Raw genomic sequence first — 102438 nt, forward strand, 5'->3', positions numbered from 1 at the left:
TGGTCATCTATCAGTTCTTTTGGCATCGCTCTCCACCCTGACAAAACAAGATAGAAAGTTAACACTACTCATGAAAAGTTAACAGCACTTTTTTTCAGTCGTTTTAATTTCGCAACAGCCTCTAAGTTTCGATTCTGAAGACGGGAAATTGCGTGCCCGCATTAAAGTGACCCGCAAAATTGATGGTCTCACCACGTCATCGACGGAGGGTATCCTGACTGTGCGTTACCTTGGTCAGGTCGTGACGAGCAAGGTTCATAACGTCCAGGGCAGTTAGCAATGCCGGTTTCGAAATTTGTTGGCGTTACCGTCAATTGGGTTTAAGTGGTGCGCACAGCGCATACTACAGATCATATGCTGCCAAGACAGGGACACTGACTATCGCCAGGGTCCATGATATCCAGCATGCAATGCTGACGAATGCGACAAACTTGTGAATAGGACCAGGATAAGGCTTGACCAGGCCAAGTCGCTGCGCGACGAAAATAATGAGTTGGCTGCCATTGGTGCTCACTAATGGCAGTAAATTACCAGCAGCCAGTTTGGCAGCAGCGATACCCAGCAGGCTCAGAAAACTGCTGGTCTGTATCAGCCTGCCAGCTGCGTGTAGCAGGGTCTGCGCCGTGTCAAAAGGGGACAAAGCACCCGTCACAAATTGCGTGGGAAATGTGCAAAAATCTTGCCATGCATCTGCGCCGTTCAGTGTCGCAGCCAGTAACAGCAGGGCGGTGCAGCCCGGCAAGATGACCAGTATTTTCCGCATCAGACTTAACTGGTCAAATGCAAAGGGTAGATCGGCGTCGCTGACGAAGTGTTCCTGGCTGTCAAGAAATTTGACATAGCCATTGATGGGGATGAGCTTTAGGATAAATTTTTTATACTTGAACAACGCTGGCCCCACGCCTATGGATATTTCCAGCACCCGCACACCAGCCACCCGACCTGCCGCAGCGATGCTGAACAGGTGTACGAACAGGCAAATGTAAACAATGAGGAGAAGATTGAGCATGGCAGGTGAGATGGGAACAGGGCTGGCGCAATTGTAGCCTGTATGGCAGGGTTTGCGATTTGCTTTTTTTATCTCAGCTCATGCGGCGTATTGCAATATGCCCTGCTTCATCAGTTGCAGATGGACGGCTTGCGTGCTTATAACAGCGCTAGACGAATGCGACGAACGCCACTAGATTCCAGCCTGCGCTGGAATGACGACTTTGAGAGTAGGGTTGAAATGAAGCTGGAATGAGGACTTTAAATACCCGGCTGGATTAAGGCCGGGAAATTTGATAAATCTCTATGTTAGTAATGTCATCCCAGTGCAGGCTGGGATCCATGTGAGCAAGGTCCGTTGAGATGAAACGACGATCAACTCGTAGGGTGCGCCGTGCGCACCGTTTGTATTTCAAAATCGCTGAAAAAAATCAACGATGGTGCGCACGGCGCACCCTACCAGGAACTTATCCACCCAACTTACGATAAACAAACTCCGCCAGCGCCACGTCTTCCAGCCCTACGCCTATGGCCTTGTAGAGAATGATGTCGGATTCATTGTTGCGTATGCCTGCACCTTGCACCACGTCAGTCATCTCCAGCACATCGTCCCATGCAAAGCTGTTCTTGTCGCACAGGAGTAAATCACCTGCCTCATAGGCGGCCTGTTTTTTCCATTCAACGACGATCTTGCTGGCGCGGCGTATCAGGGTGTCATCGACTTCGCGGGTGTCGGGTTTGCTGGAACCGATGGCGGCGACAAAGGCACCGGGTTTGACATCATTGCCATCAAACAGCGGTGTGGCTGATCGTGTCGCGGTGAGGATGACGTCGGCCTGGCTGGCGGCTTCAGCAGCGTTGCTGGCACGCGCCGGGATGCCGTATTGCGTGCTGATGTGCTGGGCAAAAGCATCTTGCCCTTCTATGCCGACCACCAGCACTTCTTTGAAATTGCGCACGGCCAGCAGGGCGGGGACGTGGGCGCGCGCCTGTATGCCAGTGCCAAAGATGGCCAGGGTTGTGGCGTCTTGCCTTGCCAGTTTGTCGACAGCGACTGCGGTGACGGCAGCGGTGCGGAATTCTGTCGTGGTGTCGCCTTCCATCACGGCCAGCAGACGGCCATCGTCAACGGCAAACAAGACAATCACGAAGGTGAACTTGCCATTGATGGTGGAATAGATCTTGGCACCAGCAGCATTCAGGCCAGGGATGACGGCACCCATGGCGCTCAGTTTGGTTTTGCCGCTGTCTATGCGTACACGCTCCTGCATGGCACCTGCTGTGGCGTAATGCGCAAACGCTTCACGCATAACGGTGATGGCGTCCTTGACTGTTAGCAGCGATGCGACTTGTTCATTGGTGATGACTTGCATGAATAATCCTCAGTATTGATAATGGGTTGAAGCTATAGCACTCTGCTCACCATTGATTTGCTGGGCCAGCAGTTCAGCGCTGCCGCAAGCCAGTGTCCAGCCAAGTGCGCCGTGGCCTGCATTGAGGTAGAGATTGCTGACGGGAGATGCGCCTATGATGGGAATACCGGTAGGCGTTGCCGGGCGCATGCCTACCCAGGAGTGCATGGCATCAGTATCTGCACTGACGGTAGGGAAGAGCGCTTGTGTTTCTGTGAGCAGGCTTTGCGCGCGGGCTGCATTGATCTGCATGTCATGACCGACAATTTCTACCCGGCCTGCCACACGCAGGCGATCTCCTATGCGGGCATAGACGATCTTCCGGGCGCTGTCGGTGATGCTGACGCTGGGCAGGCTAGCATCAGCCGCTGGCGCATCCAGTGTGATGCTATAGCCCTTGAGCGGGTAGACAGGCAAGCTCAAGCCAGCCTTGGCCGCCAGGGTGGCAGCATGCGAACCATTCGCCAGCACAAAGGCATCGGCGCTGATATCGCCCTGGCTGGTTTGCAGCGCCTGCAGTTTGCCTGCCTGCACGAGCATGCCATTGACCTGGGTGTGGTACAGGAACTTCACATTCGGATAGTATTGCATCAGTGCCTGCGACAATTGCCTGCAAAAGCGGGCACAGTCTCCGACATCTTCAGACGGGGTATAGACGCCGCCCACCCAGCGGGCAGCAGCATGTGCCAGCGCAGGCTCTATATCGAGACAAGCCTGGGTCGATAAAACTTGCTGCTCACAACCCAGTTGCGCCTGGTAGGCGACTTGTGCAGCCGCAGCCTTGAGCGCAGCATCAGATGAATACATGACCAGCTTGCCTGCCTGGCGCAAATCAAAATCCAGTGATAACTGTTCCTGCAAATTCGCCAGGCAGTTACGGCTATAGAATGCAAGGCGCAACAGTTCTGCTGTAGTCTGCCGCGATTTTCGCTGGTTGCAGGCGATTAAAAAACTGCACAACCATTTCCATTGCGCCAGTTCAAGGGCGGGGCGCCAGCTTAAAGGCGAATCGGGGTTCAACAGGTAAGAAGGCATGCTGGCCCAGACCGAGGCATCCGCCAGCGGCGCGACATAAGAGTAACTGAGCTGCGCCCCATTGCCAAAACTGGCACCTTCACCGGCACCATCATGCGCCTCGACAATGCTGACATCATGACCGCGCCTTGCCAGTGCATACGCGGTGGTGAGGCCGATGACACCTGCGCCGATGATACAAACTTTCATATTGGACTTAGTTTAGGACTTACGAAAAACCGCCCCAACTGCGTTGCAGCTCCTAGCCGTACTAAAGTACTGTCTTCGTCGCTGCGCCTTGTTGGGGCAATTTTGCGTAAGTCCTATGATTCATAAAATAATTAAACGTTGATGGCGGTTTGTTGGCGTGCGGCGCTTTCCCTTGCCGCTGCAACCAGGGCAGTGAACAGGTTTTTTTCGCTGGCATTGACCCGGTATTCCGGGTGCCATTGCACTCCCATGCAAAATGACAGTAACGGCACTTCTATGGCTTCGACCACGCCATCATCGGCCACGGCTGCTACTTTGACCTTGTCGGTAGAGGACGCGACGGACTGGTGATGCAGGCTGTTGACCTCGCAGGTTTCGACATCCAGAATCGCCCGCAACTTGCTGCCCTGGCGGATGTGAATAGCATGGCTGGCCAGATCGCAGTCCTTAGCCTGTTTGTGTTCTATGCTGGTAGCAATATCAGAGGGGATGTGCTGCAGCAGCTTTGCACCCATCTCAACGGCTATCAGTTGCATGCCACCGCAGATGCCCAGCACCGGCATGTCACGCGCAATGGCGGCGCGCAGCATGGCCTGTTCAAAGGCGGTGCGGTCTTCCTTGAGGGCCATTTTTTCAGGATAGCGCGCAGGCATGCTGTACAAGGCAGGATTGACATCGAACATGCCGCCTGTGATGAGCAAGCCATCGATCTGCTCGAGGTAAGTCTCTACCGCATCCATGTCATAAGGCAGCACCAGCGGCACGCCACCATTGTCACTGATGGCCGCGCAATAATTGCGGCGCACAAAGAACAGGGCTTCAATATCGCTTGCGGCAGCGCTGCGGTCGGGGGTGATACCTATGCGGGGCAGTGGAGAGCTGGTCATGGGTTTTGTTTTGATTGTTTTTGATAGGTTTGATGTTGCCATCATCCCTGTTCAAAACACTCAACGCAAACCATGAATTCTATGTTCAGGCATTAGTTTTTCTAATGCATGATTTGGTATTTAATCTGAAGCTTAAGTGACAGACATCAGACTTCATCCACAGGCACATCCAGCCCCGTCTTCACCCTGCTCATCGCAACAAGGGTTTTAAACCGTTTGACATTATTGCTTTCAAAGAAAAGCTGCCGGGTCAGTTCGGTGTATTGCGCCATGTCGCGCACGATGAAGATCAAAACAAAATCACATTCGCCAGCAACGTAATAACACTGCTGCACCTGGGGGCAGGCGAGAAAGGCGGTTTTCATGGTGTCAAGCAAATCCATGCGTTCGTTTTCTACCTCCACTTCGACGACGATGGTCAGCGGGTAGCCCAGCGCATCCGGGCGCAGTTGTGCGCTGTAGCGTTCTATGACCTTGTCGTCACTGAGGCGCTTCAGGCGGCGGTTGACGGCGGCGGTGGAGAGATTAACCCTTTCTCCCAGCGTGCTTTGTGGCAGGCTGCTGTCTTGCTGGATTTCTGCCAGCAGGCGGCGGTCAAAATTGTCCAGGGTAGTCATCTATGGTTCTGTAATCTCATTTTATGCAAAGAATTTGCGTATATCCACGTCATTTTCGTAAATCTTACTACCGGTTGCGGAATATTATTTCAGTTAATCTTACCCCTAATGTCAGGAACAAGCATGCTGTTATCTAATCCACACGCGGTACGCCGGTCTTATCCTGCCGATCTTGCTGCCATCATGAATATAGAGAGCGCAAAGCAAAGCCAGCGCTGGCTGGCACCGTGGACAGAGCTGGCCCGCGCTGCAACGCCGCTGTATGCCTTGCCTGATCTGGCAGGCAAATTGCAGGTGGGGGCCATTCATGTCAAGGATGAATCAGTCCGCTCGCCACTGGGCAGTTTCAAGGCACTGGGTGCGCCTGTTGCGCTGGTGTGGCAAGTTATGCGGCTTTACCCTGCTCACGATATTGTGCCGGAGCAGGTGCTGGCAGGCCGTTATGCAACACTGCTGCAAGACTTCACCGTCATCAGCGCCACCGATGGCAATCATGGTCGCAGCCTGGCAGCCGCTGCCCGTTCTGCAGGCTGCCAGTGCGTGATAGTCTTGCATGCGCATGTCAGTGCCGAGCGCGAAGCGGCGATTGCGGCCTACGGTGCCCGCATAGTGCGCATCACCGGTAATTATGATGAATCGGTAACAGTAGCCGCCGAGCTGGCACGCACTAATGACTGGCAGGTGATTTCAGATACCTCGTATGAAGGTTATGAAGATATCCCGCGTGATGTCATGCAAGGCTACGGCACCATCGCTGCCGAGCTGGTGGAGCAAGTTGCCGGGCCTGATGGAAAAAGCGCATACACCCACATCTTTTTACAGGGCGGCGTCGGCGGCCTGGCTGCGGGGATCGTCAGTTATTTCTGGGAATTGTATGGTGTCAATCGCCCGCGCTTTATCGTGGTAGAACCTGCGCAGGCAGATTGTCTTTACCAAAGCGCGCTGCATGGCCGGGCGAGCAGGGCGCTGGGTTCTATCGACTCTGTCATGGCGGGCCTGGCATGTGGCGAGACTTCACCTCTGGCCTGGCGTTTCTTGCAGCCTGCAGTCGATTATTTTTTGACGATAGAAGATGAACTCGCCATCCAGGCCATGCGTGTGCTGGCGGCGGGTAGTGAGGCGGATATACCTATTGTTGCCGGTGAATCTGGTGTGGCTGGCGTGGCTGGCCTGCTGAGCATTTGCAGCAACAAGGTCTGCATGAAGCAAGTGGGCCTGGATGCCAGCTCCAGGGTATTGGTCATCAATACTGAAGGCGCAACCGCAGCCACGGTATATCACGACCTGCTTGGCATATCGGCAGACACGGTACTTTCTCAACAAAACTCCTGGAAGGACAGGCATCATGAATGAATCATTGACATCAGAATTGAACTCGGCATTGCAGACAGAATTGCTGGCCTGGCGCAAGCATTTGCACCAGCATCCAGAGACAGGTTTTGAAGAGGTGGCAACCGCTGATTATGTCGCCAAAGCCTTGCAGGACATGGGGCTGGAAGTGCATCGCGGCATAGGCGGCACCGGCCTGGTGGCCAGCCTGAGCGCGGGCAATGGCGCAGGTAATGGCACAGGCAGTGGCACGCGGGCGATAGGTTTGCGCGCCGACATGGATGCCCTGCACATTACCGAGAACGCCCCCGGCAGGCCACATGCCTCATGCACGCATGGCAAAATGCACGCCTGCGGGCACGACGGTCACATGGCCATGGTGCTGGGCGCAGCCAGGTTATTGACTGCCAGGCCAGACTTCAATGGCACGGTACGTTTTATCTTTCAACCGGCAGAAGAACACGGGCGCGGTGCCAAGGCCATGATGCAGGATGGCCTGTTTGAGCGCTTTCCCGTCGCTGCGATTTTTGGTGTGCACAATATGCCGGGCATGCCTGCAGGCTCTTTTGCCACCCGCGCAGGCGGCATCATGGCTTCGGAAGATAATTTTGTCATCCACATCAAGGCACGTGGCACCCATGCAGCCAGGCCGCACATGGGCATAGACCCCATCGTTATCGCCTCGCAAATCGTGCTGGCCTTGCAAACCATCGTCTCGCGTAATCTTGATCCGGGTTTGCAGGCAGTGATCTCCTGTACTGAATTCATCACGGACGGTATCAGGAACGTGATTCCATCGAACGTCACCATCAAGGGCGATACCCGCAGTTATTCACGCGAGGTGCAAGCCATGCTGGAACAACGCATGCGCGACATCAGTGAGGGAATTTGCCACATGCACGGTGCAGAATGCATGTTTGAATATACCCATGAATTTGCCCCGACTGTTAATTCAACTGAGTTTGTCGATGTTGCCACCATGGCTGCTGCCAATATCGTCGGCAAAGACAAGGTTGATGCCAACGTGCAGCCCATGATGATCTCTGAAGACTTTGGCGCTTTCCTGCAAGTCGTGCCGGGCAACTTCAGTTTCATCGGCAATGGTGTCGCGCTCGACCAGGGGGGCATTCCCTTGCACAATGCTGGCTATGATTTCAATGATGAAATCCTGGCGACGGGCGCGCAGTATTTTGCTGAGATTGTGCGGCTGGAGTTGGGTGAGGGGTGAGTTTTGGTAGCTCGAAATGATTCTTTTAAGATACCACCCCTTCAAAGGGAGATTTTCGGGAATTCGCAAGGTATAGCTTTGTGCCGCAAATGCTTAAGCCATCTGTAAGTGGCGCAGCGGGTTTGTTTTTGACTCCTTCCCCTTCAAGGGGAAGGTCGGGATGGGGATGGGTTTCTTTGGCAAATGAAGTGTGAAGTTTATCAACCGAACCCCATCCCCACCCTAACCCTCCCCTTGAAGGGGAGGGGATATCTGCGGGCGGTTTGAATCTGCCAGTAAAAACATGTTTTGTGAAACCTTGACTACACCTCTTTAAAGAGAAGGAATTAAATTGTGTTTTTATATCTGACCACTACACAAATACTTACCTCAATCCGCCACCTTATCAGACGGAAACTGAAACGAATTACGCAACAAGGCATTCATCGGCATATCCAGATTCACACCAGATGGCGGGATGGGATTGTTGAACCATTTTTTGTACAACTTTTCGACATCGCCGTTATAAATGATCCTGGCCATTTCTGCATCCATGAGTTTTTTCAGTTCGATATCGTTTTTGGAAAACATGATGGCATATGGCTCCACAGTCAGCGGGCTGGCGACGACCTGATAATCTGCCGGGTGAGCGGACATGGCCTTCAAGCCATATAACAAGACATCATCCATGGCAAAGGCATCAGCCTTGCCGGTTTCTACCTGGTGGAAAGATTCCAGGTCATCTTTCGCCTCCAGCAGGGTGATGCGCAAGGCACCCACGTCATTCCGGTCAGCGATCGACTTGGCATTGGTGGTGGCCGCCGTGGTGACGATGGTCTTGTTGCGCAAGTCTGCCCAGTTGCGTATGCCAGAATCTTTTTTCACCAGCATCTTCGCGCTGGCAATAAAATTCGCAATCGTAAAACCCACCAGCGCACGCCGCTCTGCAGTGTTGGTGGTAGGCCCGCATTCCAGATCCGCCTGCCCCTCGATGATGGCCTTGAAACGGCTGGACGGCGTCACCTGTATATAGTCTATGCGCAAATCAGGCCGCTTCAGTTGCAGCCTGATGGCATCGACCAGTTTGAGACAGATATCTACGGTGTACCCCAGGGGTTTGCCATGATTGTCCTTGTATGAAAAAGGAATCGACGCATCCCTGGTCGCCAGCACGATCCTGCCACTGCGGCTGATGCGCTCCAGCGTCTCGCCACCATGAGCCTTGATATTGATGCTGGCACACAGCATTAATATCAAGGCTGTCAGCTTGATTCTGTTTGGTACGTGCATGAAACCCCCATCGTGTTTATGCGCCATGGCACATGATGGTGGCGATTGTGGAGCTTTGCAGGCAGGCGCAACAAACGAAAATTTCTAATCGGCGCTATTAGCGTAACTATTGGCTTACTGTGTTTTTGGGGTTCAGTTCACTGTGGGGGCTTTTGTTGTCATCAGCCCTTTGCTTGTCTGGCTCTGCATAGTCCATGATTTCCAGCTTGACGATAGCGCCGTCGCAACTGGCTATGCGTAATTGCTGGCCTTCTCTCACGGGGCCACCACTCGAAGTCGTTTGCTGGAAAGCGGGCGTGTCGCGTCCGCCGCGAAAGGCAAATTGCTTATGCCCTATATCAAAAGAAACGGGTGATTCTCCCTTTTTAAAATTTCGCTGCAAATTTTCTACCTTGCCCTCTGTGATTTCACATTTCCCTGCTTCATAGGCTGAGCGCAAATCTGTATAGGCGACATAGCTGTGCTGGTATGTCAGGTAAGCGCTGCCCATACCTATGGCCAGGAGCATGTAAGGGAAAACACGAAACGGTTTATCCGGGCGGGCGCTCCAGCTATACACAGGCAGGCCACGCCACATGCGCGAGATATTCATGCCCGTCATGATGCTGCCTGCAAGAAGGGGAATGAGCGGCAGTAGCGAGAGCGAATCTGTCCAGCTTGTTTTGGTAATATCAAAAATCAGGGTGTAACTCATGGTGTATTCATCTTGTCCTTAAAGCGACAGACGTATCTTGTATTAATTGTCATATTTTAACAGGGCCGCAGTTTTCAGCGGAGCATGCCATCAGAGTGAATAGATAAAATCAGCAGTTTTTCATAGGGAAGATCAAGTAAAATGACTAGATTCGTGAATAGATTCGTGAATAGATTTTATGGTAGGCTGATTCGTTTATTGCAATAAAGCCTAAGCCTATATCCTCCACCCCGCTTTCAAACTTATAATCAGGCAAGACATCACTTTCAGACTATGCCATGCGCACCCAAAAGCTTGTTACTCCCCTGGTTTTACACGCACTCAAATACTTTGATGCAGCGGCGCGCAACCTCAGTTTCACTCGTGCGGCGGCGGAGTTGCATGTCACTCAGGGGGCGGTCAGCCAGCAGATCAAGGGGCTGGAAGAGCAGATAGGGGCGCGCCTGTTTGTGCGCATGACGCGCAGCCTGCGGCTGACGCGTGAGGGTAGCGAGCTGCACAGGGTGGTCAACCGCCTGCTGCAAGAACTGGAACTGCAATTGCAGGCGATACAACCGAGCCTGAACAACAAGAGCGTGGCGATACGCTCATCACCCTCATTCTCGATGATGTGGCTCATGCCCAGGCTGAGTGGCTTTGGACGGCTGTACCCGGAGATAGAAATCCACTTGCGTGGCGAGCTGTTTGGTATGAGTGCGCTGAAGATGAGTGCAGAATCCATCGACATCCTGGTGCTGTACGGCCAAGGGCCAGACCAGAGTAACCACCATGCCAGCAGGCTGATGTCTGAATACCTGCTGCCGGTGGCGAACAATGATTACCTCGCGCGTTACCCGGCGCTGGCGCAGGCGTCGGATTTTACCGGGCACATCCTGCTGCATGATGATTCCCCCTGGGAGAACGCGCCGCCCTATGCCGAGTGGGGCGAGTGGATGCGTATCGCTACCCAGTGTAGTGACAATGAGGTGCAGGATTTTGTGCGCCACGGCCATCAATATAATCTCTCGCACCTGGCCATCAATGCCGCCACTTATGGGCAGGGCATGGCAATGGCGCGTACTTCATTGATACTGGATGAACTCAGCCAGGGGCAGTTGCAGCCTACCGTGCCTATCTGCGTCAAGGCCAGTGCGGCTTATTTTTTAGTCATCAATGAACATGTGGGTAATAAAAAGTCTGTCAACATCTTCAAAGACTGGCTGACTGAAGAGTGTCGTGAATTTGAAACACAGCGTAATGCCATTTTGTCAGGTATTGCGCGCCTGGTCTGATTTTCTGGCTTGCTGCAATAGCAGATCAAGCGCAATCGTATTACCTCTGCTAATCCATCTTTTCCCTCTTGGCCACCGTTCCTGCACAGCGTGTGGCCTATCTTTACGCATTAGCTTTACTAATTCATACCCTTAGAATTATTGCCTTGTGCATTGAGATGCGCCAGACAATCATTCATCACCGAAAGGCGAAACCGAAAACAAATACTTAAAACCCATACAGAGAGGAATACCTATGTCCACGACCATCAAACTCATCGTCGCCGCATCTTCTGCAGGCATCCTGCTGGCAGGTAATGCCAGTGCCCAGGACCTGCTGGTAAGGATAGGCCATGTCAGCCCCCTGTCCGGGCCATCTGCACACATGGGTAAAGATACCGAAGAGGGCGCACGCATGGCCGTGGATGAACTCAATGCCAAAGGCGTCACCATAGGCGGCAAGAAGGCCAAGTTTGAATTGCTGTCAGAAGACGATGCGGGAGAACCAAAGCAGGCTACTACCGTGGCGCAAAAACTCGTGGATGCCAAGGTCAATGGTGTCATCGGCCACATGAACTCTGGTACGACTATTCCTTCTTCAAGAATTTACAGCGATGCCGGTATCCCGGAAATCTCACCCTCGGCGACCAACCCCCAATACACGATGCAGGGCTACAAGACGGCTTTCCGTGTGGTTGCCAATGACGGCCAGCTCGGTGGCACGCTGGGCCGCTATGCAGTGCAAATGCTGAAGGCAAAAAATATCGCCGTGATTGATGACCGCACAGCGTATGGGCAAGGCGTGGCAGATGAATTCGTCAAAGGGGCAACAGGCAAACTCGCCTCTGCCAAGATCGTCTCGCGCCAATACACGACCGACAAGGCAACCAATTTCAGCGCTATCCTGACCACTATCAAATCGACCAATCCTGATTTGATTTTCTTTGGTGGCATGGATGCAGTCGGTGGCCCCATGCTCAAGCAAATCAAGCAACTGGGCCTGAAAGTCAAGTTCATGGGTGGTGACGGCATCTGCTCAACAGATCTGGCGCAACTGGCAGGCGATGCCATCGGCGAAGACAATGTGATCTGCGCTGAGGCGGGCGGCGTAGAAGAGGGCAAGAAGGCAGACCTGGTCAAGTTCAAAGCCAACTTCAGCAAAAAATATGGCCATGAAGTCGTATTGAATGCGCCTTATGCCTACGATGGCGTGATGACCATGGTGGCCGCCATGCAAAAAGCCAATTCAGCCGAACCCGCCAAATACCTGCCAGAACTGGCCAAAATCAACCACAAGGGCGTGACAGGTGAAATCGCATTTGATGCGCGTGGTGATATCCGTGATGGCACTCTGACTTTATATACCTATAAGGGTGGTAAGCGCGAACTGATCGCGGTAACACATTGATCGTTTTGTGAATATGCATGGCACCTGCGCTGTCTGTATGTGCCATGCTTGAAAAGTATCAAAGAGAGCATCAAGAAAGATCTAGCCATGAGTTTGAGCACAGCACAATTTTTACCCGCATCCCAATACGGCATGTTCCGCAAATTGGCCAGAGTGCTCGAACATTTTGTCGCCGCGGCTCCGGCAGAGGTAAGGCTGGATCAACTGGCAAAGCACTGTGGCATGAGCAAATATGCCATCCGTAAAATCTGCCTGCGCCTTCAGGATGAAGGCTTGATCTCTGCAGCAGAAAACAGCCTGCACTGGAACCTCGCCAAACCTGCAGGCGGCATCACGCTGGAAGACGCCTGGCGCATCAGCATGGCAGATACATCGCGTGCGAGCACTACGGCACCCGTAGCAGGCAAATTCACCACAGAAATGGATTTGCTTATCACCCAGGCCTTGTGGAACATAGACCAGAGCATCAGTTCACACCTGCGCTGCGTGCAGCTTGACCGCGTCAGCCAGTCGCAAAGAGCAGCCCGCCGATGGGGCAGGCGCGGAGTGCGCAAGGTCAAGAATTTTTTGTGAGCGTGCGATAAAATTTCAGGCCAGTAGGGTGCGCCGTGCGCACCGTTTCCTGTCCAATATTTTGCACCCATCCAGTTCAAAAACCCGGTGCGCACGGCGCACCCTACAGGACGTCAAACACACATATCAGGTTAAGGCGTTCCTGCAGTTGATAGCAAACCAGTAGGGTGCGTCTTGACGCACCGTCTTCCTACGTTTTCCTGATCATTGAAGAGATGGTGCGTCAAGACGCACCCTACAAAAAACGACGCCATGCAGTTTGCAGGCGTCGTTTTTTATTGTTCCTACGCGCGTAACGCATGAGCCTGGCATTCGGTTGACAGGTGACATGCCGTTTAGAACAACAACACTAAGCCCCACGTCCTGTGGTTTTTTGCGTCAACGCAATGTATCCGGGCGGCGTTTTTGGCTTACGTAGCGTGACTACGAAACGCAAAAACGAAACACAAACTTAGCAAGCAACCCAAACATAAAGAGGGAAATATCATGAACAAACTGATCACCGCCATCATCGCTTCCACAGTTGTTATGGGTAGCGCCTTTGCACAAACGCCAGCTTCTGCATCTGCTACTGCTGCTTCTAAGCCAGCAACAGCCGCTGCAGCAGCGAGCGTAGCCAAGTCTGCACCAGCAGTTAAAGTAGTAGCCGCTTCTGCCTCAGCCAGTGCTTCTGCGGCACCGGCAGCATCTGCTCCTGAAGCCAAACCAGTAATGCACACAGGTGAAAAAGCTGCGAAACATACCAAGCACACCAAGAAAGAAGCAAAAGCAGCAGGCGCATCTGCCGCAGCCAGCGCAGCATCGAAATAAGTTTTAACCAGCAGTTGTAGAACGCATACCGGCAGCCAGACGCTGCCGGTGAATCAAGTAAAAAACAAACCGCTCACAGACATATTAAGGACTATTACCATGAATAAACTCATTACCGCCCTGATCGCTTCTACCGTTTTGATGGGTAGCGCATTTGCACAGACACCGGCAACTACTGCAGCAAAAACAAGCGCAGCACCTGTAGCAGTGACTACGACTGCCGCAACACCAGCCGTAACGACACCTGCTCCAACTGGCAAGGCAGTAACAAGCGCAGTGACAACTACCACTGCGGCGGTAACACCAGCGGTTGAGACTAAAACTGCAGCAGTAGAAAAAACTGCAGAGAAACATGAAAAGCACGCCAAGCATGAAAAACATGTGAAGGCAAAGACTGAAGTGAAAACAGAAGTCAAACCAGACGTAAAAGCTGAAGCAAAAACAGAAATCAAGGCAGAAGTGAAAACCGATGCAGGCAAAGTGGCAACGGCAGGTACAGGCAAGACAGCAACTCCAGCAGTGAAATAAGTTTGCGGCGTGAGCTGTAAATTTGGTAGTAGATCAGGTAGTAGCTTGAGCAGTAAATTAGGTAGTAAATTAAGAGTAGTTCAGTAGTAAAGAAAAACGCGCCATGGTGAGATATGGCGCGTTTTTTTCGTCGTGATATCGGTGCGCATGGCGCACCCCGCAGGTCAGCTTTTGCGCATATCCTGGCGGCAAACATCGCCGGGATGCAGCCGTAACGTGAGGCGCATTGCAATGTGCGGCATGTGGGAGCAGGTGCCTGGCTTGCATGGACCAACGGATCAACTGGCCTGCGCAGCTTTGATCCCCATTCTTTGCCGGATGAAACATGGCCGGCAAAAACTTCGGCTATAAAATCACTATTGCCCGAATCGCCTGATCGCCTCATCGACGCTTGATTTGAAATCCGCAGGTGAGGGGTCATCGCCACGGGCGCTGGCGTATCGTTTGCTATCGAGTTGCGCAGGGAAACTGGACTGTAGTTCTTTTAATGCAGGCCGGGCGCGCCTGTCGCCTATGTCGGCTAATGTCCTAATGATATAGACCTGCATTCCTGGCTTGCTGCGGCGTAGTTTATCAATCAGTGTATCGATGGCACGATAGGATTTGGCATGTTTCAATGCCTCGATAGCGCTGAGCTGTACCATTTTGTCACTGTCTTCCAGCAAACTCAGCAGGGTGTCAGTTTCAGCCTGGCTTTGCGGGCCCCTCAGTTCTGATAAGGCGCTGGCTGCAAAATTGCGTGCTCTTGATGATTTGTGTTTAAGTAAGTCATACAACGCTGGCCTCGCTATTTCTGACTTCAATCCACCAAGAGCGAGACAGATGTGCACGATTTTTTCTGCATCTGCATCGCGAAGTTGATCTACCAGGATAGGAATCCCGCGTTCGTCAGGTACTTCAAATAGATAGCCTGTCACCGAATTGAAATTGTCTCCTTGGGTAGTTGTCAGGGATTTTTCCAGCACCACCCAATTGCGTTCCATGGTTTTCAGTTCACTTGCAAAGGCATACTGGCGAAATACCTTGTCTTCTGCAATCGGGTCTCTATCCATAAGATCAAATTCGCGCTTATATGCTCCAGTTTCGTAAGAACCTAGTATTACTTGTAGCAGATGACCTGGGCCACGGTACATGGCTTGCGGCGTGCCGTCTTCAATGAAATAAGAGAACAGAGGCGTGTGGTCCTGATCCTTGCAATCCAGGGCTACGTACATTTTCCCGTTAAACTGCAAAATCGGCAAAAAGTGTGCAGGCCAGCCTTCGCCCTCTTTCAAGCCGTTCTCTTTGTTAAAACGTTTGAAGAATTTGTATTCCTCTATGACCTTGTCTAAAGCTTGAAATTCATATGTGGGTGTGAAATCCACGATGCCATTGTGCCAGCGATACATTGCTCTCAAAATCGGGGGGAGCTTGCAAGGCAGTTGCTGTTCCAAAGTATCAATTTCCTGATCATCAAGTGGCGGCATGACCTGGATTTTGTTTTTGGAAAATTGAATATCAAGCCTGGAAAAAATATTGGGTAAGTCTGCATCCGCATCTGGCAACGTCACATCGACTCTCGGTTTGATATCAGGCGGATCAAAATTCATATCGATATTTTTTTCGCAGCCAAGCAGCAGGAATAGTGTTGCGATGTTTGCGACAACGATACGTAAGAATTGCATGGCTTAAAAATTGTAAATGTTGGCTTGGCATGACATTATCAGGCGGATTGCCTTATGGGTAGATCGTACACGGGAAAAATATTTTTATGGACTGTGAGGATCACATACGGCGCATTACAATGCGCCCTACATCATTTTGAAAAGGCGTTTTCATACTTGTTGGATGCTCTGTGTGTTTGCCGCACCCTACAAACCCAGCCTAAGCCCCCACCCGGTTACGCCCCGCCTGTTTGGCTTCATACAATTTCTGGTCGGCCTTGGCGATGAGCTCATCAATGCTGAGCTGGTTGCCGGGGACGGTGGCGGCCACGCCTATGCTGAGGGTGACGATGTCGCTGTCACTGACTTTGGTCGAGCTGTGCGGGATGGCCTGGTCGGTGATGGTGCGCAGCACGGAGGCGGCCTTGCTGATGGCGCTCTGCAGTTCGCATTCAGGCATGAGGCAGATGAATTCTTCGCCGCCGTAACGGGCGACAATATCATGCGGGCGGCGAAAGCCCGCCTGCAGGCAGGCAGCCACGGCTTGCAGGCAAGTGTCACCCTGCTGGTGACCATAGGTGTCGTTGTATTGCTTGAAGCAGTCTATGTCTATCATCAGCACGGCCAGGGATTTGCCGTTGCGCTGGCAATGCCGCCATTCCCTGGCGATGGCCTGGTCAAAATTGCGGCGGTTGGCGAGGCCTGTCAGCGGGTCGGTGAACACCAGTTTTTTGAGCAGGTCACGCTGCAGCTTGAGGGTGACATGGGTATGCACACGGGCGCGTACGACGTCAGGGTTAACGGGTTTGCTGATGAAATCCATGCCACCGGCCATGAGGGCGCGTGATTCTTCGTTGGCATCATTCTGGGCAGTGACAAACAGCACGGGGATGTCGGCAGTGAGTTCTTCCTGCTTGAGCTGGGCGCAGACTTCGAGGCCGTCCATGCCGGGCATGATGACGTCGAGCAGGATCAGGTCGGGCGGGGTTTTTCTGCAAAAATCGAGGGCGCTCTGGCCGCTGGTGGCCATGAAGACTTCATGGTCGCTGGCAAAAATCTGGTGCAATGCCTGGATATTGATGACCTGGTCATCGACGATGAGTATGCGCGGCCGGTATGCTGCGAACTCAAGTTTTTCTGTCAGGTTGTCCAGAGTTTTTGTCAGGGGCATGTCTATACGTATTGCAGGAGTTTATGGCTACTTGAATATCTCGTCAGCATAGCATTTGTGCTGGCGAACGCAAAAAAAATTTGCCATATTGCAAAATTCACACCCTTATCTCATCGAGCAGCCTGAGGGCGGTGGCAAAGTCCAGGTCCAGCATGGCGGCCTGCATGGCCTGGCGGCGCTCGCCGGACAGGTGTTGTTGCAGGCTGGCTTGCAGTTCCTGGTAACGGGTGCTGGCACGCATGTTCTGGGTCTGGAGCAGGTTTTTTAAATCCTGCAATTCGCCAGGCTTGATCGGGCTGGCACCATCGTCAGCTTCAGTTTTGTCTGCCATTTGTTCATTGAGCCATGCCTGCACGCTGGAAATCGTCAGGCTGAGTTGCTGGTCGGCATGGCTGATCAGGCCGGGGACGCGTTGCTGGTCTTGCAGGTTTTGCTGGTTAATGGCGTTTTCCAGTGTCAGTGCGGCGGCGGCAAAATCCCTGGCACCAAGCGTACCTATACTGCCGCGCATGGTATGCAGGGTACGGGCGGCCTGCTGCGCGTCGCCTTGCTGCCAGTGGCTGACGGCTTGGTCAAAATCCTGCCTGGCGTGGTTGATCATGTTCTGTATCACGCCTGCCAGGGTTTTGACGAGGGCAGGGTTGCCCTTGGCCAGTGCCATGATCTTGGCGGGATCAAAGACGCCGCTGGCAGCTGGTGTTGCCGCCTGGCCGGGCAGGCGGGCTGGCCCAGGCTCTGGCCGTGGTTCTGTTGTCGCGGGCACTGAGCTGGCCGCTGCCGTATTGGCAAGTGTGACTGAGGGTGGGGCAGCCGTTGCGCCGCCAGCCAGTGCTGGCTGTTCTGCCGACAGGTAACGCGCCAGCACGCTCAGCATCTGGTCTATGTCTATGGGCTTGGAGATGACGTCATTCATGCCAGCGGCCAGGCAATGTTCGCGCTCTGCCGTCATGACACCGGCGGTCATGGCCAGGATGGGGATGGGCAGGGCCAGTTCCTTGCGCAGGATTTCGGTGGCAGTCCAGCCATCCATGATGGGCATTTGCACGTCCATGAGGACGAGGTCAAACTGCTCTTCTGCGATCTTGAAGATTTCTACCGCTTCACTGCCATTGTTGGCAACTTTGATGCGGGCCCCGGTTTGTTCGAGTATCTTGGTGGCGACGATCTGGTTAAAATAATTGTCTTCCACCAGCAGTATGTGTTTGCCGCTGAAGCTGCCTGTGCCTGTCCTGGCGGGTGTGCTGCTATTGTTCATGGTTTGTTCATTATGCGGGTTTGCTGCAGCCAGTGTAGCAGACAGCGCCGGGGCACCATGGTGCAGGTGCAGGCTGGTCTCTTGCAGCACATCATACAGGCTGGAGCCGGTCACTGGCTTGAGCAGCACGGCATCGGGCGCGCCTGGTTTGCCTTCCATCTGCAGGGCGCTACGGTCATAGGCGCTGCTCATCAAAATCAGGGGGATACGCTGGCTGGCCTGCATATCCTTGATGGCAGCCAGGGTGCTCAAGCCATCCTGGCCCGGCATGTGCCAGTCTATCAGGATGGCGCAGTATTCATCTTCTGCCGCAGGTTGGTCGGCCAAGTGTTCGCGCACTTTTTGCAGGGCTTGCTCACCGGTGCTGGCAGTGTCGGCATGCCAGCCCCAGGCTTCTATGGTCTTGGCGATATAGCTGCGGCTGGTGGCATTGTCATCAACGACCAGGATTTTCCTGGCCTGGTTGCTGCCCGAGGCAGTGCTGGCGCTCTCTTCACTGTTGTCTTCGAGCGCCGGGGCCGTTTGCATGGGCACGCTGACGATGAATTCTGTGCCTGAACCTTCCTGGCTATTGACGCGGATATCGCCACCCATCAGATCGACAAAGCGCTTAGAGATTGCCAGGCCCAGTCCAGTGCCGCCAAAGCGGCGCGAGGTCGAGGCATCGGCCTGCTCAAAGGCATTGAACAGGCGGCTGATCTGCTCTGCCGACATGCCTATGCCAGTGTCACGGATGATGAACTGTATCAGCAAATTGTCTGTATCCTGCTCACTGCCCGGCACCGGCTCAGCCTGTTGCACCAGCAGAGAGACTTCACCATTGGCGGTAAACTTGATGGCATTGCCGATGATGTTGATGAGCACCTGTTGCAGGCGTAGCGCATCACCAATCAGTTCCTTGGGCACGTCAGTGTCTATGCCCATCGATAATTCCAGCTGCTTTTCACCGACATTGACTGACATCATATTGGCCAGTGCACTCAGCACATCCTTCAGATAAAAGCGGGTAGGCGACAATTCTATGCGGCCTGCTTCTATTTTGGAGATATCGAGAATGTCATTCAGTATGCCCAGCAGCGACTGGCCGGACGAACGTATCATCTCCAGGTAATGGCGTTGGGTAGAACTCAGGTCTGTCTTGCCCAGCAGATAACTCATGCCCAGCACCGCATTCATCGGTGTGCGGATTTCATGGCTCATATTGGCGAGGAATTCTGACTTTGTGCGGCTGGCCATCTCGGCCTGGTCGCGCGCGCTGATCATCGAGGTTTCCAGTTGTTTCTGGCGGCTGATGTCAGTGGCAATACCCAAAAAGCCTATGTTTTGACGGTGTTCATCATAAATGCTGTTGATCACCAGGTTGACCGGGATATGCTGGCCCTGCTTGCTGACATAGATCCATTGCTGGCTTTGCGCCAGACCACGCCTGGCCTTGGCGACAAACACTTCAAAGCCCTCTACCGGGTAGCCCAGCTCGGCACTCAGCTCTGCACTGCGGATGACGACTTCTTCCGGCAAGTGATAGATGGCAGGCGTTTTCTGATCGACCAGCTCTTGCGCCTGATAACCCAGCATGCGTTCTGCCCCCTTGCTGAACAGGGTGATGGTGCCATGCATGTCGGTAGCGATGATGGCAAACTCGCTGGCAGCCTCAATCACGCTGGCAAGCTTGGCCTGCGCCCGATTTTCTTGTAACTGCGCCTGCTTGAGTAGTGTGATATCGGTGGCAAAGGCATAGAAACCCTGTACCTGGCTGGCCACGACATGCGGCGTGTAATAAGCCAGGGCATAACGCAAATGGCCCTCGGCATCAACGATGGAGCGCTCGAATATCCTGGGTTCACCCTGTAGCGCGGCCTGCATATGGGTTGAGTTTTGTTCATATATTTCTGGCCCGACCACATCGCGCATATGCATGCCGCGTATCTGCTCAGGCGTCAGGCCAAACCATTTGTGGTAGGCGGCATTGGCAAAATGATTGCGCAGTTCCTGATCCCAGTAACCTATCATCGCCGGCATGTGGTCTATGGTGGATTGCAGCGACTGCTTGCTCTTTTGCAGTTCTTCAGAAAACCGTTGCCGCTCGGCTTCCTTGAGCTGGTTTTCATTGCGCGCAGCCGCCATCAGCATCGGTGGTACCGAGGTAATCAGGATGGGCAGATAGACAAACAGTAACTGCCAGCGCGCCACGCCACCGAGGGGCAGCACATGGCCCAGGCTCAGCATCAGGCCCAGACAGGTGATGGCCAGTACCGTCAGCAAATGTGATTCATCAAAATTGAGCCTGTGGGTAGCAAAGGTCAGCGCCACCAGGATGTACAGGAAGGGTAGCGGCAGATACAGCAGCGTGACCACCACCAGCACCAGTATCGGCAGGGCATAACGGGCAAAGCGTTCCCAGTTGATGCGGCTAGCCCAGGCGGGTGCGGCTTCCAGCCGCATCCTGCGCACCAGCGGGTAAATCAGGATCAGGCCCAGCGAGGCCGATACATACCAGCCTGTGAAGATCAGTTCAAATTCACCCAGACCGACCCAGGCTGCCAGCGCTGCTGCCAGCGTGGCACTGCAGGCGCAGGGTAATAAAAAGCCCAGCAAGATCAGCTTCAGCATGTCGCTGCTTGAATGCTCAAAACCCTGGGCCAGCCCCGCATGCCGTATGGTATAGCTGACCAGCACGACCTCTACCGCATTGGCAAGGGTGAACAGGGTAGCTACCGCCGGGTTATTGCCCGTCAGCAGATTGGCTGCCAGGCTGGCCACCATGGTCAGCACCACTATCTGCAATTGCCGGGTACGCCCCTGTCCGTGCATATAAGCCACTGCCAGTGCATTGGCAAACCACAGGATCGACACCTGGTTCTCGCCCCGCGTGAGCCACATGCCCGCCACCGCCAGCACAAAGAACCACAGGCAGGCCGGGAGCAATACCCTGGCGGCAGACATGGGATGCTGCTGGGCTGTCATCAAGCATGTTCTCCGGTTGTGGGCAGCGTAAAGCGGGCTGGGATTGGTCTGACTAAGTTTACCCGATTTTCTTGTGATAATTACAGCATAACAATACAAGAATGTGGTTTATTGGTGCAGCAGCGGTTTTTGTACTGTGCCCACGCTCACACGTATTTTCCTGATGACAGCCGGAACCGGCATGGCAGATTCCGCCGTCAGCTCTTCTACCAATGTCCGCCGACCCTGTAATTCTTCTGCTGGAGACAGTGGTTTGTAGCACTTGTCCATAAACAGTTTCTACTTTGCTGACAGGTTGAACCGGGTAAGAAAGCATGACATATACACACAATAGTATCATTATTGCAACGTATTGGCGGCTAACTATGGCAACGTAATATGGCAGCTTAGCGTGTCAATGTTGGCACCCTTGAACGGACTCAAAAGCCAGGAGCAGGTAGATGAGTTAGTCATCAATCATCAATCGCCTCTATCCCCTGCAGCCGCAGTTGCTCTATATGATTTTTCATGGTCTGGAGCACTTCTGGCGGGTGCCCTTGCCAGTCCATGACTTCGCCAACGACTTTCAATGCTTCGCGGCTGCGGTATGATTTTGTCGGATTGCCAGGGAACTTCTTGTCAGTCAGATTCGGGTCATCGAAGATCTCGCCCATCGCTTCCACAATATAAATCCGGCCCGGGCCGTCACCGGCTGCCAGCTCGGCACCCCAGGTGGCTGCGTCCAGGGTCGCGCTCAGATACACATAAGTCGCCATTTTGCGCTTGCCATAGTTCGAACGGTAACCCGGCTTGATGAGATCGCCCACCTGCAGGTCAGCCCTGGTGCCGTGGTAAAGGGTCTGCGCACGCAGATCGACTGTTTCGCTGTCGGTGAGGCCAGAATTTTCCATTGATGCATTGCTCATCAATATCTCCAATTTGTGCTGGTGGCGTGTTTCGGGGGATGGGTGGTAGGGGAGTGCACCTGATTATGGCTAGTCTAAGTACATCTGATCGCTGCAAGCTGACTTGTTTTGACAAGTGATGATTTCATGCGACGCATTTAAGTGCAATCTGTGTTCCCGCTCATTATATTTTCAGGGGATTTTTAAAAGTGCTTTTGCTTTTGGAATTGTCTCATCCAATATGTGCAACATCGCACTCGCTTCTTCCTGTGAAATTGGGGGAAATGGATCACCGTAAGTGGCCTGATTACGTCTGTCGTGGGCAATGGAAATTAACTTGAATCCTCCCGGGCGAATTCCCAGATCTGCGCAGACTCTTTGTATGGCAATAATTCTGTGTCCCTGTTTATCAGTGCTCCTGACATTGTAGAACTCAAGTACAGCTTGCACTATCTGGAAAAAGCCATCGTAGGCGAGAGTGTATTTTGAAGTCGCAAAGCTCAGATGTTTTGCATCTTGAGATAGTTGCGTGGCTACTTCAAGATATTGAATGATATTGGTGAGCTTGCCTTCATGATCTTTAAAATGCCCGGTTTTGATCAGGTTTTCATATTCCTCAGGCCGCGTCATTTGGAAATATCTCCAGTATGGGTTTTTGTAGAATGTCCAATATAACACTATCCATTTTTTGTTTCTTTTCCCACTCTTCCTCTGAGTGGAAATTGATATGGATTGTGCGACCAAGTTCGATTTCTGCGGCCACAATCAGGTCCAAGAGATCCAGATAACCAACTTCACCAATTACCATAAGGTCAATATCACTTGTCGCAGTGTCTTTTCCGCTCGCAATAGAACCAAATATAAAAGCGCGTTTTATTTGTCCTTTTCTATCAGATAAAATTTGCCTGAATTTCTCAATCAGCCCAAATGATTTGAGGCAAATACTGCGAAGCTCAGAATAAAATGGGAAGTGGGTATTAATCTGTATATGCTTTTGATTGCCTGACCACTTTTCAAGTAATACGCCAGCTTTTAGCAGTTTGCTCAATTGAACCTGGGCCCCGCCCCTGCCTGGCCCAGCCATTCTAAGTAATTCGAGCACGCGATATGACCTGTCGGGGCTCATCAGGAGCGGCCCAAGAATTTTTTGCTGTGTTGGCGAAAATAGAAAATCTGCAAGCCCCATGTCGTTCTCTTGGTCGTGACGTCAAATAATAGTAGGAAATCCAGATAATACCTGTTTTAGGTGTATTTGTACCTGTTATAGGTATGAATATACCTAAAATAGGTACTTTAATACCTGTTTTAGGTACTTCTATCAGAAGCAAGAAGAAAAATAGATTTTTTGATTGTATTTGTTATGCAACTGAGGCCTGCAGCTCTCTGAAGCTGGCCGTGGTGCAGGGCGCGATATATTGCGCCGCATGTGCACGCCGCACACGGCAAAGGTGATTTGCTTTGGAGGTGAAGATTGCATGCGTCGCATTGCAATGCGCCCTACGTCACGGCAATTGCAAGCGTAGGAGCGGCTTTAGCCGCGAACAGGTGCGCCATAACGGCCAATCGCGGGCGGAGCCGCTTCTGTGAAGGATGAGTGTAGGCTTGAAAAAGCAAGATGTACTTGCCTTGTATAAGCCGCACAAGTCTGGCTCAGGCCACCACCAGGCTGCGCCTGATCCCTTCGCGCATACTCGTGGTCAGACCATCGCGCGCGCGGTATTCGCTGCGCTTGTTGGATGGGCGTTCTGACAGCGGTACATCCTCGCTCGCCAGTGGCAGCAGGTAATTGCCATTGGCTTGTGCGCAGGCACCGGCTGCTTGCCACAGGCTGTCGTATTCTGCCTTGATGGTTTTGCTGAAGCGGTAACGCCAGGACTGGTAAATATGGTTTTTCTTGGCGATGCATTCTATGCCCGCGCAGTGCAGTTCACGTGCCAGGCTGCGCAAGGCTTCAATCAGCAACAGGCGCGGCTGTATGCCAAACAGGCTCTTGGTGCAGGCGCGCATGGTCTCACGTGCATTCTGCTTGCATGACTGCAGGCCGCCCACTCTTATGATCAACTGGTGGTCCTTGCGGTCAAAAGAAAAACTCAGGCATTGCAGCAACTGGCTGCCCTGGAACAGGCCCAGGCTCAAGCCGCCTTCACGTTTAAAGGCGCAACTGCGGAACAGGCTGATGCGATAGATTTCCTGGTTCTTGCCTTGCAGTGTGGCCAAGGTAAAGTCATTGCCCGTCAACATGTCCTGGGCGCGGTGCCGGCCAAACAATTGGGCAGATAAATGAAAATGATTGCGCAACAAACGCAGGCGCGACACGCAGCAAATCTGGCGGTCAAAGAAAGGGCGGTGTATCGCGTCCAGCAAGGCGATATCGCCAGGCGTGGCCTTTTGCAAATAGGTCTGGTGCAAGAAATGGAACCAGCGCAAGCTCACCTGCGGGCGCAAACTGCTGCGCAACAGGAACAGGAATTTGCTCTTGAAGCTGCTGTTGTCATCTGCCAGGCGCACATGCAGTGCCCAGCGCAGGCTGTCCATCAAACTGCCGGACTCATGTAACTTCTTTGTATCAATGGGCTCCAGTACCCTGCCTGCAGTCCATAGTTCACGCCAGTTCAATATATTCACAATCGCACCATTTGTTTCATACTGCAGGTTAATGTAACCCAATGTATCAGATATGGGAATATATTAGCAAACTTAATTTTGTCGTCTATTTGTCATCATTTTGTCTGGAGTTGACAGAAAATGACAATTTCGTATAATTTCCATGGAGAAATTGTGTTGTCTTTGGAAAAGAAAAAAGCCGAAGTTAGCCGATTTTCAGGCAAGATATTTTGTTATGTAACGTTATGTTGCAATTCGCATTGATTTTTGTGTGATCCATACACACAGTTTGTGCATGCCAGAGCGGCGAGAGCCTGTTGTGAGCGACTGAAAACGATTGTAAAAGCCAGATGCAATGCGCTGCCTGGCTATAGGCTGTGCATTACGCAATCTTATTGCTGATAGGAAATATAAATTGTGAAGTACAAAATACTTTTTGCTAATGCGAAGTAAAATAGAGAATGCAGGCATGTAGCACAATCCAGGTCTTAGCAAGGCGTGATTGACATGAACAAACCTCCCGCAGGCAATATGGCGATCATCAGGACGATGATCGTGGGGATATGCATTCCCATCATTCTCGCCTGCATCTTTTACAGCATCTTCCTGCTGCCTTATTCAGGCAAGATAGCGGATATCATTGTGGGCATCGTGCTTGGTCTTGCCGTGCTGGCTTTGAAGTTGGTCGGGATAGAGCGGGAGGATGCTGGGCGTAGTCAGGAGCTTTAGCTATCCATGCCATCAATTTAAATTAAAGAATCCTGCAATGCAGATACCCAAAAGCAAAGATACGCTACTCGCTATATGGCTTATTGCCAAATGATGTTTTCGCAAGCATCATCCTTACTTTAATGACCTGATAAAAAAATATGCAAGCCGGACAGGACGAATACATTGCCTCATTACTGACAGCACAGGAATATGCAAAACGACATGGCCAGGTAGCATGGCTTTCAAGCAAGCAAATATCCATCGTGAAGCTAGCCCCTATCAAGGGTACTTATGAATTGGTACCTTACCAGCTCAGCGACTGCACACGTGTGACCTATAAGCGAGACTGGCACTTGCTCAAGTTGGTCTCAGGTATCTTGCTGGTGTCCTTGATACTATTTATTTTCTATATGCTCGGCAATTACGGTGTGGCGTCAAATACTACCGTTCACGTAGGTTTACTGGCCTTAGCCCTTGGCTATGGTGTGCGCTGGACATGGGGTTCGCGCAGACACAGTCTGCTTTTTGAAATGAAAGATGGCAGCAAACTCCGCTGGAAATCAGGTGTTGGGGAGTTCGCTGTCAAGCGTATCAGTGTCGATAAAGTACGTGACTTTGCCTATGCACGAGGTTTGTTGAAAGGTGCTGCTTGAAAGCATGCCTTTAGCAATATTGTCAAATTAGAATTGAATATAATTTACAAACCACCTGGCAGGCTTGTAATCCAGCAGCGCAATGACAATCAAGCTCACTTGGACGCGATTGATATGAGCAAACATTCCGTGGGCAACACAGCGATTTTCAGGAAGATGATCGTCGGATCTTGTATCGTCATCTTCCTGCTGCCTTATTCAGGCAAGATCACAGGCATCATTGTCGGCATCGTGCTTGGCCTTGCCGTGCTGGCTTTGAAGTTGGTCGGGATAGAGCGGGAGGATGCTGGGCGTAGTCAGGAGCTTTAGCTATCCATATCATCAATTGAAATTAAAGAATCCTGTAATGCAGATACCCAAAAGCAAAGATACGCTAACCGCCATCTGGTCTCTGACTATCGTGACGTGGCTGCCACCAGTCTGGCATTATGTTTTTCAGACAGATTTCTTTTTCAAGAATATGCGCGGCCTGCAAAATTTTGCAGTTTCTGCGCCCATTTTATTGATCATACTGGTCTATGCTGTTTTGCTTACTCTGCCAAAGACCAGAACCTGGGGCATGGTCCTCAGTGCAGGCGGCTCACTTTTTACCATGGGCTTGCTCATGCAATACTATGAAATGTTCCAGCATACTGGCGGTGTAATCGTGATGGTGATTGGAGGTGCCTTGTTGAATACCTACAGGCAGACAATAGACCAGAAAGCCTATGAGCTCGCAGCCGACAAGGCTATGGATATAGATGATGCCACTGGGTCTGCCCTTGGCAAGGCGCAAAAACGCCGGGCTTGAGTCATGCGATGATGAGAGGGGTTTGTCATCCATGCGTATGGCACATTACGCATGGCAAGTTGTGCATCTCATATCCTGCTGCGTGACTTTGGGTTGCGTCATGATGCATCTCTTTGATCTCTTTAAAGAAGCTGCTTCAACACGACATTTCCCCCATCCATATTCACACCGCTTATACTGACCGTACATTACTGACTGCGCATTGGATCAATAAGAGATAAATCATTTATCTATATGAGATCGCCAAAAGAAACGCACGCACCCAAACACATTCAAAGCACATGAACAAAACCTGGGCCTGGTCTGACATCATCGCCGGTTTATCGCTGGCTGGCCTGCTGCTGCCAGAAGCAGTTGCCTATTCCAGCATCGCGAACCTGCCGCCACAGGCAGGCATCGTTGCCGTGTTTGCCGGGCTGGTCTGTTATGGTCTGATGGGCAGCAGCCGTTTTGCCATCGTTGCGGCCACTTCTTCATCGGCGGCGGTGCTGGCCTCGGCGTCGGCGGCCATGGCCAATGGTGATACGGGTTTGCGCATGCTGGTGGCTATGGGCATCGTCATCATGACAGGTGTATTTTTCATGCTCGCGGGCGTGGCCAGGCTGGGCAGTATTTCTGATTTTATTGCACGACCTGTGCTGCGTGGTTTTGCCTTTGGCCTGTCTGCCGTCATCATCATCAAGCAGTTTGCCCATGTCGTGGGTGCGCATGTGCATTACACTGACATGCCGCGCTTTATCTATAGCTTGCTGAGTCAACTGCAAAGCTGGAACTGGCTGTCGCTGGCCGTGGGTGTCGTGGCGCTACTGCTTTTGTTTGCGCTGGCCCGCGTTCCCTCTCTGCCAGGTGGCCTGATCGTGATTGTGCTGGGCATACTGGCCGGGCAATGGCTGGGTCTTTCGCAACATGGAGTAGAGCTGGTGGGGCAGATAAATTTGCAATTGCAAGTGCCCAGTCTGCCTGATATCACTTATGTACAGTGGTTGCGCATTGGTGAGTTGAGTATCGCCATGTTGATGATACTGTATGCTGAATCGTATAGCTCCATCCGCAATTTTGCGATACGCCATAGCGATATCATCGCCCCCAACCGTGACTTGCTGGCGCTGGGTGCGGCCAATCTGCTGTCCGGCCTGTTCCAGGGCATGCCGGTGGGAGCAGGCTTTTCTGCCACTGCTGCCAATGAGAGCAATGGTGCGCGCAGCAAAGTGGCGGGCTGGTCAGCGGCGGCGGCCTTGTTCGTCATCGTGCTGACGCTGTTGCCCGTAATCGCATTGACACCATCGCCCGTGCTGGCAGCCATTGTCATTCATGCCGTCAGCCATTCGCTGCGGCCATCCATGTTTTACCCGTATTTCAGCCTGCACCGCGACAGGTTTGTGGCACTGGCTGCCGTGGTTGCCGTACTCATGCTGGGTGTGCTGGATGGTTTGCTGGTCGCCATTGGCATCAGTTTGCTGATGTTATTGCGCAGGCTGGCAGAATCCAGTGTGTCTGTGCTGGGCCGCTTGAATGGCGGCCATGATTTTGTCAACCTCGTCAACTATCCTGAGGCCAAGGTCATACCCGGTGTATTGATCTTGCGGCCAGAAACCGGCCTTTTCTTTGCCAATGCTGAACGCGCGCTGACGCAAGCCAGGCAATACATCGCCGCCAGTGATGCCAAAGTCGTCGTCATCAGTCTCGAAGAATCACCTGACCTCGACAGCACCAGCATAGAAGCCATCACCGACTTTTGCGCCGCCTTGCATCTGCAGAAAAAACACCTGTTGTTCGCCCGCCTCAAATCCAGCGCCCGCGTCGTGCTGGAGAGAGCCGCGATACCGCATCTGCATGCAGGCAGCTTCAGTGAACTCAGCGTCGATGACGTCGTCACGATGGCGCGGGAAGTGTATGTGGAAAAAGATTGAAGAGATGCCAGGCCAGTATGGTGCGCCATGCGCACCGGACATCAGACACCTGAAAAAATAGAGAACACACCAGAACAACAATACCGACTGCCAAAACGCAGCCGTAAAGTAGGGCGCATTGCAATGCGCGGCATGCAAGCATCACTCCCGGAAAAATGATTTTCCCTCAGAGGGTAGCAAGCCCAAGCTTACCTATAAAACGTCAACTCAGAGCACGGTAAATATCAAGGCTTGCAGAAATTGGTATTCTCATGCGGCGGATTACAATCCGCCCTACGTCACGGCAATTGCTACTTGCACTTGATCGCTGTGGATATACTCTGCTTCGTGACGCAGACGTTGCCTATTTCGCGCGACACTCTCTCGATGGCTGCAAACTTGATTCCCACGCCAGGCCAGTAGGTCCTTTGTTCGTCACTTGATAAATGAGGGACGAGCAGTGCTCAGACTCAACCTGAAAATCCAGAAAATATTCACGGTTTTCTTGCGGAACAAAACTGGAGCTTGCCGTGCACGACGTTGATACGCCCCCATACACATAATTATAAAAACCACCCCGCACAGTAATACGCTTGCCCGCTTCGACCAGGGCTATATTATTGGCATCTGTTCTCAGATTAAACAGCTTGCCTTCAGCGCATACTGTCTTGAATTGCGATGTGGATAAATTCAGGCGGGCCGTTGGCGCACCTGTTTTCATGGAATAGTCTGTCGCGCAGCCAGAAATTGCTGTCATCAGGCCTAGCAGGATGATTGCTGTCGTTTTCATTTCCCGCCCTCCGGTTTGACATGTATTGCAAGACTGCTCATCACTGCACTGGCTGACAAATAGCCTGGCTTGTCCTCCTGCGACAGCAGAATATAGGCATAGTCCGTTGGCTTTCTGCCTACCGTCGAGGCTGCTTTGCTGTTGCTCTTTTTATCCATCACGGCGTCAGGCAGATTCTGGTAAAACGCAAAATAAGGTTTGCCTTCACGCTGGGCAATTTCAGCACAGCGGTACAAGAGATAGACGCTGACTGTGTCTGTTTTAATAATGCTGTTGCCAGCAAAAATCACCTTGATCAACTCCCCCGGGCCCTTGCTTTCGTAATAGCCACCGGTCCATCCGGTAATGGGATTTCTTGCGTCCCCATAAGGTGTGGCACAGCCACTTAATGTGGCCGATAACAAGACTGACATCGAGATCAGTCCAAAGAATTTATTTTGCAAATGTACACCTGTTGAAAAATGAGAGATGAGCAGGGCTTGCCCAGCAATTCAGCGCCATCAGAAACTTCATCCGGCCAGATTTGTTGGCGACAGTTTCCATCATCTGGAGGCGGCCTGACTACTGTCAACGAAGCAAGGCAGCATGAAGCGTTTTCTATCCCCGAATCACCATCAATAAAAAAAGCCTGCCATTTTAACAAAGGATGCCGCGCAGGTGCTGCAAAATATCTGTCCTGCCTCGGTAACTGTCCAGCATCTACGTACTCGCTGCCTGAACGCAGCCGTGACGTAGGGCGTATTGTAATGCGCCGTATGCAAGCCTCACTCGCGGAAAAATGACTTTCCCTGAGAGGGCAGAAACCCCGGTGCATACCTATAGCGCCTCAACTCAAAGTGCGGCAAATATCAAGGTCGGAAGAAATTAACGTCCTCATGCGGCACATTGCAACGCGCCCTACGTCACGGAAATTGCGAATAAAGAGAGCATGCATCCACAGCAGATGGTGCATGTCGCATTGGTCTTTGCCAGTACATGCGCTGCATTAAATTCTGTGGCGTCACAGCGCATTGCAAGCTGTTTGATTCATTTTTAAAATGGTAAAATGATAAGCAGGCGCGATTGCCAGCATTAATTAATAAAGGCTCCCATGCTGCGAAACAAAACCAGATTAATTCTGCTCACTGTCTGGTGCCTGACCATATTCGTCTGGCTGCCACCGATCTGGTTCTATTTTTTTCAGACTGATTATTTCCTGGGGAATTTTTGCGGGCTGCAAAATTTCAAGTTGTCAGCTCCTTTCCTGTTGATCATTTTTTGTTGGGCTATGCTTCTTTCAATACCCAAAACCAGGACGCGAAAAAATATCATCGGCGCAGGCAGTTCTCTGATGAGCCTGGGCTTTTTGCTCATTTATTATGAAATTTTTCACCATACAGGCGGTTTCGTCATCCTGTTTTCGGGGATGATCCTGTTAATCATAGTAAGGGAGGAGTATGAACCTGATGATAGAAAATAAGAATCCCGCGATGATGACCCCCCAAAAAAAACAAGCCCTTTTTATAGTCTGGGCATTGACACTGCTGGTCTGGTTGCCACCTACCAGGCATTATTTTTTCCAGACAACTTACTTTTTTTCCGGCGTTTATGGAATGCGGGACTTTGGTGACTCAGTACATTACCTGCTGCTCATCCTTGCCTGGTCTGTCGTTTTATCGATACCCAAGTTCAGGACTGAGAAAAACATTATTGGTGCCGCGAGTTCGTTTCTGACACTGGGCTTGCTGTTGCAAACTTATGCCAGTTTGTCCATGACTGGCAGCCTTATTTTATTGCTAGCCGGGTTTGCGCTATTGTTTAGCGTGACAGGCGCTGAAGTTAAACCGCCGGATAACATAGCGGCCAAACCTGATCAGGTCGCCAGCAAAGCTCCTTTGCAGAAAGGATACAGCACCTTGCCTGCCTGGATAAGTGTCATCTTGCTCGCCATGCCCTGGCTTTGGAAACTCTTGAGCGGGCAGGATTTTTTTCTTCGCAGCATGCGTAGTCTGCAAGATATCGTTGTGGCAGGCCCCTTGCTAGGCATCATGGGCTACTGGGCAGTGGTGTTGTCCATCCCTGCAAAACGCACATTCAACACCAGTTCTGGCGCGGCAGCTTCCTTGCTTGCGATGGCGTTGTTTTTTCAGGCTGCCCCAGAGTTTTTTGGTGTGAGTTTGCTATTTCTGCCATTCTGGCAGGTATTGATGAATGCTGAGTCGATTCAGAAGAACAATAAATTAAGAGCCGCCTTTTTCTCCCGCAAAGTCAAAAAAATCTATGTCACCCCCACGACCATTGATAGCGAGCTGGCCAGTTACTACCAGGCTGTGAGCCAGAAAATCGACAGCTATATCATCAGTAACTTCCCATCCGGACAAGACAAAAAACTCCAGGGTCAGGCCTATGTCTCGATTCCCATCAAGGAAGATGGCACCATCTATGTAAAAGGAGAGGGCATCAAACTTGAAACATCATCAGGCAACCATGAGCTCGACCTTGCTGCCCTCAGCATCGCCCGCCGTAGTGGCCCTTTTCCTGGTTTTTCCAAATGCAAATCCACAGGCCGTGCGACTGAGGTGCGCGTGATATTTTATAGACTGGGGTTTGAAGATAAACTGCTGCCACAAGCAGCTCAGCTAGCAAACTGCGCTTAGCGCTTATGCCAAAAATCAAGCATGAATTTTCAAGCTCATTCGCTCCACAATGTGGCGCTGGAAAATAAGATACCCTGATGCAGATATCAAAGCACAAACAAGTCCTGCTCATCTCATGGCTGCTGACATTGTCTGTCTGGCTACCACCTGCCTGGTTCTATTTTTTTCAGACTGATTATTTTATGTATGACTTTCGTGGATTGCAGAATTTCTTGCATTCTTCTATCTATCTGCTGACCATACTTGGCTGGAGCGTTTTTCTCAGCATACCAAAATACAGGACAGAAAAAGTCATCATCGGTGCCGGGGCTTCATTCTTGACCATAGGTTTTCTGCTCAATACTTTTGCCATGTTTAAACAGACACCTGGCTTTCTCATCATGTTTGCCGGCTTAATGCTTTTGCAGACCTTAAGAGGCAGTACGTTTAAACAGTCTGGCAGTGCCGGGGATGAGCCTGGGTTAAAGGTGATCTTCGATAAAAACTATGGCCTGATTTATTCTCTGGTGTCGATCGCCTTCCTTGGTATGCCGTGGCTATGGGGGAGCTTGGATGCACCTGATTTTCTCATCCGCAATGTGCGTGGGCTCATTGACTTTGCGGTCGCTGGCCCATTGCTCATTATCATGACAGGATGGGCGCTGTGGTTGTCCTTCCCGTCAAACCGCACAGTCAACGCCAATTGTGCAGCGGCCTCTACCATGCTAGTCATTGCCCTGTTTTTGTTTTGGTTTTTCTCGCATGTCGGTTCAGCAGGATTTACGTCTATGGCCATGTTCTGGATGGGAAATGCCTACAGAGCAAAGACGTTTGATCTTTCCAGCTCTGAAAAAACGCATAGTGAGCAGGCTGGAGGGGCGCACCGGCGACCTGACTTATAATGTTAGACCGACTTTGAAAGAGACCATGCAACTCCACAAAATTCTTTTGTTACCCCTGTTCCTGCTCCCCCTGGCCAGCCAAGCACAAACAGAAGCCCCCAAAGAACTCGTGCTCAATCAAGAGCAGCTTGCCAAATACGGCCAGACCTATAAAACCACAGAGGTCAGACATTTGCGCCAGTTTCTCAATACCTATGCAGACCACCGCCAGGATGTCTCCCCCGCAGAAGAAAGAGCGGCCAGCGTTCTCGATGAATTAAAGATAGACAAGAAAATCCTCAAGGGTAAATTTCTGGTCTATCTGTTTTCCAATTTCCTCGGCGGTGGCAAGGGTGTCTCCATCGTTTCGCAAGATCATCCAGAAATCAAACTCGATTTCTGGGTCTATAAAATCGAAGACAACGAATGCGAAGTACGCGATTTGCTCCTGCAGGCAGACAAGCGAGATATCGAGGCATTCAAGATCGTCTATCGCAATTATTTGCATCACAAGACTTTGTATATGTGATGGCGATGGAAGATGTCTCACTGTACGGTCCGTTGCAAACGCACCGTACAAGCTGGTAACACAAACACATATCGCATGGAGCAAGGCTATGGGAGTTGATCTGCAAGTAGTCGTTGATATGGGCCTGAAAGAGCCGTCACATACTTCGGTATTGGCCGCCTTGCAATCGAGCTACGAAGACATGTGCGAACTGTGGCATGATCACTATGAAGTGCCCGTTAACGCTGGTTTCAAGGCCTTGAATCTGGAAAAATTCAAAGAGGTTTATACCGCCAACTGGACAATGCCAGAATTCATCCCAAAGAAAAACTTTGCCGGTGACGACATACCGCAAGCGTATTTTTGCTTGAATGGCCCCTACGGCTGGCGCGCAGAACTTTGTCAGGATGCCGTCGTCTTTAACGACAGCACCCGATGGGCTAGATTTTGCAATGATGATCAATGGAGGCAACTGATGATCGCAAGCATCAGCCTGTTTGCCAGCTCGCTGTCTTCCAGCCGTGCCTGTTTTATTCCAGACAGCAGCTATTGTGGCTCGGAATGCGCTGATACTCTCTGGGAGAACGGCAATTTCAACGCTGTATATAACTGCCTGAAAAACCGGGAGGGCGAACTGCTAGTACTTCAGCATTCTGGGCCAGTAGGGGCAGAGTTTATTGCAATGTCGACCAGTTAGTCATGCTGGTAAAAGTCCCCATGCTTAGTGAGCATCGTGGCTGCATTGTGAGATTGAGTCAATTGTTCGTCACACTCACTATGAGGTCCTCTACTGCTGGCTCATGTTTTTGAGTCGTGCTAATGTGAGAACCATCTCATTTTTTTTGCCTGTTATGCATCCCCTATACATCGTATACAAAAGAGTAGTAGACCGAAATTTGGAACGAGGCTTGGCTGAAGAAGAAAGAGCAAGCATCGATTCATTTTTATCCTTCTCCCAGCGCAATCATGAAGAAATGAGAGTGCTCTTTAATCAGTCAGCTCTTCATGCAATAGCATACGTTGGGTATATCCTTGCTCCGGATCTTCAATCGAGCGCTAGTGCCTATGTTTATAATGTATTGAAGAATGGTATGGACGTTCATAAATTCAATAGGCTGTACGGCAATGACTTGCGTAATGGCGATTGACGGGGCTTAAGTCTTCAATTTCGGTCTTGCATAGTTGCTGGGAAATAATCTGCACAACCATTTATCTGGGAAAATATCGTTCCTGTCATACTGGAGCCAGTAAATGCACGTTCATCAATCACACATCTGGGTAGGGCAATTTAGTGATGCCGCGCCCGCAAATTATTTTGTAGAAAACCGTGAGCGCGAGGTGGGTGTAGACCCCATGAACAGCTTCGCCATGGAGCAGGGAGAGCTCAGTTTTGACTATGACTTTACTGAAATAAGCTATCTGGATTGGAAAGAGGCAAAATCGCCACGGCAATTCATCGACGGTCATTCTTACAGTGCATCGTATCTGGATGACGTCGTCAAATTATGCAGCGATGAGGGTATCGATAAAATCAATGTATTCGTTATCGCCAACGCAGACCAGTTCCACGCGCCCAGAACTGTCAGCGCAAGCGGCTATTTCTTGAAATACCTTGGCTGCTTTGAGTGCGTAGAGGACTAGCGGTCTGCAAATAACATGGACTGCTATTTGCGCGGGCATGGACTTGAAGTGTTTCGCAGCTCTCGGATTTGACGGACGGAAACTGCTGGACTACTATTATTCGCTCTGGGCTTTTGACCAATTAATACAAAGAGAAAATTGATGCTTCGTGGACTTACGTTCGTGGTCGGGCTTTATATGATGTCGGCATGCATGCTGATTATAGGAACTATCAATCTTTGCACTCAGGCGAAATGGTATTTTTGGGGACATCCAGCAATGATGGTCATACAGGACCCCTCAAAAAAACTGAGTGACCATCCTATCAGTGGCGTCTATGCCTCAGTGAAATACCTTGAAAAAAGTGGCGAAACCCTGGTGCCAAAAAAGCCTCTGAGCAAAGCGATGGCAGAAAGATTGATAAATGGAGAGCAAATTCCTGTCATTTTTCAGAAGGACAATCTTGAATATGTCTTGTATTCAAGTGATGAGCTGGAATCCCCCTGGATTTGGCTGACCGTTGGTGTGATTGTGGGTTTTGTTGCTGTCTACAGCAAGAAGCTGTATAGGAGAGAAACTAAAAGAGTGCTGACTTGAACTGCGATTTTTAGGCTGAATCGATTTCCTGTTATTAGCTTCAGCAAAGCGATCGGGGCAAGTCAGCAAATGGCAGGATGTTCATGGCTGCTTCTTGAGCTGACAATTCGCGAATTGTATCCAAGCGCACTGCCCTGCAAGAGAGATTTTAGTGCAACGATGTTCTATCTTGATAAATCCCTCATTACTATCGCATTGAGATGGGCAAACGGCGCCCACGAGTTTGCCTGAGATCATTCATTATTTGCGCACGGCATGCCTATGATGTGCGGGCATCCATCCATCATGCCTGCACGTGCAGGGCTGCGCGCCTTGCTTGATGCGCAGTCCACCTGGCCTTCACTCACTATGCCAGTGTGATAGTCCACTAATTGCCTGCTGCTTGTCGATGACGTAAACGAATAGCCCGCGCTTGCAGTGCAAAGCCCAGGAGGAGGCTGACTACCCAGGCCAGCAGGGCAGAGTGCACTACCGGTGATTCTGGACCGCTGGCTAATGGATGTGCCACCGGCAGGCGGGTCAGGGTTTCAACCGTGCCTGGTATCATCGTCAGGAAGAAGCTAAACGAAAGCCCGAACGTGGCCATGTAAGGCCTTAGCCGTCCAAGAAAAGACAAACGCGTCACAAGCAGGCTGCCAAAGGCTGCCAGCAGCGCCAGTATGCCCAGCGCATGGCCGGGGTTGAAGCCGCCGCTGCTGGACAAGCCAAACGCCGTGAATACCGACACTGCCAGGCCGGCCAGATAAACCTGGCCAGAACGCCTGCCCGTATCAATTGCCCGGTGACGGATAAAACTATACAGGCCAGCTACGACTGGCAACAGGCTGATGGCTGTATGGGCAATGCCCAGAGGAGAAAGTGGATGTGGCATGATGATCTTATCTATTAGTAGGTAGAGTGCTTGCTTCAAAAAAAACCGGAAATAAACAGAGGTATTTTCCGGTTGGCCAGACAGGCGAAATTGCCTGTTTAAATTATTCAGGACTCACGCAAAATTGCCCTTGACGGTTTTTGCGTCGGCCATGCATGGAGAGCAATGAGCACAATGAGTGCAAACCATCCTATGCACCCCAAACCGTCATTCCCGCGTGCTTTTAGCGGGAATCCATCGTTGATCAACCCCACAGGCAGTAAGGCAGGTCAGGTCAATCAGACATGGATACTCGCCTGCGCGGGTATGACGAATTGGGAAGTACAATAAGCTGCAAGCTTTTGGGTTGGTTTCGCGCAAGTCCTAGTATGTAAACTATTCAGTAGTCAATTGATGCATCATCGGTTCAATGATGCTGGCAAAAATCTCCGGGTTGCCATACGCACGGGCAGACAGCATTGCCCCATGCACAGTCGCCATGAACCGCATTGCCTCTGCTTCTGGGCTTGTTTTCAAGACAAAGGCCCCTTGCGCAGCGCCCCTGGTCAACACAGATGTGAGCCATGCCGACAAATCCAGGAAGTGGCCACGAACTTCATCCGCTACCTCGGCAGGAATAGCCGGCAATTCTGCCGCCAGCATGGCGCACACGCAGAAGGGCGCGCTGCCATCGCGGATACACGCGGCCCAGTACCCGGTATAGGCACCAAGCTGTGCCACCGGCTCAGTAATCTGCTGCTCCATCGCTGCCAGACCAGCCCGGGTTTCTTCGCGATACAGCACCAGCAGCTTGCGCACCAGTTCAGCCTTGCTGGCGAAGTGATGATGAATACTGGCCTTGCTGATATGCACAGAGGCAGAAATGTCAGCATAGCTAAAGCTGTTATAACCACCAACCGCCAGCAGCGAACGCGCACAAGCGACGATCTCGGCAGCTTTGGGGGAGAGTTCTATGCTCATGCTTGTTTTTCTTTCAATTCAAATGATGGTGCAAATGCTGGCTGCATGCGCACTTCGCCGCGCCTTCCTGGCAAGGGCTTGTTCAACATGAGTAAAAATGAGTTCATGCGTGCATTGTACCTACTAGTAGATTGATGTCAATGATTTTATCTACTAGTAGGTTGGTTTGATGTGGTGGCGTCTTGAAAACACAAATCCTGCTAAGCTGCAAACAACGCCCATGCCATTGTTGCATGAGCAGATGATGGATCGCGTTCTGGGACCTGACGGTAAAAGATGATAGAAAAAAATGCTGTAATGAGCGAACAAAACGTCTTAATAGATAATATGCCCGAAAGCATATCTAAATTAGTCATTGAGCCATGGGCGGAGGAAATTGGGGTTGAGCCAGGAGACAAAGTGCATGTAGCGGATTTGGCCCGATTGCAAATGCCAGGTTACAGCTTGAGTTCAAAAATAAATCATTAATCATCTATGCCTGGCAAGGCGCCACGATCACTGTCCGATTGAATGAGAAGACTCTACAAACCGCATCGAAAGTCATAGCGGCGATTTGATGGAGAAAATATAGTAAAGCCCGGATAATCACAACAAAGCAAAGAGAAGGGCAAGTCATTAAAGAGGCATGAACGGAAACTGAAATTATTTTTAAGGTCTGCATGCATAATATGCTCAGAGTTTTAAGCGAATTAAAAGCTGACCCTGCTCTGGAAAATACGAAGCGTATTGACCTGGCAATTGGTTTTGCTAAAGAGATCGAATTACTCTGGCCTTCACTTCCTGATCAGCTCTCAGAACGCAAGAAGGATATTGGAAGCGATGCCGACTCTACAAACTATGAGACGTACAAATTGCTGAAGAGTTTTGGCTTGACTCTTGAGGAACTCGTGCAGGTCGCAAAAAGCGAAGACTTGCCAGAATTAAGAATAGTAAGAATTGTCAGGCTCGTCTATGACATTGGACTGGATGAGGCGGGCAATTTATTGCGAAACCTGCTTGAATTGAAAATGCTAAAGGGCAGCGCTGTAGGTACGATTAGTGTAACGTAATCGTACGCATGGTGACCCGTAACACTTCATGCAGTCTGGCCGTTCCATGACATGGAATCAGGCCCTATAATGCTCATTTTGGGATGCATAGAAGGTGAGCAAGTGAAGCTGGCGACTACTGCTTGCTATCGACATCGCATGCGTACGATTACGTTACACTAATCGTACCTACGTGCTAGTCGTGAGGTGGATACAGTCGTAATTGGACATGAAGGTGCATTAGAAGATGTAGGCTTCCATCTCGGTGGAAATCAGTTTGACGGACCGATTAATTGGTTAAATGTTGTTCCAGGAAGTGGACGTTCTGTGACTCTTTCAAATGGAGAGGTTCTAAAGAACCTTGACCAAAGTCGCTATAAAGTGGATTTTGAGCATCCGTTAGCAGATTTGATTAGAGAAACGGGAGCACCTATGAACATTTCGATTCAGGCTGTGTATAGCTCCTCTAACTCCACAAGAAGGCCAGATTTGTTTGTTGCCGGTTATCAGAAGTCAGATGGCGATTGGATATTTACAAGGTTTATAAATAGAGCAGGAGGATAATTGTGATTTTATTGCCAAAATTTGAAACATTAAATTTCATTGTTCAAGAAATTGCTAGTACAGCACCAATGGATTGGAGAAAAATAATTTACTATGAGGAGCTACTAAAAGAGGATGGAGACGATTCATTAAGAAATAAATCTACAGTGAGATGTCGGTGTGGACCAGAGATGCTCAAATATGACAAATTTAATGTTTGGGGGTCTTTTGAGTCAATGAAGGCCATTGAAGCGTTATACGAAGACGATTTAAAAAGTGGTAAAGAATGGAGAGGTTTTCTATTAGTTATCCATGAAGATGGTAGATTTAACTCTCAATTTTTTTATGACAAGACTCCGTTATTGGACAATAATGAAGAGGAGTTAGAGAAAATTCTAGAAGCTGCTGAGAGTCTGTAAAAATATCTGCCGTTCAGTACGATTGCGTTACACTAATCGTACCTAGGTGCAACAACTTATATAACGCAAAATGCCAGACCTGTCATAAGCCACTGTCAATCTGATGATCGGGTTTTTTAAAGAATACTGGCTATCGAACTCATCGAATGACTCTGGATCTCCCAAAACCCTGTGTACGTCTTGTTGGGTCATATTATTCTTTAGTCCAAATGGTAGTTCCCCCTCAAAAGCAGAATGGTCATTGGATTTTTTAACAAATATTTGTATGTCAAAGACCTTATTGTTCTCGAACAATACGTCCACACCTTTTTCGTTTGATCCGATGTAACGGCGGGATGGTGGGTCATCAAATATGTCCTTGAGATTATATTTATTTAATATGATCTCGGTTTCTTTTTCCTCTTCATGTTTGCCAAGAAGAGAAAGCAAGTCTGCTGCAAAAGATGTCATGTTTAATCCTGCAATTCAGTGTCGTAGGTACGATTGGTGCAACGTAATCTTACGCATGGTCAGCAGTAATTCTCTATGCTGCTTGATTGTCATTCATGATTTATGATACCGGATAAAGCTTTCATCATCCTCATGTCGAAATGGATAAGCGATGACCGTCGGGCTTGCTAGAGAGTTTTCGTTATTGCGGCACTGCATGCGTACGATTACGCTGGCGCTAATCGTACCCACGTGATGGGTTACTTGCATTAGTGTAAGTTACAGCTCATCAAGTAACTGACGATTTTCCTTACTGGTTCGAAACTCATCAGGGTTGATTAAATCCGAGATATTAAATGTTGGCGGCTTAGTTGGTACTGGCTCGCCAAGTTCGTCGAGCGCCCTTTTTGCATTCTCGCGCAAAAGATCCCAATTTTGACTCTTGGTAACCGCAGTTGCCGACCAGCTAGCTGCGCCTTGAAACATGTACCCATTCAAACGCTGATGGAACTCCGATAAATTCTTGCATTCATTCGTAGATGTGAACACGTTAAAAAGAGCACCCGCGTATGTAATAAAAACATACCCGATACCAATAAAGTAGTCGCAACCGGTATCTTCTTCTCTTTGCTCTTGAAAAAATATTGGAGTTGCATTGAGCTGATCTGCATTCCAGCTTGCCGTCTGTGCTGCTCCATGAAAACTGAAGAATTGGAGAGCTGCGAGTCCATGCGCATAAGCTAATTCACTCATTATTGTGAACCTTTTTAATTTTCTATCTGTGAAAACTAGATGGAAATAGATCAGGAAATCGTGTCAAAAATTATGATAGCTAATTGTCTTGCGTCACATCGTATCGACATTTACAAAACATGTGGGATGCTTTATGGGAAAAGCTTTGATCATGTTTTATGCAGGAGTTGCACGTACTTTGGTCGTTTCTGGAACCACATCCGGCGCATTGCAATGCGTCCTACGGTATACGGCAAACATATCGCATCACCCCGGCATCCCCAAATACAACTCTTCCACCCTGGCCCTTGCCCAAGGGGTCTTGCGTAAAAACTTCAAACTGGATTTGATGCTGGGGTCGCTCTTGAAGCAGTTGATGTCTATCATCTGTCCCATTTGCTCCCAGCCATAATAAGCGACGAGTTGTTCGAGGATTTTTTCGAGGGTGATGCCGTTGAGGCTGCGCGGGGCTGGTGTGTTCATGCTGGTGCTCTCGTTGGTGCTCTCGTTGGTGCTCATGTCGGTGATCTTGTTCAGATACACGTTGGTTCTTCGGTGATACGGATGATATCACCGGGGCTGCGCGGGTGGTATCAGGCGGGGCGGTACCAGCGCAGGCTGTAGGGCAATTGCCATGCAGGCACGCGGCCTGGGGCCTGGCGGTCTATCAGGAGCCAGGCTGAGGTGATCAGCATGAAGGGGAAGTGGGCGGGGCCGGCGGCGGTTGCAGCCAGCATCCAGGCCCAGCAGGTGCCGCCGCACCAGAAGGCGGCTTGCAGGCCGTAGCGCAGGCTGTCGCGGTCGGCCTGCCAGCCAAAAGCGGCGAGGCGGGGGCGGCTGTGGCAGCGGTTCAGGCAGTATTGTTTGGCGGGGCTGATTTGCCATAGCAGGGCAAGTGCCAGCAATATGGCAAAGCACCAGCGCATGTCGCCTATAACCAGGCGCAGCACCAGTGAGGCCAGCATGATGAATGCGCCTGCCAGGCTCCATATCAGTAAATAGGCGATGACAAACAGCAGCAAGGCGCGCAGGCGGCGGCGCGCGAGGCTGCGTTGCCACAGATAAGTCATTTCTTGCGCGAGCAGGGGCGACATCATGGCCAGCAGCATGAGCAGCCAGTTGGCCATCATGGTGGGCCTTGAATTGGTGTGCCAGACAAAGACCAGGCGATCGCCGATATTAGCGAGATAAGCCAGGTCTATGTTGGCAAGGCTGCCGCAGTATTCTGGCACACGCACGCCAAATTGCAGCGCAGCCAAACCCAGCCAGCCCGCCAGGCTGATCAACAGCAAGGGGCGGGGGCAGCTCAGCAGGGCCGCGCGCAGGATGGCAAACAGCGTGGCAAACAGCATGTCTACAGGCTTTCGCGGAACACGCTGACGCGTTCTACCGTGATGTCGTGCTCAGGCTTGACGGTATTGCGTGCCACGAATTGCACTTGCAGGGCATCGCCAAGCTGGCTTTGATCAAGCTGCAGGTTATCGACCAGGCTGGTGATCTCAAACACCTGGGTGATGCCTGCACCACCGTGCGGGCTGTCGGTCTTGCTGGCGTCCGACACACCAAATAATGACAGCACACCGACCTTGTTCTCAGGATGATCAAGCGGGCTTTCTCCGTTGGGCACATTCACATACACATAGAAGATGGCAGCATCATTTTTGCCGCGTATGTTTTCAAGGTTCAAAAAGACGCGGTCTGGTTCTTTGGGTGTGGCGCTGAACAATTTGACGCTCTCAAAGCTGTTATTGACCTTGTCTGTGCTGGCTTTATCGAGCGTCACGCTGGTGTGCGAAACGCCGCCTGCCAGTTTGATGCGATTGGGATTGGCCCCCAATAATTCTGTCGCCACCTGGCCTCCTGCAGATTTGATATCCAGAAAATTCACCATAGGCGCATCGCTCAAGAGACGCAAGCCTGTCAGCCTGATTTTTTTGCGCGTGCTGCCACCCAGCGGGTCACTGATGTCCTGGTAAGTGTAGTTTAGCGGTGCTGCCCTGGTGTCGAGCATTTGTGATGCAGTGAAGGTGATACCTTCACCCACCGCGTCAGGCACAATGAATTTGCGGTCAGCCGGGCCTTTGAGCCAGCTATCCTGATCAGGATCAAGATTTTGCGGGTCGCGTTTGCGCCAGACTTCCCACAGGCGGTCTATATTCGCATGGTGCAGCCAGAAGATGGGGTCGAGTGCGGCGGTGGCTGGGATGGACATCAGGCCATAGGTCGTGCGGTCTTCTTCATGCGCAGGGTCGGCCAGGCCGCCGACCAGGCCATGCACGGTATTGTGCGGGTCAGATTCGAGATGGCCGTTAACGCCCTTGCCATGATTGAATTTTGTGTCTGGCCCACCAAAACCGGTATTGCCACCAGTGTTACCGCCGATGAAGGCATGGTCTTTCAGGGCATTTAGCGAGACATCGCCAGGCAACACGATAAAGTTACTCTCGCCATCGCCATAACGGGCTTCGACATACAAATGATTGGGTGAGCCGTCAGGCATGGTTTTTTGCAGGAAGGCCGGTGGCACAGAGCGTGAATCAGGATCAAAATAATTCCAGTAAGGCAGCGCCCAGTCCGCCGGGCCACCAAGCTCAACCACGGCACTGCGCACAATGGCTTCAAACGATGCGAGGTAACCACGGTGCCACGGCAAAAAATACCAGCTCTGATGCTGGCACTGGTCCCAGAACCTGGCCTTGTCGCTGTCTGAGGGCAGGGCCTCGCCATTGCTGTAATAGCCATGAGCCGACCAGAGTACTTCATTAAAACCATGCATGGCCGCCAGAAACCGCCAGCTGGTGCGCGATGCCAGCGGCCTTTCCTGCAGCTTGCCCACTGCTTTTGCATACCAGACCAGCGTATCGTTCCAGTCAGAACCCAGTTTTGATACGTCCTTGCGTTCAAATGTCATACATCCTCCTTGAGATGATCAGGCATGCAAAAATATTGCCATAAAATCTTGCAATATTATTCACTTTTTGTCAATTGTTATCGTCCAATTGTTAATTTGTGACATGAGATTGCCGCAGGGTATGGATGGGCTGGAGAGAAGTCGCAGTGTAGGGGGATCAGGTGGTAGTCAGGAAGAATGCAGGCCAGGCAACATCACGCCGCAGCAAGAGTTAGAGCAAGAGTCAGAGCAAGAGTCAGAGCAAGAGTTAGAGCAAGAGATGAGCAGCTACAAACTCAGATGGCGCAGATGGCGCCGTTCATCTCTTGCTGCGGCTGGCTTTCATAGATCGCCTTGCCAAGCACGACAGGCGTGCTGGCTGGCTGTGGTATGCCATTCTTGATCGCCACAATTTCTGCCATGATGGACAGGGCGATTTCTGCCGGGGTCTTGCTGCCTATGTACAGGCCAGCGGGGCCATGCAGGGTTTGCAGGGTGGTTTGCGGGATATCGAAATGGATGTGCAGGCGTTCGCGTCTTTGTTGGCTGTTGCGGCGTGAGCCGATAGCGCCAACGTAGAAAGCATTTGATTGCAGGGCATCGATGAGGGCCAGGTCATCGAGTTTGGGATCATGCGTAAGGGCGATGACGGCGGTGCGGTTGTCTGGTTGCAGGCGCAGTATCAGGTCGTCGGGCATTTCTGTGCTGACGACTACACCGGGCAATTGCCAGCTGGCACGGTATTCTTCACGCGGGTCGCAGACGATGACGGCAAAACCTAGGCTCAGTGCAAACTGGCACAGGTAACGTGAAAGGTCACTGGCACCGATGACGATGATGCGGGCCTGTGGGCCAAGGTAGGTGATGAGCTTGTGCTCATCCAGCCTGGGCAAGCCGTCGTACTGGCCAGCTTGTAGGTTAGCATGGCCGGTCTGCAAATCCAGTGTGCGCTCAACGCTGCGGCGTTGTTCGCAGGCGAGCAGCAATTCATCGAGGCGGCTATGGGCAGAGACTGGCTCCAGCACCAGCTCTACCGTACCGCCACAGGGCAGGCCAAAGCGATGTGCCTGGTCGGCAGAGATGCCATAGCGTAGTACCAGCGGCAGGTTGCCTGCGCAGACGGCCTGCACGCCTTCTTCCCGGATGCGGTGGATAAGATCATCTTCTATACAGCCACCCGATACCGAGCCCACGGTTTCACCGCGCCCGTTGATCGCCATCAGCGACCCCGGTGGACGTGGTGAAGAACCCCAGGTGCGTGCCACCGTGACGAGGATAACTGACAAGCCTTGCGCATGCCAGTTCAGCGCCGTGCGCAAGACCAGGGTATCGAGATCTTCCATCGTGTTTAAACTTTCACTGATTTGAGCTTAGCTTGCCTATATTTGTTTATAAGGCAGTTCACGCCAGCGCTTGCCACCCGCCCTGGCAACGGCATTCGCAAAGGCTGGTGCCAGCGCGGGCAGGCCAGGCTCACCCATGCCGGTTGGCGCATCGGCACTAGGCACGATATGCACGGCAACCTGCGGCATGTCGGTAATGCGTGGCACGACAAAGTCACCAAAATTGCTTTGCTCAACCACACCATCCTTGAGCGTAATCGCTGCACCTGGCAGACACATCGACAAGCCCATCAGTGCCGCACCCTGTACCTGTGCTTCCACCGTTTTGGGGTTGACCGCCAGATTGCAATGTACGCCAGCCGTCACCTTGTGCAATTTGGGCTGGCCATTTTTGATGGATGCTTCCACCACATAGGCAACGATGGACGAGAAGGATTCATGCACTGCCACGCCATAGGCACGCCCTGCAGGTAATTTCTTTTTGCCATAGCCAGATTTTTCAACCGCCAGTTCCAGGGCTGCCTTATGACGTGGATGCTTGTCACCCATGAGTTTCAATCTATAGGCCACCGGGTCTTGCTTGGTGGTCTGGGCAATTTCATCGAGCAGGGTTTCCATGACAAAGGCGGTATGGGTAGAGCCCACGCTGCGCCACCACAAGACCGGCACATTGATCTTGGGATGATGAACAGACAGACGCATCGGCATGTCATATGGTTCTTTCATGCCTTCAACCGCAGTCGCATCGACGCCATTTTTGACCATCATGCCTTCAAATGGTGAGCCGCTGAGAATGGACTGGCCGACGATGACATGGTCCCAGCCGAGGATATTGCCCTGCGCATCAAAACCGATATCTGCCCTGTGTACGTGCATGGGGCGGTAGTAGCCACCCTTGACATCATCTTCACGGCTCCACAGCGTGCGCACTGGCGCATCCAGGCCAGCGGCGACTGCTGCCTTGGCGACATGGCAGGCTTCCACCACATAATCGCTGGTAGGAATGGCACGACGGCCAAAGCCGCCACCGGCCATCTGGGTATGCACGGCGATGTTTTCCGGCTTCAGCCCCAGCGCAGCGGATGCGGCAAAGCCATCCAGACCAGGCATTTGCGTGCCCATCCACAATTCTGCCTTGTCGCCTTTGATGGCGACGGTGCAGTTCAAAGGCTCCATCGGGGTATGGGCCAGGTAAGGGAAGCTGAATTCTGCACTCAGTTTATGTGGCGCTGTGGCGATCTTTGATACATCGTCGTTGTACTTCAATGCGCCTTGCTGCTTGGCCAATTCTTTATAGCTGGCCAGTTGTTTCACGCTATCGACTTTTTCTACGCTGCCCAGATCCCATTCCAGCTTCAGCACATCGCGCCCCTGCTTGGCTGGCCAGTAGCCAGTCGCAATAATGGCCACGCCTTCGCCACCACGATCCACCGGCACACGTACCACCGCCTTGACACCCTTGATGGCTTTGGCCGCCGTATCATCGACAGACTTGAGTTTGGCACCAAATACCGGCGGACGCGCGACAACCGCCGTCAACATGCCGGGCAGGTGCATATCAATGCCAAAGTCCTGGGTGCCTGTGGATTTGGCCTTGGCATCAAGGCGACCTGTGGGTTTGCCGATCAGGTTAAAGCTCTTGGGGTCTTTCAACACGACTTTTTCTGGCACTGGCAAACTCATGGCGGCTTCAGCCAGCTCGCCATACGTCAGTTTTTTGCCGCCTGGCCCGACTACCACACCTTTTTCTGTACGCAGGGCAGAGGCATCAACGCCCCATTGCGTCGCCGCAGCCTGTACCAGCATGGCACGGGTGCGTGCACCCAGTTCACGGTACTGGGTATAAGAATGGGCGATGGTATTCGAGCCACCCGTCAAATGCATGCCAAATGCCGGATCGACATAGGCAGGATGGTTATTGCCGTTGGCATACTTGACCTTGCTCCAGTCGGCATCGAGCTCTTCTGCCAGTATCAGTGGCAAGGCGGTTTGCACACCCTGGCCAAATTCCAGGCGGTTGATCGTCACTGTGACCGTGCCATCTTTGGCAATCTGGACGAAGGCGCCGGGCTGCTCGGTTGGTTTCAAACCGGCGGGTGCCTTGGCGGCAGCGTCCTGGCCTATCGCCAGCATGGGGTAGCAACCCAGCGCAAAGCCGCTGGCAGTTGCCATCTTCAAAAAACTGCGGCGGCTCAGGCCAGTTGCGCCAGTTGCGGGGCTGGTGGATTGCAACAGGGATTGCAAATGGCGTGGCAGTTCATTCAAACGGGCTTCAAAATGCATGTTGGTTCTCCTGATCAGGCCAAGGTGGATGTGGCGTCATGAATCGCAGCGCGGATGCGTACATAGGTACCACAGCGGCAGATATTGCCCGCCATGGCGCTGTCGATGTCGGCATCGCTGGGCTTCTTCTTGGTTTTGAGCAGGGCAGTGGCACTCATGATCTGGCCGCTTTGACAGTAACCGCATTGGGCAACGTCGTGCTTGATCCAGGCGGCCTGCACGGCCTTGCCAACCTTGTCTTCACCAATGGCTTCGATGGTGGTGATTTTTTGCCCGGCGACAGAAGAGATGGGTGTGATGCAGGAACGTATCGCCTGACCATTCAGGTGCACGGTGCAGGCACCGCACAAGGCGGCACCGCAGCCAAACTTGGTGCCGGTCAGGCCCAAGGTATCGCGCAGGGCCCATAGCACAGGTGTGTCGGGTGCGACATCGACGCTGGTGTTCTTGCCATTAATAGTTGAGTTGATCATGAAAACCTCCGGTGTGTGTAAAAGCGTTGGTATTTATTCAGATGACATTCGCCAGATGAGCGCGCAGCCTTGCCATGTCATTGTCAATATCAGGCTGCTTTATCACATCATGGCAAGAGAAAGCGGGCAAGACATCAACCCCGCAGAATTTGTAATTGGCTGTATTGGCAATAAAGACATCATCTACCGTCTTGCCTTCAAACAAAGATTGTGCCGTGTCACCAAAGGCTGCTTCAGGGGCATTCCAAGTCAGTGACAACATATATTTTTTGCCATGTAACTTGCCACCGCTGCCATACTGCTTGCTGAGGTCTTCGTGCGTGCGACCATCGCCATCCAGAAAACTTTGCTGCATCATCCCTGCCGTGAAAACTTCATCGACATACTTTTTGTATATCCATGGCATGCCAAACCAATATACCGGTGACTGCAAAATGATGAGGTCTGCCCACAAGTGATTCTGCACTTCGGCATTGATGTCATAGCCTTGCTCGATCTGGGTTTGCCTGACCTGGTAGTCCCGGTTTTGCAGCTCTGTCTTGATGATGTCGGCCATGCTGAGGTTAAGCTTGCCGCTGGAAATGCCCTCATAAAACTGGTGTGCGTTGATGATCAGTGCATGCTTCATTGACAAGTCCTGGCAGAATTCTTTATTGACGGCCATTGTCTGCCTGATACCTCAAAAAGCGTTTGCCTGATCTGATGCATTTCTTGCCTATTTCGATGAATGCTCAGCAGAAATTGAAAACACTACCCTGGAAATGGTAGGCTACGATAATCAAAAAACGCACAGCCAAATCATGCAGACCCAGCAACAGACAGCAGCAAATCATTCGCCAAGCCCTTCTAATCACTCACTGGCTGAGCTGGTCGGCAATATCCTGCAGACTGATGGTGATTGCACCACGCTGGTACCAGGGCTGATCATGGTCAGGCGCAGCAAGGTCACCGACCCCATGCCCTGCTTTTATGGCCTGGGGCTGGGCGTCACAGTGCAAGGCAGCAAGCGCGTGAACCTGGGAGAAGAAGTATTTGATTATGTGCCAGGACAATCCCTGGTCACTTCGGTCGATTTGCCGGTAGTGTCTTATGTGACCAGTGCCAGCAGCACACAGCCATTTCTGGGCATGTACCTGATGCTGGATGCCCTGGCGATTACCCAGTGCGCCGCTGGCATGACATTCGCCGCGCCCCTCAAAGCCACGACATCGCTCGCCATGTCCGTTGTGACCATGGAGGAGGGCTTGCTCGATGCCATCACCCGCCTGGTGCGCCTGCTGGATGAACCGCAGCTCGTGCCCATGCTGGCGCCGCTGATACAGCAAGAGATCATCGTCCGCCTGCTCAATGGTGAGCATGGCCCGGTATTGCGCCACCTCGTCACGGCTGGTTCACCCGGCCAGCAGATTGCCCGCGTCATCGCCTGGCTCAAACAACATTACACCGAGGATGTTGCCATTGACGAACTGGCCAGCAAGGCCCACATGAGCGCCTCCACCTTCAGACTACACTTCCGCACCGTGGCAGGCATGAGCCCCCTGCAATACCTGAAACACCTGCGCCTGCAAAACGCCCGCCAGATCATGCTCATCGAAGACATAGACGCCAGCAGCGCCGCATTAAGAGTGGGCTATGAAAGCGCTTCCCAGTTCAGCCGTGAATACACACGGCTGTTTGGTGAGCCGCCATTGCGTGATATCAGGCGTATGCGGATGGCGATGTGAGAGGGCGGTTGCTAAAGTTTGTGAGCTGATTGATGCTTGAGAGGCTGGGGCGAAATTAAGATGGCTCGGCGTCCCCGGCCAAGCACTGCCGACGCGGGTAGTAAGGTAGTGAGGCGCAACGGTGTAAGTCCTGTTGACGTCACTTGCCAGATTTGTCGGCATTTTTTTCCAGCGCGATGGCCTCATTTTCGCGACCAGTCTTGCGGTAAAAATCGGCGAGCTTGTTACGGCTCCTTATGATGTATTCGTGATTCGGGACCATTGCGTATTCTACGAGTGCCAATGATTGCTTCAATAATGGTTCTGCCTCAGTATATCTGGATTGTTTTATATACAGTGCGGCAAGACCTGCAATTCTTAATGCTATCACCTGCTGATTTCCGCCAGGCGTTTTTTGCCAGATGCTAATCGAGTGCGTATAAAAAAATTCAGCTTCTTCCAGTTTACCCTGTTTCTCCATCCATTCTCCAATATCGCCAGTCATGATCGCTATTGGAATACTGTTTCTACCCTTTGCTTTTTCAGTGATGATCAGAGAGCGTCTGATCACTGGCTCCGCTTCGGCATATTTATCCTGTGCGGTGTAAAGAAAGGCGAGGTTATTGAGGATAGATGCCACATCAGCGTGCTCATGGCCCCGCTGGTTTTCCACCAAAGTCAGCGCACGCTTGTATGAAGACTCCGCCTCTGCATAGCGATTTTGTGCTTTGTATGTCAAGGCAAGGTTATTCAGAACGATTGCCACTTCGCGGTGATTGGGCCCCAATATTTTTTCATCTATGGCCAGCGCACGCAAATACAAAGGCTCTGCTTCTGCATATTTTTTCTGAGCCCTGTATAAATCACCGAGGACATTCAGGCTGTCTGCCACACTCCGGTTTTCGGGCCCGTTTGTTTCTGACAGACGCAATAATTGTTGCGCAGCAGTGATCGCTTCGTCGTATTTACCCTGTTTGGAGAGTAACTGAGTTTTGTCATAGAGAACCTGGCCTTCATTGATTTGCGCCTGAGCCGATTGTAGCGTGCTGGCTGCCAGAGCAAGCAGTATAGTGCCTGGAATTTTTTTCATCGGGTTTTGTAAGATTGGTAATGCGATTGCAAGGCTATTAAGAGTTGATTCTGCCGCCTCGTGTCATATATCTTTGTAAAAAGGCGAGTGTTGAAGGCAAAAAATTATACCTGATCATTGCAAATAAGCATTTTTTCATCAACTTTTCATAGCAACTGAGCAGTTTGCACATCGCTTGCCTGATTCCCCCAGTGAAATGAGCTTGAAGCCTGACAGATAGTGTATTTTGCTACCTTGGTTTGCAATCTTCATCTTTGTTGTCAGGCCAGTTATGCTGTTACAGTCGCTCCGATTGCGATAAACTATTAGTCACTACAATACGTAAAATGTTGGAGAGTGCAAAATGAACCCAGATCAAGCTTTGCCAGGTTTTCGTCTCGTCGGCGCAGGCACGACCTTTCAGTCGCGTGATATCTGCGACATGGTCTCTGAATCGCAACTGTTTGCCGACCTGGACTGGAAAGACATCGAGGCCCTGGCGGCCTATCTGCAATGTTATGAAGTCTCGGCAGGCACGACCATTTTCAGGGAAGGTGAAGCCGGTTCCTACATGGGTCTGCTGGTCAAGGGCGAAGTCGGGATACTCAAGACCGATCTCGACGGCACGCCGCACCGCATCGTATCAGTAGGCCACGGCAAGACCATAGGCGAGATGTCCATCATCGATGGCGAAAAACGCTCCGCCACCTGCCTCGCCTCACAAACCAGTATCCTGCTCCTGCTGACCAAGGACAATTACCAGCGCATCATCCGCGAAAAGCCAACGCTGGCAGTACAAATCCTGGCCCGGCTGGCCAAACTCATGAGCCAGCGTCTGCGTAGCGTCAGTGGGCAACTGGTGGAGTTTTTGTGAGTGGCTTAGAAACGAATAGTCGCCCGTCCGATAGTAAGCAGTCTCATATGTAGGGTGCGCCGTGCGCACCGTGTTTGATGTCCCATTATTACGGCGCAATATGTTGTGTAGGCACGCTTATGCTTCGCTATCGCGTCTATGTGAATTAATTTTTCTTGAATTGTATTTGCCGATGATAAGTCAAATATTGCTTGTTTTTTTCTGACAACGGCAATGTGTTTGCTGCACCTATGTTACAAAGCTTTGTATCGGATGGTGAGAGCTTTGGCGAAACGAGTATCGTTCCTTCATTGCTGAATGTAATAAGTCCTTTGTCGAAAAGGCGATCAATAATTGGCGACAGTAAAATGCCATTATGGGGGTCCAAACGTTCAAGGTTTGTACAAACATTCCAAGGTTTTATATGAGAAGCTATCAGTAAATCTGAATTGGTAATGCCAGTTATAGGGCATTTTGACAAATGTTTTTTCAGCAGTTCTTTACGAAAATTGCCTTGTCCTAGACGCGCTGTCCGTAGGTATTCTCGTTCAGTTTCTTTGTGCGAAAATATTTCATCTTCAACGTTCTCAACAGTACTGATATCGCTTGATGCTGCGAGTATTTGTGCAGGTGTGATAGGTTTATCCAAGCAGATTCGTATGCGCTTCTGAGCGTTTCCGCTACGTGTGGCATTGGGAGTGCGATGCATTAATGCTATTGTTCTGCCCAACATCTTTCTGAAGTCATCGATATTCACTGAGCTTAGATCAATTGGATAATTTACTCTTAATCTTGCTATCCTTTCGTCCATCGGTATATTTGCAACTTTTTGTGAATCAAGAATTATCTTAGTAATTTTGATTTGTAACTTAACGAGGCGAGTGAGGATGACTTTGATTAATTTGTTGTAATCTGGATTGCGTCGACTTCTTCCTTGTACTGAACTTGCGCCGCCGCTGCTCTCCACGACGATGCATTGCATGGCTTCTATGATGTCTAAGCTAAATTCAGCGTTAACAAATGTGCTGTCGTCGTCTAATAAATACATATTTAAATAGTTAAATTAATGTGACCTCAGATTACATATCATTAATATGACGGGTGGTGCGCACGGCGCACCCTACAGTCGTGCTAGGCTGAAGCCATCACTCCCGATTAATTCTCTTCAACCTCTGCCCCAAAATCGCCCAGACACAATCCTCACCATCAACGTTGCCGACTATCGCCCAGCCTGTGCCTATCTTTTCTACGGTGGCTACACATTCCAGTTCTGCGCCGAGTTTTTTGGCCCAGTTCTCGGCGGCGCTTTTGCCTTTGAAGAGTTCTTTGCCTTCAAAAATGACGGTGGTGTCAAACACGGGGGCGGCGAATACGGTGTTCATGTGCTGGGTTCCTGAAGGGCTAATGCGGTATGCAAGCGGATATTGTAACTTAACATGGTATTCGCTCTTCCTCAACGACCATACAGCAGCACCAGTTCCAGGCTGTTTGAACCCGGCTTGCCCTGCTTGATGACTTCTGCGGCGTCGTCATTCATGGTGTGAGCTTGCAGGATCAGGAAATAGGCGGTGTTGTTAATGCCATTGAGCTTGCCCTGGTTACTGGCATAGTAGGGGAATCGTTCAGGGTAACGCGTCCATTCCGCAGCGCGCTGGTACGCCAGTGACAGTTTCTTGCCAGCTTCGGTTTGGTATAAATTTTTACCGAGTTGCAAAAAAATTTCTGCCGTGATGGTGGCGGGGTGCAGGGTGTAATGGGTGTAGCTGATACCGTTGATGCCTTTGTCGGGGCCGCCGCAAAAATTATTGGTGTTGCTGCGGCAAATTTCCAGCGGCATGCTGCCATCTTCTGCAACCTGGTTTAATAACAGGGTTTGCCAGCGCTGTTGCGCGCGTTCCAGTTGCTTGTTGTTGCCGGTATAGGCGGCAATACTGGCATCCATCAGCACGCCCCAATTGCCGTGATTATTGGCCTTGTCGGCATGTGACAGTGGCAGCACTACATTTTGCAGCATGCTGATGAAGTCACTGTCATCCCAGAGACTGGCATTGCGCACCCAACTGGCGGCGATGACCAGTTGCGGGATATTGAAATTGAGCTCAGCCGCACCCTGGTCTTTTGATACATGTGTCAGCGTCTTGCCCCAGGCATCGGCGATCTGCTGGGTATGGCGCGCATAGACGATGTCATGACTGAGCTGGTAGCAGAGGGCTGCGCGATAAGCTACCCCGGCATCTGTGTTCAGGTATTTGCCGCTGGGGTCATGGCTGACACCGTCAGCCGTGTAATGACGTGCCGGGCTGTAATCTGCCACTGCATGGGCGGGTTGCGTCAATTCCTTATCACAGCGCTTGCGCAAGGCTGCCCAGCGTGCGGGTTCCTGCCGCAAGGTGGCGAAGCGTTCTGCACTGACCATCATCGGCTGTGCGGGTGTGACACTGGTCTGTGCATGGCAGGGGAGGCCGAGCAAAACCAGAATGAGACTGGATATGATGCGGCCTGGATGATTTTTCATAGCGATGATATGCGAGCTGGACATGAGCGCATGATACCGTGTCCGGGTAAGACGAGGTGATAAAGGAGAGCTCTGCCCTTATGTCCTAGCGATTGTTGTATCAAATTGCGGGCGGGCTAATGCTCACATTGATACAAAAAAGCATGCGTTTTTTTCTCCAGCTAAATGTGCAGATTTGCACAGCCTGTTTGTCTTGTATTCGCAAAATAATGATGTAGCATGATTGCTACCTGTACAGGTCTGCATCTGGTTTGGCCCGCGCTTGCCCAGATGGAATTCCAAAAAAATCAGGAGACAAAAACTTCAACTGCTTTATTTTTTATAGCTCATTTTTGAGCTTGCGTGTACGTGCGTGCTGAGCTGGTGCGCGCGTGCATACGTATTGCGTTCATCACCAAAACAAAACCAGGAATGTGGACGTATGTCCACCCTGGTTGCCGGGTCTATGGGGAAACACTTTGCTGAGCTAATCTTAGTCGTATCTTCGTGGCATCTTCGTCGCATAAATGCAAAGCGATTGGTGTGCAAAAAACAGGGCCCACAAACTGCTTCAAATTATATAAATAAAATAACGGAGACAACAATGAACCATATCAAGACCATGTTGCGGGCAGTCATGCTGATCGCCTGCACATTGCTGGTCAGCCTGACTGCGCATGCAGCCACAGCCGGGCCAGGCAGCTGGAGTAGCCAGCAAACCTGGGCGGCTGACAGCGTCAATGGCGGCAACCTCACAGGTTATTTCTACTGGCCTGCCGCACAACCCGTGCTGGCAGGCAAACGCGCACTGGTGCTGGTGCTGCACGGCTGCACCCAGACCGCCTCTGGTGACGTAATCGATAAAACCAGCGACAAGGGTTTTAACTGGAAGGCGGTGGCCGAGCAATATGGTGCCGTCATCCTGGCTCCAAATGCGACCGGCAATGTCTATAGCAATCATTGCTGGGACTATGCCAATACCACGCACACCCGCAGCGCAGCAGGACATGATGCGATTTTGCTGGACCTGGTCAACCGCTTTGTCAGCAATCCGCAATATGCGATTGACCCTAATCAGGTGTATGTCACCGGCTTGTCATCCGGCGGTGGCGAAGCCATGGTGCTGGCTTGCCTGGCACCTGATGTATTTGCCGGTGTTGGCATCAATGCCGGCCCGCCACCAGGCACCACTACCTTGCAGATCGGTGCCGTACCCTCAGGCTATACTGCTGCCACCGCAGCCAGCAAATGCCAGGCCATGGCGGGCAGCAATGCTGCAAAATTTGCGACCCAGATTGCCGGTGCAGTCTGGGGTACCAGTGACTATACGGTGGCACAAGCCTATGGTCCCATGGATGTGGCCGCCATGCGCCAGGTGTATGACGGTACCTTCACCCAGGGCAGCAGTGTCAGCATCGCAACTGGCGGCACCAATATCCCCTACACCGATGCCAATGGCAAACTGCGCACGCATGAGATTACCGTCAGCGGCATGGGCCATGCATGGCCTGCAGGCAGTGGCGGCCAGAACAGCCATTATGTTGATAGCACCAAGATCAACTATCCGGTGTTTTTGATGGATTTCTGGTTCAAGAATAATCTGCGCGCATCCACCGTGCCTGCCCCGGTGATGAGCAGTTGTTCCAGCTCAGGCATCACAGCCACCAGCGCCACCATCAATGGTACAGCCACTGCCAGTGGCAGCATCAGCAGCTACGCCGTCAGTCTTAGTGGCCCCAGCAATGTGAACGATACCACAGCAGGCAGCGGCAGCAGCTTTAGCAAAAGCTATAACCTCTCCAGTGGCTATTACACAGGCACCGTCAATGCCACCGACAATCTGGGCCAGGTATCAGCCAATTGCGCTATCCCGCAATTTTTGGTGGGTACTGCGCCAGTGATATCTGCACCAGGTGGTTTGAGCGCAGGCACACCAACGGCAACCACCGTAACGCTGAGCTGGAATGCAGTCAGCGGTGCTACTGGCTATAACCTTTATAGCAATGGCAGCAAGATTACTGCATCCCCGCTCAGTGCTACCAGTTACACCGTTACCGGCCTCACAGCCAGCACCAGCTATAGCTTTGCCGTTTCTGCCGTGGGTAGCAGTGGTGAAAGTGCCTTGTCTGCTGCCATCAGTGTCACCACTGCATCGGGCTGGACGTGCAATGCGGTCACTGCCAGCAATTATGCCCATGTACAAGCCGGGCGCGCGCATGATAGTGGCGGCTATGCACTGGCTAATGGTTCCAACCAGAACATGGGGCTGGATAATCTGTTCTACACCAAGACGCTGGCACAGACGGCAGCTGGCTATTACATCATTGGTAATTGCCCCTGAGTTGATTTTATGTTGATAGACGTAGAAAGGTGAGAGCAAGCAGGAACAGACATGCCGGATGTGCGTGTCTGCTCCTGCGCCTTTAGTAGATCATTGACGTGTTGCGCCCTTGTTTGATGCAAGAAAATGCGGGCGATGAGCTACTGTCTTTGCTGCTCAGATATCAGATCTGGCATTTGCGTTCAGGATGACCAGAATTTCCACCACGGGCGTTTGACTTCAGTAAGTGGTGCAATGTTTCTGGATTCTATGATTTGCACTCCACCACAAAGAGGGCAAAAGCTGGTAAAACCTTCCATCTCTGCATCTGCTGGTATGTTGGGGAAAATGACTTTGATCAAGTCTGACGGCGCATCAAACAGATGTGTAAAACCGCACTTGTCACAAGGCTGGACATTCCAGGCAGATTTCTCTTGCAGGTATTTTGCAGTCAGCATGACCGGGTGTTCTACGCCAGCCAGCGCAAATTGTATGTGTTGATTTTGTCGCGCCGACTGTAATTGTGTTGGCGCATTCAAGACCGTGCCACTCAGCATTTCATTTTCGAGACCGCTTATCCTGACCCAGACCAGTTCCGGGCGGCGCTCTGTCAAGCGTGGCCCACCATCGTGCACGATGACTTGCAGGTCGTCAGGATAGTCAGGATGCAGTTTGCTTTTCAGTGCAGGGTGATTGCGCCAATGCATAATAAAGTCTTTGTTTGAAAAAATATCAGGGGGAACAAGATACAGTATTTGTTCAGAAATGCGTTATGAAGCGCCAATACAATTGCATGGGGCTCAAAAACAATTCGTTGTCACCGTATTACCCAAGCGCGTTGATGAACAATTCACCCGGCGCGATGGCGTTGGCGGGGGCGGCGGAGGCGGTGGTGCCTGCTGAACGTAAACGCTATTGTCAACCTGTTGTACCACCTGCTGCTGTTGCTGCTGCGGACGTGGATTAAACATTTGCTGCATTTGCAGACCTTGCAAGAAATCGACATTTCTTTGCAACTGCTTGGTTTGTTCGAGTTGCGCACGTGCCTGGGCTTCTTGCATGTCCAGAGCGCGGCGGGCGTCTGCCTGCCTTTGTTTTTCTGCTTCACGTTGTTGCTGGCTTTGTGCCTCTGCATAGCGTTTTTGTGCTTCAGCATCTTGCTTTTGCTTGGCCTCGGCAAATTCCTGCGCCTGGAATTTGGCAGTCAATGCATCCAGTTTTTGTTTGAAATCTATATCCAGTTTGGCGCGCAGTCTTGCCATGTCGCCATACGAAGATTTGCCCGCGTAGAGATCAGCAAAACCAGTGCGCAATTCCAACCGGTAGCTGCTGATCAGGCTATCGACTTCTGGTGGCAAGAACTTGCGGCGTCGTTCCATCTGGATATCTATGCATCTTTCCCATTCGCCCACAATGTACGATAGTGCTGGTTTGTCCTTGGCACCAGGCTTGCTGGTATTGGCCAGCATTTCCATGCTGGCGGCTTTTTTACTGTCCAGCGCAAATTTGCTTGCCAGTGATAATGTCCTGGGATCATCCGCCAGTTTGCTCATGCAGGTTAGTGACTCTTGCCTGGTTTTTTCTGACTGTGCATTGAATTCAGTCTGCCGTTGTGCCGCGATTTCTTGCTGCTTCTTTTCAATGACAGTTTCTTTTTGCCGTGCCACCGATGCTCTCAGGTCAGGGTAAAAGTTGTACAGATTATCAATGCGCTCCTGGGCTTCACTGTCACCCTGAGCGGCGGCCTTTTCGTACCATAGCACGGCTTGCAGTACGTCTTTCGCCAGGCCACCTTTGCCATTCACATATAACCAGGCCAGATTGGCTTGCGCCTTGGCATAACCCTGCATAGCCGATTTGCGGTACCAGGGTTCAGCATTGTCAAAGCTTTGCGACACATAGCGCCCGCTTTCGTACAAATGGCCAAGCTGATACTGCGCCGCCGCTTCGCCTTCATCTCCCAGTTTCTTGTACATGTCAAAGGCCGTTTTGTAATCCTGGCGAAAATAGGCGGCATCTGCTTCTGCCAGGGTTTGCGATATAGCAGGCAGGCAAGTCATTAACAGGGCAGCGGACAGGCACAGGTAGATGGTCTTTTTCATGGTGATGGTGATAGCGAGAGGTTTTGATGATGGTAGCAGATTCGAGCCTGCTCGCCCATCATTTGCCTGCTGTTGGCTATGCGCCCCCGCTTCCCCGCTTCCCCGCTCCCGCGTTTCTCTGTCTTCTTTAGCCGCACCGCTCTTTTAATACGTCCCCTGAATCTGGTAAGTCGCGGTCAGCCATTCATAGCCGGTGGTAGTGCTACCTATATGACCCAGACCAGGGAAGGAAATGTGCGCACTGCCAACCAGATAGCCCTTGCTGGCAGCCAGTTGCAACAAGTACAGGCGTGATCTGACCGCAGCCGCAGCATCAAAATCATAGGCGATGGTGATCGTCGGGTCTTTGAACTGGGTGGCACCGGCATGTATGAGGTCACCCCACAACAGCAAGTTTTTGCCCTGACTGCTGATCAGGTATGCCGTATGCCCAGGTGTATGGCCATACGAAGGAATGCTGCTGACACCCGCGAACAATTCTTGTGCACCGTTGAAGGTTTTCAGGCGGCCAGCATCGGCATACGGGTTCACGGTGGCGCGTGACTGGGTAAATGTCAGTTGTTTTGCTGCCGGCGCTGCATTAGCCTGGGCCGTGCTCAACCAATAGTTTGCATCGTTTTTATCGACATACACATCAGCATTCGGGAACAGGCGTTTCCCGCCAGCCGATAGGCCGCCAGAGTGGTCGCCATGGATATGCGTGAGCAAGACCGCATCGACCTGCTCAGGCTGGTACCCGGCAGCGCGCAGATTACGTATCAGTCTGTTGCTGCTGCCACTGCCATCGCCGGCAGCGCCAAACAACTCGCCCGCGCCGGTATCGACCAGCAAGAGTTTGCTGCCGGTGTTGATCAGATAGGTATTGATCGACAGTTCAGCAGGCAGCTCTTCATGATGATGGGCGTAGGCGGCGCGCACTTCTTCAGGTTTGCTCATGATTTCATCGACATGGCGGGTTGCCGTGCCGTCTGACAATACCGTGACTTCAAAGCTGCCCAGCATCATGCGGTAAAAACCGGGGGCCTGGAACTTGGCCATGGGTGTTGCTGCGCGGGTTTTTTCTGGCACCTGGGCCTGCGCATTGGCATTGCCTGAGATCGCTATTGCCAGGCTCAGCGTGCTGGCAAGTATGAGAGCGGTTTTGATGCTGGTTTTCATGATGAGGCCTTTTTCGTGTAGTGATGAACAGGGCTTCAGTATAGAGAGCTATTATGATGAAATAATGTAGTAATATCTTATTAAACTATGTAGTAGTACTAATGAAATGGATTAACCGATGCGTGCGAGTGAATTTGCAGAATTCAAGGCCTTCGTGGCCATAGCAGAGAGGCAGAGCTTTGCCAGGGCGGCAGCTTTTCTGGAAGTCACACCATCTGCCCTGAGCCAGGTGATGCGGCAACTGGAGACCCGCGTCGGTGTGCGGCTCTTGCACCGCACTACACGCAGCGTCTCGCTGACGCAGGCGGGCCAGCAATTGCTCGATCATTTGCGCCCCGTGCTGGATGGGTTGGAGAAGGCGACAGAAGCCATCAATGACTTTCGCGATACACCAGCGGGCACAGTGTGCCTGACCGCACCACGGGTCGCGACAGAATTGCTGCTCGCGCCAAGGCTGGCAGAATTCCACAAAACCTATCCGCATATCGTGCTGGATATTTCGGTAGAAGATAAAACCGTCGATCTGGCCAAGGGCCGCTATGACGCAGGCATACGACAAGGGGAATTGCTGGCGCAAGACATGATCGCCATCAGCATAGGCCCCGAGCGCCGCTTTGTCTGTGTTGCTGCAAAAAGTTATATCACCAAAAACGGCATGCCACATACCCCGCGCGATTTGCAAAAGCATGAATGCATACGCATCAAACGCCCGAGTACCGAGGTGCATATCCCCTGGAAATTCATGGACAAAGGGCAGTCACTGGAGATTGCGGTTACAGGCCATCTCATCGTCAATGACGCCAACCTCGCCCTGGCAGCCGCCCTGAACGGCGCAGGCATTGCCGCCCTGGCAGAAGACCATGTACACCCCTACCTGCAAAGTGGCCGCTTGCAAGAGGTGCTACCTGATTTCGCGACTATGCGCGCGGGCTTTTATCTGTATTATTCCAGCAGACGCCACATGACGGCGGCCTTGCAGGGCTTGATTGCATTCTTGCGGGTGGAAGGTTCCAAGTAGCGGGATGGCGCCATCAGAAAAATGTCTGATCAAAGTCGTGATATAGCCGTAACGGGAGGTGGATTGCAATGCGCCACATGCAAATTCCGCATACGGCAAAGTGGGATGAGCGCGGCATGCAGAAATCACATCCGGCGGATACATAAAATAAATTGATGCTGCGTCTTTTGTTTTAGAATATGCTGCAAATCAATTTACGTTGCCTCCCTGGCAGCAAGATAACATCATGCGCAACTTCATCAAGGCCATTCTGCTGATGGCATTATTAAGCATCCCTGCATTTGCATCAGCAGGTTTTCTTGAAGACAAGCTTATACCCAAAGAAGAATCTGCTTTTGCAAAAGATTATCTCCAGCATGTGCATGACAATGATTTTGCCTATGTGAAGAGTAAGCTGGATCCAGAATTACTGCCAACAGTGACTGACGATAATTTACTGCGCATCAGCGCTTATTTTCCTGGTGGTGAGATATTATCGACTGAACTGATCGGTTCACAAGTCAATATCATCAATGGCGTCTGGACCGGCAATTTCACTGTCGAATACCATACGAAGTATGGCTGGGCCATAGGGTTTGTGGCCTTGAAACGCATCGACACTCAGTTAATCGTGACCGCCTTTAGCGTTCACAAGGCCAATGGCTCTCAAGAAGAACTGAACCGCTTCACATTGTCTGGAAAATCGGTATTGCACTATCTGGTATTGATTGCTACCGTCTGTATCCCCCTGTTCATACTCGTCACACTGATCACCTGCATCAAGACACCCATTCCCAAACGCAAGTGGCTGTGGATCGTCTTCATCATCCTGAGCATAGGCGCAATTCAAATGAACTGGACATCTGGCGAATATCGTTTGAATCTGCTGCAATTCCAGTTATTTGGGGCAGCCTTGATGACGATGAGCAAATATGCGCCGTCCGTGCTGACGGCAGGTTTCCCGCTGGGGGCGATACTGTTCTGGTTCTGGCGGCCCAAATATGTGGCGGCGGCAAAGGTTTTGAAGCAGGCCGAAGTAAGTGAGAAGCTAAGTGAGAAGCTAGGTGAGAAGGTGATTACTTAATATTTGCGCCACTCATTTTAGAATTTAATAAAATACCGTAAGATAATGGGCCTTGCATGCTTTAGCCCATATCGAAAACCAATTCTATGTTCACGCGCTTCTTTTCAAATTTTTTCATACTCATCCTCCTGGCATATAGTAGCTATGAGACTGTGTCAGGTTTTTTCGAAAACCGTAGCTTCAGCAAGCATGGAAAAGTCGCCGAGACTGAACAAATCCGAAAATATGAGCAAAGCGTTCACACACGAAAATCGCGTGGACATAGTCCTGATGTGACCGTGACAAACGAAGCCTTGATCAATTTCACGACGGCAGACAATCAAAAAATCAACGTCAATAAAAAACTGCCAAAAGACATTCTGGAAAAATATCAAAAGCATGATCAGGTCGATATTGAATATCTGAGTACTGCACCTGAAACAACGCGTTGGATAGGAGAGAAGCGGGATGTACGCGGCTCCTTTTATTTCTGGCTGATTATGGTAGTGATTACCTATTTTTCCATGATAATGGGGAGCAGGAAAAGAGACTGATTTTTTTGATGCAATTTCAGTATCTTGGATGCGTTGTAAAACATCATTCGCAGGAAGATAAATAAATTTATCGATTTGGACAAAATACATCACGCATGTATCAGTTATTTTTCTGAAATTTTGCGTTTCAATGAAACGGTTAATGCGGTGCGCCGTAATATATGCGTGCTGACGGTAACCGCGTCGAAGCGTGAGAACCGTCAGCGCGTAATATGGCTTAACTTGTCCTCCAAGATCTGCCGGAGAACATGAACCTCATATTTGAAAAATAAAAATTCCGGCAGAGTGTTTATCCTCGGGCATCCCTGTTTTTGCTTTCAGCCAGTGGTTTGAGCGCTTCTGTGATGAGGTCTGCCGTTCCAGCCACTCTTTCCAATGCTGGAAATTTCTCGCCGTCGTGATAATCGAGATTGATTATTCGGCTGTTACCAGCATCTTGCACTGTTACAGTGATGGTCTCCGCCGTGCCTTGCGCCTGACGTATCGCTTCTTGCATGGCATTCTTGGAATAATTTTTACCGTTGACCAAAGTGATTTTCATGTTGGGTACCAGACCGGCGCGAGCAGCCGGGCCGTCAGCTAGCACATCGCTGACCATGCCGTTGCCATCAATCGCCGCCGCAATTGAATACAGGAAGCCATTGCTGCCACGTAAAGCCGCAAAGGTATTTGGCGTGCTGCGATAGACCAGTCGGTATCCGCCCTGAGTCAGGCCGCCATGCGGTGCGTTGGGACTGAGGGACAGCAGACGCTCGTCAAAGAATTGTTGCCAGTCTGCCGCTACGACTGAGTTCAAAGCGGCGACCAGTTCGGGTATGGTATAGGGTACGACCTTGGCGTCAGTGTCACCACCATTGCCAAAGAACAGACGGTTAAAGTCGTCCAGTGATTTTTTACCCCCGCTTTTGTTGCGGATGGTCATATCCACATCCAGCCAGATCAGGCCACCTTCTCCGTAAAAATCAAAGCCATCGCGGCGCAGACTGTTGTAGCTGCCACTGCTATTCCACAAAATCATTGCCATGGTGGCTGTGTCTTGCAGATTGCGCCAGGTCTTGCCCGGACGTTGGTCAAAACGTGCAACGGTTTCTGCCAGCGCATCCAGGTATAGTTCTGGTGTCCATATGCCAGCGCGGACAGTGAGCTGGTTACCCAGATAATCGGTCAGGCCTTCATGTACCCACAAACCACCGCCATCTTGCGGAACCTGGAAGTTGGGAGTAGCAGCCCCGGCGGGGCGGCGATATTTGCCGTTCCAGCTATGGACAAAATCGTGTGGTATGAAGCCACCGAAAGCCAGGCGCATGGTGGGGTCAGTCATGAAGCGGGCTGGCCTGCGGCTGTCCAGCGATTCATGATGGTCTCCGGCCAGGCCAGTTATCTGGTCAGACAAGCTGAGCAAAAGACGGTAAGACCGATAATGCCGGTTGCCAAACATCAGGCCGCCCTGCGTAATCATCTTTCCTAACTGTTCAATTTGCTGCGGGCTAATGTCCATATTGGCTGGAGTATCTGCCACCATATCCAGATAATGCGGCTGCCTCGTTCCCGGTGCTAGCGGAATTTCCTTGAAGTTTTTTCCGGCGATGACGGGGGCGTCTACCAGCATTTCCAGCGATACTGGTTTGAATACTAAAGCACTGTCAGCAGCAACGGCTGGCGTGCCACTGACAGTTTCCAGTGAACTTGCATAACGCCAGCCTGCAGGCAAAAACAGGCTGGGCATGACGGTAATGTCTGCAACCTGGGTATCTGGCGTGGGGTAGGCATAAAGCAGCAAGTTATTCCAGCTTAGCACTGCCAGGTCATTGCTGGCGCTGCCTTTTGCAGTTTCGCCATTGGGCGTAGTAATGAAATCGGTCTTGATCTCCAGCGTGTTGACACCTTCGGGTACCGTGATATGGTAACTATACAAATCAAGCGCATCGCGCCGCCAGGGAATCGTTTGCCTGGCCTTGCCCACATCGCTATTATTTCCGCTGATGCGCAGGTTCACTTGTTGGTCTATGGCGGCGAAGGCATGTTCGTTGGGTATCCATTTTGGGTAAGCCAGTGTCATCTTGCCGGGGCGCACGGTGATGGTTTCTGTCGCATGTACTATCTTCTTGTCTACATCGCGCATATCAACATTCAAGCTGATAGATGTTTGCGCCTTGGCATCAGCAGCCAGCGCCGTAGAACATGGCACGATACCTAAAGATAAAAAGATAACAAGTGGTCGGATTGCCAGTTTCATCATGCGCCCAAATATTGAAATAAACCAGCAGGATAACTTGGCGAGACGCCTGGGGATATCGAATAAATATAATGATGCCCATTACGATTGTTAATGGATTGCCTGTTTTTCGACTTTATAAGATATTGCTGAAATCGATTATTTAGGACAGGTGGAAGTTAGCCGTAGTAGACAGGTCACTGTAAATTAGCTCAGGCAACGGTATGCACGGCGCACTCTACGGCTTTTTGGGAGACTGCCAATCAAGGCCGCAACCACAGCTTGCGAAAATCCATCCAGCCGCAGCGGGCCAGGGTCACGCCGCCGAGTTGCGGGCCATATAGTCTATGCCGTGGTGGGTGTGGCGCATGGGTAGTATCCAGGCTTGTTCTACCATGCGGGCGAAGCAGGTTTCGATGAGGCTAGCGCGTTGGGTTGCGTCTGCCTCTGCGGCGATTTCTGCACTGACTTGCGCCAGCCAGTTGCGCTCTGTCGCATCCATCATCTGATTGACCCGTGATTCTCCGGCCAGCCAGCTCAAAGCTCTTCTTCTGCTTTATTGCTGCTGCCCAGCATGCTGCCATGATAGGGATGCATGATACGGGCAGCGGCCACGACCTGCTCGCCTTCGCAGACATCAATATGGATGACAGGCCTCGGTTCATAAGCAATGCTGCTAGCAACCAGTTTTACGGGAGCCGTATTAATACAGTGGAATATCTCGGCCATGTAGTTTTTTATCCGTGTTCAAATAACAGTAATGTGAAGGTATCTGCCTCTTTCATTCTGATGTGAGGTACGTTATTTTTTATCTCCATCAGTACGACGGCCAGGATGGGAAAACATCTTGTTCACACCAGGCCATCCGTAAGGCGCATGCAGATGAATAATGCAAACCGCACCGTAAACAAGCATGAAGCCAAATAGTATGCCGTTCGTTATTGCCAGCAAGGCCCCATAAATACAGCCAGCCAGTGCCAGAACGTATGCGAAGCGGTAGGTTCGCTCGTTTTTCAGCCATAGCAGGAACAGCAGTATCAATGACACTGAGATGGATGCTGTTGCAAGCGCTGGATGTAGATGAAGTTTATTGAGTCGATGTTCATCCAGGTTGAACCAGTGCACATCCATCATCTGCCCCAGGCTCAATACCAGGGTTGCGACCGTGTGGACTGACAAAAATATAAATGCCTTTCTGCGGGCGTTTTCCATGTAGATTTTTTCTGTATGGCGAATGTTCAAAGCGGAGATTTGCTCAAGTATTCTATGCGTTTTACAGTTGAAAATAGAAAAGACAGCCTGCCACCCCGGGATATGGAGATGTTCATTGTACTTCTGCGTGCATCCCATTCTGTTTTTATTTCCAGGTCGTAGATACGGTAATTGCTGGCATCATCAACATCATAATCCATATCTACGCTTGCCACATTTGAGAAAATGAAGAGGGCCGGCTCTTTTCCTGGATATTCAGGCAGACCTAACAAGTTTATATTGATGTCATCTACCTCTAACGTCAGTGTCTTGTCAGACGGATTTACGCTTGCATGAAACCTGGCATCATGCAGCCCGCCAAGCGCGAGAAAAAACGCTGCGGGATTTGATATGTCAGTGTGCATGACGAATATCTTTTGTAATTGCCTGTGAATCTGCTCATCACGGCTGAGTACAAACATGAAACCTGCACCAGCCCCCAATACATGCAAAGGCTGGAAACTCTCGACTTGCGACCAGAAAACCCGCGCTTGCTCACTTTGCTCATCAAGTACCGAAAACTCAAAGTGATTCACCGATACCGCATGCTGCTCACGAGGTGGCTCAGCCTCATACACATACCACTCATCAAAACCCGGCGTTGGCAAATCGGCTATGTCTTGCACGTGCGGACTGACAGCCAGCGTATTGTGCACTACCCAGCCTCTTGCCATTTCTTCCTGATCAGGCTGGTAAGGGCCGCCATCACAAGCAGCAATTGTTACTTGCCGACCGAGGACAAGTTCAGGGCAACTCTGGATCAGTGTTGCCAGTGAGGGATCGGCGATACCTGTCCATACGAAGATGTGACAGCCGTGACGGTAATGTGTTTGTGTCTGCATCTGGGTATTCGGGTTATTGCATGGTGTATGGCAGGTTCATTTTCCATCTTCATCAGCGCGATGGATGGGTTTGGCAAATATGCCCAGGCCGTTTGGAAAAGCTAAAGGTGCACTGTAAGCGATGACTCTGCCTGTGCCATACAGCAATAAAAATTCCGCGCCTGTGGCATAGACAAAAGTGATATATACACCATAGATGCAGGTTGCCAGGGCAACGGCAAACATGAGTTTCCAGGTTTTCTCATGCTGGAACCACAGCAAGAGTAGAAGGCTGCTGGAAAAGAACAGGTGTATTGCTGCTACGTTTGGGTGGGCCAGCAAACGTGCCAGGCCAGTGTTCTCGTCGAAGTGCCAGTCCAGGCTCAGCAACTGGGTTCCTTCAATGATGAGGATGAAGGTGATATGCAGCAGCAAGAAAAACACGGCATCTTTGTAAAATTTTTTCATGAAGAAGGTTTATCCTGATTTTTATAAGATACGGCATCGTTGTTCCTGATTGGTAAATCAAACGCCGCTTTTAAAATAAGGTTCAAGACGCACAAATGGCTCGAGATAAAGCCTGAACCCTGCCTCTTTTCTTGAGCTGCCGCGTGAATATTCACCTATCGCCAGTTGCCCCAAAAATTCCAGATACTTGCCGCGCTTGTCATCGACCGCGCTGATGTTCTTGCAGTCTTTGAGTTCAAAATGCAATAAGGGGGTATCCTGGCCTGTGACAAAAACGCTGACTGTAACGTCGCCATTGAGCGTCGTATCAATAAGCTGTATCGTCGCTACCGGTGTCGTGAAGGTGTAAGTGATGGTACGAAATTCATCTTCTTCAACTGCTGAAGCGAGTTCGAGAATATCAAGATAAGCAAGGCGCTGTTTGCCTGCGGCGATGATGTCGGCGTTGCTTGTCATGGAGAGTGTAGCCTGTACAAATCAGAAAAGATGTACATAGCTTAACATGGCATTAAAAATTTGCGCATTCAATACAAGATCACAATCATCAGGATTTCATTGTATGTCGATGCGTTTTACTTATGCGGGTGTGCTTGCTACGGGTTTGGTATATATTTGTGCAGCAGGCAATTACAGTGTTTAAGGAGACCCGTGAATTTGCAAGGCCTGGGTCGTTGATATAAGTGCCAGTGATCACGCTGGTAGGGTGCGCCGTGCGCACCGCGTTTGATATGACGATAAGATAAATTTCCCCGAAAAAACGGTGCGCACGGCGCACCCTACTGGTTGCAGAGTAGTTTCGACTTAATCACATTCTCGCAAGGCAGCCTCTACACATTTCAAGCGATGAATATCAAGCTCGTAATAAGACAATGTTTCTTTGCCGGGTTTCCTCTTTTTAAAGCTGGCTGCATTTTCCGCAATCGCCAGTTGTAACTTACTTTTTGCGTATTCGAGCTTGATCCTTGCTTCATCAGGCTTGCCTGCCAATAACAGCAAGTAACCAGTATTGCAAGCAGCTATCTCTCCTCTATTGCGTTTGCTGTAGTAAGAGGCAATGTCACTCAAGGATGTGAATTGAGCAAACCAGGCCTTTGCACTTTGCAGATGTTGAGCCACGAGTTCTACGCTGGCTTGTAATGTTGCCAGGTCTTCTGCTTCATACGTTTCTGAATGAAACCTGTCGGTATAATTTCCCAATCGATCACCTACGATGAAACCAAAGCTCTTTTCAGCTGGGTCAGTTTGCCAATAAGTATCCATGCCGGGGACACTCAGGCCAATTTCGACCCAGAAATTGCCACTTCCGTATCCAGATTGTTGCAAGTAAAAACCTTCTTCCCAAGACTCACGCTTACGCAAGAAGTATGCACCCGTCGTTTGCTGAAAACCCAGATTGGTGATCAAGGGTTTCAGATGTTTGGGTGCGGCTTTTGAAAATGTACCGTAGTCTCGCTTAACAGCCATATATCGTGCTTTCAAAATTTGGTGATCCTGATCAATAGAGATCATTTCGTTTTTTCATAGTACTTAATTTGATCAGAAACAAATTCACAAAAATTGCCATACCTTCTGCTTTTTTGTTTAGGCGTCATGGCGGGTGACCAGAGTACCACAGGATATGTACGAATTTTTTCACTGATGTCTAAGCACCAGAACGAATCAGTCATGAAATTATCAGTGATAAAGATTAAATGCTCGGGAGCGGGCGGACCTTGCTCCAGCCAATGTTCATTCATACGTATAAAGCGATTTTTTTCCAGGATGTGTGTATCCGATGCATAGTCTTCTCCCAGGCTGAGAAAGAAGCTGCCATAGCTTGCAGACAAACGTGCGAATGCAATCAATTCAGGTGGGATGCGAAAATCCAGACATGATTCTATATGAGTGATGCTGTTACTGGTGGGGGCTGGATGACGCTCCCATTGCGGCACAAGAGCTGTGTCAAATTGTTGGATAAGTTCGTGCATGTTATGGCGGATATTGTAGGCTATCGGTTATTTTTTTAGAACTCAGGGCCGCAACCACAGCTTGCGAAAATCCATCCAGCCGCAGCGGGCCAGGGTCACGCCGTGCGCAGCATGCAAATTAGTCGAATGAAATTAATTGGCTGCCAGTTCCACGCTATACAACTGCTTGTGCCCGCGCTCTTCATACAGTCTTCTATAGTAGTCAGCGACCCTGAAGCTTTCGTAAGTATTCATCAGGATGGTATTGCCATTGTCATCCAGGCGATAAAGGTGATGTGCTCGCAGCGCTGATTGTGTTTCAGGATGAAACTTCTTGATCCGGGTGATATTGTCAGTCCATAAGTAAAGCTCATAAGCACGTAGTTGCAGATAATCCAGCACCGCATCGATTTCCAACAAGTCCAGATAGATATTGCACTGGTCTATGCTGAGATGATACTCCAGCGTGATTTTATGGCCCCATGGCAGCTCAAAAAACCAAAGCTCTACCGGGCCCGGGCTATCCCAGTCACTGGGATGGTCTGAATGCTTTTCACCGAATTTGTCGATGAAGTTAATATAAGGGATGCAGACTGTGATGATGATAGTGCCGTTGCTGATATCGGCACGGGTGATGGGACGGATGTTTTGCATGTAAGTCGATTTAATCCGTCAATTTAAGCCACTCACTTTGCCGCATATTGATCAATTGCCCTGAGCAGGTTGCCGGGGGTGCTCATCTGGATTGACAATTTTTGTGCTGCATCGGCTGATTCCGCAGACATTGTCATCAGGATCTTGTCGCGACTTGTTTTAGCACCTTCGGTATTCGAGCTGGCCGCCAACGTATAAAGCGCGGAGGCTATGATCTTGTTTTGTGATACGGCGGCTCCTTTGTCGTACATTGCCGCCAATGCTGACTGGGCATCACCATTGCCCTGATCAGCCGCTTTACGAAACCAGCTTAAGGCCAATGGAAAATCTCTGGGCGCGCCCGTTCCATTTACGTGAAAAATGCCTACATAAAATTGTGAGGCAGCATGTCCCTGGTCCGCGGCTTTGTGAAACCAGCTATAAGCTTGCGCGTTATCCTGTGTCACGCCTTCGCCGTCGAGATACATGGCTGCCACGTTGAATTGTGCAGTGGCAACGCCTTGAGCGGCAGCTTTGCTGTACCATGCCAGCGCTTGTGCATAATCCTGCTTTACCCCACGCCCTTGGTTGTACAGGTATCCAAGACTGAGTTGTGCGGAGCGGTCTCCCTGTTCTGCTGCTTTGCCATACCAGGTAAAGGCTTTTGCATGGTCTTGCGGCACTATCAGGCCCTTGTCATACATGAACGCCACATTATATTGTGCAATGGCCTGGCCTTGCTCTGCTGCTTTGAGATACCATTCAAAAGCTTGTTGAGCATCTTTGTTGATACCTTCGCCATTGTTTAGCATAAACGCCAGATTGAGCTGGCCATCTGAATCCCCCTGGTCTGCCGCTTTGCGGAACCATGCCGCTGCTTGCGCTTTGTCTTTGGGGACACCTGTACCAGTAAAGTAGATATGGCCCATTTGCACTTGGGCCTCAGCATCGCCAAGCTCAGCTGCCTTGCGGAACCAGATGAGTGCCTCAGAAGAATTTTTAGAAACACCTTGCCCAAGTTCGTACATGACACCAAGCCTGAATTGCGCTGTGGGCACATTCTGCGCGGCTGCTTTGCTGAACAAAATGAAAGCCTGCTCATAATCTTTTGTTACCCCCCACCCCTTATAGTAAAAAGCACCGAGGTTGTGCTGTGCGCTGGAGTATCCCTGGTCGGCAGCTTTGCGATACCATTCTGCGGCCTTGGCATAGTTTTGTGGCACCCCCTGGCCTTTTGCATACAAGACACCCAGATGAAATTGCGCTACGTTATTGCCTTTTTCTGCCAGTGGCTGCCATTCCTTGAGTGCAGTTGCAAAGTCTTTTTTCTCTGCCGCTTTAAATCCGGCATCAATATCTGCATAAGCAAGAGATGCATGGAGTACACCTGACAACATGAGAAGAGGAATGATTTTGCGCATGGACGTTTGAGAAATTGCTGGACAAAGATTTATTGTAAATGAAATAAGTGAGGTGTATAGGTGTTGCACTGGATTTTTTGTAGGAGTGGCTTTCGCCGCGAATGCCTGATATAGCTAACAACGATAGACACGGTGACAAGTTCGCGGTTAAAGCTATTCTTACCAAGTCGGTTTTACTGACACACCTCAAGGCCTCAACCACAGCTTGCGAAAATCCATCCAGCCGCAGCGTGCCAGGGTCACGCCGCCGAGTTGCGGGCCATAGTCGATGCCATGGCGGGTGTGGCGCATGGGCAGTATCCAGGCTTGTTCTACCATGCGGGCGAAGCAGGTTTCGATAAGGGCTGCACGTTTGCTAGCATCCGCTTCTGCGGCAATTTTTGCACTGGCTTTTGCCAGCGAGGTGCGCGCTGTTTTATCCATCATCTGATTGACCAGTGATTCTCCGGCCAGCCAGCTATACAGGCCAAATTCCATGTCATTGTCGAGCACGTCACCGGCGATGACAACATCGGCCCAATCCCGCCAGCCGTAGGGGCCAAATTCGGGGAAGGGCAGGATGTGGATGCTGACATCGGCGCCTGCCTCGCGCAATCTGTCTGCTACGCAATGGGTGAGGGCGATATGGCTGTCGAGTTCATAAGTCACCAAGTCGAGGTGGGCAGGCAGGGTGGGAGCTGTTGTTGACGTTTGCTCGGGTAAATGCCGCCATTGCGGCAGCATGCCAAAAGCCATGGGCCGGGTTTCTTTGGCGGCGAGTTCCGCCGCCGCCGGGCGCAGCCAGGTGCCGACTGCAAGGCGGGCAGCAGGCGTGGAGAATTCTGCGCGTGCCGGGTTCAGCATGACGAGGTCACAGCCTTGTTCAAGGGCGCGTATTCGCGACCAGCTATCGTCAGGTGCAGGTACCTGATCAGGTGATGCATGTGCCAGGTGCAGGTCAACTTCCGGAAAGGGGCTGCCTAGTGGCACTACCCATAAATCGATTTCATCCAGCAGGGCACGTTCACGGAAATAGCCATCAAACGCTGCCAGCGTGGCCCGGTGTTCATTATTGCGTATCAGCCGGAATGGCCCGGCACCGATGGGCAGCGTGGCAAAATCTGCGCGCTGCGAATCATCCACAGGCACGATCACGGCAGCATGATGTGCCAGCAGATGCAACAGCAAATGGTCAGGCTTGCTGAGTTGCAGCTTCATACTGCGCTCGTTACCACTGATGTTGGCCAGGTGAGCAAACATGGCGCGGTAAGGGCCATCTGTATCGCGGGCACGTTGCAGTGAATACACCACGTCCTCGGCGCGCACCGGGCGGCCATCGTGGAATTGCAGGCCGGGCCGCAAGATAAATTCCCAGTTACGGCCATCGGCACTGGCATCCCATCTGTGCGCCAGTGCCGGGATGATCTGTTCGCTGGCACGATCATATTCGGTCAGGCCAGCACAAATCTGCATGATGATGTGCTGCTCGGTGCGACGGTTGATATGGATGGCATCCAGCGCATGCAGGGGGCGGTAAAACGGCATGCGCAAAGTGCCTGCACGGCCACTGCCAAGGTAACCGGGCAGCGATTGCTTCAGGCGTTCACGTCCGGCATTCGGCAAGCCATCAAAGGCGGCTTCGAGTTTGCCATCTGCCAGCAAGTGATGCAGCCTTTGCAGGCGCAGGTTGTCATGGTCTTGCAGCAGACTCAGGCGTGAGCGATGGCCGCGCCCGTTTCCTGGCTGCCAGTCTATCCAGCCTTGCTCCTGCATGCGTTTGAGCAGCAGGCGGGCATTGCGTTCGCTACAGCACAGGGCGGCAGCAATCTGGGCCAGGCCGGAGGCATGGGCGCTGGGGTGCCATTCGGCCAGACGCTGGAAGTGATCAAGCAGGCGCATCTTTGTCCGGTAATAAAGGGGGAAAGAAATATCAGATTCTATCCGTTTTTGTGTTTCCGCCTTTGATATACGCTAGTGGGCATTGTTCAACCTTGCTTGATATTCTTCATGTCCACTCCCTCGCTTTGGCAACTCGCCAGCTTTCGCCGCCTGTATGCATCGACCATCAGCTTTTCGCTGGGCACGCAAATCTATCAGCTCGCCATGCCGCTGATACTCTACCAGTTGACGCAATCAGCCGGGGTCATGACGGGCATGCGCGCGGTTGAATTGTTGCCCAATTTGCTGCTGGCGATGTTCATCGGCGTCTGGGTAGACCGCATAGACCGTGGCCGCTGGGCACGCTTTGCCATTGTCGGCATCGTTGTGCTGACTGGCATGCAGGCGGTGCTGCTGGAGAATGGTGCGCGGGCCTTATCTTTTTTCTTTATCACCGCCTTCCTGCTGATGACTCTGCATTATCTGTATGCCATTTGCCGCATGGGGATGTTGAAGGAAATGCTGCCAGAACAATTGCTGCTGCCTGCTACCGGACAACTGACGGTGTTAAACCAGGTGTTCAGCATCCTTGGCCCGGCGCTGGCCGGTGCCGTGATTTCCATACGTATGGACCTGGGCTTGTGGCTGCCCATGCTGGCGATGCTGCTGGCTGCCTGGCTGCTCAGGGATTTACAACTACCAGTGCGCAAACCGGATGCAGATGGTTACTGGAATGAATGGCGCGAAGGCTGGCGCGTGCTGATCGCCAACAAGCCGCTGTGGCACCTGGCCTGGCTAGTGGTCGTCATCAATGGCAGCGCGGGAGTGGTGGATGTGCTGTTCCTGTTCCGTGCGCGTGACCAGTTGCAACTGGGCGCAGCCGAGGTCGGCCTCATGTATGGCGTGGCAGGCATAGGCGGCGTCATCGGCGGCCTGGTCGCCAGTCGCCTGCGCCAGCGCTTTGGCCTGGGCCGCCTGCTGGCACTGGAACTGGGCGTCGAAGCCTGTTCCATGCTCTTGCTGGCCTGGGGCAGCAGCATACGCTTGTTGTTGCTAGCACTGGCCATCAACAGCTTTTGCACCGTCATCGGCAATGTCTGCATCTGGGGCTACCGCCAGGAGAGTACAGACAGCCGTTACATAGGCCGTATATCTGGCCTCACCGGTTCGCTGTTCAAACTGCTGATGCCGGTGAGCCTGGTATTGTCCGGGGCATTGGTGGGTGACTTGCCACTGGCGTGGATATTGAGTGCCTGTGCGGGCACGCATTTTTTGCTGGTGGTGGGGACGCGGGTGTCGGCGGTGTATGGGGTGGAGTAGTGGGCTTTGATATTCGTTTTGTAGAGTGCTGATAGATTCCGTTTTACATGTGCCAACAGCAGCGGCTTCAGCCGTGAATAATTGCGCCTGCTTCATGACGGCGGTACGCGGCTAATGTCTGGACGTAGGTACGATTAGTGCAACGTAATCGTACGAATGGTTGGCTGCAACTCTCTATACTGCTTGATAATCTCGGGCATTTTATGTGACTCCATCATGCATGCATTTCACTCACGTTGAAATGAATAAGTGGCGGACACGGAACTTGCTTGTGACCTATAGTTATTTGCGGCACAGCATGCGTACGATTACGTTGCACTAATCGTACCTACACGGTCTACACGCTGGACAGGATAATAGGGTCGTAGCAGTCCAGCACTCATTTTAAAAACGGCCCAAACTTTCCCCCAGCTTGAAATGTAAAACCAGAAATTCTGAGTTTTTTTACCAAATCACGAAATGGTTTCAAAGCAAGATCACAGTCCATATCATACTTCCATTGCGGAACACGGAATAAATAGGTGGGATCAATTTTATTTAGATGAAATACTGCACGAAATGGTCTTTTTCTTTCAGGTGAAAGTTCATCTTCACCAAGTCGCGAACGTTCCTCATCAACCACATCACAAATATGATGAACCCACATAATGTAATATTGTTGCGGTACACCTGCGATCTCAACAGGTACAAATGTACACTCGTTCTTTAGGTATGGAAGTAATTTATCTCTTGCGAACTCTGATACTACATATTCAAATCCCAACAGAACCCCACCATTTGGAGTAAATGAGTTTACTTCGATTACATCAAGAAAATTAGGCTTAATACAATGATCGTCAAGTGACCTACACTGGAATTTCAAGGTATTTATTGCAGATGGAACGATTTTGCGGGCATCCAATGCTTTAATGCGTCTATCTACAGAAATGGGATAACCAAGTTTGTGTTCGTTGTGAGCGAAAACTAAATTTATTTCCATGTAATTTGAATCGCCTATCACCCTGGCGGCAGCCGGGTCAAAACCAGCTTGTAACGCTTCTTGGGCGCTACAAATTTTCATGAAAATATCCTTTTCGAACTGCAAAAATAATCTATAAATGCATGACTAATCTCGGTAAACCTCTCCCCAAATTACTTCAAAAAATATGCAATCAATAGAAGATGAATATAAATAACGATGAATCTTCTGGATAGTTAGATGGGTTTAAAATTGCATTTTTCCGGCCAAGGGCCACTCAAGTTTATATCCGTATCGGTTGAACGCACGCCGGAGTTTGATTAAAGTCTTTCTTGGCATTCCGGAATTGAGTTTGATCAGTGTCTTGCAGAATGACAAATCTGGGATCACTCCAATTCCCAGAAGTAAATAAACCATGTCCACATGCCCCATGCCGCATGCTTCGGCTAATGCATAGTCGGATACCATGCCACCGCAAGAGCTGAGTAGCTCAACAATTTCGATATCGTTTTCCACGACAAACCAGTGCATGACTGTTTCGCCTGAATAGTTCTTGCAGTTTAATAAGTTCGGCTCACTGTTAATCATTGGCCGTACCAGATGTGGGGTGTAGTACACCGCTTCCATCAGGCGGTCATAACCATAGTCTTTTCCTGGGTGTCCGGCCATGTAGTTTGAGATCATTATTGGATTTATGCTGGTACTTGCCGGATGCATCATCTCTGGCGTTAAAACAGGTGAGATCGCTGAATCTTAGGTTCACAATCTGTAGCGTATCGTGGCGATTGATAGTTTATATCAGATCGATTAAATTTTATTATCGGCAAGGTGAATTAAGACAGAAATGCGAAGGTTTTACCTATGAGAGTGGCATTTCTATACTTGCTTTTTCTGTGGCATGACCAGTATAGACCCATTTGACAACTGATAAAAACAGGATTATTCTATAAAAATGAAAACACTGAGCATACTCTTTTTTACCTCCGCCCTCCCGGCATGTCACACGACATCCCGGGGCCGCTGATGTGTGCCCGTTGAAACTCTGATCAGATAGAATCAGAAATTAAAACAAAGGCCCACAAGGGCCTTTTTTGTTTTCCAGTACTTTGTTTTTGTGTTTTGTTTTTGCCCTTGATATCCAAAAACTCAGCACCACTTTAGTCAACACTTTGTAGTGTACTTTGAACCAATCACTCTCTCATTGAGGAGCCATATAACATGAAGTCAGCAGATGTAGAACGCGCGCGGGTCCACTGAAATAAGGGTGGTCGCATGGCCCCGCGGCGCTGTCACCAAGACAACCCCACGACCGCTCGCTATGTAGAAAGACCATCATGACGAACACTGTCCCCCGTGCCGCTTCCAACAAGGCATCTGCTCACTCTGCGCTCAATAATGTGCGTAACAACTGGCGCAACTTTGGCATCATCGCGCACATAGACGCTGGCAAGACCACGCTGTCTGAACGCATCCTGTTTAAAACCGGCGAAATCCACCGTACTGGCGAAGTCCATGAAGGCAATGCCACCATGGACACCATGGCACTTGAAAAAGAACGCGGCATCACCATTGGTGCAGCGGCGACCCGCTGCGTCTGGAACGGCCATGAATTCACGCTGATTGATACACCAGGCCACATCGACTTTGCGATAGAAGTTGAGCGCTCGCTGCGCGTGCTTGACGGTGCCATCACCGTTTTGTCAGGCGTGGCTGGCGTGCAGCCGCAGACCGAGACTGTCTGGCATCAGGCTGAGAAACATGGCGTGCCCATGATCATCTTCGTCAATAAAATGGATCAGACCGGCGCTGACTTTGCCCGCGTCACAGAACAGGTGCGCAAGCAACTGGGTGCGCGCCCTGTGCCTCTGGCGATACCTGTCGGCGCGGCGGATGAGTTTGGTGGCGTCATTGATGTCTTGCAACAGCGTCTGCTGCAATGGGATACCAAGGGCAATATGACGGTGCTAGCCTTGCCCGCAGAACTGCAGGCGCAAGCCCAGGCGGCGTATGCCTATGCGGCCTCGGTCGCGGCAGAAGCGAGTGATGCATTGACGGATGCCTATCTGGCGAACGACACGCTGACCAATGCAGAAATTCTGCAAGGTTTGCGTACCCTGACGCTGGCCAGAAAAGCCACGCCCATGCTGGCAGGTTCTGCGTATAAAAACGCAGGCATAGAACCGCTGCTCGATGCCGTTATTGATTGGCTACCTGCGCCTGACGACCGTGCTGCTCCCGTTGCTACATTGAACGGTGACAGTGTGACCGTGGCAACTTGTGATGCTGATCCTCTGGCCGCGCTGGTGTTTAAGGTCACGCATGATGAACATGGCTCGTTGGCGTTTGTGCGTATTTATGGCGGCAGTCTGCATGAAGGTGAAACCATCTGGAACGCCAGTCTTGATTCGTCTGTGCGGATAGGCCGTCTGTATGTCGTGCATGCGGATGAACGTACCAGCACCACGCAGTCTGGCGCGGGCAGTATCATCGCCATCGCCAACCTGAAAGACGCGCTGACGGGGCACACTTTGTCCAGCAAGGCGCAACCGTGGACGCTGGAAACCATCCATGCGGGTGAGCCTGTGGTGGCGCTGGCAGTTGAACCAGGCAGTGGCACTGACCGTGCAAAGATGTTGGCAGCACTCGACAAGTTCCGTCGTGAAGATCCGTCTTTGCGTCTGGAAAACAATGTCGAGACTGGCGAGACCATTTTGTGGGGCATGGGTGAATTGCATCTGGATGTGGTGCTCGAACGTGCCCGCCGTGAAGCTGCGGTGGACATACGTGTCGGTGCGCCGCATGTGGCTTACAAGGAAACCATGGGCCAGGCGATGGTCGAAGCAGAAGGCAAGCTTGACAAGCAAAACGGCGGCAAAGGCATGTATGCCCGCGTCGTTGTGCGGCTTGAGTTGCTGGATGAAGGTGAGTTTGCCTTTGCCAATGTCGTCAAAGGTGGCGTGATACCGACGGCGTTTTTCCCGGCTGTTGAAAAAGGCGTACAGCAGGCCATGCAGCAAGGCCCGCTGGGGCAAAAAGTGACAGGCGTCAAAGTTACTTTGCTTGATGGTGATTTCCATGCTGTTGATAGTAATGAAATGGCCTTCATCATCGCCGCCAAGGAAGCCGTGCTGGCAGGCTTGCGCAAGGCTAACCCGGTCTTGCTCGAACCCGTCATGAAAGTGACCGTCGATGCCCCCGCCATCAATACCGGCGATGTCATCGGTGACTTGCAAAGACGCAGCGGCCGCGTGTTGGGCATCACAGAAAACACAGGCCGTGTTGAAGTGGTGGCAGATGTGCCTTTGACCAAGCTGTTCGGCCACACGAACGACTTGCGTTCCTTGTCACAGGGCAGGGCGTTTGCGAGTTCAGTCTATGCGCGCCATGCGGCTTGTGACGTGGAAGAGGCGTCGTTTGTGTAGACAGTGTTGAATGTGGATGATGGGTGGGCTGTAGTCTGGTTTGTCTGTTGTCTGCAAGCTAGTATGAGAGAAGCACGAGAGAAGCCAGGGCGGGTGCTCTGGCTTTTTTCTTGGCATTAGCAGTTTCAATATGTATTTCCAGCTATTAATATATTCACGTATTACAGTCCTGCTAATTTACGCAATCGCTCTATCAAAATTGGCAGGCGTGCCTGATTCGCTGCATCGGGGTGCAGATGCCATTGCAGGTGTTCTGTAAATGAGATATCAGCCAGGAGGTCATCTATTTCTTCCCTGATAAAATCACGTGCAGCGCTATCAGTAGTTTGCATTTCATGACTTAACTCTGGCCGTCCATCAACAATGTTGACGATGTCTTCAATGTCTTCAATGTCATGATGTGCATAGTCACCATTGCCGCGACTGTAAAACGATTCCAGCTTGGTCGCGATGAACAGAGGTGCTGTCACCAATTGAATGTCTCGTCCACTCGGAAGCTTGACCTTCTGTGCGTGCTTTACTACTTGTGGATACCAGCGATTAGTGAAATTGTGACCGATATCCCAATCGGACATGACATCGATAATTAATGCGTCTTTAGACCAGCGACAGATTACGTCGCTTTGTTCCTTAAAGCCTCGCTGTCTCAATTTTTCTTCAAGATGATAATAACTCGGGAGTGAGGCCACTTCAGCGACCAGATCGACATCTTGTGTCGCCCTGACTGCGGGGCGTGCGGTATCAGTAATGAGTAATCCTGTGGCGCAACCACCAACTAGCACAAGTTCCTCGCATAGCTCACCAAGCGCCTGAGCGACTAGTTCAACTGAGGCAATGTTGGGATCTTTCCCATTCATTTCATATGCTCCACCAGTAATGTCTCTGCAATTTCCCTCTCTCTTGCAGCTCCGCTGCGCAAGGCATCTACCAGAGTCAATAGATCATATAGCTTTTTATCCAGACGGCAAGCCATGGGGACGGAGTGATAAAGCGGTTGTAGTGAAAAACCACGTACTTCTCCTTCCGGATCGGGCCACACGCTGGGAAGCTCATCGCTTTCCATGAAATATTTTTTCAATGCTGGAGCAAAGATAGTTGTTGGCATGCCACGTGTCAGACCGCCAATCATAGGTGGGAAGATGTATTTGACTCCATGGACAAGAAATTCATGTAAAGCTGATTTCACGACATTTATCATGCCGTCACTGCGATTCAATAGCCTGGACATTTCTGCCCGTCCTACGGCTGCATGCACTTCGGATGCAGACATGACTAATTCCCCTGCAAGCTCTGCATAGGTGTATTGCCAGTCAGAATTAACAGCAATCTTTAAAGTAACAAACAGATCTTGCGGCTTTAACATGATTTGCTTACTTGTTAGTTGCTTCATCTTATTCTTTATTTGTGAATTGCGAATAAGTCTTATATTACAGAATATTAGGCGTAAATTCAAGAATTCGCTATTCGCGAATATTTTTTTAGCTTAAAGTATAGTTTTCCTATACAATCCAAATGTGGCAGTCCCTGCTTGAGGGCGTGGAACACAGAATTCAAATTGGTTAATTTGCTCTCGACTTATCTAGCCACAATTTCATTGTTAAAATAGAAGTGAGGTTCATGATGGTTGATGTCCCACGCAAAAAGAGCCCGCGTGCACCTTCCATGTCTTTAAATGAAGCATTGGATCGGGCAATAAAAGTCTATGAAAAGGAGCGACTTCATCCTGCGCCTACTGAAGTAGTAGCGGCAGATATAGGTTATAGAAACGCGAACAGTGGTGCCGCTACGTCTGCTATTGCATCGTTACGTTCTTTCGGCCTTCTCGCACGTTCAAAGGACGGAGTATTGGTGGTCTCTAAGGACGTTGAGTCATTTCGGTTTGCGCCGGATGAAGGATTGCGCAGAGTGCTATTGAGGCAGTTCCTTAAAACCCCACCTCTATATGCCGAGTTGCTTGAAAAATTTGAGTCAGGATTGCCTTCCGATGCGAATTTGAAATATGAACTTATCCAACGGGGTTTCATACCAGCATCGGCAGATTCTGCATTGATAGCATTTAAGCAATCTGTCGCCTTTGCTGGCTATTATGACGACGAAAATACGCCAGACATTGAACCTGAAGTAGAAATTCCTATCGATTTAAAACAGGAAGAGACATCCAGGATGGTTGGAGTGCAACCTCTTGTTGCTCAGCCAACTTCAAATTTTGTTGCAGGTTTGGAGGAGCAAGATATTGATCGCATACCAGTCCGCTTGCCTGGGGGAAGGCGTGCGTGGTTGCTGATACCTATACCATTTTATGAAGCAGATAAGCAGCGTTTAAAAGCACAGATAGATCTGTTACTGACTGAGGATGGTGAGTAAGAGCCTGCATTCATAGCACATCAAAAATATGGTTTTGGGTGATGTATGGACCATGCGCAGCCGGGTGAAACGGCGGTGATTGCCTTGCTTGCGGCACATCACCGGCGTAAATACGCTTGGATGAAGGACTGGACTAGATGCATATGAGCTTGACATAATTTTCCTTTGCTTTCTCGCTGGATTAAGTTGCGCATTCGCATATTGGCTAAAGATGTTTTGCGTGCCAGCCCTAACATGACAGGCTTTAAACACCATATCTGGCAAACAAGTCCTTCGCTTGAGCAATCTTGTGCTTGCCCATGCCGCGCAGGGCGAACTCTCCCAGGGTCTCACCATCACCTTCGGGCCGGGCAGCACCCATTTCCAGCAAGGTTGCGAGGTTATTCAGGTGGCCGCCAAGGGCGGCTTTGAACAGCGGGTATTCGGGGTCGCCGTGGTCAATCGCCGCTGGCACAAAGCGGGCACCGAGGCTGCCGAGCTTGCGCAGTAGATGGCTGCTGCCGTTATAGCCTGCGAGATAAACGGCAATCACATCAAGAGCGGCCTTGTCATGGGCAACAGCATCTATGATCATTGTATAAAAATCGAAGTCTGCATTGTCGCCGCTATTGAACATGAAGGGTGTTTCATATAGGCGCACTTCGCGCTGCAGGAAGCTGTCGAAACGGTCGGTTTCGACCACGGCCAGCCAGTCTATCTTTTGCTGGTTGTCCAGCCATTGCAGCACTTCCAGCGCCTCACTATAAATCGCCTTGCGCACAGCAATGGCATGGTCGGCTGGGGTGAAATGGGTTTGCAGGGTAGCGAGGTCTGCATGGCTGGCGGCTTCGGCGATGATGTCTTCATGCGTGAGTTCATCATAAAACCCTGCCGGGGCGATGGATGTGGCGCCATGCTGGCGAAAGTGTCTGGCACCTGCCATGTTCAGTTGTTCCTGGAATGCATACCAAAGCGGGCTGCCCTGCGCTCCGATGGGGTCAAGGTCTGCCGCGCATTGCGTCGCCACATACTCTGCCGCAGCGATGCCGCCAGCGTGCTGGCAATACAGCACGGCGTGCAACACGTCATTGCCATCGTTGTCGGCAAGATAGGGGTTGAAGCCCAGTTCAAAAAATGCCTGTAATACGGCGCTGCTGCCCATATTGGCGGCCAGTGCAAACAGGCGCACTTCTCCGGCTACCAGAAGGTTCTCAGGGAAAAAGCCTTGCGCTATCATGGCCAGCACCAGTGCCTCAGATTCAGTATCGATGAACAGGGTGCGCAGATGTTCATCGTCGAGCTTGACCCTGCTCTTGTCTATCTGGGTTAGCAGCGCCACGGCTTTGCTGAAAGCCGATTTGCTTATAGCGCGGGTAAATTCGAGGTTCACGTCAGCGATGAGCAGCTTGTCATATTCCTTGTCGAATTCCTTGAGTTTTTTAACGCGCTTACCTGCGGCATATCTTTCGGTTTCATGGTATTCGTCGGCCCGCACGCGCAGCTTGAGCAGGTACGCGCCTGCGGCAAAGAAGGCGCTGATGATGTCTTCGTATTCATCGCGCGTGCCGCCATAAAATTCGAGATTGATGACATTGCGGTACTGCTTGCAAACATCGATGGAAAACTCAAATGCGCAAACCGGCGGCACTGCCAATACCCGCGCCAGCGATTGCTTGAGCAAATAGCCATCTTCTTGCAGATGTGGGTGTATGGCAGCAAAAAATTGGCTTGCTGCAGACTCTTCTTTAAACAGGATATCGGCGCTCAGATATTTCATGGTGAATCAGAATAGGGTGGCATGAGAATTTTTCCAGGCTCACTGTAAGCTGAGCTTGGCGTATGTGCAATACACCAAAGCGGCAAGACGCATGGGTTTGCGGGTGACAATATGTCAAGCGGGCTTGTCGGGTGTTGCAGGCAGATGTGCTTTTATGGTGCATGTCCATGCCTGGGCAGGGCCTGGTCTTTTCAGGGAAACAACAGACTATGCAGACTATGCACCAAAATACCCGCATTACAAGGTGCTTGTATGGTATAAAAATTGCTGGCCATAAATAATCACTTTGCATATCCGGAAGTATTTCACGCCATGCATGAATCCATTTCCCTAACCCCTGCCAGCTTCTTGCCAGAATATGTAGAACTCTGCACAAGCCCGGAGTTGTACGCCTTGCTGGCGCAAGCGGCTGTGCCGGATGCAGTCGAGCAGGCGGCGGCCTTTGGGCGCTGGTGGTTTCATCCTGATAGTGATGGGCTGGTGTTTTCGGTAATGGCAGCGGGCATGCTGGGTGTGACTGCCGGCTGGCATGCAGGGCTGGACCAGGGTTTTGCCAAAGTGCTGGCAGACGATATGCTGCAAATCAATGCCATGCTGCGCAATGCAACCGCCAGACGCAGCCAGATGGAGTATGAATTCCGGATTTTCAATGAAGGTACGGGCCTGCGCTGGTTGCGCCTGAGGTCGGTGCCGCAAGCGTCTGCATCTGCACTTTGCGAAGGCATACTGACCGATATCACCGCCGCCAGGCATGCCGCCATGCGCGAGCGCCTGGGCTTTGAATCAACCCGGCTGTTTGTAGGGGCAGATTCTATCGGTGAGGCTGTCACCAGGGTCATACAACTGGTTTGTGAAAACCTGGGCTGGGACTGGGGTGCCTATTGGACAGTCGCAACCGATGCCTCAGGTGAGCGCCAACTGAGGCTGCAAGATTACTGGCATGCCCAGCAAGAGACCCTGCAACTGTTCACACAAGAAAGCCAGGCCATGCAGGTGCGCCCCGGTACCGGCCTGGTTGGGCAGGTGTGGCAACAAGGCGAGCCGCGCTGGGTAGAGAGCATGAGCAGCGATGAAGAGTTTTTGCGCAATAAGAGTGCGATGCAGTGCCAGTTGCGCTCTGGCTATATCTTCCCGGTGGCTTATATCACCGATGAAGGTGAGCGCCACTGCCCCGGCGTGCTGGAATTCTACAGCCGCCTGACGCGCCAGAGTGAAGCGCAACTGCCGAGCCTGTCCGCCACCATAGGCGCGCTGATTGCGCAAACCGCCCAAAGGCTGGAACAGCAAGAAACCATACGCCTGCTGGCGCAAATCGATGGCCTGACTGAGCTCGCCAACCGCAGCCATTTTTACCAGATACTCGACAGCGCCTGCAAAAAAAGCGCTGCCAGTGGCACTGAGTTTGGCCTGATCTTTATTGACCTTGACCGCTTCAAACCCGTCAATGACGCCTTTGGTCATGAGGCCGGCAATGTCGTCTTGCGCGGTTTTTCGCAAAGAGTGCAGGCCCTGCCCATACCCGGCAAGTTGGTAGGGAGGCTAGGCGGTGATGAGTTTGCGATACTCTACCAACCCGATGGTTCGGCCACACCTTTCAATGAACAGCTTGATAGCCTGGTCAGGCAAGTGCTGCATGCAGCGCAATTACCTTTCATGTTCAACGGCCATGAGATTACCGTCTCGGCCAGCATAGGCATCAGTATTTATCCCGACAATGGCCTGACCGGCCCTGAGCTTTTGCGTGGTGCTGATACTGCCATGTACCGTATCAAGAAAAATGGCCGCAATGACGTTAGCTATTTTTCCAGCAGCACCTCCTACACCCTTGCCGTGCAACAGTCAGACCTGGCGCAGCGCCTGACCATGCAAACAGAGCTGCACCAGGCCATTGCCGAGCAAGCCCTGTTCCTCGAATACCAACCCATCTTTGCTGCTAACGGCCAGATACATGCTCTGGAAGCCCTGATACGCTGGCGCCGTGCCAATGGCGACATCGTGCGGCCCGACATCTTCATCCCCATTGCAGAAGAAAGCCGCCTCATCATCCAGATAGGCAGCTGGGTAGTGCACCGCGCCTGCCACGACCTGGCACGCCTGCACCGCTGTGGTTTTGAAAATGTGAAGGTGCATGTAAACATGGCCGCGTCTGAATTTACCTCCAGCGCGCTGCCCGATGAACTGCGCGCCGTCGTCGAAAGGTCAGGCATCAAGCCACACCACCTCTGCCTGGAACTGACAGAAAGCATGCTCATGCACCAGCCCGACCATGTCATCCCCATCATGAGCACGCTGCGGCGGCTGGGCTTTGGCATCAGTCTCGACGATTTTGGCATGGGTTATTCCTCACTCGCTCATTTGAAGAACCTGCCTATTTCTTCGATGAAAATAGACCGCTCCTTCATCAAAGGCCTGCCCCAGCAAAGCGAAGACCGCGCCATCGTCCGCACCATCATAGAGCTAGGTCGCAACCTGCGTTTGAATGTGATTGCAGAAGGGGTCGAGACGGATACCCAGCTTGCCTTTTTGCGGCAGTTTGGCGATACGCTGATACAGGGCTTTGTGCTGTCCAGACCGCAGCCTGTGGAGGAGTTGATACGGGTGTATGGCAAGGGGCTGGAATTGCCGTTGGTGGGTGATGTTTAGCCGGGTTTGTTAAGTCACTGCTTACGGACAACCATCTGATCCTGTTTGCGTTAATGGCGATCATGAGTCTGTGTAAACCGCGTCACCTGCTTATTTGGATATCCTCTTTGCCGTCGTTCCTGCACAGACAGGAATCCATCGTGTTCAAAGCCATGCGTTTGAACTTGGTGCAAGCCACATTAAAGTCAGATAAGGTTTTACTCATCGCATTCGCACGAACTACGACATCGCCGTAAAGTAGGGCGCATTGCAATGCGCCGCATGGGTATGTCGCATGCCGTGGCAATATATTATTGCAGCGCACGTTGCATGCATACGGCGCATTATAATGCGCCCTACGACCGGAGCTTTGCGAGCAGCAGAATTGGCTTCAGTCATGAACCTCGCCATAGCGGTGCGCATGACGCACCTCCATGCCGAAGGTTTATTTGATCTCGTGAAGCTTTACATCAAAGACTCTTTAGTTTGGCAAGTTCCAGACGAACTGACCAGAAAACCAGGAACGCATTGCTTTGCCGTCGTGCATTTCCGGCGAGAATTTACATCTGGAGAACGCCTGCAAGGTCGCTGTATCCAACAGCACCGAACCACTGCTGACGGAGATGTATTTTGCTGCGATGCCTCCGTTTTCATCAATCAGGAAACGGAATTTTGCCGTGCCACGCAACTGCTGTTGCAAGGCTTCTTCAGGATATTTGGGCTGCGTACAGGAATTTCTATCAAAAGCCACAGGCGAGTAATTTTTGGGGCGCTCCACTCTGACATTGGAGACCATCGTTATCGTATGTTCAATCTTACTGTTCTCTTTATCGGCAAGTTCTGCCAAGTCTGTTCGTCCCAAAGTCCGATATACTTTGCTCAAGTCTTCTAAAGAGGCAGATTTTTGTAGTGATGATGTTTTACCCTGTTGATTAGAAAAAGCGACGGCTTTTTTCAAGACAGACACTGCCTGCTCTAACTTTCCCAATTTGACATATGCACGACTTAATACCCTGTAAAGGTCCGGCATGATGAGTTCATCGTCAGTCCCTTTAGATTCAAGGTTTTCTACTGCTTCGAACGCAAATTTTTCTGCTGCAGCATATTTACCTTCCTCCATCAGCATTTCAGCAATTTCACGCAATAAGTTGGAATAATTCGCGCCATCTTTCGCAGGGTCTGTGCTAAGAATTTCTTTGGTCTTGAGTGCCGTGGCATACGCCTCGTCATATCGTTTCATGTTTTGGAGTGTATGAAAGCGATTTTCGTAGAGACGTGCAAAATAAGTGAAGTAGGTACTTCTGTTAGCTTCTGCAATGTTGAGTGCCAGATCATTCGCTCTCAATGCGCCTGCGTAGTTCTTGTAGTATGTCTGTAAATTAGCTTCATACATGAGCTCGTCCAGGATGTTGCTACTGGCTGCCAGGCATGCATTGGATGATGCCAGCCAGAACAAGCAGATAGCGAAGAAAGATTTGATTGATTTGATTGAGTTCATATTTGTGAAAGCTTGAGGCGCAATACAGTAAATGATCATTTGACAGGGCGACCGAACAGGTCAACTGGCATATGCAATTGCTGCTGTTATTGATTGCCATTCATCCAACGAGAAATGGCAAATCATACCTGAATAGTCCGCTTCCAGGTGTGCCGTGAAAAGTGTCATTGCATGCTGAAGACATCGATTTGTAATGTGCTTACTTGTGGGCGCATGCCTGCGAATACCTTATATTAGCGAACTGTAACAGTGAAAATCGGAGTGCCTGCCATGTGCGTCGTTCACATACGGCGCATTATAATGCGCCCTACGGCCATGGCTTTGCTAACAGCATGGGCGGCTTCAATCGTCTGCATGAGCCGAGCGGTGCGCATGGCGCACCCTACAGGTCACTGGTCATTTTCGAAAAACGGACTTTGCGCAGATGGATCCCAGCCTGCGCTGGGATGACCTTGATAAGGGCAGAGCTTATCTGATTGCTTGGGGTATCCATTTTGTAATGCAGGATGCATAGTCATGAGAGTTACGCTGATGTGCTGCAAGCATTTATCCTGACTTCCCCGCTCTTATACTTGAGCCTGGGTAAACTGAGACACCCGTCTATTTGGACACCCGTTCTATCGTCATTCCTGCGCAGGCAGGAATCCATCGTATTCAAAGCCACGCGTTTGAACTTGCTGTAAACCACATTAAGCTCAGATAAAGCTCTGCTAAGCGCATCTCAGTGAATGACGATATCGTCGTAAAGTAGGGCGCATTGCAATGCGCCGCATGGGCATGCTGCATGCCGTGGCCAAGATATCTTTGCCGTGTGCGTCGCTCACATACTGCGCATTATAATGCGCCCTACGATCGGGGCTTTGCTAACATCAGGAGCAGTTTCAGTTGCAAACATGCTGATAGCGTTGCGTATGGCATTTCTAGTCGTGCACATCTTACTATCACCATGTCGATACATGACGGTTTTACTTTTGACTTCCACCGCTCAAATACTGATGCGCCACCTCAGCCACATCAGCATGCACAGACTTTGCCAAATGCCTGATGCAGTTGTTGACGTCGACATTGTCAGCACCATTGATGGCGACGCAGGCATCGATGACGGCGCGGGCGTGGTCGGCATTATCGACATGAGAGTCTTCGCTAAGAATAAATGCCTTGATTGAATCCATGGCAGGTGTGGCTGCCTTGCCTAGTTTGCCCAAGGCGATGATGGCCGGTCCGGCGCTGATACGGCCTTGTCTGGCGACTATCTTGCGTAGTGCCTCGATCACCGCAGATGTACTCTCGCCTATGGCACCAAAACAATCTGCCAGCAATTGATTGGGGCAAGGATAACCATTGAAATCTTCATCCTCTTCGTTGTCACTTGCCAGTCTCAGCAATTTACTGATCTGGCTGCGCGCCTTGTCACCAAGTTCTGTCAAAGCCCCCAGCGTGGCTGACTGCACGTTCCAGTCGTTGCCTTCAGTATCAAAGATCATGTCACCGAGGCGATTGATCAGTGCCTCATCTTCTATGCCGAGCAAGCCCAGTGACATGGCTGCATTGCCCCGGATGAACCAGGCTTCACTGTCAAGGCAGGGAGCCAGTATCGCTACTGCTTCTGCTTGCCGGTCTTTGCATAGTGACAGTGCAATGACTGCGCTACTGTATGCCTCGTCATCGCGATTGCCGCCATACGATAGTGCCCGGCGCACAATCATGTCTTGTGCCTGCAAAGGCAGTGCCATCTCCAGGGATTCAAAACTTCGGAATATGCCGCATTGCAGATTGTCGTTGCCATGCTCAAATCTGCTCATCACTGTGTCAAAACCTTTGGGGTTTTTTGTCAATGCGGCAGCCAGTGCAATGCCGGGTTGGTAGGGCCATTCATGCACACCATATTCTTCCATCGTGTCGAGGAGCTGTGCTATGTGCCGGTCGTCTAGTGTGGGAAACGCATCCATCATGGTTCCGGCAAAGGAGGTCAAAAAGCTGTCGCCAGTATCGAGCAGGGCCAGTACTTCTTCCTGCGCCAGATGGCCATAGCCTGGCAGCACATACATGAGGCTGCCCAGGTCGGTCACCACTTGTGTGTATTCTTCTTGTGCTTTCTTTCTGGAAGCGCCCTTAAACAGGCCGAGGAAAGTTTCATCGCTGGACGCAGCTTTGAAAGCGGCCAGGCTGCGCGTGTAATTCAGACGATAGCCGGTCAGCATGCGGGCGACGCAATTTGCTGTGTCAAAGCCCGGCATGTTCATGACGGTCTTGAATAGTGTGGCATCCATGCGCAAGACCAGGGGAGATGCATGCAGTGCGTGCAGGCCTTGCAAGGCTTGTTGATTGATCTGGTAATCGTCACCTTGAAAGAGATTAAGCAGGCAGGCACCAATTTCTTTGAGGCGCGGGGCTTGCCACCTGATCAGGTATTCGCCAGGGTTGGTGCGCAAAGTAGCATTGAATATGCTGGTGACCCTGAGTGTGCCTATCTGTTTTTTACCTTCAAGAATATTGAGTTCACGGCCATCCCAAAGACAGGCCGGGTACACATCGGGCGTGGATAAACACACAGCCACCCGGCCACTTTCACCAGGCTGTACCTGGTCACTATCCAGATATTCATGGATGCCGGTGCTGCAGTGATTGTCATGCAACTGGTGGGCAGCTCTGTATCCGTTAAGCACGGCAGACTGCCTGCCGTCATTGTCGGTGCGTGAGAGGCTGAGTATGCCTTCAAAATCAGCGGGGCGGGGTAGTGTCATTGCTTGGTTTTTTTATCTGATGCTATGGATGAAATTCGGGCTAAGCTGTTTGATACTGCCGCAGGCATCATCGATTTGGATGAATAGCATATGGCGGGTACTACAAAGACGCAAGTGCAGAAGAAAATTCCCTGCTACGGCGGGAGCAAGGGAGTGAAATCATCATATCTCATCCCATACTGTATTCCGGACCGTAGATTTACCTGGTTCGTTCCAACGCCTGAACTCCACTCCCGCTTTCTGCGACTGTTCAAGCAGATACTGGATTTTTACATAGGAGTTGAAGCTGAATACATTACCGTCAATCAGGGTAAATTCATAGGCATCGCCATCAGGTATAAAGTTCGTCCATTTGATGAAGGCGATTTCTGCCCAGGTGATTTCTCTTGAGTTAAATCCCTGGCGATAGGTAAATCCGTTTTGCGTGACTTGCGGGCGTTTTCGTATCAGGTGATAAAAGCCTTTACTCCCGAGGGTAGCGACGAACAAAAATGGCAAACCAGTTAACGTCATCATATTTGTGAGGAAGATTTTAATATTCAGTGGCAGCTTTAGTATCAACAAAGGCAAAAAAACGATGCTCAGTATCCACACCATGAGTAGGCAACTTAGCCATATGGGGCAGCTCAGTAGCAAGACCAAAAAAAGCATGATGTCTGAAAACCTGATGCGGTCATTCATGGTGATGCCTGCTTTGCTGGATGCTGGTGATGCCTGTCTCTGACGAATGGCAGGATTCAAGTGCTTTGATGATGAACTGATTGACCTCTTCGCTATGCGTACGCGTCATCACATGCCCGGCACCGACGATGCTGCTGTCGGCCTTGCTGCGTCTGGCGGCAAAGACATTGTCTCTGCTGCCGTGCAGTTGCATGATAGTGCAGGCTGCGGGAGCAGGCTTCCAGCCCAGCAAGGCAGACAGGGCCCAGTCACGAAAATGCTGCTGCGCTGGCGACAGGCGTTGGCGTTTGTTTCTGGCCGATGGCAGGCTGGCAATGCTGGCATCTTGCCACCGCATTGTCCATTTCCAGATGGTGTCAGCACTGATCAGTTTACCCAACTGCCTTGCCATGCGCAAGCTGGTCGGCAGGCCATGGGCATCGCGGCTGGACGCAAATAGCAGGCAGGCTTGCGCTTGCAGATGGTGGGAGGCTTCAAGTGCGACAATGCCACCAAAAGAGGTGCCACCGACCAGGCAGGGGCCACCCGGATCAACTGCTCTTGCCATACGCTTTGCATACGCCGACATGCTCTCTGAGCGGGCTGGCGGCAGCCACTGCGCGACCTTTAAGGTGGAGAAGGCTTTTAGCTGTTCTGCAAATATGCGTGCATCGCCGTTGATGCCAGGGAAGAAGATAATCGGGAGTTGATCCATGCTATCGCGGTATTGGTTTTCGCAAAAAGATGAGTTTGTCACAGTATGGCGAATGAGGTTTAGTCCACGTCTGCTTCGTCTGAGGCGTGTCTATCTGCAGTACGCCTGTCATCACGGAAGGCTTGACAGAACTTGTCCAGTTCAAATGGTATGCCCAGCTTATTCGTCTCTTCGATGACTGGCTGACTGTCTTCAGTGCTGGATATTTGCAGATGCTGCCCATCATGGAAGTGGAATTGAAATGCCGATCCCCCAGGCGGCGTCCAGACCTCGCGGATGAACTTGATACTAGTCCACAAGACCGTCACTTTTTTAAAGCGGCGATGGAAAGTAAAACCGGTATCGTCAATTTGCGGACGTGCGCGCAGCAGGTGATTTACCGCAGAGCCGCTGAGCTGCAATACGATAATAAATGGATACCCAATCACCATGAACAAGATGAATAATAAACCGTTTATCATTTCTATCTTGAGCAGGCTCAGCAGCCAGAACAGGCCAAACAGCACGAGGCAGATCAGTGCACATGGCACCGTGACAGGGCTGGTCAACAGCAGCATCAGAAACAAATAGAGATCAGAGCGTGTGATGCGGTGCATGCAGGTCATGGACTGGGATAGACCAGCTATTGTGACATAAGAGAAGCAGGGCAGGCCGCCAGTATCCATATCGACCCCGGCGACCTTCATTTGCATGCCGCGATCTCATTCACATTTGCTTACATTAATATTTGTTTAATATATTTATTTTACTATACTGAACTCCAGCTGCCAGCATCAAGCGCAGCGACTGCCCCGATAGCATCTTTCGTCAACGGTTCTCTCACATCGGGGGAGGTTCCTCCTTAGTCATCAGCTTTAGCAGTATCAACATCAGCGTCAATATCAGCATCAATATCAGCCTAAACACCGGCATTAGCACCATCAGCATCGGTAGTTCACACATTCACCTTATTTTATTCGGAGACAGTATGAATTCACTCAAACTTATTTTGATGTCCGTTGCAATTTCAGCCTTACAACTCAGTGCAGCCCATGCGGCGAATATTTCGCTGCGGGTCGCCTACAGCGATGGCAGGCAGGGCACCAGTTTCACGCCTGTACGTGCCGAGCTTGGCGAGTTTGCGCTGACACCCAGCATGCCTGACAGTGGGCAGGGCGAACCCTGGCGTGTCATTGCCAGAAATGCTCAGGGTACTATCATCCATGAAGTGCTGGTGCGCAATGCGCAGCAGCGCCATGTCGAGGCGTTTGATCCCAAGACCGGGGCCATTGATGTGTCGCAGCAAGTCAGGCAGGCTGATGGTGTGTTTGAGGTGTCCCTGCCTTTTGATGACAAGGTCGCCAGCATAGAAATCCAGCCGCAAGCCGCGGGCGATGCGCGCATGGCGCTGCCACCGCCGCAGCCGGTGGTATTTAACCGCGCTACCCTTGACAAGATAGTACGCAACGGCCAGGCCACACGCATGCAGCCACCACCATCTGCCACCCCGGCAGCAACCGTCACGACTATCATCAATAATGGTCCGTCCAATGCACGCATGGACCTGGTCTTTGTTGGCGATGGCTATACTGCTGCCGAGATGAGTAAATGGCGTACAGACGCACAAAAAGTCATCGATGGCTTCATGGCCGATCCTCTGTTTGCAGCGAATCGTGCCAGCATCAATGTGCACCGCGTTGATGTCGTCAGCAACCAGTCCGGCGCAGATGAGCCGGACAAGGGCGTGTATCGCGACACCGCCATGGATGGCAGCTTCTACTGCTATAACATCGACCGCCTGCTGTGTGTGAACTCAACCAAGGTATATGACATCGTCGGTTCGGTACTTGCGCCTGACCAGCGTGACGTCATTGTCGTGGTGTCCAACTCCACTCGCTATGGTGGTTCTGGCGGTGAGATCGCGACGCTCTCCATGCATGCCCAGTCTGTGGAAATTGCCCTGCATGAGATAGGCCACACCGCCTTTGCCCTGGCTGATGAATATGATTACGGTACTTGCAGCCTCAGTGCTGAACCCAGCTCAGGCGATGTATCCCTGAATGGCACACGCAATGTCAAATGGGGTGGCCTGATCTCGTCATCCACTGCGGTTCCAACCGGCCTGGGGCAATATGCAAATGGTACAGTCGGCACCTTCCAGGGCGCGCAATATTGCAAGACCGGGAAATACAGGCCAACAGAAAACTCCCGCATGCGCACGCTGGGCTATCCATGGCATGCAGTCAATGAAGGCCTGGCCAGGACGGTGTTTGCCTCATACACACCAACACCAGGTGGTGCTGTCACCCAGACCGGCAGCCTCGCCAGCGGCGCAACGGCTAATGCACCCAGCGCATCACCCGGCTATATCCAGTCTGGCAATGGCACCTATAGCATACAGTTGAGCGGGCCAGCAGGCACAGACTTTGACCTCTACCTGTACAAATACTCAGGCAGCGCCTGGACCAAGGTAGCCAGCAGCGAAGGCAGCACATCGACTGAATCCATCAGCTATGCAGGCACGGCGGGTTACTACTATGTGCAGGTCAAATCGTATGCGGGGAGCGGGAACTACACGGTGACTTATAACTTCCCGCCGAAGTAAGGTTTGCATAGGCGTTTTTGAGTAGTTGCGGGACAAAACGCTCATTCTGGATTTTCTATGCAGGGCCATACAAACCGTGTGGCCTTTTTATATTGATATCTTTCAATTGTCATTCCTGCGCAGGCAGGAATCCATCGTATTTGGGCCGGGTACGTTGATGTGCCATATTGGGTTTGTGACGTCCATCCAGATTTAAGAAATTCCTTCGTCAACCAACGAACGCCGCTGGGCTCCAGCCTGCGCTGGAGCGACATTAATGGAGGTAATGGATGCGTTATAGCCTACCCCGTATATTGACATTTTAAATTCCGGTCTTATTCATATGGACAAATTTGTTATGTTGTAGATATGAGTGCCTTCTTAACAAATCCAACAATTTGCCATGTAAGATATAACTGAAAATCACGGACGATCTCAAATCATGCGCATATCTCAAATACATTTTCTTCCCAATGAACTTTCAGAAAGAGGCATTGATTGCGGTATTACTGCCGAAATAAAAATGCCAAGGCTTGGACAGGTTGTTGTGTTGGCAGGACCTAATGGCTCAGGGAAAACTCGCCTGTTAAATGCGTTAACTTCTTTGGATAGCAGGTTAGGCAGTCGCTCGCTGGCTCAGCTCAAGGTGGCAGAGTCGGAAAATAATGCAGCAATCAATCATTTTCATACGTTGTTAGATGGGGCGTCAGAGAGTGAGTATGGCGGATATTTGAATTCAGTAAATGCTTTTGGCTTTGAGTTGAAGGGCATCAAAAATGAATTACGCCTTAGAGAAATGATTTGCTATGACTCAGACAGCAATGGCCCAGTCGGATTTATAAATTTTGTTCCATTACAAACGACTCTTCTTGATGCAGAATATATATCTTCCGGCCAAATGAGAGATTTCGCCGAAAGTGCGAAGAGTCCAGGATTGGGTAATTTGCATGAATCAGCTTCGTCATACTTAAAAGACAAACTGCAAATTGACTTCAATTCAAGGCATCCGGATGCCTTAGCGCAGTTAGATTTTAAGAAGATTGAATCTATACAAACATCAGCTAAAGAACTCAAAGATACAATTAAGCTTTTATTAGGAACGGCTAGCGATCCTCGTTATACCGTCGGTGGAAAGGTTTCGCTATTCGGCAGGGACGATTACTATCGGACCTTATCTTCCGGGCAAAAATTACTTTTGCAGTTGGCTGTCGCCCTACATGCGCAGAATACAAGATTAAAAGAAGCCATTTTGATTCTTGATGAGCCTGAAAATCATCTTCATCCTACAGCTATCATTGAGCTTGTTACCAGATTAAAAGAATTGTGTACTGATGGACAAATCTGGATTGCAACGCATTGCGTTCCGCTTATTGCTCATTTAGTCCACGATGATCCAAATTGCCTGTGGTACGTGAATGACGGACAGGTATCTTGGAGCGGACGTCAACCTGAGCGTGTTCTTAATGGTCTCATGGGTGGTCAGAGCGGGGCAGATCGATTACAGCAATTCACTCTCTTGCCAGCACAATTTGCTACAGCCCGTTTTTTGTCTGAATGTCTGTTGCCACCGGGGACAGTCGGGGCAGATACTGCCGATCCCCAAACTAACCAGATTGCAAGAATTATTCACAAATTACGCTCAAAGAACGGAACAGATAATTCCATCAGAGTGCTTGATTTCGGAGCTGGACAGGGGCGATTGCTATCAACAATTTTGTCTATGCCTGGAGACAATGTTCGAGGCTGGCTTGACTACCATGCTTTTGACTCCTACGACGATGATAAAGAACGTTGCATGAATGAACTGACTTCTTTTTACTCAGGCGAAGACGTTCAAAATCGATATTTCAATGAACTGTCTAAAATTAGCGCGAAACTTGACGCTGGGTCTTTTGATCTAGTTGTGATGTGCAATGTTCTTCACGAGATTGATCCCGATGATTGGATTCGTGAATTAGGAAAAGATTCTCATGTCGCGAAATTACTCAAGGATGACGGCTATTTACTGATTGTTGAAGATTATTTAATCCCAGTCGGTGAAACCGCCCATCGATACGGCTTTCTTCTTCTGGATGAAGCAGAATTAAAGAAATTGTTTGGCGTAAAAGAAAAAGATTGTTCGGAAAATCGCTTCCTTACACTTGATGCATACGAGAGTAAACCGGAGAAGTCAGGCAGGCTGAAAGCGCATCTGATAAGCGCTGCGCTTGTTCGTCAAATTACTTCAGAGAGCCGATTGGAAACTATTAAAGGAGTTAAATATACGGCACAAGAGAAAATAGAGTCGATTAAAAAGAAAAGCCCTGCAAGTTTTAATGATGGACAGCGTTACGCACTTTTTACCCAGCTCTATGCAAACGCTTCCATCTGGTTGAGTCGTCAGGGTGATTGATCAGTTTTTAGGGCCTGTAAAAAATAGTGAATGCGCTTGTCGGGTATTTGAGATTTTTTGCTCCTTTATGACTCTGTTAGTTGCGACCAACAATCAGCGATGAGTTACGCCCTCTTGCATTTCTCTGTGACTCCGTTTCTCTGTGGTGAGTTTTTTGGTCTTGAATTGCTAATTCCGTTTGCTATTCGCGGCTAAAGCCACTCCTACGTGAGACACCAACTACCCCGCCACCCGCGGCCAGCTAAACCTGAACACCGCCCCGCGCGGCTGGTTGGCCGCCAGGCTAATGCTGCCGCCGAGTGATTCTATGGTTTTCTTGATGACGGCTAGACCCATGCCGCTGCCTTCTACCTCATCGCGGGGGCGCAGGGTCTGGAACATGGCGAAGACGCGTTCGCGGTGTTCGGTGGCAATGCCGGGGCCATCGTCGGCGACTTCGAAGAGGTAGGCCTGGTTATCAGGGGCTGGCAGGGCGCGTACGGTGATGTGGCCGCTGGCCTTGTCATGATGTTTGATGGCATTGTTGATGAGGTTGCGCAAGACCAGTTCGAGAGCCACCTTGTGGGTATGGTCTTTGGGGAAGGTGCCTTGCAATTCGAGAGAAAACGAGGGGTTGTTGCAGCATAGTTCAAAGACGTCACGTGCCATCTCGGCAAAGTCTATGCATTCTGTGCCGCCGCCAAGATTGTCGGCGCGGAAGTAGAGCAGCAGGTCGTCGAGCAGTTTTTCCATGCGGGTGATGCGTACGCGCATGAGGTGCAGGTGTTCCTGGGTTTCTTCATTGATCTGGCCTGCCAGGTCTTCGGTGATCCAGGTAGCGAGCTGGTTAACGCCGCGCAGCGGGGCTTTCAGGTCATGCGAGGCGACGTAGGCAAAGTCCTTGAGTTCCTGGTTGCGGCGCGAGAGTTCGTCGGTGAAGCGCTGGCGTTCTGACATATCGACAATGGCTGACAATACCTTCATGCCGTCTGCTGTCTCGATGGGGCTGAGGCTGACTTCTACCGGGAACTCGGTACCATCCCTGTGCAAGGCATATAGTTCGCGGCCCTTGCCCATGACAGGTTGGTCTGGATGGGCAAAATAAGCTGCACGCCGTTCCGGATGTTGCCCGCGAAAGCGTTCAGGTACCAGCATGTCAAGCATATTGCCTATCAGTTCAGCGCGCGTGTAGCCAAACATCTGTTCGCAGCGCTCATTGATCAGCTCTATCTGGCCCTGGCTGTTGACCAGTATCATGGCATTTGGCGTAGCCTGGACTACCTGGCGGAAATGCCTTTCACTCTGTGTCAGTCTGGCGGCCATTTTGTAGCCGCTGCTGAAGTCGCGTGCGCTCAGAGAAAGGCCAAACATATTGCCGCTGGCATCACGTATGGCCGAGATGGTCAGTGACACTGGTATTTCGCTGCCATCAGCACGCCTGCCCATGGTTTCAAACTGGCCTATGGCGTTATTTTTTTGCAGCAGTTGGCCCAGCGTTTGATGGTCGGGCAATTGCCCGTCCGGGAACAGGACGGCAAAGGGGCGACCCAGGATTGCCGCATGCGCATGCCCGAACAAGAAACTGGCGGCATGGTTCCAACTGATGATGTGACCGTTCAGGTCGCTACCTATGATGGCATCGTCCGATGAATTGACGATGGCGGCTAGCAAGGCCGCCGGGTCAGTGTCTGCTTCTGTTTTGCGGGAATGCGACATCATCTTATAAAGCCTCCGCCATGTTGCGCGGCCAGGTGAAGTTGAACGCGGCACCACGTGGCTGGTTGGTGCTGAGTTTGATATGGCCGCCCAGCGACTCTATGGTTTTTTTGATGATGGCCAAGCCCATGCCGCTGCCTTCTACCTCATCACGCGGTCGCAGGGTCTGGAACATGGCGAACACACGTTCGCTATGTTCAGCAGCGATACCGGGACCGTCATCGCAGACCGCAAATTCCAGCCATTGTTGATTGAGGATGGACTGTATGACGATGCAGCCTTTTTTGGTATCGTGATGTTTGATCGCATTGCTGATGAGATTGCGGAACACCAGTTCAAGCGGCACCTTGTGGGTATGGCAGCGCGGGAATTCGCCTTGCAGCTCCAGCCTGAAAGACTGGTCCGGACAGCACAGATCAAATACATCGCGCACCAGGTCGGCAAAGTCTATGTATTCTACCGAGCCGCCGAGTTGCCCGGCGCGGAAGTAGAGCAGCAAGTCATCTAGCAGCCTCTCCATGCGTTTAATGCGCATGCGCATGAGGCGCAGGTGTTCATTGGTTTCATCATCGATCTTGCCGGCCAGGTCTTCAGTGAGCCAGGTGGCGAGTTGATCGACACCGCGCAAAGGGGACTTGAGATCATGCGAGGCGACATAGGCAAAATTGTTCAGTTCCTGGTTGCGCCGCGACAGCTCATCGGTAAAACGCTTGCGCTCCGAGATATCAACAATTGCTGACAATACTTTGAGACCATCTGCAGTCTGTATAGGGTTGAGGCCTATCTCTATCTGGAATTCGCTGCCGTTTTTGCGCAGGCCAAACAGGTCGCGCCCACTACCCATGGCGCGCGTGCTGGGGCTGGTGAAATACTGGGCGCGCAAATCCGGGTGCTGGCTACGGAAGCGGGCTGGTATCAGCATCTCCATAGGCTGGCCCAGCAATTCTGTGCGCGGGTAGCCAAACAGATGTTCAGTCTGCGCATTCACCATTTCTATCATGCCGCGGCTGTCTATCATGACCATGGCGTTCGGCGCGGCTTCCACGACGAGGCGGAAGCGTTCTTCCAGACGCTTGCGCTCGCTGATATCGACAATCGCCGATAAAACCTTGATGCCCTCGGCAGTTTCTATCGGGTTCAGACCTATCTCTACCGGGAACTCTGTACCATCCTTGCGCAAGCCAAACAGGTCGCGGCCAGTGCCCATGCTACGGCTGCTGGGCTGAGAGAAAAAATGTGTGCGCAAACCAGGGTGGTGATGGCGGAAGCGTTCAGGTATCAGCACTTCCATAGGTTGGCCCAACAGTTCTTCACGCTCATAGCCAAAGATGGTTTCGGTCTGGGCATTGACCATTTCTATTTTGCCCTGGCTGTCTATCATGACCATGGCATTCGGTGCGGCTTCCACTACGAGACGGAAACGTTCTTCCTGGCGCTTGCGCTCGGTGATATCGACGATGGCTGATAAAACCTTGATGCCATCGGCAGTTTCTATCGGGTTCAGGCCTATTTCTACCGGGAACTCGGTACCGTCCTTGCGCAGGCCATACAGCTCGCGCCCGCGCCCCATGACGCGGCTGATGGGGTTGGCAAAGTAACCGGTGCGCAGGCTGGGATGGTGGCGTTGAAAGCGTGAAGGGATCAGGATTTCCAGGGGTTTGCCCAGCAGCTCGATGCGGGTGTAGCCAAAGATGGCCTCGGTCTGCGAATTGACCATTTCTATGAGGCCGCGGCGGTCTATCATGACCATGGCATTCGGCGCCGCATCCACCACCTGGCGGAAATGGCGCTCGCTTTGCGTCAAACGGGCAGCGATACGGTAGCCGACGCTAAAGTCACGCGCGATCAGTGACAGGCCTATGATATTGTCGCCCTCATCACGCATGGCAGAGATGGTCAGCGCCACTGGCAACTCAGTACCATCCTGGCAGCGTCGCATGGTTTCAAAATGGCCTATCGAAGCGCCTTGCTGCATGAGTTTAATCAGCGACAGGTGGTCAGGCAATTGCCCGGCAGGGAAGAGGCTGGCAAAAGGGCGCTGGTAAATTGCGGTCGCGGTATAGCCAAACAAAATTTCTGCTGCGTGGTTCCAGCTTATTATATTGCCGCTGAGGTCACTGCTGATGATGGCATCGTCAGATGAATTGACGATCGCGGCCAGCAAGGCATGCTGCTCGTTGACATAATCTGGCTGCTTTCCGGATTGTTGAGTGCTGGCCTGCTCATTGTTCTGACTGTGGTCCAATTGGCTCATGGCGGAAACTTCCGGTCAGGTAGCGATCTTCAAATTCACTCGATGGGATAGGGCGTGAATACATAAAGCCCTGCAAAAGTTCACAACCGCGTTCAGCACAGAACATGGCTTGTTGCTCAGTCTCTATACCCTCTGCCACCAGGGATAATTCCATGGTCTTGGCAAAGGCAATCATGGCGGCCAGCAGGCGTTCTTGCGATTCACCCTTGCCAACTCCGGCGACAAAACTCTGGTCTATCTTCAAGACATGGATGGGGAAGAGTTTCAAATGTCCGAAGGATGAATAACCGGTACCAAAATCATCCAGCGAAAGCTTGACCCCACGCCCGACCAGTTTGTGCAAAATCGCCGCAACATGGACAGGGTCACGGATCAGCGCATTCTCGGTAATCTCCAGTTCCAGATAGCGCGGGTCCAGACCACTGGTCAGCAGGGCTTCATCGACGGTATAGATGAGATTATCACCCTGCAATTGTATGGCTGAGACATTCACCGCCATCGTCAGGTCCTGGGCATGCAGGAAGGGCAGTGAGCGCCATTCCTGCAACTGGGCGCAGGCCGTGCGCATGACCCACTGGTCGATATCGAACATCAGGCCCAGCTCTTCTGCCATCGGTAAAAAGATACCCGGCGTCAGCACGCCTTCTACTGGGTGATGCCAACGCAGCAGTGCTTCCATGCCACCTATGCTGCCATCAAAGGGATTGATCTTGGCCTGGTAATACACCTGCAACTGCTCATTGCGCAAGGCATGACGCAGGTCGCGCTCAAGGTACATGCGGTGGCGCACGGCCTGGTGCAACTGGTCGGAATAAAAATGACTCTGGTTACGGCCCTCTTGCTTGGCGCGGTACATCGCAATGTCGGCGCATTTCATGAGTTCAGTTGCATCATTGGCGCAAGAGCCAAACACGGCGATGCCTATGCTCATCGTCACATGCCATTCCATGCCATCAAGGATGATGGGTTTCTTGAACGCTTCCACTACCCGGGTCGCCAGCAGGATGGCCTGATCGACCCTGTCCATGTCCTGCACCAGCACGACGAATTCATCACCACCGAGGCGCGCCAGCAAATCACTGCCGCGTGTGGTGGTACCCAGGCGGCGTGCCACCTTGATGAGCAACTGGTCACCTATAGCATGACCATAGGTGTCATTCACATTCTTGAAACGGTCCAGGTCCAGCAGCAACACCGCCATCTTGCCATGCAGGTTCTCGCGCTTGGCGCGGCTGACGGCAAAGGACAGGGCCCGTTCAAAATCATAGCGGTTGGCCAGACCAGTCAGGGCATCGTGCTCGGCCAGCTCACGCAACTGGTTATAGCTGCGGCTGAGCTCGGATTCCAGCTTGTGGCGGTGGCGTGCCTGGTGCACCGCACGCATCAGGCGGCGCGCATTGACTTCTTCTTTCAGTAAAAAGTCTTGTGCCCCGGCCTCTATGGCCTGCTCTGCCAGGCTCACATCTTCCTGGTGTGTCAGCATGATGATGGCAGCGTGGTGGGTTTTATCCAGGCGCAGGCTTTTTAATACCTCAATGCCGTCACGGTCGGGCAGGCGGTAATCGAGCAGGATGACATCGAACAGGGTTTCCTTGGCTTTGAGCAGGCCATCGAGGGCATTGTTGGCTTCAACGATCTTGACGCTGACCGATACCTGCTTCAGTGCACGGATGACATTGCGCCTGTCGATTTCGTCATCATCGATGATGAGGATATCGAGGGTAGAGGTTTGCGGTGGCGCGGTCAGCATCATGATTACACCTCAGGCAACGGGCAGTTCAACTACCCGCCAGTAATGGTCGAGCATTTCAGTCACACGCATGAAACCATCACCCACATGCTGTTTGACGATATAACCTGCCACATGTTTGGAATAAGCCAGGACCTTGTCCTGGTCATCCTGTGAAGTGGTCAGTACAAATACGACGGCAGATGACAGGTTCTTGTCCTGCCGCAGTTCTGCCAGAAATTCTTGTCCGTTCATGCGGGGCATATTAATGTCCAGCAAGATCAGATAGGGGCGTGGCAAGCCTTCAGACGAGCGCAGGATTTCCAGCGCTTCAACACCGTCATGGGCCCGCACGATAGGGTTGGCAATCTTGAGTTTTTTCAATGCGCGCTCTATACCCAGCACATCGACGTCGTCGTCATCGACGACCAGGATAGTGACCGGTCTGGTTTGCGGAATGCTGTCATTCATTAGACACCTTTCGCCTGCGCACAATAATTAATAATACTCCAAGGCAACTTTGTTGCGGCGCGAAATTTGTAACGGCCTTTTACAATTGCCCATGAATTACAAGCCTGCTTTCCCATCCACCTACCGTCAAGCCCGTCCTGCTTGGCTGTCTCTATTAGCATAGACACAGCATAGACATGCATTGACATATATACATGTATGCTAGTGCAAATACATTATGCTTACTAAATTTACATTTATATTATGCAATTGTCTATATCGCTGCAATATTGATATGATTAATTTGCATTTTTTTACGCTTTTGTGGTTTCGCCAGGATTTTTCATCAAGGAATACTGCGCTGCCTGCCTGCCTTTGTATGTAGGCGAATGGCTCGTCAAGCAGCGATGTGGACGCAGGAAAATTGCAGAAAGGTGTGATGTTTTCTACTTTACATTTTTGTATGCCTGGTCGCTTAAGTCACTTAGAGGCTGTTGCGAAATTAAAACGACTGAAAAAAAGTGCTGTTAACTTTTCATGAGTAGTGTTAACTTTCTATCTTGTTTTGTCAGGGTGGAGAGCGATGCCAAAAGAACTGATAGATGACCA

At 51.2% G+C, this 102438-nt stretch carries 96 protein-coding genes; 36 read left to right on the forward strand and 60 right to left on the reverse strand.

The window, feature by feature from the left end; genetic code table 11:
• Nucleotides 1–343: 343 nt before the first annotated feature.
• From ACO0LL_RS21210 to ACO0LL_RS21230, 5 genes are all read right to left on the reverse strand, one after another.
• Nucleotides 344–1009, reverse strand: a complete 666-nt coding sequence (locus ACO0LL_RS21210) for a site-2 protease family protein (protein ID WP_422952801.1) — start codon at nt 1007–1009, stop codon at nt 344–346.
• A gap of 445 nt (nt 1010–1454) precedes the next feature.
• A complete protein-coding gene (locus tag ACO0LL_RS21215; RefSeq protein WP_422952802.1) occupies nt 1455–2360 on the reverse strand; it encodes an ornithine cyclodeaminase family protein in 906 nt (301 codons plus the stop codon).
• Between the two features lie 9 nt (nt 2361–2369).
• Entirely contained in the window at nt 2370–3623 is a 1254-nt protein-coding gene (locus tag ACO0LL_RS21220) for a D-amino acid dehydrogenase (protein ID WP_422952803.1), read from the reverse strand.
• Between the two features lie 131 nt (nt 3624–3754).
• Nucleotides 3755–4510 carry a gamma-glutamyl-gamma-aminobutyrate hydrolase family protein gene (locus ACO0LL_RS21225; RefSeq protein WP_422952804.1) on the reverse strand — a complete coding sequence of 252 codons (756 nt, stop codon included), beginning with the start codon at nt 4508–4510 and terminating at the stop codon, nt 3755–3757.
• Between the two features lie 146 nt (nt 4511–4656).
• Nucleotides 4657–5127 carry an Lrp/AsnC family transcriptional regulator gene (locus tag ACO0LL_RS21230; RefSeq protein ID WP_422952805.1) on the reverse strand — a complete coding sequence of 157 codons (471 nt, stop codon included), beginning with the start codon at nt 5125–5127 and terminating at the stop codon, nt 4657–4659.
• Between the two features lie 123 nt (nt 5128–5250).
• On the opposite strand from ACO0LL_RS21230, the gene ACO0LL_RS21235 reads away from it, so the two are divergent.
• A complete protein-coding gene (locus ACO0LL_RS21235; RefSeq protein WP_422952806.1) occupies nt 5251–6480 on the forward strand; it encodes a diaminopropionate ammonia-lyase in 1230 nt (409 codons plus the stop codon).
• On the forward strand, nt 6473–7684 hold the full coding sequence (locus tag ACO0LL_RS21240) for a M20 aminoacylase family protein (RefSeq protein ID WP_422952807.1): 1212 nt from the start codon (nt 6473–6475) through the stop codon (nt 7682–7684). The genes ACO0LL_RS21235 and ACO0LL_RS21240 overlap by 8 nt, the downstream gene beginning before the upstream one ends.
• Before the next feature lie 369 nt (nt 7685–8053).
• Here the strand turns inward: ACO0LL_RS21240 and ACO0LL_RS21245 are convergent, their stop codons facing one another.
• Together ACO0LL_RS21245 and ACO0LL_RS21250 are read right to left on the reverse strand one after the other, a co-directional pair.
• Entirely contained in the window at nt 8054–8953 is a 900-nt protein-coding gene (locus ACO0LL_RS21245) for an amino acid ABC transporter substrate-binding protein (protein ID WP_422952808.1), read from the reverse strand.
• 106 nt (nt 8954–9059) lie between these two features.
• Nucleotides 9060–9647 carry a hypothetical protein gene (locus ACO0LL_RS21250; protein ID WP_422952809.1) on the reverse strand — a complete coding sequence of 196 codons (588 nt, stop codon included), beginning with the start codon at nt 9645–9647 and terminating at the stop codon, nt 9060–9062.
• A 278-nt stretch (nt 9648–9925) separates the two neighbouring features.
• Between ACO0LL_RS21250 and ACO0LL_RS21255 the strand changes: the two genes are divergently transcribed.
• The 5 genes from ACO0LL_RS21255 to ACO0LL_RS21275 all read left to right on the forward strand — a co-directional run bounded on the left by ACO0LL_RS21255 (nt 9926) and on the right by ACO0LL_RS21275 (nt 14216).
• Nucleotides 9926–10918: a LysR family transcriptional regulator gene (locus ACO0LL_RS21255; RefSeq protein WP_422952810.1), complete on the forward strand. Its 993-nt coding sequence runs from the start codon at nt 9926–9928 to the stop codon at nt 10916–10918.
• A 235-nt stretch (nt 10919–11153) separates the two neighbouring features.
• Nucleotides 11154–12305, forward strand: a complete 1152-nt coding sequence (locus tag ACO0LL_RS21260) for a branched-chain amino acid ABC transporter substrate-binding protein (protein WP_422952811.1) — start codon at nt 11154–11156, stop codon at nt 12303–12305.
• 87 nt (nt 12306–12392) lie between these two features.
• Nucleotides 12393–12878, forward strand: a complete 486-nt coding sequence (locus ACO0LL_RS21265) for a hypothetical protein (RefSeq protein WP_422952812.1) — start codon at nt 12393–12395, stop codon at nt 12876–12878.
• Between the two features lie 486 nt (nt 12879–13364).
• On the forward strand, nt 13365–13688 hold the full coding sequence (locus ACO0LL_RS21270) for a hypothetical protein (RefSeq protein WP_422952813.1): 324 nt from the start codon (nt 13365–13367) through the stop codon (nt 13686–13688).
• A 99-nt stretch (nt 13689–13787) separates the two neighbouring features.
• Nucleotides 13788–14216: a hypothetical protein gene (locus ACO0LL_RS21275; protein WP_422952814.1), complete on the forward strand. Its 429-nt coding sequence runs from the start codon at nt 13788–13790 to the stop codon at nt 14214–14216.
• A gap of 356 nt (nt 14217–14572) precedes the next feature.
• Here the strand turns inward: ACO0LL_RS21275 and ACO0LL_RS21280 are convergent, their stop codons facing one another.
• The 7 genes from ACO0LL_RS21280 to ACO0LL_RS21310 all read right to left on the reverse strand — a co-directional run bounded on the left by ACO0LL_RS21280 (nt 14573) and on the right by ACO0LL_RS21310 (nt 24758).
• A complete protein-coding gene (locus tag ACO0LL_RS21280; protein ID WP_422952815.1) occupies nt 14573–15880 on the reverse strand; it encodes a HEAT repeat domain-containing protein in 1308 nt (435 codons plus the stop codon).
• A gap of 199 nt (nt 15881–16079) precedes the next feature.
• Nucleotides 16080–17030, reverse strand: a complete 951-nt coding sequence (locus ACO0LL_RS21285; protein WP_422952816.1) for a diguanylate cyclase — start codon at nt 17028–17030, stop codon at nt 16080–16082.
• Between the two features lie 97 nt (nt 17031–17127).
• Entirely contained in the window at nt 17128–21249 is a 4122-nt protein-coding gene (locus tag ACO0LL_RS21290) for a response regulator (RefSeq protein WP_422952893.1), read from the reverse strand.
• 452 nt (nt 21250–21701) lie between these two features.
• Nucleotides 21702–22139, reverse strand: coding sequence for an NAD(+)--rifampin ADP-ribosyltransferase (gene arr, locus ACO0LL_RS21295; RefSeq protein ID WP_422952894.1), 438 nt, complete (start codon nt 22137–22139; stop codon nt 21702–21704).
• A gap of 186 nt (nt 22140–22325) precedes the next feature.
• On the reverse strand, nt 22326–22763 hold the full coding sequence (locus ACO0LL_RS21300) for a hypothetical protein (protein WP_422952817.1): 438 nt from the start codon (nt 22761–22763) through the stop codon (nt 22326–22328).
• Nucleotides 22750–23319 (reverse strand): nucleotidyltransferase domain-containing protein, encoded by a 570-nt coding sequence (locus ACO0LL_RS21305; RefSeq protein ID WP_422952818.1) that lies wholly within the window; start codon nt 23317–23319, stop codon nt 22750–22752. The genes ACO0LL_RS21300 and ACO0LL_RS21305 overlap by 14 nt, the downstream gene beginning before the upstream one ends.
• Nucleotides 23320–23783: 464 nt before the next feature.
• Nucleotides 23784–24758 (reverse strand): DUF535 family protein, encoded by a 975-nt coding sequence (locus ACO0LL_RS21310; protein WP_422952819.1) that lies wholly within the window; start codon nt 24756–24758, stop codon nt 23784–23786.
• A gap of 486 nt (nt 24759–25244) precedes the next feature.
• On the opposite strand from ACO0LL_RS21310, the gene ACO0LL_RS21315 reads away from it, so the two are divergent.
• The 5 genes from ACO0LL_RS21315 to ACO0LL_RS21335 all read left to right on the forward strand — a co-directional run bounded on the left by ACO0LL_RS21315 (nt 25245) and on the right by ACO0LL_RS21335 (nt 28801).
• Nucleotides 25245–25466 carry a hypothetical protein gene (locus ACO0LL_RS21315; protein WP_422952820.1) on the forward strand — a complete coding sequence of 74 codons (222 nt, stop codon included), beginning with the start codon at nt 25245–25247 and terminating at the stop codon, nt 25464–25466.
• Nucleotides 25467–25606: 140 nt separating this feature from the next.
• On the forward strand, nt 25607–26101 hold the full coding sequence (locus tag ACO0LL_RS21320) for a hypothetical protein (protein WP_422952821.1): 495 nt from the start codon (nt 25607–25609) through the stop codon (nt 26099–26101).
• A 114-nt stretch (nt 26102–26215) separates the two neighbouring features.
• Nucleotides 26216–26410 carry a hypothetical protein gene (locus tag ACO0LL_RS21325; RefSeq protein ID WP_422952822.1) on the forward strand — a complete coding sequence of 65 codons (195 nt, stop codon included), beginning with the start codon at nt 26216–26218 and terminating at the stop codon, nt 26408–26410.
• Nucleotides 26411–26447: 37 nt separating this feature from the next.
• Nucleotides 26448–26891 carry a hypothetical protein gene (locus tag ACO0LL_RS21330; RefSeq protein ID WP_422952823.1) on the forward strand — a complete coding sequence of 148 codons (444 nt, stop codon included), beginning with the start codon at nt 26448–26450 and terminating at the stop codon, nt 26889–26891.
• Between the two features lie 281 nt (nt 26892–27172).
• Nucleotides 27173–28801: a SulP family inorganic anion transporter gene (locus ACO0LL_RS21335; protein WP_422952824.1), complete on the forward strand. Its 1629-nt coding sequence runs from the start codon at nt 27173–27175 to the stop codon at nt 28799–28801.
• A 343-nt stretch (nt 28802–29144) separates the two neighbouring features.
• Here ACO0LL_RS21335 and ACO0LL_RS21340 read toward each other — a convergent pair whose 3' ends face one another.
• Nucleotides 29145–29570 (reverse strand): hypothetical protein, encoded by a 426-nt coding sequence (locus ACO0LL_RS21340; protein WP_422952825.1) that lies wholly within the window; start codon nt 29568–29570, stop codon nt 29145–29147.
• Complete coding sequence (locus ACO0LL_RS21345; protein WP_422952826.1) at nt 29567–30013, reverse strand: CC0125/CC1285 family lipoprotein; 447 nt, start codon at nt 30011–30013, stop codon at nt 29567–29569. Before ACO0LL_RS21345 ends, ACO0LL_RS21340 begins: the two co-directional genes overlap by 4 nt.
• 1026 nt (nt 30014–31039) lie before the next feature.
• Here ACO0LL_RS21345 and ACO0LL_RS21350 point away from each other — a divergent pair.
• From ACO0LL_RS21350 to ACO0LL_RS21380, 7 genes are all read left to right on the forward strand, one after another.
• A complete protein-coding gene (locus ACO0LL_RS21350) occupies nt 31040–32206 on the forward strand; it encodes an energy transducer TonB (protein WP_422952827.1) in 1167 nt (388 codons plus the stop codon).
• Between the two features lie 212 nt (nt 32207–32418).
• Nucleotides 32419–33087: a hypothetical protein gene (locus ACO0LL_RS21355; protein ID WP_422952828.1), complete on the forward strand. Its 669-nt coding sequence runs from the start codon at nt 32419–32421 to the stop codon at nt 33085–33087.
• Nucleotides 33088–33112: 25 nt separating this feature from the next.
• On the forward strand, nt 33113–33595 hold the full coding sequence (locus ACO0LL_RS21360; RefSeq protein WP_422952829.1) for a hypothetical protein: 483 nt from the start codon (nt 33113–33115) through the stop codon (nt 33593–33595).
• 88 nt (nt 33596–33683) lie between these two features.
• Nucleotides 33684–34271 carry a hypothetical protein gene (locus ACO0LL_RS21365; RefSeq protein WP_422952830.1) on the forward strand — a complete coding sequence of 196 codons (588 nt, stop codon included), beginning with the start codon at nt 33684–33686 and terminating at the stop codon, nt 34269–34271.
• A 211-nt stretch (nt 34272–34482) separates the two neighbouring features.
• Entirely contained in the window at nt 34483–34722 is a 240-nt protein-coding gene (locus tag ACO0LL_RS21370; RefSeq protein ID WP_422952831.1) for a hypothetical protein, read from the forward strand.
• A 103-nt stretch (nt 34723–34825) separates the two neighbouring features.
• On the forward strand, nt 34826–35215 hold the full coding sequence (locus ACO0LL_RS21375; RefSeq protein ID WP_422952832.1) for an immunity 22 family protein: 390 nt from the start codon (nt 34826–34828) through the stop codon (nt 35213–35215).
• 141 nt (nt 35216–35356) lie between these two features.
• Nucleotides 35357–35791: a hypothetical protein gene (locus ACO0LL_RS21380; protein ID WP_422952833.1), complete on the forward strand. Its 435-nt coding sequence runs from the start codon at nt 35357–35359 to the stop codon at nt 35789–35791.
• Nucleotides 35792–36158: 367 nt separating this feature from the next.
• Here the strand turns inward: ACO0LL_RS21380 and ACO0LL_RS21385 are convergent, their stop codons facing one another.
• Nucleotides 36159–36662, reverse strand: a complete 504-nt coding sequence (locus tag ACO0LL_RS21385) for a hypothetical protein (RefSeq protein ID WP_422952834.1) — start codon at nt 36660–36662, stop codon at nt 36159–36161.
• A 165-nt stretch (nt 36663–36827) separates the two neighbouring features.
• Here ACO0LL_RS21385 and ACO0LL_RS21390 point away from each other — a divergent pair, with 165 nt between their 5' ends.
• Entirely contained in the window at nt 36828–36992 is a 165-nt protein-coding gene (locus ACO0LL_RS21390; RefSeq protein ID WP_422952835.1) for a hypothetical protein, read from the forward strand.
• 45 nt (nt 36993–37037) lie between these two features.
• Here the strand turns inward: ACO0LL_RS21390 and ACO0LL_RS21395 are convergent, their stop codons facing one another.
• Nucleotides 37038–37622: a TetR/AcrR family transcriptional regulator gene (locus tag ACO0LL_RS21395; RefSeq protein ID WP_422952836.1), complete on the reverse strand. Its 585-nt coding sequence runs from the start codon at nt 37620–37622 to the stop codon at nt 37038–37040.
• Between the two features lie 276 nt (nt 37623–37898).
• Here ACO0LL_RS21395 and ACO0LL_RS21400 point away from each other — a divergent pair, with 276 nt between their 5' ends.
• The 4 genes from ACO0LL_RS21400 to ACO0LL_RS21415 all read left to right on the forward strand — a co-directional run bounded on the left by ACO0LL_RS21400 (nt 37899) and on the right by ACO0LL_RS21415 (nt 39612).
• Nucleotides 37899–38090, forward strand: a complete 192-nt coding sequence (locus ACO0LL_RS21400; RefSeq protein ID WP_422952837.1) for a hypothetical protein — start codon at nt 37899–37901, stop codon at nt 38088–38090.
• A gap of 191 nt (nt 38091–38281) precedes the next feature.
• Nucleotides 38282–38671 carry a hypothetical protein gene (locus ACO0LL_RS21405; protein WP_422952838.1) on the forward strand — a complete coding sequence of 130 codons (390 nt, stop codon included), beginning with the start codon at nt 38282–38284 and terminating at the stop codon, nt 38669–38671.
• 186 nt (nt 38672–38857) lie between these two features.
• A complete protein-coding gene (locus ACO0LL_RS21410) occupies nt 38858–39214 on the forward strand; it encodes a hypothetical protein (RefSeq protein ID WP_422952839.1) in 357 nt (118 codons plus the stop codon).
• A 2-nt stretch (nt 39215–39216) separates the two neighbouring features.
• A complete protein-coding gene (locus ACO0LL_RS21415; RefSeq protein WP_422952840.1) occupies nt 39217–39612 on the forward strand; it encodes a hypothetical protein in 396 nt (131 codons plus the stop codon).
• 42 nt (nt 39613–39654) lie between these two features.
• On the opposite strand, the gene ACO0LL_RS21420 is transcribed toward ACO0LL_RS21415, so the two are convergent.
• From ACO0LL_RS21420 to ACO0LL_RS21460, 9 genes are all read right to left on the reverse strand, one after another.
• Nucleotides 39655–40062 (reverse strand): hypothetical protein, encoded by a 408-nt coding sequence (locus tag ACO0LL_RS21420; protein ID WP_422952841.1) that lies wholly within the window; start codon nt 40060–40062, stop codon nt 39655–39657.
• Between the two features lie 258 nt (nt 40063–40320).
• The gene (locus ACO0LL_RS21425; RefSeq protein WP_422952842.1) at nt 40321–40794 is read right to left on the reverse strand and encodes a hypothetical protein; all 474 of its coding nucleotides are present in this window, start codon (nt 40792–40794) and stop codon (nt 40321–40323) included.
• Between the two features lie 246 nt (nt 40795–41040).
• The gene (locus ACO0LL_RS21430) at nt 41041–41256 is read right to left on the reverse strand and encodes a VF530 family DNA-binding protein (RefSeq protein ID WP_422952895.1); all 216 of its coding nucleotides are present in this window, start codon (nt 41254–41256) and stop codon (nt 41041–41043) included.
• A 110-nt stretch (nt 41257–41366) separates the two neighbouring features.
• On the reverse strand, nt 41367–42125 hold the full coding sequence (locus ACO0LL_RS21435) for a DUF2182 domain-containing protein (protein WP_422952843.1): 759 nt from the start codon (nt 42123–42125) through the stop codon (nt 41367–41369).
• Between the two features lie 2 nt (nt 42126–42127).
• Nucleotides 42128–43684 carry a tyrosinase family protein gene (locus ACO0LL_RS21440; RefSeq protein WP_422952844.1) on the reverse strand — a complete coding sequence of 519 codons (1557 nt, stop codon included), beginning with the start codon at nt 43682–43684 and terminating at the stop codon, nt 42128–42130.
• A gap of 275 nt (nt 43685–43959) precedes the next feature.
• Entirely contained in the window at nt 43960–45006 is a 1047-nt protein-coding gene (locus ACO0LL_RS21445) for an XdhC family protein (protein ID WP_422952845.1), read from the reverse strand.
• A gap of 36 nt (nt 45007–45042) precedes the next feature.
• Nucleotides 45043–47289, reverse strand: coding sequence for a molybdopterin cofactor-binding domain-containing protein (locus tag ACO0LL_RS21450; protein WP_422952846.1), 2247 nt, complete (start codon nt 47287–47289; stop codon nt 45043–45045).
• Between the two features lie 14 nt (nt 47290–47303).
• Nucleotides 47304–47762, reverse strand: a complete 459-nt coding sequence (locus ACO0LL_RS21455; RefSeq protein WP_422952847.1) for a (2Fe-2S)-binding protein — start codon at nt 47760–47762, stop codon at nt 47304–47306.
• 37 nt (nt 47763–47799) lie between these two features.
• Nucleotides 47800–48390, reverse strand: a complete 591-nt coding sequence (locus ACO0LL_RS21460) for an NAD(P)H-dependent oxidoreductase (protein ID WP_422952848.1) — start codon at nt 48388–48390, stop codon at nt 47800–47802.
• 172 nt (nt 48391–48562) lie between these two features.
• On the opposite strand from ACO0LL_RS21460, the gene ACO0LL_RS21465 reads away from it, so the two are divergent.
• The gene (locus ACO0LL_RS21465) at nt 48563–49486 is read left to right on the forward strand and encodes an AraC family transcriptional regulator N-terminal domain-containing protein (RefSeq protein ID WP_422952849.1); all 924 of its coding nucleotides are present in this window, start codon (nt 48563–48565) and stop codon (nt 49484–49486) included.
• 139 nt (nt 49487–49625) lie between these two features.
• Here ACO0LL_RS21465 and ACO0LL_RS21470 read toward each other — a convergent pair whose 3' ends face one another.
• Nucleotides 49626–50555, reverse strand: a complete 930-nt coding sequence (locus tag ACO0LL_RS21470) for a tetratricopeptide repeat protein (RefSeq protein WP_422952850.1) — start codon at nt 50553–50555, stop codon at nt 49626–49628.
• A 343-nt stretch (nt 50556–50898) separates the two neighbouring features.
• Between ACO0LL_RS21470 and ACO0LL_RS21475 the strand changes: the two genes are divergently transcribed.
• The gene (locus tag ACO0LL_RS21475) at nt 50899–51408 is read left to right on the forward strand and encodes a Crp/Fnr family transcriptional regulator (RefSeq protein WP_422952851.1); all 510 of its coding nucleotides are present in this window, start codon (nt 50899–50901) and stop codon (nt 51406–51408) included.
• Between the two features lie 145 nt (nt 51409–51553).
• On the opposite strand, the gene ACO0LL_RS21480 is transcribed toward ACO0LL_RS21475, so the two are convergent.
• The 3 genes from ACO0LL_RS21480 to ACO0LL_RS21490 all read right to left on the reverse strand — a co-directional run bounded on the left by ACO0LL_RS21480 (nt 51554) and on the right by ACO0LL_RS21490 (nt 53902).
• On the reverse strand, nt 51554–52435 hold the full coding sequence (locus ACO0LL_RS21480) for an HNH endonuclease (protein WP_422952852.1): 882 nt from the start codon (nt 52433–52435) through the stop codon (nt 51554–51556).
• Between the two features lie 97 nt (nt 52436–52532).
• Nucleotides 52533–52769, reverse strand: coding sequence for a hypothetical protein (locus ACO0LL_RS21485; protein WP_422952853.1), 237 nt, complete (start codon nt 52767–52769; stop codon nt 52533–52535).
• 71 nt (nt 52770–52840) lie between these two features.
• Nucleotides 52841–53902 carry an alginate lyase family protein gene (locus ACO0LL_RS21490; RefSeq protein WP_422952854.1) on the reverse strand — a complete coding sequence of 354 codons (1062 nt, stop codon included), beginning with the start codon at nt 53900–53902 and terminating at the stop codon, nt 52841–52843.
• A gap of 601 nt (nt 53903–54503) precedes the next feature.
• Between ACO0LL_RS21490 and ACO0LL_RS21495 the strand changes: the two genes are divergently transcribed.
• Entirely contained in the window at nt 54504–56222 is a 1719-nt protein-coding gene (locus ACO0LL_RS21495; RefSeq protein WP_422952896.1) for a PHB depolymerase family esterase, read from the forward strand.
• Nucleotides 56223–56404: 182 nt separating this feature from the next.
• Here ACO0LL_RS21495 and ACO0LL_RS21500 read toward each other — a convergent pair whose 3' ends face one another.
• The 3 genes from ACO0LL_RS21500 to ACO0LL_RS21510 all read right to left on the reverse strand — a co-directional run bounded on the left by ACO0LL_RS21500 (nt 56405) and on the right by ACO0LL_RS21510 (nt 59461).
• A complete protein-coding gene (locus ACO0LL_RS21500) occupies nt 56405–56908 on the reverse strand; it encodes a hypothetical protein (RefSeq protein WP_422952855.1) in 504 nt (167 codons plus the stop codon).
• Between the two features lie 93 nt (nt 56909–57001).
• Nucleotides 57002–58303 carry a hypothetical protein gene (locus ACO0LL_RS21505; RefSeq protein WP_422952856.1) on the reverse strand — a complete coding sequence of 434 codons (1302 nt, stop codon included), beginning with the start codon at nt 58301–58303 and terminating at the stop codon, nt 57002–57004.
• 144 nt (nt 58304–58447) lie between these two features.
• Entirely contained in the window at nt 58448–59461 is a 1014-nt protein-coding gene (locus tag ACO0LL_RS21510; protein WP_422952857.1) for an MBL fold metallo-hydrolase, read from the reverse strand.
• 118 nt (nt 59462–59579) lie between these two features.
• Here ACO0LL_RS21510 and ACO0LL_RS21515 point away from each other — a divergent pair, with 118 nt between their 5' ends.
• The 3 genes from ACO0LL_RS21515 to ACO0LL_RS21525 all read left to right on the forward strand — a co-directional run bounded on the left by ACO0LL_RS21515 (nt 59580) and on the right by ACO0LL_RS21525 (nt 62075).
• The gene (locus ACO0LL_RS21515) at nt 59580–60479 is read left to right on the forward strand and encodes a LysR substrate-binding domain-containing protein (RefSeq protein WP_422952858.1); all 900 of its coding nucleotides are present in this window, start codon (nt 59580–59582) and stop codon (nt 60477–60479) included.
• A gap of 226 nt (nt 60480–60705) precedes the next feature.
• Complete coding sequence (locus ACO0LL_RS21520; RefSeq protein ID WP_422952859.1) at nt 60706–61542, forward strand: hypothetical protein; 837 nt, start codon at nt 60706–60708, stop codon at nt 61540–61542.
• A 152-nt stretch (nt 61543–61694) separates the two neighbouring features.
• Complete coding sequence (locus tag ACO0LL_RS21525) at nt 61695–62075, forward strand: hypothetical protein (RefSeq protein WP_422952860.1); 381 nt, start codon at nt 61695–61697, stop codon at nt 62073–62075.
• A 289-nt stretch (nt 62076–62364) separates the two neighbouring features.
• Here ACO0LL_RS21525 and ACO0LL_RS21530 read toward each other — a convergent pair whose 3' ends face one another.
• The 12 genes from ACO0LL_RS21530 to ACO0LL_RS21585 form a co-directional block, all read right to left on the reverse strand.
• A complete protein-coding gene (locus ACO0LL_RS21530) occupies nt 62365–64311 on the reverse strand; it encodes a PDZ domain-containing protein (protein ID WP_422952861.1) in 1947 nt (648 codons plus the stop codon).
• 295 nt (nt 64312–64606) lie between these two features.
• A complete protein-coding gene (locus tag ACO0LL_RS21535) occupies nt 64607–64831 on the reverse strand; it encodes a hypothetical protein (RefSeq protein WP_422952862.1) in 225 nt (74 codons plus the stop codon).
• Nucleotides 64828–65019 (reverse strand): hypothetical protein, encoded by a 192-nt coding sequence (locus tag ACO0LL_RS21540; protein ID WP_422952863.1) that lies wholly within the window; start codon nt 65017–65019, stop codon nt 64828–64830. Before ACO0LL_RS21540 ends, ACO0LL_RS21535 begins: the two co-directional genes overlap by 4 nt.
• Before the next feature lie 72 nt (nt 65020–65091).
• Nucleotides 65092–65502, reverse strand: a complete 411-nt coding sequence (locus tag ACO0LL_RS21545; RefSeq protein ID WP_422952864.1) for a hypothetical protein — start codon at nt 65500–65502, stop codon at nt 65092–65094.
• 26 nt (nt 65503–65528) lie between these two features.
• Nucleotides 65529–66383: a hypothetical protein gene (locus tag ACO0LL_RS21550; RefSeq protein ID WP_422952865.1), complete on the reverse strand. Its 855-nt coding sequence runs from the start codon at nt 66381–66383 to the stop codon at nt 65529–65531.
• A gap of 36 nt (nt 66384–66419) precedes the next feature.
• Entirely contained in the window at nt 66420–66830 is a 411-nt protein-coding gene (locus ACO0LL_RS21555) for a hypothetical protein (RefSeq protein ID WP_422952866.1), read from the reverse strand.
• Between the two features lie 57 nt (nt 66831–66887).
• The gene (locus ACO0LL_RS21560) at nt 66888–67286 is read right to left on the reverse strand and encodes a hypothetical protein (RefSeq protein WP_422952867.1); all 399 of its coding nucleotides are present in this window, start codon (nt 67284–67286) and stop codon (nt 66888–66890) included.
• A gap of 345 nt (nt 67287–67631) precedes the next feature.
• Complete coding sequence (locus ACO0LL_RS21565; protein ID WP_422952868.1) at nt 67632–68339, reverse strand: DUF4304 domain-containing protein; 708 nt, start codon at nt 68337–68339, stop codon at nt 67632–67634.
• A complete protein-coding gene (locus tag ACO0LL_RS21570) occupies nt 68336–68797 on the reverse strand; it encodes an SMI1/KNR4 family protein (RefSeq protein ID WP_422952869.1) in 462 nt (153 codons plus the stop codon). Before ACO0LL_RS21570 ends, ACO0LL_RS21565 begins: the two co-directional genes overlap by 4 nt.
• Nucleotides 68798–68929: 132 nt before the next feature.
• Nucleotides 68930–69430: a hypothetical protein gene (locus tag ACO0LL_RS21575; protein ID WP_422952870.1), complete on the reverse strand. Its 501-nt coding sequence runs from the start codon at nt 69428–69430 to the stop codon at nt 68930–68932.
• Nucleotides 69431–69462: 32 nt separating this feature from the next.
• The gene (locus tag ACO0LL_RS21580; protein WP_422952871.1) at nt 69463–70830 is read right to left on the reverse strand and encodes a tetratricopeptide repeat protein; all 1368 of its coding nucleotides are present in this window, start codon (nt 70828–70830) and stop codon (nt 69463–69465) included.
• A gap of 186 nt (nt 70831–71016) precedes the next feature.
• Nucleotides 71017–72708, reverse strand: a complete 1692-nt coding sequence (locus ACO0LL_RS21585; protein WP_422952872.1) for an ABC transporter substrate-binding protein — start codon at nt 72706–72708, stop codon at nt 71017–71019.
• A 108-nt stretch (nt 72709–72816) separates the two neighbouring features.
• Here ACO0LL_RS21585 and ACO0LL_RS21590 point away from each other — a divergent pair, with 108 nt between their 5' ends.
• Nucleotides 72817–74007: an MFS transporter gene (locus tag ACO0LL_RS21590; RefSeq protein WP_422952873.1), complete on the forward strand. Its 1191-nt coding sequence runs from the start codon at nt 72817–72819 to the stop codon at nt 74005–74007.
• Between the two features lie 379 nt (nt 74008–74386).
• Here ACO0LL_RS21590 and ACO0LL_RS21595 read toward each other — a convergent pair whose 3' ends face one another.
• Nucleotides 74387–75067 carry a hypothetical protein gene (locus ACO0LL_RS21595; protein WP_422952874.1) on the reverse strand — a complete coding sequence of 227 codons (681 nt, stop codon included), beginning with the start codon at nt 75065–75067 and terminating at the stop codon, nt 74387–74389.
• 144 nt (nt 75068–75211) lie between these two features.
• Nucleotides 75212–75649 (reverse strand): ankyrin repeat domain-containing protein, encoded by a 438-nt coding sequence (locus ACO0LL_RS21600; RefSeq protein ID WP_422952875.1) that lies wholly within the window; start codon nt 75647–75649, stop codon nt 75212–75214.
• A gap of 650 nt (nt 75650–76299) precedes the next feature.
• On the opposite strand from ACO0LL_RS21600, the gene fusA reads away from it, so the two are divergent.
• Nucleotides 76300–78387 carry an elongation factor G gene (fusA, locus tag ACO0LL_RS21605; RefSeq protein ID WP_422952876.1) on the forward strand — a complete coding sequence of 696 codons (2088 nt, stop codon included), beginning with the start codon at nt 76300–76302 and terminating at the stop codon, nt 78385–78387.
• Between the two features lie 161 nt (nt 78388–78548).
• On the opposite strand, the gene ACO0LL_RS21610 is transcribed toward fusA, so the two are convergent.
• Both ACO0LL_RS21610 and ACO0LL_RS21615 read right to left on the reverse strand, forming a co-directional pair.
• Nucleotides 78549–79244 (reverse strand): hypothetical protein, encoded by a 696-nt coding sequence (locus tag ACO0LL_RS21610; protein WP_422952877.1) that lies wholly within the window; start codon nt 79242–79244, stop codon nt 78549–78551.
• Nucleotides 79241–79777 carry a hypothetical protein gene (locus ACO0LL_RS21615; protein WP_422952878.1) on the reverse strand — a complete coding sequence of 179 codons (537 nt, stop codon included), beginning with the start codon at nt 79775–79777 and terminating at the stop codon, nt 79241–79243. The genes ACO0LL_RS21610 and ACO0LL_RS21615 overlap by 4 nt, the downstream gene beginning before the upstream one ends.
• A gap of 227 nt (nt 79778–80004) precedes the next feature.
• Here ACO0LL_RS21615 and ACO0LL_RS21620 point away from each other — a divergent pair, with 227 nt between their 5' ends.
• Complete coding sequence (locus ACO0LL_RS21620; protein WP_422952879.1) at nt 80005–80751, forward strand: hypothetical protein; 747 nt, start codon at nt 80005–80007, stop codon at nt 80749–80751.
• 244 nt (nt 80752–80995) lie between these two features.
• Here the strand turns inward: ACO0LL_RS21620 and ACO0LL_RS21625 are convergent, their stop codons facing one another.
• Nucleotides 80996–82507 carry a hypothetical protein gene (locus ACO0LL_RS21625; RefSeq protein ID WP_422952880.1) on the reverse strand — a complete coding sequence of 504 codons (1512 nt, stop codon included), beginning with the start codon at nt 82505–82507 and terminating at the stop codon, nt 80996–80998.
• A 312-nt stretch (nt 82508–82819) separates the two neighbouring features.
• On the opposite strand from ACO0LL_RS21625, the gene ACO0LL_RS21630 reads away from it, so the two are divergent.
• On the forward strand, nt 82820–85150 hold the full coding sequence (locus ACO0LL_RS21630; protein ID WP_422952881.1) for a putative bifunctional diguanylate cyclase/phosphodiesterase: 2331 nt from the start codon (nt 82820–82822) through the stop codon (nt 85148–85150).
• 460 nt (nt 85151–85610) lie between these two features.
• Here the strand turns inward: ACO0LL_RS21630 and ACO0LL_RS21635 are convergent, their stop codons facing one another.
• The 5 genes from ACO0LL_RS21635 to ACO0LL_RS21655 form a co-directional block, all read right to left on the reverse strand.
• The gene (locus ACO0LL_RS21635) at nt 85611–86627 is read right to left on the reverse strand and encodes a TonB family protein (RefSeq protein WP_422952882.1); all 1017 of its coding nucleotides are present in this window, start codon (nt 86625–86627) and stop codon (nt 85611–85613) included.
• A 965-nt stretch (nt 86628–87592) separates the two neighbouring features.
• A complete protein-coding gene (locus ACO0LL_RS21640; RefSeq protein ID WP_422952883.1) occupies nt 87593–89371 on the reverse strand; it encodes a HEAT repeat domain-containing protein in 1779 nt (592 codons plus the stop codon).
• A gap of 162 nt (nt 89372–89533) precedes the next feature.
• The gene (locus tag ACO0LL_RS21645) at nt 89534–89887 is read right to left on the reverse strand and encodes a hypothetical protein (RefSeq protein ID WP_422952884.1); all 354 of its coding nucleotides are present in this window, start codon (nt 89885–89887) and stop codon (nt 89534–89536) included.
• Nucleotides 89888–90044: 157 nt separating this feature from the next.
• Complete coding sequence (locus tag ACO0LL_RS21650) at nt 90045–90746, reverse strand: alpha/beta fold hydrolase (RefSeq protein WP_422952885.1); 702 nt, start codon at nt 90744–90746, stop codon at nt 90045–90047.
• 59 nt (nt 90747–90805) lie between these two features.
• A complete protein-coding gene (locus tag ACO0LL_RS21655; protein ID WP_422952886.1) occupies nt 90806–91438 on the reverse strand; it encodes a hypothetical protein in 633 nt (210 codons plus the stop codon).
• Nucleotides 91439–91713: 275 nt separating this feature from the next.
• Between ACO0LL_RS21655 and ACO0LL_RS21660 the strand changes: the two genes are divergently transcribed.
• Nucleotides 91714–93330 carry a M64 family metallopeptidase gene (locus ACO0LL_RS21660; protein WP_422952887.1) on the forward strand — a complete coding sequence of 539 codons (1617 nt, stop codon included), beginning with the start codon at nt 91714–91716 and terminating at the stop codon, nt 93328–93330.
• Between the two features lie 421 nt (nt 93331–93751).
• The gene (locus tag ACO0LL_RS21665; protein ID WP_422952888.1) at nt 93752–95701 is read left to right on the forward strand and encodes an AAA family ATPase; all 1950 of its coding nucleotides are present in this window, start codon (nt 93752–93754) and stop codon (nt 95699–95701) included.
• Nucleotides 95702–95920: 219 nt separating this feature from the next.
• Here the strand turns inward: ACO0LL_RS21665 and ACO0LL_RS21670 are convergent, their stop codons facing one another.
• From ACO0LL_RS21670 to ACO0LL_RS21685, 4 genes are read right to left on the reverse strand one after another with little or no spacing between them, the layout of a single operon-like run.
• On the reverse strand, nt 95921–97396 hold the full coding sequence (locus tag ACO0LL_RS21670; RefSeq protein ID WP_422952889.1) for a PAS domain-containing sensor histidine kinase: 1476 nt from the start codon (nt 97394–97396) through the stop codon (nt 95921–95923).
• A gap of 4 nt (nt 97397–97400) precedes the next feature.
• Nucleotides 97401–99650 (reverse strand): PAS domain-containing sensor histidine kinase, encoded by a 2250-nt coding sequence (locus tag ACO0LL_RS21675; protein ID WP_422952890.1) that lies wholly within the window; start codon nt 99648–99650, stop codon nt 97401–97403.
• On the reverse strand, nt 99619–101403 hold the full coding sequence (locus ACO0LL_RS21680; protein WP_422952891.1) for a GGDEF/EAL domain-containing response regulator: 1785 nt from the start codon (nt 101401–101403) through the stop codon (nt 99619–99621). Before ACO0LL_RS21680 ends, ACO0LL_RS21675 begins: the two co-directional genes overlap by 32 nt.
• Before the next feature lie 9 nt (nt 101404–101412).
• Entirely contained in the window at nt 101413–101850 is a 438-nt protein-coding gene (locus tag ACO0LL_RS21685) for a response regulator (protein ID WP_422952892.1), read from the reverse strand.
• Between the last annotated feature and the right edge of the window lie 588 nt (nt 101851–102438).

Origin of the sequence: Undibacterium sp. TC4M20W (assembly GCF_049340245.1) — a bacterium.
In the GTDB taxonomy this organism is placed as follows: domain Bacteria; phylum Pseudomonadota; class Gammaproteobacteria; order Burkholderiales; family Burkholderiaceae_D; genus Undibacterium.

Excerpts from the sequence above, each read along its gene's own strand:
- ACO0LL_RS21255 (WP_422952810.1), top strand. The coding sequence starts at position 9,926 with ATGCGCACCCAAAAGCTTGTTACTCCCCTGGTTTTACACGCACTCAAA.
- ACO0LL_RS21215 (WP_422952802.1), bottom strand. The coding sequence starts at position 2,360 with ATGCAAGTCATCACCAATGAACAAGTCGCATCGCTGCTAACAGTCAAG.
- ACO0LL_RS21320 (WP_422952821.1), top strand. The coding sequence starts at position 25,607 with ATGCAAGCCGGACAGGACGAATACATTGCCTCATTACTGACAGCACAG.
- ACO0LL_RS21365 (WP_422952830.1), top strand. The coding sequence starts at position 33,684 with ATGGGAGTTGATCTGCAAGTAGTCGTTGATATGGGCCTGAAAGAGCCG.
- ACO0LL_RS21635 (WP_422952882.1), bottom strand. The coding sequence starts at position 86,627 with ATGAACTCAATCAAATCAATCAAATCTTTCTTCGCTATCTGCTTGTTC.
- ACO0LL_RS21520 (WP_422952859.1), top strand. The coding sequence starts at position 60,706 with ATGCGCAACTTCATCAAGGCCATTCTGCTGATGGCATTATTAAGCATC.
- ACO0LL_RS21380 (WP_422952833.1), top strand. The coding sequence starts at position 35,357 with ATGCTTCGTGGACTTACGTTCGTGGTCGGGCTTTATATGATGTCGGCA.
- ACO0LL_RS21530 (WP_422952861.1), bottom strand. The coding sequence starts at position 64,311 with ATGAAACTGGCAATCCGACCACTTGTTATCTTTTTATCTTTAGGTATC.
- ACO0LL_RS21615 (WP_422952878.1), bottom strand. The coding sequence starts at position 79,777 with ATGAAGCAACTAACAAGTAAGCAAATCATGTTAAAGCCGCAAGATCTG.
- ACO0LL_RS21465 (WP_422952849.1), top strand. The coding sequence starts at position 48,563 with ATGCAGACCCAGCAACAGACAGCAGCAAATCATTCGCCAAGCCCTTCT.
- ACO0LL_RS21480 (WP_422952852.1), bottom strand. The coding sequence starts at position 52,435 with ATGTATTTATTAGACGACGACAGCACATTTGTTAACGCTGAATTTAGC.
- ACO0LL_RS21265 (WP_422952812.1), top strand. The coding sequence starts at position 12,393 with ATGAGTTTGAGCACAGCACAATTTTTACCCGCATCCCAATACGGCATG.
- ACO0LL_RS21440 (WP_422952844.1), bottom strand. The coding sequence starts at position 43,684 with ATGACATTTGAACGCAAGGACGTATCAAAACTGGGTTCTGACTGGAAC.
- ACO0LL_RS21510 (WP_422952857.1), bottom strand. The coding sequence starts at position 59,461 with ATGAAAACCAGCATCAAAACCGCTCTCATACTTGCCAGCACGCTGAGC.
- ACO0LL_RS21445 (WP_422952845.1), bottom strand. The coding sequence starts at position 45,006 with ATGGAAGATCTCGATACCCTGGTCTTGCGCACGGCGCTGAACTGGCAT.
- ACO0LL_RS21550 (WP_422952865.1), bottom strand. The coding sequence starts at position 66,383 with ATGCAGACACAAACACATTACCGTCACGGCTGTCACATCTTCGTATGG.
- ACO0LL_RS21650 (WP_422952885.1), bottom strand. The coding sequence starts at position 90,746 with ATGGATCAACTCCCGATTATCTTCTTCCCTGGCATCAACGGCGATGCA.
- ACO0LL_RS21230 (WP_422952805.1), bottom strand. The coding sequence starts at position 5,127 with ATGACTACCCTGGACAATTTTGACCGCCGCCTGCTGGCAGAAATCCAG.
- ACO0LL_RS21375 (WP_422952832.1), top strand. The coding sequence starts at position 34,826 with ATGCACGTTCATCAATCACACATCTGGGTAGGGCAATTTAGTGATGCC.
- ACO0LL_RS21475 (WP_422952851.1), top strand. The coding sequence starts at position 50,899 with ATGAACCCAGATCAAGCTTTGCCAGGTTTTCGTCTCGTCGGCGCAGGC.
- ACO0LL_RS21435 (WP_422952843.1), bottom strand. The coding sequence starts at position 42,125 with ATGCTGTTTGCCACGCTGTTTGCCATCCTGCGCGCGGCCCTGCTGAGC.
- ACO0LL_RS21340 (WP_422952825.1), bottom strand. The coding sequence starts at position 29,570 with ATGAAAACGACAGCAATCATCCTGCTAGGCCTGATGACAGCAATTTCT.
- ACO0LL_RS21405 (WP_422952838.1), top strand. The coding sequence starts at position 38,282 with ATGCATAATATGCTCAGAGTTTTAAGCGAATTAAAAGCTGACCCTGCT.
- ACO0LL_RS21660 (WP_422952887.1), top strand. The coding sequence starts at position 91,714 with ATGAATTCACTCAAACTTATTTTGATGTCCGTTGCAATTTCAGCCTTA.
- ACO0LL_RS21570 (WP_422952869.1), bottom strand. The coding sequence starts at position 68,797 with ATGCACGAACTTATCCAACAATTTGACACAGCTCTTGTGCCGCAATGG.
- ACO0LL_RS21240 (WP_422952807.1), top strand. The coding sequence starts at position 6,473 with ATGAATGAATCATTGACATCAGAATTGAACTCGGCATTGCAGACAGAA.
- ACO0LL_RS21260 (WP_422952811.1), top strand. The coding sequence starts at position 11,154 with ATGTCCACGACCATCAAACTCATCGTCGCCGCATCTTCTGCAGGCATC.
- ACO0LL_RS21400 (WP_422952837.1), top strand. The coding sequence starts at position 37,899 with ATGATAGAAAAAAATGCTGTAATGAGCGAACAAAACGTCTTAATAGAT.
- ACO0LL_RS21300 (WP_422952817.1), bottom strand. The coding sequence starts at position 22,763 with ATGACGCGGCCTGAGGAATATGAAAACCTGATCAAAACCGGGCATTTT.
- ACO0LL_RS21560 (WP_422952867.1), bottom strand. The coding sequence starts at position 67,286 with ATGACAAGCAACGCCGACATCATCGCCGCAGGCAAACAGCGCCTTGCT.
- ACO0LL_RS21595 (WP_422952874.1), bottom strand. The coding sequence starts at position 75,067 with ATGAAAATTTGTAGCGCCCAAGAAGCGTTACAAGCTGGTTTTGACCCG.
- ACO0LL_RS21680 (WP_422952891.1), bottom strand. The coding sequence starts at position 101,403 with ATGATGCTGACCGCGCCACCGCAAACCTCTACCCTCGATATCCTCATC.
- ACO0LL_RS21460 (WP_422952848.1), bottom strand. The coding sequence starts at position 48,390 with ATGAAGCATGCACTGATCATCAACGCACACCAGTTTTATGAGGGCATT.
- ACO0LL_RS21620 (WP_422952879.1), top strand. The coding sequence starts at position 80,005 with ATGATGGTTGATGTCCCACGCAAAAAGAGCCCGCGTGCACCTTCCATG.
- ACO0LL_RS21275 (WP_422952814.1), top strand. The coding sequence starts at position 13,788 with ATGAATAAACTCATTACCGCCCTGATCGCTTCTACCGTTTTGATGGGT.
- ACO0LL_RS21645 (WP_422952884.1), bottom strand. The coding sequence starts at position 89,887 with ATGATGACGTTAACTGGTTTGCCATTTTTGTTCGTCGCTACCCTCGGG.
- ACO0LL_RS21425 (WP_422952842.1), bottom strand. The coding sequence starts at position 40,794 with ATGAGTGAATTAGCTTATGCGCATGGACTCGCAGCTCTCCAATTCTTC.
- ACO0LL_RS21545 (WP_422952864.1), bottom strand. The coding sequence starts at position 65,502 with ATGGAAAACGCCCGCAGAAAGGCATTTATATTTTTGTCAGTCCACACG.
- ACO0LL_RS21290 (WP_422952893.1), bottom strand. The coding sequence starts at position 21,249 with ATGACAGCCCAGCAGCATCCCATGTCTGCCGCCAGGGTATTGCTCCCG.
- ACO0LL_RS21670 (WP_422952889.1), bottom strand. The coding sequence starts at position 97,396 with ATGTCGCATTCCCGCAAAACAGAAGCAGACACTGACCCGGCGGCCTTG.
- ACO0LL_RS21640 (WP_422952883.1), bottom strand. The coding sequence starts at position 89,371 with ATGACACTACCCCGCCCCGCTGATTTTGAAGGCATACTCAGCCTCTCA.
- ACO0LL_RS21390 (WP_422952835.1), top strand. The coding sequence starts at position 36,828 with ATGAGCACAATGAGTGCAAACCATCCTATGCACCCCAAACCGTCATTC.
- ACO0LL_RS21515 (WP_422952858.1), top strand. The coding sequence starts at position 59,580 with ATGCGTGCGAGTGAATTTGCAGAATTCAAGGCCTTCGTGGCCATAGCA.
- ACO0LL_RS21655 (WP_422952886.1), bottom strand. The coding sequence starts at position 91,438 with ATGCAAATGAAGGTCGCCGGGGTCGATATGGATACTGGCGGCCTGCCC.
- ACO0LL_RS21235 (WP_422952806.1), top strand. The coding sequence starts at position 5,251 with ATGCTGTTATCTAATCCACACGCGGTACGCCGGTCTTATCCTGCCGAT.
- ACO0LL_RS21665 (WP_422952888.1), top strand. The coding sequence starts at position 93,752 with ATGCGCATATCTCAAATACATTTTCTTCCCAATGAACTTTCAGAAAGA.
- ACO0LL_RS21280 (WP_422952815.1), bottom strand. The coding sequence starts at position 15,880 with ATGCAATTCTTACGTATCGTTGTCGCAAACATCGCAACACTATTCCTG.
- ACO0LL_RS21450 (WP_422952846.1), bottom strand. The coding sequence starts at position 47,289 with ATGCATTTTGAAGCCCGTTTGAATGAACTGCCACGCCATTTGCAATCC.
- ACO0LL_RS21420 (WP_422952841.1), bottom strand. The coding sequence starts at position 40,062 with ATGACATCTTTTGCAGCAGACTTGCTTTCTCTTCTTGGCAAACATGAA.
- ACO0LL_RS21565 (WP_422952868.1), bottom strand. The coding sequence starts at position 68,339 with ATGATCTCTATTGATCAGGATCACCAAATTTTGAAAGCACGATATATG.
- ACO0LL_RS21625 (WP_422952880.1), bottom strand. The coding sequence starts at position 82,507 with ATGAAATATCTGAGCGCCGATATCCTGTTTAAAGAAGAGTCTGCAGCA.
- ACO0LL_RS21540 (WP_422952863.1), bottom strand. The coding sequence starts at position 65,019 with ATGGCCGAGATATTCCACTGTATTAATACGGCTCCCGTAAAACTGGTT.
- ACO0LL_RS21225 (WP_422952804.1), bottom strand. The coding sequence starts at position 4,510 with ATGACCAGCTCTCCACTGCCCCGCATAGGTATCACCCCCGACCGCAGC.
- ACO0LL_RS21685 (WP_422952892.1), bottom strand. The coding sequence starts at position 101,850 with ATGAATGACAGCATTCCGCAAACCAGACCGGTCACTATCCTGGTCGTC.
- ACO0LL_RS21675 (WP_422952890.1), bottom strand. The coding sequence starts at position 99,650 with ATGAGCCAATTGGACCACAGTCAGAACAATGAGCAGGCCAGCACTCAA.
- ACO0LL_RS21285 (WP_422952816.1), bottom strand. The coding sequence starts at position 17,030 with ATGCCCCTGACAAAAACTCTGGACAACCTGACAGAAAAACTTGAGTTC.
- ACO0LL_RS21350 (WP_422952827.1), top strand. The coding sequence starts at position 31,040 with ATGATGACCCCCCAAAAAAAACAAGCCCTTTTTATAGTCTGGGCATTG.
- ACO0LL_RS21385 (WP_422952834.1), bottom strand. The coding sequence starts at position 36,662 with ATGCCACATCCACTTTCTCCTCTGGGCATTGCCCATACAGCCATCAGC.
- ACO0LL_RS21575 (WP_422952870.1), bottom strand. The coding sequence starts at position 69,430 with ATGCAAAACATCCGTCCCATCACCCGTGCCGATATCAGCAACGGCACT.
- ACO0LL_RS21555 (WP_422952866.1), bottom strand. The coding sequence starts at position 66,830 with ATGAAAAAATTTTACAAAGATGCCGTGTTTTTCTTGCTGCTGCATATC.
- ACO0LL_RS21580 (WP_422952871.1), bottom strand. The coding sequence starts at position 70,830 with ATGCGCAAAATCATTCCTCTTCTCATGTTGTCAGGTGTACTCCATGCA.
- ACO0LL_RS21220 (WP_422952803.1), bottom strand. The coding sequence starts at position 3,623 with ATGAAAGTTTGTATCATCGGCGCAGGTGTCATCGGCCTCACCACCGCG.
- ACO0LL_RS21505 (WP_422952856.1), bottom strand. The coding sequence starts at position 58,303 with ATGAAAAAGACCATCTACCTGTGCCTGTCCGCTGCCCTGTTAATGACT.
- ACO0LL_RS21250 (WP_422952809.1), bottom strand. The coding sequence starts at position 9,647 with ATGAGTTACACCCTGATTTTTGATATTACCAAAACAAGCTGGACAGAT.
- fusA (WP_422952876.1), top strand. The coding sequence starts at position 76,300 with ATGACGAACACTGTCCCCCGTGCCGCTTCCAACAAGGCATCTGCTCAC.
- arr (WP_422952894.1), bottom strand. The coding sequence starts at position 22,139 with ATGGAAAATTCTGGCCTCACCGACAGCGAAACAGTCGATCTGCGTGCG.
- ACO0LL_RS21585 (WP_422952872.1), bottom strand. The coding sequence starts at position 72,708 with ATGCGCCTGCTTGATCACTTCCAGCGTCTGGCCGAATGGCACCCCAGC.
- ACO0LL_RS21430 (WP_422952895.1), bottom strand. The coding sequence starts at position 41,256 with ATGAACACACCAGCCCCGCGCAGCCTCAACGGCATCACCCTCGAAAAA.
- ACO0LL_RS21335 (WP_422952824.1), top strand. The coding sequence starts at position 27,173 with ATGAACAAAACCTGGGCCTGGTCTGACATCATCGCCGGTTTATCGCTG.
- ACO0LL_RS21305 (WP_422952818.1), bottom strand. The coding sequence starts at position 23,319 with ATGGGGCTTGCAGATTTTCTATTTTCGCCAACACAGCAAAAAATTCTT.
- ACO0LL_RS21630 (WP_422952881.1), top strand. The coding sequence starts at position 82,820 with ATGCATGAATCCATTTCCCTAACCCCTGCCAGCTTCTTGCCAGAATAT.
- ACO0LL_RS21500 (WP_422952855.1), bottom strand. The coding sequence starts at position 56,908 with ATGCATTGGCGCAATCACCCTGCACTGAAAAGCAAACTGCATCCTGAC.
- ACO0LL_RS21610 (WP_422952877.1), bottom strand. The coding sequence starts at position 79,244 with ATGAATGGGAAAGATCCCAACATTGCCTCAGTTGAACTAGTCGCTCAG.
- ACO0LL_RS21210 (WP_422952801.1), bottom strand. The coding sequence starts at position 1,009 with ATGCTCAATCTTCTCCTCATTGTTTACATTTGCCTGTTCGTACACCTG.
- ACO0LL_RS21325 (WP_422952822.1), top strand. The coding sequence starts at position 26,216 with ATGAGCAAACATTCCGTGGGCAACACAGCGATTTTCAGGAAGATGATC.
- ACO0LL_RS21245 (WP_422952808.1), bottom strand. The coding sequence starts at position 8,953 with ATGCACGTACCAAACAGAATCAAGCTGACAGCCTTGATATTAATGCTG.
- ACO0LL_RS21395 (WP_422952836.1), bottom strand. The coding sequence starts at position 37,622 with ATGAGCATAGAACTCTCCCCCAAAGCTGCCGAGATCGTCGCTTGTGCG.
- ACO0LL_RS21490 (WP_422952854.1), bottom strand. The coding sequence starts at position 53,902 with ATGAAAAATCATCCAGGCCGCATCATATCCAGTCTCATTCTGGTTTTG.
- ACO0LL_RS21485 (WP_422952853.1), bottom strand. The coding sequence starts at position 52,769 with ATGAACACCGTATTCGCCGCCCCCGTGTTTGACACCACCGTCATTTTT.
- ACO0LL_RS21600 (WP_422952875.1), bottom strand. The coding sequence starts at position 75,649 with ATGATCTCAAACTACATGGCCGGACACCCAGGAAAAGACTATGGTTAT.
- ACO0LL_RS21470 (WP_422952850.1), bottom strand. The coding sequence starts at position 50,555 with ATGAAAAAAATTCCAGGCACTATACTGCTTGCTCTGGCAGCCAGCACG.
- ACO0LL_RS21455 (WP_422952847.1), bottom strand. The coding sequence starts at position 47,762 with ATGATCAACTCAACTATTAATGGCAAGAACACCAGCGTCGATGTCGCA.
- ACO0LL_RS21360 (WP_422952829.1), top strand. The coding sequence starts at position 33,113 with ATGCAACTCCACAAAATTCTTTTGTTACCCCTGTTCCTGCTCCCCCTG.
- ACO0LL_RS21495 (WP_422952896.1), top strand. The coding sequence starts at position 54,504 with ATGTTGCGGGCAGTCATGCTGATCGCCTGCACATTGCTGGTCAGCCTG.
- ACO0LL_RS21590 (WP_422952873.1), top strand. The coding sequence starts at position 72,817 with ATGTCCACTCCCTCGCTTTGGCAACTCGCCAGCTTTCGCCGCCTGTAT.
- ACO0LL_RS21270 (WP_422952813.1), top strand. The coding sequence starts at position 13,365 with ATGAACAAACTGATCACCGCCATCATCGCTTCCACAGTTGTTATGGGT.
- ACO0LL_RS21330 (WP_422952823.1), top strand. The coding sequence starts at position 26,448 with ATGCAGATACCCAAAAGCAAAGATACGCTAACCGCCATCTGGTCTCTG.
- ACO0LL_RS21315 (WP_422952820.1), top strand. The coding sequence starts at position 25,245 with ATGAACAAACCTCCCGCAGGCAATATGGCGATCATCAGGACGATGATC.